The organism is Acidovorax sp. 62 (genome assembly GCF_002754495.1).
Classification (GTDB): Bacteria; Pseudomonadota; Gammaproteobacteria; order Burkholderiales; family Burkholderiaceae_C; genus Acidovorax.
The window spans coordinates 1812967-1927861 of the sequence record NZ_PEFJ01000001.1; the positions used below are offsets into that span (position 1 = coordinate 1812967).

The following is a 114895-nucleotide window of genomic DNA, read 5'->3' on the forward strand; positions in this document are numbered from 1 at the left end:
CCCAGTTGGCGCACTACAGCACGCTGGTGCTGGCGCCCGAGAGCTATGGCGCAGACGGCAAGGTGCAGCGCATCATTGGCAGCGGCCCCTATCGCATCGCCAAGCTGGTGCCGCCCCAGCAGGTGGAGACCGAGGCGTTTGACGACTATGACCGCCCCGCCTCCACGCCCGCCCCTGCGATACGCAGCGTGGCCTACCTGGCCGCTGGCCGCGCCGAAACGCGGGCGCTGATGGTGGAAGGCGGCCAGGCCCACCTGGCCTATGGGCTGGACCCGGCCAGCCTGCGGCGGCTCAAGCGCCATGCCAAGGTGGGCATCACATCGGTCACGCTGCCGCGCACCGTCATCGTCAAGCTCAATGCCACGCTGCCCGGCCTGCAAGACGTGCGCGTGCGCCAGGCGCTGAGCCTGAGCATTGACCGTGCAGGCATTGCCCAGGCCCTGATGGGCGACGAAGCCCTGGCCGCCACGCAGCTGCTGCCCCCCACGCTGGCCGACTGGCACCACCCCGCCCTGCCCCCGCTGCAGCATGACCCCGAAGCTGCCCAGCGCCTGCTGCGCGAAGCGGGCTGGCAGCGCCACACCGACGGCCTGCGCGGGCCGGACGGGCAGCCGCTGACCTTGGCGATACGCACCTTTTTAGACCGGCCCGAACTGCCCCTGGTGGCCACCGCGCTGCAAGAGCAGTGGCGCCTGGCGGGCATTGCCGTGAAGGTGCAGATCGGCAACTCGGGCGACATCCCCATGGGCCACCGCGACGGCACGCTGCAGTTGGCCCTGGCTGCACGCAACTACACCAATGTGCCCGACCCGGCGGGCACGCTGGCGGGCGATTTTTCTGCCCAAGGCGGCGACTGGGGCGCCATGGGCTGGCACAGCGATGCCGTGGTGCAGGCCCTGGCCGAGCTGATGCGCAGCACGCCCGATGCGCGCCGTGCGCAGGCGCTGCGCGCCACCGTCACGCAGGTGCTGCAAGACGAACTACCCGTCATCCCCATCGCCTGGTACCGCCAGCACGTGGCCGTGAACCGCCGCCTGCAAGGCGTGTCGCTGGACCCGCTGGAGCGCAGCTACCGGCTCACTGAGATGCATTGGAGCAACGCATGAATCTTTCCCTTCGCAACCCCTGGCTGCACATGCTGGGGCGGCGCGGTCTGCAGGTGGTGGCGCTGGCGCTCATCATCGGCACGCTGTGCTTTTTCATGGTGCGCGCACTACCGGGCGACCTGGCCATGCGCGTGGCCGCCAGCCGCTATGGGCTGGACCTGGTCAGCGGCGCGGCGGCCGATGCCGTGCGCGCCGAGCTGGGGCTGAACCAGAGCGCCCTGCAAGGCCTGCTGGGCTGGTGGAGCGACATGGCCACGCTGAACCTGGGCCAGTCGCTCATCACCCAGCGCCCCGTGTGGGTGGAGGTGGCCCACCACCTGGGCGCCACGCTGCGCCTGTCTGCCGCAGCGCTGGCGGTGGCCCTGGCCATGGGCGTGCCCCTGGGCCTGTGGGCAGGCCTGCGCCCCGGGGGGGTGGCCGACCGCGCCAGTTGGGCGCTGGCCGTGGTGCTGCGTGGCACGCCGCCGTTTTTGCTGTCGGTGCTGCTGATGCTGCTGGTGGCGGTGCACTGGGGCTTTTTGCCCGTGGCGGGCGACGACGACAGCGCCAGCCTGGTGCTGCCTGCGCTGGCGCTGGGCCTGGGCCTGGGTGCAGGCCTTGCCCGCGTCACGCGCAGTGCCATGCAAGAGGTGGCCCAATCGCCCGCATTTGAATTTGCCCGCACCAAGGGGCTGAGCGACCTGCAAGCCGTGCTGCGCCACGGCCTGCGCGCCGCCGCGGTGCCCGTGGTGGCCTACCTGGGCGTGCAGACGCTGTTTTTGGTGGAAGGCGCGCTGGTGGTAGAGACGCTGTTTGCCTGGCCCGGTATTGGCCATGCGCTTGTGCACGCCATCTTTGGGCGCGACATCCCCGTGGTGCAAGGCGCGGCGCTGGCGATGGCGCTGCTGTTTGTGGTGTTCAACCTGCTGCTCGATGCAGCCTGCGTGGCGCTGGACCCACGCCAACAACGGGGGGTGGCCGCATGACCGCACCGCACACAATGACGACCACCCTTGCGGAGGTGGCTGCGGCCACACCGCCACTGTCACAGCCCTCCATGGGCAGAGCAAAACCCGCTGCTTCGTGGCAGCAACGCACGGGCCTGGTGCTGATTGGGCTGCTGGCCCTGTGGGCGCTGCTGGGCCCCTGGCTGGTGGGCGCCAGCCCCATTGAGCAGAACCTGCGCAACCAGCTGGCCACGCCCGGCGCAGCGCACTGGCTGGGCACGGATGTGCTGGGCCGCTCGTGGCTGGCGCGGCTGGCGCATGCCACGCAGCTCTCATTAGGCATGGCGCTGCTGGCGGCCTTGAGTGCGGCCGTGCCCGGCACCCTGCTGGGCGTGCTGGCCGCGTGGCGCGGTGGGCGCACCGAGCGGGTGCTGCTCATGCTGGCCGATGCGGTGCTGGCCATTCCTGGCCTGCTGCTGGTGCTGCTGATTGCGGCGCTGGCCCCGGGCCAGTTGTGGGCGCTGTATGTGGGCATGGCCACTGCGCTGTGGGTCGAATACTTTCGCGTGTGCCGGGCCATGGCGCGGCCTGTGCTGGCGGGCGATGCGGTGCAGGCATCGCGCCTGCTGGGCTTTGGCCGGGCCTACGTCCTGCGCCGCCACCTGCTGCCCGCGCTGGCGCCCACGCTGGGCACGCTGCTGGCCTTTACCACCGCGCAGGCGGTGCTGGCGCTGGCCGCGCTGGGCTTTGTGGGCGTGGGGGCGCAGGCCCCTACGGCCGAGCTAGGCCTGATGATCACCGAGGCCATGCCTTATTACGAAGAAGCGCCCTGGCTGATTGCCGCCCCCACTGCCGTGCTGCTGTGGCTGGTGGCCGCCATGATGCTCATCCAACCCGAGCGGGAGGCCGCATGACCCAAGCAATCCACGCAACCCAACCAACCCATGCCACCACCGCCCTGCTGGTGGTGGACAACCTGGCCATCCATGTGGGCGACCGCGCCCTGCTGCAGGGCATTTCGTTCAGGCTGCATGCTGGCGAGGCGCTGAGCCTGGTGGGCGAAAGCGGCGCGGGCAAGTCGCTGCTGGCCCAGGCCATCATGGGCAACCTGCCGCCTGCACTGCGGGCATCGGGCACCATCACCATCGACGGCGTGACGACGCGTGCCGAAGACGCCAGCGCCCGCCGCGCCCTGTGGGGCCGCAAGCTGGCCCTGCTGCCGCAGGAGCCGTCGGTGGCCCTCAACCCCTTTCAGCGCGTGGCGCCGCAACTGGCCGAGGTCTACACCCTGCTGCACGCGCAGCCGCCTGCCGATGCCGCTGAACGTGCGCAGCAAGAGCTGGCCCGCGCTGGCCTGGGCCAGGCCACAGGGCACTACCCCTGGCAACTGTCAGGCGGCATGGCGCAACGGGCGGTGGCCGCCATCACCCTGGCGGGCGGCGCCCCGGTGCTGATGGTGGACGAGCCCACCAAAGGCCTCGACAACCACTGGCGCGACCGCACGGTAGCGCTGTTTCGTGGCGTGCTGCAGGCGGGCGGCTGCCTGCTGGCCATCACCCACGACATGGCCGTGGCGCAAGCGCTGGGGGGCCAGGTCATCGTGCTGCGGCACGGGCAGGCGGTGGAGCAAGGCCGCATCGACGAGGTGGCCGCGCAGCCCGCGCACCCCTTCACCCGCCAGTTGATGGATGCCGACCCGGCCCGCTGGCTGCCGTTTGCCGCGCCGCAGGTGGGCGAGAGCGTGGTGCAGGCGCAGGGTATCTCCAAAGCCTATGGCGCGCAGCAACTGTTTGCGCCCATGGACCTGCACATTCACAGCGGCGAGCGCGTGGCCGTACAAGGCCCCAGCGGCACAGGCAAGAGCACGCTGGGCAATGTGCTGCTGGGCCTGCTGCGGCCCGACACGGGCCGCGTGGCCCGCAATGCAGGCCTGCGCCCGCATGCGTTTCAAAAGCTGTACCAGGACCCGGTGGGCTCGTTTGCCCAGCACATCAGCCTGGCCCAGTCGCTGCGAGACGCCGCCCGGCTGCACCGCTGCGACTGGAAGGCCGTGCAGCGGCGGCTGGAGCAGCTGCGCGTGCCCGAAAGTTTGCTGGAGCGCAAGCCCGAGCAAGTGTCGGGCGGCGAGCTGCAGCGCATTGCCCTGGCCCGCGTGCTGGTGGCGCAGCCTGCGCTGCTGTTTGCCGACGAGCCCACCTCGCGCCTGGACCCGATCACGCAGCAAGAAGCGATGCACATCCTGCTGAGCGCCACCCAAGAGACCGGTGCCGCGCTGATGCTGGTGACCCATGACGAACACTTGGCGGCTGCGGTGGCGACACGGAGAATTGGGCTCAAAGCGGAGCCACAGGCTGGCCACTGATTGCTATCAATAAAATAGCTGCTTGCGCTTACCCATCAAGCGCTAGATGGCGAAAATCCTGATTAGCGACCTGCCTCAGACGCCTTCTCGTCCCCACCCGTTCGGGCTGAGCTTGTCGAAGCCTTGCACGCACGCGGCAAGCCCTGGCTTCGACGGGCTCAGCCCGAACGGATGCAGGGGTATCTGGCAAGTTGCTAATCAGGCGAAAAAGACAAAAGCCTCCTGCAATCACAGATTGCAGGAGGCTTTTTGCCGGGGCGCTTGTTGTGCGGTGGCTGACTCTGTTCAAACCAGCCGCCCACACCTCACATCTGGTCGATCATCACCTGACCAAAGCCCGAGCAGCTCACCTGCGTGGCGCCGTCCATCAGGCGGGCAAAGTCATACGTCACCTTCTTGCTGCCAATGGCTTTTTCCAGCGACTTCAGGATGAGGTCGGCCGCTTCCTTCCAGCCCATGTGGCGCAGCATCATCTCGGCCGAGAGGATTTCGGAGCCGGGGTTCACATAGTCCTTGCCCGCGTACTTGGGCGCGGTGCCGTGGGTGGCTTCAAAGCAGGCGACCGAGTCGGACATGTTGGCGCCCGGCGCAATGCCGATGCCGCCCACCTGCGCGGCCAGTGCGTCGGAGATGTAGTCGCCGTTGAGGTTGAGCGTGGCCACCACCGAGTACTCGGCGGGGCGCAGCAAAATCTGCTGCAGGAAGGCATCGGCAATGCTGTCCTTGATGGTGATTTCCTTGCCCGTGTTGGGGTTGGCAAACTTGCACCATGGGCCGCCGTCGATCAGCTCGGCGCCAAACTCCTTTTGCGCCAGGGCGTAGGCCCAGTCGCGGAAGCCCCCTTCGGTGTACTTCATGATGTTGCCCTTGTGCACGATGGTCACGTTGGGCTTGTTGTGGTCGATGGCGTACTGGATGGCCTTGCGCACCAGGCGCTCCGTGCCCTCACGCGAGACGGGCTTGATGCCGATGCCCGAGGTGTTGGGGAAGCGGATCTTGGTGGCGCCCAGCTCGTTCTGCAAGAACTGGATGAGCTTCTTGGCCTTGTCGGATTCGGCGGGGAATTCAATGCCTGCGTAGATGTCTTCCGAGTTCTCGCGGAAGATGACCATGTTGGTCTTCTCGGGCTCTTTGAGGGGCGATGGCACGCCCTTGAAGTACTGCACGGGGCGCAGGCACACGTACAAGTCCAGCTCCTGGCGCAGGGCCACGTTCAGCGAGCGGATGCCGCCGCCCACGGGCGTGGTGAGCGGGCCCTTGATAGACACCACATAGTCGCGCACCGCCTGCAGGGTTTCGTCGGGCAGCCACACGTCGGGGCCATAGATGCGGGTGGCCTTCTCGCCTGCAAACACTTCCATCCACTGGATCTTGCGCTGACCGCCGTACGACTTGGCCACAGCAGCATCCACCACCTTGATCATCACGGGCGTGATGTCACGGCCCACGCCATCACCCTCGATGAACGGGATGATGGGCTGGTCGGGCACGTTCAGCGACATGTCGGCGTTGACGGTGATCTTCTGCCCCTCGGCAGGAACCTGGATGTGCTGGAAAGCGGTCATGTACGGAGGTCTCCGGTGAGGACTGAGTCGGGCTCAGCCAAGGATTGAGAGGGTGCCACCTGCGCGGCCCATTTTTCATTTTAGGCCCGTTCTCAGCGCCCCTTGGCAGGCCACGCGCGCCCTGTGTCGCCTTGCGGAACCTGTGGCGCGCAGCCGCCTCCAAGCCCAGCGCAGTGTGTTGCCGAGCCGTTTCATCGAAGCCACCCCAACTTGGATCAAAATGCCCAGCATGCTGCGCAACGAGCCATCTTTGCGCCCTCCCCCGCCAACTGCCTGAATCCAAAGACCCCATGCCAAGTCATTTGCTCTCTTCCCCCCGGCTGCTGATCGCAGGCCTGATCACCTTGGCTACTGCGCTGCCAGCCAGCGCCCAGAACCAGCCCCAGATGAATCTGCAGCGCGTGGAAATCACCGCAGGCATGCACCGCATCGATGCCCAGGTGGCCGCAGCCCCGCAAGAGCGGCAAACCGGCCTGATGCACCGCAAGGAAATGCCAGCGCACGAGGGCATGCTGTTTGTCTTTGAGCAGCCCGCCACGCAGTGCTTCTGGATGAAGAACACGCTGTTGCCGCTGACGGCGGCCTTTGTGGCCGATGACGGCACCATCGTGAACCTGGCCGACATGAAGCCACAGACCGAGGACTCGCACTGCTCGGCCAAGCCGGTGCGCTACGTGCTGGAAATGAACCAGGGCTGGTTTGCCCAAAAAGGCATCAAGCCGGGCAGCAAGCTGGTGAGCGCTGCAGTGTTCAGCACCAAGAAATAACCAGCCAATCTACAAACTGCCAACAAGCCTCCAGCCCATGACTGCGCAGGCTTTGCCCATAAAAAAACGGCCTTGCGGCCGTTTTTTTATGCCCGGATGAAACCAGGCATGAAGCGAAATCAAGCGAAGTTAGCTTCGGCAAACTTCCAGTTGACCAGCTTGTCCAGGAAGGTTTCCACGAACTTGGGACGCAGGTTGCGGTAGTCGATGTAGTAGGCGTGTTCCCACACGTCCACGGTGAGCAGGGCCTTGTCGGCGGTGGTCAGGGGCGTGCCAGCGGCGCCGGTGTTGACGATGTCAACGCTGCCGTCGGCCTTCTTCACCAGCCAGGTCCAGCCGGAGCCAAAGTTGCCCACGGCGCTCTTGACGAAGGCTTCCTTGAAAGCAGCGTAGGAGCCGAACTTGGCGTTGATGGCGTCGGCCAGGGCGCCTGTGGGTTCGCCGCCACCGTTCGGGGCCATGCAGTTCCAGAAGAAGGTGTGGTTCCAGATCTGGGCTGCGTTGTTGTAGATGCCGCCGGACGACTTCTTGATGATTTCTTCGAGCGACAGCGACTCGAACTCAGTGCCCTTTTGCAGGTTGTTCAGGTTCACCACATAGGCGTTGTGGTGCTTGCCATGGTGAAACTCCAGCGTTTCCTTGCTGTAGTGGGGGGCCAGGGCGTCGATGGCGTAAGGCAGCGGGGGAAGGGTATGTTCCATGGTGGTGTTTCCTCGTGGTTTGCAATGCTGGAAGGTGGGCGGCGGCTTGGCAAGCAAGCCGCCCCACGCCTGGCGCGCAATTTGACGCGACGTGGCATTGTAGGAAGATCAATAGCCTTGTGCAGAGAAGTGGAGATACATCGCAACACCGCATGGCCGCAAGCGCTGCGCGCCCACAGCCCTCACAACAGGCGCGGCTGCCCCACCGTCAAGTCCAGCACCCCATCGGCCAACGTGGCCCGCAGCGCATCGCCCGGGCGGGCCTGGCCCACACCGGTCACGGTATGGCCATCGCTGTCGGTCAGCAAGGCGTAGCCGCGCTGCAGCACCAGTTGCGGGTTCAGCAGCTCCAGCTGCATGCGTGCGCGCTCCAGCCGGTCAGACTGCTGCGCGAGCTGGCGGGTCACTTTGATAGGCAAATCGGCCTCTAGCGCTTTGTGCTTAAGCGCTAGCCGCTCTAAATTCAATAGCATGCCATGGCGCATGCGCTGTGCGCAGCGGGCCAGGCGCAGTTGCTCGCGCGCGGCCAGGCCCGACGGGCGCCCCAGCCGCTGCGCGGCCTGGTCCAGCCGCTGGTGGCGTGCGTCCAGCTGGCGCTGCACGGCGGTGTCTAGGCGGTCGGCCAGCAGGTCCAGCGCGCCCAGCCATACCTCGCGCGGCTGCGCCACCAGCTCGGCCGCGGCCGTCGGCGTGGGCGCACGCAAATCGGCGCAGAAGTCGGCAATGGTGAAGTCGGTCTCATGCCCCACGCCGCTGACCAGAGGCACAGGGCTTTGCACCACGGTGCGCGCCAGTTGCTCATCGTTGAAGGCCCACAGGTCTTCCATCGACCCGCCGCCGCGCACCAGCAGGATGACGTCGATAGGGACGGTGCCCCCTGGCTCGGGGCCCCAAGGCGCGCCCGCGCCCTCGGCCCAGGTGTACATCTGCCGCAGCGCAGCCACCATGGACTGCGGGGCCGCCGCGCCCTGGACCTGCGCAGGGATCAACGCCACCGGGATGTGCGGCACCCGGCGGCGCAGCGCCGTGACCACATCGTGCAAGGCAGCAGCCCCCAGCGAGGTGATCAAGCCAATGCCGCGCGGCTGCAGCGGCAAGGGGCGCTTGCGCCGTGTATCGAACAGGCCTTCGGATTCGAGCTGAGCCTTGAGGCGCAAGAACTGCTCAAACAGCGCGCCCTGCCCTGCGCGCTGCATGCTCTCCACAATGAACTGCAAGTCGCCCCGGGCCTCGTAGACCCCCAGGCGGCCACGCACCTCGACCAATTCACCATCTCTGGGAGAAAAGTCAAGCAGCCCGGCCGCACGGCGGAACATGGCGCAACGCAACTGGCCCGCGGCGTCCTTGATCGAGAAATAACAATGCCCGCTGGATGCGCGCGAGAAGCCAGTTATCTCGCCCCGCACCGCGACAGGGTTGAAGCGCGCCTCCAGCACATCAGCAATGGCGCGGCACAGCGCGCCGACTTCCCACACACGCGGCGTGGCTGCAGGGGTGGACGCCTCAAACATGGGCCACCACGGGCCTTGGCGCAGCCGCGTGGCCCCAAGTACTCCACAGCGCGGGCGACGCACCAGCACCACACGCCCCGGCCAAGCCAACACCCTGCAAAAGACGCAAACACGTACAAGTCATTGTTTTATATGGATTTTTTGCTGTGCAATTTTTCATCAATCTGTTGCAACGCCCATTTGGCGCCGCTTTGGCGGGGATACCCACCCGCTTACCCACAAAGTTATCCACAGATTTTGTGGGCGAGGCCTGCGCACCGAAGGCGGCGATTTCTCGTAACGGTTTGTGACCTCAAAGCGCCAGCCGCCTGGGCCATAATTGCAGACTGACTTCACCTGAGCGGAGAGAGAATTGCTGTCCATCATACAAGCCGCAGGCTGGCCCATTTGGCCCCTCATTGCCTGTTCTGTCCTGGCTCTGGCCTTGATTTGCGAGCGCTTTGTTTCCTTGAAAACAGCCCGCATCGCCCCCCCCAAACTGCTGGACGAGGCCATCACCGTGTCCTCCCGCTCGCTGCCCACCCCGGACGTCGTCAACCAGTTGGCCCAAAGCTCGGCCCTCGGTGAAGTGTTGGCCTCGGGCCTGCGTGCGCTCAACGCCAACCCCCAGTGCAGCGAAACCGACTTGCGCGCCACCATGGAGGGCAGCGGCCGGGCCGTGGCCCACCGCCTGGAGAAGTACCTGAGCGCGCTGGCAACCATTGCTTCAGCAGCCCCGCTGCTGGGCCTGCTGGGCACTGTGATCGGGATGATCGAGATCTTTGGCTCGCAAGGCGGCAACACCGGCGCCCTGGGAGGCGGCAACCCCGCCCAACTGGCCCAGGGTATTTCCATCGCCCTGTACAACACCGCGTTTGGCCTGATCGTGGCCATCCCGGCGCTGATCTTCTGGCGCTACTTCCGCGGCCGGGTTGATGCCTACCTGCTCACGCTCGAATTGGCGTCTGAGCAGTTTGTGCGCCACATCCTGCGCCACCGCAAATAAGCAAGCAGGCGGCCCAGCGTATGCCCATGAACTTCCGCCCCCGAGCGAAGGATGAGCCGGAAATCAACCTGATTCCGTTCATCGACGTGCTGCTGGTGATCCTCATCTTTTTGATGCTGACCACCACCTACAGCAAGTTCACCGAACTCAAGCTCACCCTGCCAGTGGCCGATGCCGAGCAGCAACGCGACCACCCCAAGGAGGTCATCGTTGCCGTGGCAGCCGATGGCCGCTACGCCGTCAACAAGGGCGGTGTGGAGGGCAAGAGCGTGGACGCTGTGGCCCAGGCCCTGCGCGGCGCCAGCGCAGGCAAAGACAGCGTCGTCATCATCAGTGCCGATGCCATGGCCCCCCACCAGTCGGTGGTGACCGTGATGGAAGCGGCCCGGCGCGTGGGCCTGACACAAATCACCTTCGCGACCCAATCCACCGCTGGCGCGCGCGCAAGCAACCGCTGAGCGGCATGGCAACCCCCACGCCGCAGCCGCCTTCCTCGGCCTCGCGGCCCGGGGGTGTGCGGCCAAACGCTTCCCCCCCAAAAATCAGTGGCACCCAGGGCTGGCCCGCCCTGTGGCAGTGCCGCAGTGCGCTGAGCTGGGCCCTGTGGCCCGTGTCTCAGCTGTACCGCGCGCTCATGGCGACCCGTGCCGCGCTGTACCGAACCGGCCTGCTGCACTCAGAGCACCCTGGGCGGCCGGTGATCGTCGTGGGCAATGTGGTGGCCGGAGGCTCTGGCAAAACGCCGGTGGTGATGGCACTGGTCCAATACCTGCAAAGCCTGGGCCTGCGCCCTGGCGTTGTCTCCCGCGGCTATGGCCGCACCACCCAGGGCTGCCTGGCGGTTTTGCCCACCTCGGTGGCCAGCGAGGTGGGTGATGAGCCCTTGCTGATCGCGCAGCAGTGCCGCGTGCCGGTGTACGTCGCCAGCAAGCGCACCCTGGCGGCCCGCACCCTGCTGGCACAGCACCCCGAGGTGGACGTGCTGGTCTGCGACGATGGCCTGCAGCACTTGGCGCTGCAGCGCGATCTGGAAATTTGCGTTTTCAACCCCCACGGCACAGGCAACGGCTTTTTGCTGCCCGCAGGCCCCCTGCGTGAGCCTTGGCCCCGGCGGGTGGACTGGGTGCTGTACACGGGTGATGCGCCGCCACCCAGCCACGCCAAGGTACCAGCCACCGGCGGCACTTTTGGGCTGCAACGCCACCTTGCCAGTTACGCCGTGGCGGCCAATGGGCGCCAGGTACCTTTGAGCACGCTGCAGGGCCAGCCCGTGCATGCCGTGGCCGCCATCGGCCAGCCGGGCCTGTTCTTTGGCATGCTGAGATCCGCAGGACTGACATTGGCCACCCAGGAAGCTCTGCCAGATCACTATGATTTTGATAGCTGGCAGCGCTTATCTTATCAGCCCGAGGTGCTTGTTTGCACTGAAAAAGACGCTGTCAAACTGTGGAAACAGCACCCCGACGCCCTGGCCGTGCCCTTGCAGATCACGCTGGACGATGGCTTCCTTCGCCAATTGAAGGAACGGCTGGCCAGCCTGGCTTCGCCGCTATCATCCCCCGACCCTTTCGCGCGCTGAGCGCGCCGCTTTTTCAGATTGAACACGCCGCCATGGACCCCAAACTGCTTGAACTGCTGGTATGCCCCGTCACCAAAGGCCCCCTGACGTTTGACCGGGAGAACCAAGAGCTGGTTTCTCGCAGCGCCCGCCTAGCCTACCCCGTGCGCGATGGCATTCCGGTGCTGCTGGAAAACGAAGCCCGCACCCTGAGCGACGAGGAGCTGGAGGCATGAGCGACGGGCCAGCGATGCCAGGCCTCTCTCCCAGCTCCGCGGCGATCAGCAGCGCCCCATTCACCGTGCTGATCCCCGCCCGACTGGCATCCTCACGGCTGCCCAACAAACCGCTGGCCGACATTGCCGGGACACCCATGGTGGTGCGCGTGGCCCAGCGCGCCCAGCAAAGCCAGGCCCAGCGCGTGGTGGTGGCGGCGGACGATGCCCTCATTCTGCAAGCCTGCCGACAGCATGGCATCGAGGCCGTGCTGACCGACAAACACCATGCCAGCGGCAGCGACCGCCTGGCACAGGCCTGCGAGCAACTGGGCTTGCAAGGCGACGACATCGTCGTCAACGTGCAGGGCGATGAGCCTTTGATAGACCCGGCCCTGATCAACGCCGTGGCGGGCCTGCTGGCCACACAAGCCCAGGCCAGCATGGGCACAGCAGCCCACCCCATCGCATCGAGGGACGACTACCTGAACCCCAACGTGGTCAAGGTCGTGCTCGATGCCCAGGGCTTGGCCCACTATTTCAGCCGCGCGCCCATTCCGTGGTCGCGAGACCATTCGGACATCGCCTGGTGGGATGCAGCCACCCCAAGCCCCGTGGCCCACAGCGCCGCAGGCTTTTCGCCGCTGCGCCATGTCGGCATCTACAGCTACCGTGCAGGCTTTCTGCGGCAGTTTCCCCAATTGCCCGTCGCCCCCACCGAGACCGTGGAGGCCCTGGAGCAACTGCGCGCGCTGTGGCATGGGCACCGCATCGCCGTACACATTGCGGCCACAGCGCCCGGCCCAGGGGTGGACACACCGGAAGATTTGGCAAAAGTTCGCGCCTTGCTGGCCCCCGCCACCCCCCGTCACTGAGCAGGCTGCACACCGGGAAAACACAGTCGCCAAAGCAGCGGCAGCGTAAGGCTGTACCAAGCTGTCACATGCTATCCTTGCCCGCAACGAGAGCACGGCATCCCGGGCGGACTTTCACGCCCCCGCCAGCCCTGCCGCACGATTTCTAACCTTGAGGACCTCCATGAGACTGATTCTGTTGGGCGCGCCTGGCGCCGGAAAGGGCACGCAAGCCACCTTCATCTGCCAGAAGTACGGCATTCCTCAAATCTCCACCGGAGACATGCTGCGCGCCGCCGTCAAGGCCGGCACGCCCCTGGGTCTGCAAGCCGATGCAGTGATGAAGGCCGGCGCACTGGTCAGCGACGAGCTGATCATCAATCTGGTCAAAGAGCGCATCGCCCAGCCCGACTGCGCCAAGGGGTTCCTGTTCGATGGATTCCCCCGCACCATTCCCCAAGCCGATGCCATGAAGGCTGCTGGCGTCAAGCTGGATTACGTGCTCGAAATCGACGTACCTTTTGAAGCCATCGTGGAGCGCATGAGCGGCCGCCGCTCGCACCCTGCCAGTGGCCGCACCTACCACGTCAAGTTCAACCCACCCAAGGTGGAAGGCAAGGACGATGCGACGGGTGAAGACCTGATCCAACGCGACGACGACAAGGAAGAAACCGTCAAGAAGCGCCTGCAGGTCTACAGCGACCAGACACGCCCCTTGGTGGACTACTACAGCAACTGGGCACAACAAGAGCCCGCACAGGCCCCCAAGTACCGCGCCATCAGCGGCACCGGCACGGTGGATGAGATCACCGCCCGCGCATTTGAAGCGCTGAGCCACTGACCTTCGAGGGGCGTCTGCCCCGATCCATCTCGGCGGCAAACCGCCCAGAAAAAACCCCTTGCCGCAGCACTGCAGCAAGGGGTTTTTTCTATGCCCGGCAGCCCCATCCACAGGTCAGCCCGAAAGGGGGCAGCAGTGCCAGATCACACAGCCTGCGCCAAATTGCGTGACATCAGGTCCAACATCAGCTGAATCCGCGCCTTGATGGGCGACAGCCCCGCTGCTCCGGCAAAGTCGCCTGCGGGCCCCACCAACGTGTGGCCTTGCCCACACCGGGTAGCGGTCACCACGCAAACGCCCTGCTGCTGCGCGCGCAGCAAAGCCTCCTTCAGCGCATGGTGGATGGAGCCATTGCCCGTAGCGGCGATCACCAGGCCCTGCACACGCGCCTGCACCAAGGCATCCACCACGCGCCCATTGGCGCCCGCCCCACTGCACACCACTTCCACCCAGGGCCAGTCTGCGGCGGCAGGCATCCTGTGCAGCAACGCAGTATGGGCTCCCCGACACCCTGCACCGGGCTCCCGCGCCCAACGCACTTGCCCCTCCTCCACCCACCCGCACGGCCCCACCTCGCCGGAGGTGAAGGCATCCACACGGTAAGGAAATGCCTTGTGAACCTGCTTTGCAGAATGCACGACGCCCGCAGCCACCGCCAAAACACCGCCAACGCCGGGATGGATCACCACGGTGACGGCATCCAGCAAGTTCTGTGGCCCGTCAGGCGTCAAGGAACTGGCCGGCCGCATCGCACTGACCAGAACAACGGGCTTGGAGGCATCCAACACCGCACTCAAAAACCACGCCGTCTCTTCCAGCGTGTCGGTGCCGTGGGTGATCACCACCCCTTTCACCTGGGAGTCTGACAACACCTCCTGGCAGCGCAGCGCCAACGCACGCCACACCTCCCAGTCCATGTCTTTGCTGTCGATCTGGGCAATTTGCTCAGATTCCAAAACATGCCCTTGCAGCGCCTTGCCCAGCCCCGGCACGCCTTGCAGCAAGTCCGCGACACCCACCTCCGCCGCTTTGTAACCCACGTTGTCCTCCGCACTCGCGGCCTTTCCGGCAATCGTGCCGCCCGTCCCCAAAACGACGATTTTTTGCGTACTCACTTGCGCACTCCAAAAAACTGGTGAAAAATACAGGTACTGGATTAAAAAACAGTAGCCCTAAACCCTCAGCAAGCCGCAGACACAGTCATGTTCGACAACCCCAAACTCACGGCCCGGCAACAACAGATTCTGGACTTGATCCAGACCGCCATCGCACGCACAGGGGCCCCCCCTACCCGTGCAGAGATCGCCACAGAGCTGGGTTTCAAGTCGGCCAACGCGGCAGAAGAACACCTGCAGGCCCTTGCGCGCAAAGGCGTCATCGAGTTGGTCAGCGGCACGTCACGTGGCATTCGGCTGCGCAGCGACACGGTTCGTGCCATCAATGCCGCCAGAGGGCAGCACTTTGCGGCACCGCTGCAGCAAGTGTCTCAACTCTTCCTGCCGCTGATTGGCCGCGTGGCTGCTGGCTCCCCCATTCTCGCGCAGGAACATGTGGACCAAACCTACTGCGTGGAAAACAGCCTCTTTCAGCACAAGCCAGATTACCTCCTCAAGGTGCGAGGCATGTCCATGCGCGACGCAGGCATCATGGACGGCGACCTGCTGGCAGTGCAGGCCACCAAAGAGGCACGCAATGGCCAAATTGTGGTGGCACGCCTGGGCGACGAAGTCACCGTCAAACGGCTCAAACGCACCGCCAAGGGGGTTGAGCTTTTGCCCGAAAACCCCGACTACCCTGTCATTACCGTGCAGCCTGGGGAGGCCTTTGAAATCGAGGGATTGGCTGTGGGCCTCATCAGAAACACGATGCTGATGTAAACCCAACACCAGATGCGCAACCCCTCAGGTGGCGGGCGTTTGACGAGGTAGCCACACCTTGTCAGCCCTGGGGGACGCTGTGTTTTTGAAATCCTGCCTATGTTCATCCACCGATCTTCGGAGTATTCACATGGGAATTGGATCTTTGACTCTCTCCTCGTTCGCCTCGCCCCTGCAAGTGCTGTCGCGCTGGCTCGCACCCAGGGCACTTGGCCGGGCGCAACTCGGTGGTGAAGTAGCCATTGGCAACGCAGCCTTGGGCAGCGAGCGGGCCAACCCATGCAAGTTTGCCCAAGGCTTGGTGCTTGAAACGCCTGCGCCGCAGGCTCAGCGCCCAGACCACCCCAAAACCCATGCTCCAGCCCGAAGTGCACGCTCGGCAGCCGAGACAAAGCTGGCGCATCGCCCACTGCCCCACAGTACCCATTCGATGCGTCGCCCCCCTGCGCGGCAGGTGCTGCGGGTTGTGCACTCGTCTTGCAACAACGGCTTCGACAAGTTGTTTATTTCGGGCCGAATGGCCGATGTGTGTGCAGAGCTGGACAGACTTGCAGCGCGAGAGACTTTGGCCTGACAACTGCAAGCCTGTTTCCGATCTCGCAGGGGACCGCAAACGGTCCTTGGTAAATCTAAGAGATCAAACTGCCGCACCACACATCGCGTTGCATTTAACTGCGCCATCGTTTGTTCACCGCGCTACCTGAGGACCGCGCGGGCAAGGCACAATATCGGGATGAATATTGTGATTTTGGACGATTACCAAGACGCAGTGCGCAAGCTCCATTGCGCCACCCGGCTCGACGCCTACACCGCCAAGGTCTACACCAACACTATCAAGGGGTTAGGCCAGTTGTCGGTGCGTCTGCGTGATGCAGACATCATCGTGCTGGTGCGCGAGCGAACGCAAATCACCCGCCAGTTGGTTGAAAAGCTGCCTCGACTCAAACTGATTGCGCAAACTGGCAAAGTGGGTAGCCATATCGATGTGGCTGCCTGTACGGAGCGCGGAATTGCAGTGGCAGAAGGCGTGGGCTCTCCAGTAGCCCCCGCAGAGTTGACTTGGGCACTGGTGATGGCGGCCTCTCGCCGCCTTCCTCAATACATCGCCAACCTCAAGCATGGCGCTTGGCAGCAGTCAGGACTCAAAAACGCGTCCATGCCCCCCAACTTTGGCATTGGAACGGTGCTGAGGGGTAAAACGCTGGGCATTTGGGGCTATGGACGCATAGGGCAATTGGTGGCGGGGTATGGCCGCGCATTTGGCATGAATGTGCGCATCTGGGGCAGAGAGGCCTCAAGAGCCCAGGCGCTAACCGATGGCTACCAGATCGCAACCACCCGCGAGGAGTTCTTCTCTCAGTGCGATGTCATCTCACTGCACTTGCGCCTGAATGAAGAGACACGCAGTATTGTTTCTTTGGAAGATTTGTCCTGCATGAAGCCGACGGCACTGCTGGTCAACACGTCCCGAGCCGAGTTGGTTGAACCCGACGCACTGATTGCGGCGCTCAATCGCGGACGCCCCGGCATGGCCGCGGTGGATGTTTTCGAAAGCGAGCCCATCCTGCAAGGGCATGCTCTTTTGCGGCTGGAAAACTGCATCTGCACGCCCCACATTGGGTACGTGGAACAGGACAGCTATGAGTTGTACTTCGGTGCAGCCTTTGACAATGTAGCGAACTTCATCAAAGGCACGCCTACCAACATTGTGAACCCTGGGTCACTGCAAGTGCGCCGCTAAGGGCGGGAACCCGCCCCCCTGGTCCAGGACTTTTTGCGCCATTCGGGCCATCAAAAACAAAGGCCCCCTGCTTGCTTCAAGCAGGGGGCCTTTGTATCAGAAGCTACTGAACGGATTTAGTTCAGAGGTGTCTTCTTGCCATCCTTGTACACGTACAAGGTGATGGCAGGGTTCTTCATTTCGCCATTGGGTTCAAACTGGATCGTCGATGTCACGCCCTTGAAGTTGGACTTCAGCAATTCTGGGGTGTAGACCTTAGGATCGACCGAGTTGGCACGCTTCATGGCATCCACCAGCAAGAACGTCGCGTCGTAGGTGTAAGGGCTGTAAACTTGGAATTGGTTAGGGTACTTGGCATCGTACTTGGCCTTCCAGGCCTTGCCTCCAGGCATCTTGTCCAGCGATGCGCCGCCTTCAGCGCAGATCACGTTGGCCAAGGTCTTAGCGCCTGCTGCGAGCTTGGCAATTTCAGAGGTACACACGCCGTCGCCGCCGAAGTACTTCACATTGCCCATGCCCAACTGCTCCATCTGGCGCAGCATGGGGCCGGCTTGTGGGTCCATACCGCCGAAGAAGATGGCATCAGGGTTCTTGGACTTGATGGCGGTCAAGATGGCCATGAAGTCGGTCGCCTTGTCAGTCGTGAACTGTTCGTCCACCACCTTCATGCCCTTGGCTGCGGCTGTCTTCTTGAACACATCAGCCACGCCTTGGCCGTAAGCAGTACGGTCATCCACGATCGCAACGGTCTTCAGCTTCAGGGTGTCGATGGCATAGAAAGCCAAACCGGAACCCAAAGCATTGTCATTGGCGATGATACGGAAGGTTGTCTTGTAGCCTGGCTTTGTCAGGTTGGGGTTGGTCGCAGCGCCCGTGACGTGGGGGATACCGCAGTCGTTGTAAACCTTCGATGCGGGAATCGTCGTACCGGAGTTCAAATGGCCCACAACGCCAGCAACCTTGGCATCGCACAGTTTTTGTGCAGCGGCTGTCCCTTGCTTTGGATCAGCAGCGTCATCTTCCGCCTGAAGCTCAAACTTGATCTTCTTACCGCCGATGGTGACACCTTGGGCGTTCAACTCTTCAATGGCCATGCGAGCACCATTTTCGTTGTCCTTGCCGTAGTGAGCCTGCGCGCCAGAAACAGGAGCCACGTGACCGATCTTGACCACCTGCTCTTGTGCAGAGGCCACGCCGGCAACAGCTGCGATAGCAGCAACCACGGTCAGTTTCAACTTCAATTGCATATCAATCTCCAGTAAAGATAAACGCTGAGAATTTTTCTTGTGTCTCAACGCAGTGGAACATATCGCAATTTACAGGCCAGCTCATTAGGGAACACGATTAAATGCAGGGGAAACCACAGGGGAATACCCTGTCATCCTTGAGGTGCGTCAGGATGTGCGCTCGCCAGTTCGTCTGCCACGGCTTCATAGACCGCATGGCGCACCACGGACTCAATCTCTTCGCGCAAGCGTGGCAGCACCGATCTGGTTTGCTCCTGCACCACCGTGGCGATGGCCTCACGCAACCGCTGGTCCAGCACCACATCCACGCGCTGCATCACCCGATGAACCATGTACTCCTCGGTTCCTTCAGGCAACGATCTGGCGGGCGGACGAACATCAGCGCGGGCTTCTTTGGCAACGGCCATTGGGGCAGGGGAAGCCACCGCTGGGCTGGAAGAGCCTAAGGCACCCGCGCCCACTCCTGCAGCAGATACCGGGGCCGGGGCCGTCGCAGCAGAACGCGCAGCGCCTACAGCGCCTCCTTTTCCGTCCCCCGAAATACCCCGAGCAGGCAGGCTTGGCTGCACAGGGAGAGCCTGAGCAGAAACAGCACCTGTCGCGCCCCCTCTCACCGGCGGAGTGCCCGAAACCTTTTCCGTAACCACCGGAATGGAGGGAGCCACCGAAGCAGGCGGAGGTTTCGGCACCGATGTAGGGGCTGCAACACTTTGCCCTGATGGGGTTTGCACCACTTCGGTGAGTGTCGGGACAAAACGCGGTGGGACTCTGGGAGGTGCTGTAGACATTCTTCACCCCCCCTTCAACACCAAATCGTGCCGAACAATCGCGTAGCCACGCGCCGCGTAGTGCTTCCATCGCAGCCGCGCCTGGCCCCGGTCTTGTTCGTCCGTGGAACTCACCACCTCAATGAGCCGAGAAAACCGCTCAAACGCAGCAGGCACTTGAGCCCCCAAATTGAGCAACACGTCCTGATGAGGTGTTGCACCCAACTCAGCAGACAACACGACTGGCGATACCGCCAACTGGTCTTCGTCGGCATCGTCGAAGCAGTGCGCAACAAAATCCTGCGGCGACACCGACCAAAGCATGCGATCCAGGTCCACCAAAACAGGTTTGGGTGCCAAGATCACCAGCTGCGCCCCCGCACGCTGGGCCTTGCGTGCAAAGCGGCACGCATAGGCCAGTTTGTCTGGCGCATTGAAGTGAAAGGCGATCTCTGTCATTGGCTCAGCTGGCGGCCGATGCACGCTTTACAGGCTTGGCGCGGGGCTTGGCCGCAGGTTTTTTTGCGCCCTCTTTAGCAGCTGCTGCGGCCTGCGTCAGCAGGTACTGAAACAACAAGCCCACAGGACGCCCAGTAGAGCCCTTGGCCGCGCCCCCCTTCCATGCGGTGCCCGCAATGTCCAGGTGCGCCCAGGGGATGTCCCCCACAAATTTTTGCAAGAACTTGGCAGCCGTAATAGATCCACCAGCCCGCCCAGCCACATTGCCCATGTCAGCAAAATTGCTCTTGAGTCCGTCGGCATAGTCATCGTCCAGGGGCATGCGCCAGCACAGGTCCAGCGACGCGTCACCCGCCTGCTGCAAAGCCAGGGCCAGGTCATCGCGGTTGGCATACAGGCCGCTGCGCACGCCCCCCAGGGCAATCACGCAGGCGCCAGTCAGGGTGGCAATGTCAATCAGCGCCGCGGGCTTAAAGCGCGCCGCGTACGTCAGCGCATCACACAACACCAAACGCCCTTCGGCGTCGGTGTTCAAGATCTCGATGGTCTGGCCGCTCATGCTGGTGACCACATCGCCCGGTTTTACGGCGCGGCCGTCGGGCATGTTCTCGCACGCAGGGATCAAACCCACCACATTCAATGCGGGCTGCAACTCAGCCAGGGCCTTGAACACGCCCAGCACACTGGCAGCGCCACACATATCGAACTTCATCTCGTCCATCTCGCCTGCAGGCTTGATGGAGATGCCGCCTGTGTCGAAGGTGATCCCTTTGCCCACCAGCACCACGGCCGGGGCGTCTTTGGCTGCACCACGGTAGTGCAATTCAATGAACCGCAGGGGCTGCTCCGCCCCCTGGGCCACGGCCATAAACGCGCCCATGCCCAACTTTGCCACCTCAGCAGGGCCATGCACCTTGCATTGGATGCGAGGCTGCTTGGCCAGCGATTTGGCGGCCTCGGCCAACATCGTCGGCGTGGCATGGTTTGCGGGCCTGTTGCCCCATTCACGGGCAAACTCAACGCCGGCAACCAATGCCACTCCTTCATCAAACTCTGACCGGACCTTGATGACATCAAACACTCCCACCACGCAACGCACCAAAGCCCGCGCTTCTGCTTTGGACTTGGTGGTGGTGTAAACATAGCTGGCCTCGGCCACGGCCTGGACCAAGGCGCTGACAGCGGGACCCGACAATGCAGCGGAAGACACCACAGCCATGCGCTTGACCTGCGGCCCCTTGAGCAGGGAAGACAGCGACAGCACCGCTTGGCGGACAGCACGTGCAGACCCATCACCCGCCCCCAGCAACACCACACGCCGGGCAACGGCTGCAGGCGCGTTGTAGCACTGCAGCACTTTGCCCAGCTTGGCACTGAAGTCACCTTGCTTGATGGCTTGCCCTGCCAAGGCCGACAGCGGGTCCTTGCCAGCTTTGAACTCCTCAGTCACCAAAACAGCCAACAAGTCGCATTTTTCGCTTGCGGCGGCATCCAAATCCAGTTTCTTCAGATCAAAGTTCATAATCGGTGTTTTCCTTCGAGCCAATGTTATTCGATTCATCTATTCGCAAGGAGCTGGCGCGCAGCTTCGGCGCGACGCTGGTGGTGCTGGTCACCGTGGTCATGACCATGATGCTGATCCGCACCCTGGGACAAGCCTCACGCGGCAGCGTCAATCCCTCTGACGTCATGCTCGTGATGGGGTTTACCGTGCTCGGTCAACTGCCCATCATTCTCAGCCTGAGCCTGTTTGTTGCGGTGGTCAGCACACTCTCCAGAATGTACCGTGAGAGCGAGATGGTCATCTGGTTTGCCAGTGGCCGTGGGCTGGTCAGCCTGCTGCCGCCTCTGCTGCGCTTTGCCTGGCCTGTCATGGCAGTCATCGCCGTGCTATCGCTGGCAGTCTGGCCCTGGTCCAACACCCAGATCCAGGAACTGAAAACCCGCTACGAACAGCGCAGCGACATTGACCGCATTGCCCCCGGCGAATTCCAGGAGTCGGCCAACGGCAGCCGGGTGTTCTTCATTGACAAAGACGCACCCGACACCCAGGCTGGCAACAACATCTTCATCGCCACGTCGGTAGGCGACAAGGAGTCCGTGACCAGCGCACACAGTGCGCGCATGGAAATCAAGGGCGAGGACCGTATCGCCATCTTGATCAACGGCCAACGGCTGGAATCCACGCGAGACAAGGCAGGCCTCAAAGTCAGCGAATTTGAAGAATATTCCACCCGCATTGGATCTGCACCGCCGGGCGCTGTGGAAGAGTTCTCCGTCAAGACCCGCTCCACCCCCGCCTTGTTAGCCCAGCCGGTGCCCGCCAACTTGGCAGAACTGGGATGGCGCGCGGGCCTGGCGCTGGCTGCGCTCAATTTTGTGGTGCTTGGCCTGGCGCTGGCCAGCGCCAACCCCCGAGCTGCGCGCAGCACCAGCATGGTGCTGGCGCTCTTCGCTTTCATCATCTACTACAACCTCATGACATTGGGCCAAAGCTGGATTGGCTCCGGTCGCATGGGGCTGGTTGGGTTCATGGTGCTGCTGCACGGTGGCACGCTGGCTGTGGGCCTGCTGCTGCTGGCCATCCGGCACAACCAGTGGACGCCTAGCCGCCTGTGGGCACCAAGGAGCCCTGCGTGAACACCTTACGCCGCCTCATTCACCGCGAAGCTGTTTTTGCGGTCACCTTCGTGACCATCGGCTTTTTGGCGCTGTTCTTCTTTTTTGACCTGGTGGACGAACTGCGCTGGATTGGGCGCACGGGGGAAAACGGCTACCAGCTGTCGCACGCCCTGCTGTTTGTGACGCTCAGCATCCCCAGCCATCTCTACGAGCTGCTGCCCATCACGGTGCTCATTGGCACCATCTTTGTGATGGCGCGCCTGGCGCAAAGCTCTGAGTTCACCATCATGCGCACCAGCGGCATGGGCCCTTGGCTGGCCCTGCGCACCCTGCTCACCTTGGGTGGTTTTTTTGTGCTGGTCACCTTTGCCGTGGGCGACTACCTGGCACCACTGACCGACAAGGCCGCCCAACTGATCAAGGTACGCCACCTGGGCAAGCTCAGCGCTGGCGCCACAGGGGCCTGGCTCAAGGAAAAGCAGGACAACCACTCCTACGCCGTCAATGTGCGCGCCATTGGCCCAGACAGTGGCTTGGTCGATGTGCGGATCTTTGAGTTCGACGAACAAGGCCGCATCGCCTCACAAACCCACGCAGCGACAGGGCAGGTCAGCACCGGCCAGTCCGGCGCCTGGAACCTGAGCGATGTACAGCGCAGCGTTTTCTTCCAGCGCGGCGACACTGAAGCCCGTGTAGAACACCAGAAATTGCCCGAGTGGCAATGGAGCACCCATATCAGCGCAGACATGGTGGCCGCCTCCCTGCTCAAGCCAGACCGCATGGCAACGTTCGACCTGTTCCAGTACATCCGCCACCTCGACAGCAACGGGCAATCTGCGCAGCGGTACGAGATCGAGTTCTGGCGCAAAGTTTTTTACCCCCTCAGTTGCCTGGTCATGGTGGTGCTGGCACTGCCCTTCGCCTATTTGCACTTCCGCTCCGGCGGTATTGCGGGCTATGTGTTTGGCGGGGTGATGGCCGGCATCAGCTTCTTCCTGCTCAACAACGTGTTCGGCTACGCGGGCAACCTGCAAAACTGGTCGCCCTGGCTCACTGCTGCGGCGCCCGGCCTCATTTACTCATTGCTGTCACTGGCCGCTTTTGGGTGGCTGGTGCTCCGGCGTTAGCGCGGCTTATCTCTTTGGCAGCCATGACAACCTCCTCATCCGCCGTCGTGCTTTTCTCACACGGCTCTCGCGATCCTCTGTGGCGCGCCCCCCTGGAGGCCGTTGCTGCCCACATCCAGGCCGCACAGCCCCACCGCCCTGTGGCGTGCGCCTACTTGGAGCTTTGCGAGCCCAACCTCGGCCAAGTGGTGCAAACCCTGGTGGACAAAGGTGCCGCCGCCATCACCGTGGTCCCCATGTTTTTAGGCACTGGCAAACACGCCCGTGAGGACTTGCCCCTGTTGGTTGGCGAACTTCGCACCCAGCACCCCGGCATCACCTTTCATGTGCAACAAGCCATCGGCGAAGACACCCGCATGACCGCGCTGATGGCCCACATTGCATGCGAAACCCCGGCCACCTGAACCAGCAAGTCGGCCCGCCCGACCACTCCAGGCGGGTTCTGCACAGCGGCTGATACGGTGGCAAAGCCTATTCTTTAGACGAATGCAGCATAATGATGAAAATCTTTAGTCTTCATCAGATATGAACCTGCACCAATTCCGCTTCGTTCAAGAGGCTGCACGCCGTAACCTCAATCTGACCGAAGCCGCCAAGGCCCTGCACACCTCTCAGCCCGGCGTCTCCAAAGCCATCATCGAGCTGGAAGAAGAACTGGGCGTGGACATCTTTGCCCGCCACGGCAAGCGCCTCAAGCGCATCACCGAGCCCGGCCAGCATGTGCTCAAAAGCATCGAAGTCATCATGCGCGAGGTGGGCAACTTGAAGCGCATCGGCGAGCAGTTCAGCGCGCAGGACAGCGGCACCCTCAGCATCGCCACCACCCACACCCAGGCCCGCTACGTGCTGCCGGTGCCGGTGGCCCGCCTGCGCGAGGCCTACCCCAAGGTCAACATCAGCCTGCACCAGGCCACGCCGCATGAAGTGGCCCGCATGATCATCGACGAGGTGGCCGAGATCGGCATGGCCACCGAGTCCCTGGCGGACTACCCCGAACTGGTCACTCTGCCCTGCTACGAATGGCAGCATGTGCTGGTGGTACCCACCGACCACCCACTGGCGCAAAAGGAACGCATCGGCCTCGACGACCTGGCCCATGAAGCCCTGATCACCTACCATCCCTCGTTCACCGGCCGCGGCAAGATCGACCACGCCTTTGCCGCCCGCAAGCTGCAGCCGCGCATCGTGCTCGAAGCCATCGACTCGGACGTGATCAAGACCTATGTGCGCCTGGGCCTGGGGATCGGCATCGTGGCCGAGATGGCCATGCGCGACGACCCGATGGGCGACTTGGTGGTACGCCCCGTGGGCCACCTGTTCGGCCAGAGCGTGGCGCGCGTGGCCTTCAAGCGCGGCGCCTACCTGCGCAACTTCGTCTACAAGTTTGCCGAGCTGCTCAGCGACCGCCTGAGCCGCGAGCTGATTGCCCGCGCGATGACCGGCCATGTCAACGACTACGAACTTTGAAACACCCCCTGAGCCGCTTCGCGGCTTCCCCCTCCAGGGGGACGCCGCCGGTGGCCTGGCAAAGCCAGTTCCACGGCGTCCGCTGGCTTGGCCTGCTCCGCGGCCTTCGGGCCGACAAACGCCGCGCTGATTTCCCATGATTGACACCACGCGATGAGCACTCCGTCCTTCCCCAGCAAGCTGCCCAACGTGGGCACCACCATCTTCACCGTGATGTCGGCGCTGGCCGCAGAGCACCAGGCCGTCAACCTGGGCCAGGGCTTTCCCGATTTTGAATGCGCCCCCGAGCTGGTGAACGCCGTCACGGCGGCCATGCAGGCCGGCCACAACCAGTACCCGCCCATGCCCGGTGTCCCGGTGCTGCGCGAAGCCGTGGCCCGCAAGATCGAAGCGCTGCATGGCCGGGCCTACCACCCCAACACCGAAATCACCATCACGGCCGGCGCCACGCAGGCCATCATCACCGCCATCCTGGCCGTCGTGCACCCGGGCGACGAGGTCATCGTGCTCGACCCCTGCTACGACAGCTATGTGCCCAACATCGAACTGGCGGGCGGCAAGGCAGTGCGCGTGCCGCTCACGCCCGGCACGTTCCGCCCTGACTTCGCCAAGATCAGCGCGGCCATCACGCCCCGCACCCGCGCCATCATCATCAACAGCCCGCACAACCCCAGCGCCACCATCTGGACGGCCGAGGAAATGCGCCAGCTGGAAGACCTGCTCGCCCCCACCGACATCCTGCTCATCAGCGACGAGGTGTACGAACACATGGTGTTCGACGGTGTCGAGCACCAGAGCGCCGCGCGCTTTCCCGTCCTCGCCGCGCGTGCCTTCATCGTGTCGAGCTTTGGCAAGACCTTCCATGTCACCGGCTGGAAGGTCGGCACCGTGGCGGCCCCCGCAGCGCTGACGGCCGAGTTCCGCAAGGTGCACCAGTTCAACGTGTTCACCGTGAACACCCCCGTGCAGCACGGGCTGGCCGCCTACCTGCAAGACCCCACGCCCTACCTGCAGTTGCCCGCCTTCTACCAGGCCAAGCGCGACTTGTTCCGCGAAGGGCTGGCAGGCTCTCGCTTCAAGCTGCTGCCCAGCACGGGCAGCTACTTCCAGTGCGTGGACATCTCGGCGATCAGCGACTTGAACGAGGCCGATTTCTGCCAGTGGCTCACCCGCGAGGTGGGCGTGGCGGCGATTCCGTTGTCGGCGTTCTACGGCGACGGGTTTGACCAGCGTGTGGTGCGGTTCTGCTTCGCCAAGAAGGACGAGACGCTGCGCGCCGCGCTGGAGCGGCTGCGCAAGCTCTGATCCGCAGGGCCCTCCAGGGCTCTTACTTCGTCTGCCGCGCCAGCCACACCCCCGCAGCCGCCAGCGCCATCCCCGCCAGCGCCCAGCCGCTGAGCGTCTCGCCAAACATCGCCCAGGCGATCAGCGCGGTGGTGGGCGGGGTCAGGTAGAACAGGCTGGCCACATTGACCGCGCCGCCCCGGCGGATAAGCAGGTTCAACAGGCTCACGGCCCCCATTGAGAGCACAAGCACCAGCCAGCCCAGCGCAAACACAAACTCGCCGGTCCACGATATGGCCATGGATTCGGTGGCGTAGGCGACGGCGGCCATGGCCACCGCACAGGGCAGGTACTGGATGACCGAGCCCGTACGCAAGTCGAACGAGGGGCAAAACCGCTTCTGGTACAGCGTGCCCGCCGTGATGCCCAGCAGCGCGACCACCGCCGGCAGCAGCATGCCCAGCAAAGCACCCGCCGGCACGGTAGCCACCTTGCCGGCCACTACCAGCGCCACGCCGGTGAAGCCCAGGGCCAGGCCCGCCCATTGGGCTGACCGCACCTTCTCGCCCAGCAAAGCCCCGGCCACCAGGGCTGTCAGCAGCGGCTGCAACCCCACCACCAGCGCTGTAATGCCCGACGGCAGCCCGTGCCCGATGGCCATGAACACCCCGCCCAGGTACACGCCGTGCACCAGCAGGCCCGACACCGCGATGTGCCCCCAGGCCCTGCCCGCCGGGGGCCAGGGCGCACGCACCAGTGCCACCACGGCCAGCATGAGCACGGTGACGATGGCAAAACGCAGCCCCAGGAAGGTCAGCGGCTCGATGTACGGCAGGCCCAGCTTGGCACCAATGAAGCCCGTGCTCCAGAGCGCGACAAACAGCAAGGGGACGAGTGAATCCAGCGGATTCGAGATGGGGGACGGGTGGGGCGTTGCCTGGGTCATGGGGTGTGAAGATGAAGCGTCTGCCTGCGGCGGTCACGCCAGACTGGGGGGATGCCAAGGCAGCGGGAGTACGGCAGAGGGCCAGCCAATCATCGCACCGTCTGCCGGGCCACAGGGGCCCCGCCCGCGTGCCCTGGTCGTAGACCCATTCGCCAGCCACGCAAACAAAACTGCCATGGCAGCCGTGATGAGCCGGCCCGAAGCCCACGCTAGGCCAGCACCTGAACAGGCTGCACGGCAAAAAAAGTCGCAGGCATGGAGCCTCTTGGGGAGCACGGCGCAGGCACAAGCCAAAAAATACAAGAAAAAATGCCGCCTTCCGCTCATCCACATTGCGTTAATTGCTATCTTTTTAATAGCAAAATTATAAACTTCTTTCCCACGGCAGAAAGAGCGGGTGTGAGCAGCCCCACCATCTGCCCACACCCTCCCTCTGCAAGCTTGCAACCGCCCACTGGCGGCATACACGCGGAAAGAACAAGGGCCTACACCGCAGCCACTGCCAGGCTCAAGGTAGTCTGGCGTTCCATGCGGGGGCCCGCCTTGTGGGCACTGAACCGCTGCTCTACCTGCTTGAGGAAGTGCATGAGCAGCACGCGGTACAACCCATCGCCCAGGGCTGCGTCCTCCACCCCCACATCCAGGTTCGGGTTGTCGTTGATCTCGATCACGTACACCCCGGACGCCGTGGCTTTGAGGTCCACGCCATAAAAACCATGGCCGACCAGTCGGGCAGAGCTAACTGCCGCCGCCAGCACCTGCGGGGGCACTTGGTCGAGCGGCACGGCCTGGACCCGGCCTTCGGTGTACTTGCCATTGGCGGTGTGCTGCAGGATCTGCCAGTGCCCGTCGCACATAAAGTATTTCGCCGCGAACAGGGCCTGCCCGGCCAGCACTCCGATGCGCCAGTCGAAGTCGGTGTACATGAACTCCTGCACGAGGATGATTTCCGATTCCTTGAGCATGTTTTTGGCGATGGCCTGCAGTTGCTCAAAGCTCTCTGCCTTCTTCACACTGCGGCTGAACGCTCCGTCTGGCACCTTCACCACCACGGGGTAAGTCAGCCGGTGCTGCATGTCCGCCAGCGTGCGGCGACTGACCATGTGCGTGAGCGGGGTGGCAATGGCGTGTTCACGCAGCAGCTCCGCCAGAAAGGCTTTGTTGGTGCAACGCAGGATGGACGCAGGGTCGTCGATGACCGGCATGCCTTCCGCCATGGCTTTCCTCGCAAACTGGAAGGTGTGGTGCGTCACGGCCGTGGTCTCCCGGATGAACAGCGCATCGAACTGGGTCAGGCGCGACAGGTCCTTCTTCTCGATCAGTTCCACGGCAATGCCCATCTGCTGCCCCACGTCCACCAGCTTGCGCAGTGTCTTGAGGTTGGACGGCGGCAGGCTGTCGTGGGGGTCGTGCAGCACGGCCAGATCCATGCGCGGCTGGGGCATCGCGATCAGGGGGCGCCAGCTGCGCCGTGTGTACTGGCGCAGCGCCTGCACGAAGACCTCATCGCGCGCGACATCCACATCGCGCAGGTCGAGCGCCTGCAGGCCACCGATCTGCCAGTGGGCCGACTGCTCCTGCCGCTCCAGCGTGAGCTCCATCAGCGGGCAACGGAACAGCTCGAAGCTTTTGCGAGCCAAGGCCGCCAGCGCCGGGTCGTCCATGATCCCGAAGAAGACATGCAACGTCAGCGTGTTCACCGAGCGCGGTATCTCCTTCATCGGGCCAAGCAGACGGTTCAGCTGCGCCAGCGCCGATGGCTCGATGCGTTTGCGCTGCAAGCTCAGGATGGTGTCCACGCTGGGCGTTACGCGGTCACCACGCGCCTCGGCCAGCAGCGAGCAGTAGTAGCCCATGCTGAGGTAGCCGTAGTTTCTGCACAGGTTGGTGACCTTGCGCAGGCGCCCACGGTGCAGCGGCTGCTCTGCAACGAATTGCTCTGCCGTGATGACCTTGATGTCGGGCGGGCTCCATCGGAAGTCAGCCAGCTTCTCCACCACGATGACATGTTCTGAGGACAACTTATTTCTTTCCAGAAAGAACGACTGCGGCGGTACGACCACGGCGGCCGTACCTTGCAACCTTCTTGAATTCGCTCCAGCTGATGGACACACCGCCATCTGGATCGCCGGAGCGCACCATGGGGTCCAACAGACGAAACACCGCACCGTCGAAGCCCGTGATGACCACCCAATGTGGCGTTTTCTGCCGATGCAACCGCCACAAACTGATGAGCACAATGGGCAGGCGCCCCGCCCGCAGCTGCTCGATCACGCTGTCGGGCGACACCGGCCGCGCATGGATAGGCACCTGGCGCGCCTCCAGTGCCGCCCTGAAGTCGTTTTCCACCAACTGGATCACATCCTTTTTGCAGGGGTCGCGCACGCTGTCCATGAACAACGAGGCACCGGCAGCCGCATACACAGACACCTCAAAGCCATGGGCCAGCGCGGCATGCGCCAACCCAAAAGGCCCACATCCGCCATGGCCGGCAGCCATGAACACCGTGGTGGCCTCTCGCCACAGTCGGATCTCGGCCGCCTGGTTTACCGGCATGGCCGGGTCCATGGCGGACATCGCCATCAGCAAGGCACACGGGCCACAGGTGAAATCCAGCGTCTGTGCATAGTGGCGCACCTGGTGCGGCGCACCCGCCTGAGCCAATGCGCCATCGAACAGGTCCTTCTGAAAGCACAGGGCCTCTTCGCCATCGTCGTAGTAAGCGGGTTTGCAACCGGTGTGCACAAAGCCGTGGCGCGCAAACAGACGGTGCGCCGCCAGGTTGCCAGCCCTGCTCTCCAGCCGCAGCACCGCACAGCCCGCATCACGCGCACCGTGGATCGCCGCTGCCAGCAACCCAGTAGCCACGCCCGCGCGCCGCATGGAAGGCGCCACCGCAATGGAGTACAGGCGTGCCACAGACGATCCTTCGCGGCGCAATACCACGCAGGTCCCACCCAATGTCTGTCCGGATCGGACCACCAGTACGCGGGCCGAGGGGCTCAACAACAGACGCCCCCAGCTCCTGCGCGAGATCCTGTCGCTGGAGAACGCGGCGTTTTCCAGCTGCTCCAGTGCGGGCAGATCTGCAGGGCCAGCCAGTGCGACGCCCCGCACGTCCATCGATGGTTGTCGCTTCACGGGCTGTCCCCACGGGGCCGCTGCGCCTTGCGATCAGACAGCTCCAATGCCACCCAACCCACCCCGATCGGAACCACGAGCACCAGCACGGCCATCAGCAACGCGATCCAATCAGCCATGGCGCAGCAGCTCCAGGCCCACGCCACGCAGGGCGCTGCGCACAGAGCCAGCCTCAATGGTTTGGCACCTTTGCGCACTGCAATGGCTCAATGGCATGAAAGCGCCCCCGCACACGAGACACTGGCCGCACAACCGATTTCGAGCTGGGGCAGACCAGAGGCCAGGCAACGCGTAGCGCGCTCCAAGTCGCACCGGAGGATGTAGAGAGTGCCCTTGGCCATGTGGCGGGGCACGTCGAACGCCAGGCTGTAGCCGCGCAGCTGCCGCCCCAGCAAAGCCTGCAGCGTTGCACGCAGGTTTTGCCCATCGGCATACGGCGTGATGAACGAAACCAGCACCAACGCGGTGGGGTCGCCATCGCTCTCACACAGAGGCAACAGGGACACCCGGTGCAATCCGATACTGGGGCAATTCTTGAGCATGTTTTCACCACATAGGCCCTGAACAGAGCGCTTGTGGCCGGTGTTGAACATGCTTTCAGTCTAGGAAATCTGGCGTAAATCGTTCGTAAAAAATGCGGGGGCAACCATCAAATCGCCGTCAATGCACCGGGGTTCGGCACGCACCTGCGCGGGTGCGTCGGGCAGGCGCCAGCGCTACACCGCCAAGCGGTATCCCACCCCAGACTCGGTGAGCAGGTGGCGGGGCTGCGCGGGGTCGGCCTCCAGCTTTTGGCGCAGGTGCCCCATGTAGATGCGCAGGTAGTGGCTCTGGTCCGATCGCATGGGCCCCCACACCTCGCGCAGCAGCTGCTTTTGGGTAATGACCCGCCCTGCGTTGGCCACCAGCACCATCAGCATGCGGTACTCGGTGGGGGTCAGGTGCACCTCTACGCCAGCCTTGCGCACCAGGCGCGCACTGCGGTCCACTTCAACATCGCCGAAATGGAACACGGGCTCCGCCGCCTCCTGCACCAGCCCGTTGCCGGTGGCGGCGCGGGGCCTGCGCAGATTGGCCCGCACCCGCGCCAGCAGCTCGCCGGTGCCAAAGGGTTTGGTGAGGTAGTCGTCCGCACCCGCGTCGAGCGCAGCAATTTTGTCCGCCTCGTCGCTGCGCGCAGACAGCACGATGATGGGCACGGCAGACCAGCCCCGCACATCGCGGATCAGCTCCACGCCATCGCCATCAGGCAGTCCCAGATCCAGCACCAGCAGGTCTGGCTGGCGGGTGCCAGCGGCGGACAGGCCCTCGCGCAGAGTCCCGGCCTCATGCACCTGCCAGCCCTCGGCCTCCAGCGCACTGCGCACGAAGCGCCTAATTTGTGGTTCGTCCTCGACCACCAAAACGGTACGTATCTGCATCGCTTTCTTCAAGGGGCAGAAACGCCCCGCTCCACATCATCAAAACCGGGGACCGGCGGAGGCTCGCGCCGCGCAATGGTGAACGTGAACTCCGCGCCGCCCCCTTCCACACTGGCAGCAGTAATTGTGCCGCCATGCGCTTGCACGACGGCCTTGCAGATTGCCAGGCCCAGGCCTACACCCGGGGTTGCCGATTCCGTCTGCCCCCGTGTGAATTTTTCAAACAGGGTGTGCTCCCTGCCCCGCACCGAAGCTGGCAAGCCTGGGCCATGGTCTCGCACCTTCAGCACCAGCATGTTGTCTGTGGTGGATGCTTTCACCACCACCGGCCCCGCGCCGTATTTGGCCGCATTCTCCAGAAGGTTGACCAGCACGCGCTCGATGAGCACAGGGTCAAACTCCACCAGCGGCAGGTCGGCGGGCAACTCAGTGCGCACGGGCATGTCGCCCAGCGCTGGCCTGGCGGCGCGGATGGCAGAGCCAACCACCTCTTCCACAGACTGCCAGTCCCGCCGCAGATTGACGGCCTGCCCCGACACATCGCTCTCCAGCCGCGCCATGTCCAGCAGGTTGCTGACCAGCGCATTGAGCTGGTGCGCCTGGTGCACGATGGCTTTGGCCACGGCGTCTGTCTCTTGCGGCGGCGCGCTCTGCAGCGTTTCGGCGAGCGTGATCAAGGCCGTGAGGGGGGTGCGCACATCGTGCGACACCGCACCCAGCAAGGCATTGCGCAGCCGCTCTGACTCCATGTCCACCACGGCCTGCTGCGCAATGTCCACGTAGTGCACACGCTCCAGGGCAATGGAGATCTGCCGGGCCAGGGTGTCGAGCTGCTGCGCCTGCTCGGGGATCAGCAGCCAGCGGGGCTGCACAGGCTCCAGCGCCAGCACGCCACGCACACGCATGGGGGCCTTCAGCGGCACATAGCGCCAGGTCTGTGCGGCCAGGGTGTTGGTGGCCAGGCCCGCGCTCTGGCCCTGGCGCAACGTCCAGTCCGCCACACTTTTGTCAAAACCCGGCGGCAGGTCATCAGGGTATTGAAGGCGATCCGACGCGTCCAGCGCCACCACCACGGCGCGGCCCCCAAAATGCCCCTGCACGGCCGCCGCACCAATCTCGATAACCTGGCTGGTCTCCAGCGCTGCGGACAGCTCGCGTGTGAGCTCAAAGAGAGACTGGGCCCGCCGCTCCCGGCTGATCGACACTCCGGCGGCAAATCGCAACCCGGCGGTGAGCTGCCCCACCAGCAGCCCCACGCCCAGCATCACCGCAAAAGTGACGATGTACTGCACATCGCTCACCGCGAACGACAGGCGCGGCGAGACGAAGAAGAAATCGAACGCCAGCACATTCAGCAGAGCCGCCATGGCCGCGGGCACGCGGCCAAAACGCATGGCCACCACGACAACCCCCACCAGGTAGAGCATCACGATGTTGGTCAGCTCCAGCAAACCATGCAGCGGTGTCGCCAGCACCGTGACGGCAATGCTGGCGCCCAGCGCCCACAAAAACCCTTGCCAGTGATAACGCCCTGCACCGTGCTCGCCCACATCCCCATCATCATCCAGGCCAAGGTTGCGGTCCCACAGCACCTGTGGAAGGCGCCGCGAACTGCCCGCATGCGCTGCCTCGACGATGTCGAGCGAAGGCGCCCGTTCGGCCAACTCGCGCGCAACACCTTTGGAGGCGAGAAGTTTGCGCCACCCCACCCGCGCGGCGGGGCGCCCCAGCACCAGGGTGGCGCAGTTCAGATGCAGCGCCTGGGCCGCCAGGGCGGGCGCCACGCGGTCGCCCGTGAGCACGGCCGTTTCGGCACCCAGCTCCTGCGCCAGCTGCAGCACGGCCAGAATCTTATCGCGCTGGGCTGCGCCCAAGCGCTGCAGCCTTGGCGTCTCCACATAGGCGGCATGCCACTTCACGTTGAGCTGCCCCGCCAGGCGGGCAGCTGTGCGCACTGTCTGTGCCGCGTCTTCGTGGGGCCCGACACAGGCCAGGATGCTGCCCGAGGTGTTCCAGGCACTGGCCACGCGGCTGCCGGAAGCCCCCGACTGCTCCACCCGCCAGCCCAGCACATCGTCTTCCACATGCTCCGCCGTACGCCGCAGGGCGATCTCGCGCAAGGCGATCAGGTTGCCCTTGCGGAAGAAGCTCTGCGCCGCACGTTCGGCCTGCTGGGGCACGTAGACCTTGCCAGCGCCCAGGCGGGCGATCAGCTCGTCGGGCGTGGCATCGACCAGCACCACTTCATCGGCGTTGTCCAGAACGGTGTCGGGCACCGTTTCGTGCACGCGCACACCGGTGATGGCCCCCACCGTGCCGTTCAGGCTCTCCAGATGCTGAACATTGAGTGCGGTCCACACGTCGATGCCAGCGACCAGCAGCTCCTGCACATCCTGCCAGCGCTTGGCGTGGCGGGAACCCTGCACGTTGGAGTGCGCGAGTTCGTCCACCAGCAAGATGGCGGGCTTGCGGGCCAGGGCTGCGTCGAGGTCAAACTCGGAGAGGCTCCGCCCCCGGTACTCCACCTGCTTCAGGGGCAGGGATTCCAGCCCGTCCAGCAACGCAGCGGTTTCCGCGCGACCATGGGTTTCCACCACGCCGATGAGGATGTCGCGCCCGGCGCGCCGCTCGCGCTGCGCGGCGCTGAGCATGGCCCAGGTCTTGCCGACCCCGGCATTGGCACCAAAGTAGATGCGTAGCTTGCCCCGCTGGGTCTGCGCTTCCTGGGCACGCAGTTGCGCAATCAAGGCGTCGGGGTCGGGGCGCTGGATGTCAGTCATGCATCAACGAGTATCGGTGCCAAAAGTCAGCGCACGTCAGCGCAAGCTATCGAGGGCCAGGTTCAGCGCAAGGACGTTCACCCGGGGTTCACCCAGCAGCCCCCACAAGGGTTGCTCCGCGTGCTGGCCAATCACGGCGTTCACGCTGGCCACCGGCAGGTTGCGGGCGCGCGCCACGCGCCCTGCCTGGTACTGCGCCGCAGCCAGGCTGATGTGCGGGTCCAGGCCACTGGCAGAGGCGGTGACCAGGTCCACCGGCACGGGGGCCGTGTTGCCGGGGTCGGCCGCGCGCAGGGCTTCCACACGCGCTTTCACGGCATCAGTCAGCGCCGGATTGAGCGGCCCCTGGTTGGAGCCGCCAGACGCAGCCGCGTTGTACGGCATGGGCGCCGTTGCGGATGGACGACCCCAAAAATGCTGGGGGTCGGTAAAGCTCTGGCCGATCAGCGTCGAACCGACCACCTGGCCATTGCGCTGCACCAGGCTGCCAGCTGCCTCCTTGGGGAACACGGCCTGGGCAGCGCCCGTCACGGCCAACGGGTAGAGCAAGCCGGTCAACACGCTCAACAAGGCAAACAGCACCAGCGCGGGGCGAAGAATGTTTTTCATCAGAATCTCCTCAGATCAGCCCGACGGCCACAAGTATCCAGTCAATCAGCTTGATGCCCACAAACGGCACCAAGAGCCCGCCCAGCCCATAGATGGCCAGGTTGCGCCGCAGCAGCGCAGCCGCGCCCACCGGGCGGTAGCGCACGCCGCGCAGTGCCAGGGGAATCAGGAACACGATCACCAGCGCATTGAAGATCACGGCCGACAGGATGGCGGACGACGGGCTTGCCAGCTGCATGACGTTGAGCGCGGACAGCTGCGGGTAGGTGGACACAAAGATGGCCGGCACGATCGCGAAATATTTCGCCACGTCGTTCGCAATGGAGAAGGTGGTCAGCGAGCCGCGTGTCATCAAAAGCGCCTTGCCTGTCTCCACCACCTCTAGCAGCTTCGTCGGGTTGGAGTCCAGGTCCACCATGTTGCCGGCTTCCTTGGCGGCCTGCGTGCCACTGCCCATGGCCACAGCCACGTCGGCCTGGGCCAGCGCGGGGGCATCGTTGGTGCCGTCGCCGGTCATGGCCACCAGGCGGCCTTCGGCCTGGTACTTGCGGATCAGCTCCAGCTTGTCTTCGGGTGTGGCTTCCGCCAGGAAGTCGTCCACCCCCGCCTCGGCTGCGATGGCCGCCGCCGTGAGCTTGTTGTCGCCGGTGATCATCACGGTCTTGATGCCCATGCGGCGCAGCTCGATGAAGCGCTCCTTGATGCCCGCCTTGACGATGTCCTTGAGTTCGACAATGCCCAGCACGTGGCTGCCATCGGCCACCGCCAGGGGCGTGCTGCCCCGCAAGGCCACCTGGTCGGCCGCGCTCATGACTTCCTGCGGCATCTTGCCGCCCAGGGCTTCCACATGTTTGGCAAGTGCCAGCACCGCCCCCTTGCGCAGCATGGTGACAGCAGATTCGGGCTGCCCTTCGCCTGCGGGCAGGTCCACGCCGCTCATGCGGGTCTGGGCTGTGAACGGCACCAGCTTGACGCCCTGCGGGTTCTGGCCCTCCACGCCAGCGCGGCGGGCCAGCTCCACAATGCTGCGGCCTTCAGGCGTTTCATCTGCCAGCGATGCCAGCAACGCGGCGCGCGCGAGGCGGTCTTTGGACACACCCGGCGCTGGCAGAAACGCGCTGGCCTGGCGGTTGCCGTGGGTGATGGTGCCGGTCTTGTCCAGCAGCAGCACATCCACATCACCGGCCGCCTCCACGGCACGGCCCGAGGTGGCGATCACGTTGGCCTGCATCATGCGGCTCATGCCGGCCACCCCCACGGCAGACAGCAGGCCGCCAATGGTGGTGGGGATCAGACACACCAGCAGCGCCACCAGCGCGGTCAGCGAGACCACCGTGCCCGCGCCCGACGCCTGCACGCTGAAGATCGAGAACGGCAGCAGGGTCACGGTGACGACCAGGAACACGATGGTCAATGCCACCAGCAAAATGGTCAGCGCGATCTCATTGGGCGTCTTCTGGCGCTTGGCGGCTTCTACCATGCCGATCATCCGGTCGAGGAACGACTCGCCCGGGTTCACCGCCACACGCACCACCAGCCAGTCCGACAACACGCGGGTGCCGCCAGTGACGGCAGAAAAATCACCACCGGATTCGCGCACCACAGGGGCCGATTCGCCGGTGATGGCGCTCTCGTCCACCGAGGCCACGCCCTCGATCACCTCGCCGTCCAGCGGGATCACGTCACCCGCCTCCACCAGCACCACGTCTCCCCGGCGCAGGTTGGTGGCCAGCTCGGGCAAAAATGCAGCGCCGTGCACAGGCTCCTTGAGCTTCTTGGCCCAGGTCTCCTTGCGCAGCCCGCGCAGCGAGGCTGCCTGCGCCTTGCTGCGACCTTCTGCCAGCGCCTCGGCAAAGTTGGCAAACAACACGGTAAACCACAGCCAGACCGTGATGGCCAGCACAAACGCTGGGCGCATGCTGGCGTCCTCTGGCGCATTGAGTGCATGCAGCCACAGCAGCGTGGTGAAGATGCTGCCGATGTACACGATGAACATCACCGGGTTGCGCCACTGCACAAACGGGCTCAACTTGGCCAGCGCTCCCCAGAGCGCAGTCTTGATGAGTGCTGCATCCAGCAGCGAAATGGAAGAAGTTTTTTTCTTGGTCATTGCCATACCTCACTGAACCCGGAGCATCAGGTGCTCCACCATCGGACCCAGGGCCAGGGAGGGCACGTAGTTGAGAAGACCCACCAGAAGCACGGTGCCGATCAGCAGCGTGACAAACAACGGCCCGTGCGTGGGCATGGTGCCCGCCGTGGCAGGCAAGCGCTTTTTGGCCGCGAGCGAACCCGCAATGGCCAGCACCGGCACGATCACGCCAAAACGGCCCAGCCACATCGCCAGCCCCAGCAGCACGTTGTAGAACGGTGTGTTGGCCGACAGGCCTGCAAAGGCGCTGCCGTTGTTGTTTGCGGCCGAGGTCAGCGCATACAAAATTTCAGAGAACCCATGCGCGCCCGGGTTGGCGATGCCCGCCCTGCCCGCATCCGTGGCTACGGCAATTGCCGTACCCACCAGCACCAGGATGGGCGTGACCAGGATGGCCGCCGAGGTGAGCTTCATCTCGCGCACCTCGATCTTCTTGCCCAGGTACTCCGGCGTGCGGCCAATCATGAGGCCCGCCATGAACACCGCCAGGATGGCGAACACCAGCATGCCGTACAGGCCCGTGCCCACGCCACCAAACACCACCTCACCCAGCTGCATCAGCACCAGCGGCACCATACCGCCCAGAGGCGTGAAGGAATCGTGCATGGAGTTCACGGCACCACATGAAGCGGCAGTGGTCACGGCGGCAAACAGGGCCGACGCGTTGATGCCGAACCGCACCTCCTTGCCTTCCATGTTGCCCCCCGCTTGCAAGGCACTGGCGGTTTGCTCCACGCCCAGGCCCACCCATTGCGGATTGCCGACTTTCTCAGCGGAAACCACAGCGATCACGGCCACCACAAACATCACCGTCATGGCCGCCAGGATCGCAAAGCCCTGGCGCTGGTCGCCCACAACGCGGCCGAACGCAAAACACAGTGCAGCGGGAATCAGAAAAATCGCCAGCATCTGCACGAAGTTGGTCATGGCCGTCGGATTCTCATAGGGATGGGCGGAGTTGGCATTGAAAAAGCCGCCTCCGTTGGTGCCCAGCATCTTGATGGCTTCCTGCGATGCCACCGGGCCCATGGCCAGGGTCTGGGTGTTGCTTGTCTTGGCTTCCATCACCGGCGCGCCATCGCTGCCCACCACCGGCTGGCCCGATGCGTCGAGCTTCGGCACTTCATAGGCCGTTGACTCCAGCGTCGCCACATCCTTGTAGGCGTCAAAGTTCTGGATCACCCCCTGCCCGACCAGCACCATGGAAATCACAAACGCGATGGGCACCAGCACCCATGCCGTGATGCGCGTGACATCGGCCCAGAAGTTGCCCACAAAGCCCTGGCCATCGGTGCTGCGCGCTGCAAAGCCGCGCGCCAGCGCAAACGCCACGGCGATGCCGGTGGCCGCCGAGAAGAAGTTCTGCACCGACAGGCCCAGCATCTGCGTGAGGTAGCTCATGGTGGACTCGCCCCCATAGCCCTGCCAGTTGGTGTTGGAGACAAAGCTGATGGCAGTGTTGAAAGAAGAATCACCCGACACTGCGGCCATGCCCTGCGGATTGAGCGGCAGCAGGTGCTGCAAACGCTGCAGGCCATACACCGCAAAAGCGCCGATGGCATTGAAAGCTAGCAGCGCCAGCGCATAGCTGCGCCAATGCATCATCTGATCCGGCGCGACCCCGGCCAGCTTGTACAACGGTTTTTCGGCGGCATGCATCCACCTCGGCAGGCGGCCTTCACACACTGCGGCCAGCCACTTGCCCAGCGGCCACGCCAGCACGCCCAGCACGATCAAGAAGAGCCCCAGCAGGCTCCAGGCAGAGGTATCCATGTCAGAACTCCTCCGCGCAGATCAGCGCAAACACCAGATAGGCCAGCAAGACCAGGGCCACGATGGCGCCAAAGCCATAAAGCACTTCCATGCCGATCATGAACGCGCCCCCTTGGCCGGGCCATATTTGCCCAGCAAAACCACGGCCTCAGCCATGACCACCCACAACGCCGCCAGTGCGGCCATCCATATCACGTCCATCGACAACTCCTGCATCAGAACAGGTGTTTGATTCTGAGAAGGTGGCCGTAAAAAGTGTGCACAGACTGAAGGGAGAGCCGTAAAAACGGCGTAAAAATCCAGAGCAAGACGCCGGATCGCAGAAGCGCCTACAACCATCCCGCCCTGCGAAAACGGTAGTACAAATAACCGCAGGTGCCGGCGATGAGTGTCAGCGCCGCCGCATAGCCATAGCGCCATTTCAGCTCGGGCATGCTATCGAAGTTCATGCCCCAGATGCCCGCGAATGCCGTGCACACGGCGAACAGGCTGGCCCATGCGGCCAGGCGCTTGACGACCTCCCCATCCTCGATGGTGACCATGGAAAGGTTGACGTGGATGGCGGTGCCGATCGTGTCGCGAATGGAGTCAATCGAGGTGTTGATCCGGCTCAGGTGGTCCACCACGTCACGGAAGTATTCCTGCGAGCCCATGCAGATCTGCGGAACACGCCCGCCGTGCAGCTTGGCCGTCCCTTCCAGCAACGGTGCCACCGCATGCTTGAGCACCGTGAGGCGCTGCTTGAGTTCATACAGCCGCCGGATGCTGGCTCGCGCAGCGCCTTGCGTAAAAATCTGCTGCTCGATGGTTTCCAGCTCCACCTCCAGCGCATCAATGACGGGGAAGTAGCGGTCCACCACCGCATCCATGAGTGCGTACAACACAAAGCCCGGCCCATTGCGCAATAGCTCGGGTTCCTGCTCGCAGCGTGCACGCACATCCACAAAGCCACGTTGACTGCGGTTGCGCACCGACACCACATAGTTCTTGCCAACAAAAACATTGAGTTCGCCAAGCCGTGACACCGGGTCGGCAGCACCGCTGGATTCGAGCAAGTGCAGCACCACGAAGAGGGAGGATGCGTACTCTTCGACCTTGGGCCGCTGATGGCCATGCCGGGCGTCTTCTACCGCCAATGGGTGCAGGCCGAACTCGGCCTGCAGCTCATCCAGTTCTTCGGCCGTTGCATCCTGCAAGGCCACCCACACGAAACACCCAGGCAGCGACATGTGCTCGCTAATCTCGCTGACGGGGATGTCGGCCAGCTTGGTGCCATTCTCGTAAACAACACAATTGATCAACACCGTAGCACTCCTTGCAACACAGACTTGAAGATGCCAGCGATCTTGCCATTGCCACCACGCCCCGCACCCACGGGCTTGCGCAACATTTACGGGGTGGGCTGCAATTTTTGCGAACTTTATACGCAGGCTTTTCTACGCTTGCGCTCTTGTCTTTTTCTCAAAACTTGCTGCCATGAATCCCGCTTCTTCCAAAGTATTCGCCGTCGCCCTGCTGGCCGCGCTGCCCACGCTAGCCAGTGCCCAGCTCACCGGCAACGTCAGCCTGACCACTAACTACAAGTTCCGTGGCCAGGACCAGGATGCCACCAAGGCCAAGGCCATCAAGCCCGCGCTGCAAGGCGGCTTAGACTACGCCTTTGGCGACAGCGGCTGGTACGTGGGCAACTGGAACTCCAGCGTGGACTGGCTGGCCAACAATTCGCTCGAATCCGACCTGTATGGCGGCTACAAATTCAAGGCTGCAGACGCCGACTTCGACGTGGGCGCGCAGACCTACATCTACCCCAGCAACAGCAACGGCAATACCACCGAGCTGTATGGCGCGGCCACCATGGGGCCCTTCACCGCCAAGTATTCGCACACCCTCTCCAAGGACTACTTCGGCTTTGCCGGCGCCAAGTCCGGCTCGGGCCTGAAGGGCCGCAACACGGGCTACCTGAACTTCGGCTTTGCCCAAGAAGTGGCGCCCAGCATCACCGTGAAGGCCTCGGTGGGCTTCACGCGTTTTGCCAGCGACATCAAGGACCTGGGCGTACCCAACTACATGGACTACCAATTGGGCGGTGCGTATGACTTCGGCGGTGGCCTGTCGCTGGGTGCGGCCGTGGTCGGCGCCAACAGAAAGGCCTTCTTCGGCCACGTCAACAAATCGCGCGTGATTGTCACGCTGACCAAAACCCTGTAGCCCTCCTACTCATCGGGTGCCTGTCGCACGCCTTCACAACGTGCACCGCAACGCCCGCTCCCCCGCCACGCGCAGCCGCTCCTGCAGCGACGCGGGCGCCAGCACCTCAAACTCCACATCCAGCGCCATGAGCCAGAACACCAGTGCATCGCTGGCCGCGCATTCCAGCTGGCACTGCTGCCCGTTGGCCAGCGTCGTGACCACACCGGCCGACTGCGGAATGCGCCGCGCCATTTCTGCATAAGGGGCATGCAGCACCACCCGCGCCTGGTCGGGGTGCGGCGCTGCGGTGATGGAGCGGGACACATACGCCTTGAGGTCGCCGCCGTCCGGCCCGGGGCGCGGTGAAAAATGCGCGCCGACTTCGGGCTTTGCCACCATGCGGTCGATGCGAAAGGTGCGCCAGTCGCCACGGTCGCAGTCCCAGGCCACCAGGTACCAGCGCATGCCAGTGTGCACCACGCCCTGCGGCTCCACCGAGCGCTGGGTAGCGCGCCCCTTGCCGTCTTCGTACGAGAAGCCAAGCCGCAACTGGTCGCGGCAGGCCGATGCCAGCGTGGCCAGCAGCGAGGCCTCCACCACGGGCCCGGTGCGGTCCAGCGGCAGGATGGTGGAGCGCAACGCGTCCACCTGCTCACGCAGCCGCAGAGGCATGGCCTGCTCCAGTTTCACCAAGGCACGCAAGGCGGGCTCTTCAATGCCGCCCACGGCACCCGCAGTGGCGGTGCGCAGCGCAATAGATACGGCCAGGGCTTCTTCATCGTCGAGCAGCAACGGGGGCAACGCCTGCCCCGCGCGAAAGGCATAGCCGCCCGCCACGCCACTGCTGGCCTGCACCGGGTAGCCCAGCTGGCGCAGGCGATCGATGTCGCGCCGCAGCGTGCGCGGATGCACTTCCAGCCGCTCGGCCAGCTCGGGGCCCATCCAGTGGCTGCGGGTTTGCAGCAGGGACAGCAGGCGCAACAGGCGTGTGGAAGAACTGAGCATGCCGCCACTGTACGTTGAATCGAGGACTGAAATTGTCCGCAATGGTTCTTACAGTGACTCCACCTTTTCTTCCACCACGACCAAGGAGTTTTCCATGTCCATCGTCCTTTACTGGCACCCCATGTCCAGCGCCACCCCGATTGCCTGCGCACTCACCGAGCTGGGCGTGCCCCACGAGCGCGTGAAGATCGACATCCGCACCGGCGAGCAGCGCCGCCCCGAATATCTCGCCCTGAACCCCAACGGCAAGGTCCCCACGCTGACGGTGGACGGTGCGCCCATGTTCGAGGCCCTGGCCATCCACCTGTGGCTGGGCCACCGCTACGGCATCGAGCGTGGCCTGTGGCCTGCCGCCGGCACGCCCGAGGCGCTGCAGGCGCTGTCGTGGTGCACTTGGTCCTATGTGACCTATGGCGCGCTGGTGGGCCGCCTGCACGTGGCCACCCAGGGCGAAGGAGTTTGGCGCAGCACCACCCAAGCCGAAGCCGTCATGCACGGGCTGAACGAATTGTTGGAGCTGCTGGATGCGCGGCTGGCCACACAACCCTGGATGTTGGGCGCCAACTACTCGCTGGTGGACCTGGTGGTGGGATCGGTGCTGGGCTACAGCGTGTTCCTGTGCGCGCCCGTCAATGCACACCCGCATGTGCAGGCCTGGCTGACACGCGTACAAGCCCGGCCTGCCATGCAGATCGAGGCCTGAAGCAAAGGCTGCCAAACGGGCAGCCCGGCCACCTACAGCAGCACGATGTCGTACTGCTCCTGCCCCATTGCGCTTTCGGCTTGCAGCGAGATGGGCTTTTTGATGAAGTCCGAGAGGCCGGCCAGGTGCTGGCTTTCTTCGTCCAGGAACAGCTCCACCACCCGCGCCGAGGCGACCACGCGGAACTCGCGCGGGTTGAACTGGCGGGCTTCGCGCAGGATCTCGCGCAGGATGTCGTAGCACACGCTGCGCGCGGTCTTCACGCTGCCCTTGCCCTGGCAGGCCTCGCAAGGCTCGCACAACATGTGGGCGAGCGACTCGCGGGTGCGCTTGCGCGTCATCTCCACCAGACCCAGTTGCGAGAAGGTGCCAGATGACATGGTCTTGACCCGGTCGCGCGCGAGCTGCTTCTTGAACTCGGACAGCACGGCCTGCTGGTGGTCTTCGCGCACCATGTCGATGAAGTCCACGATGATGATGCCGCCCAGGTTGCGCAGGCGCAGCTGGCGGGCAATGGCCTGCGCGGCCTCCAGGTTGGTCTTGAAGATGGTGTCGTCGAAATTGCGGGCACCCACGTAGCCACCGGTGTTCACGTCGATGGTGGTCAACGCCTCGGTCTGGTCCACGATGAGGTAGCCGCCCGACTTCAGCTCCACGCGCCGCCCCAGGGCCTTGGCCACTTCTTCGTCGATGGAGTACAGGTCAAAAATCGGCCGCTCGCCCTTGTAGTGCTGCAGCTTGCCTGCGGCGGCGGGCATGAACTCTTGCCCGAACGCGCGCAGGCGGTGGAACTGCTCCATCGAATCCAAACGGATGGTCTGCGTGTGATCACCCACGAGGTCGCGCAGCACGCGCTGCAGCAAATCCAGGTCCTGGTGCAAGAGCGAGCCCGCAGGCAGCTTGAGCGAGGCTTCCTTGATGCGCGCCCAGGTCTTGCGCAGGTAGGCGATGTCTTCGGCCAACTCTTCGTCCGTGGAGTCTTCGCCGTTGGTGCGCAGGATAAAGCCACCGCCCCCACCCGTGGACTTGTCACCCACCAGGGCCTGCAGGCGAGACCGAAGGGCATCGCGCTCGGCAGGCGGAATCTTTTGCGACACGCCCACATGGTCGTCCTGCGGCAAAAACACCAGCAGGCGGCCCGCGATGCTGATCTGTGTGGACAGCCGCGCGCCTTTGGTGCCGATGGGGTCCTTGATGACTTGCACCATGAGCGACTGCCCCTCGAACACCTGCTTTTCAATGGGCAGTTGCGGCTCGGTCTTGCGGGCAAACGATGGTGGTTCACCATCGGGCTGGCGGTGCCACACATCGGCCACATGCAAGAAGGCCGCACGCTCCAGGCCGATGTCGATGAAGGCCGACTGCATGCCCGGCAGCACGCGCGAGACCTTGCCCAGGTAGACGTTGCCCACCAGCCCGCGCTCGAGCGTGCGCTCCAGGTGCAGCTCTTGCACTGCGCCATGTTCCACCACGGCCACGCGGGTTTCCTGGGGTGACCAGTTGATCAGAATGTCTTGTTGGATGGAGGCGGCCATGGTGTGAATGCAGTGAGGACTTAGACAGCAAAACCGATGGAGCGCAGCAGCTGGGCCGTCTCAAACATAGGCAGGCCCATGATGCCTGAATAGCTGCCGTGCAGCACAGGGATGAAGGCAGCGGCTGCGCCTTGAATGCCATAGGCCCCGGCCTTGCCCAAGGGCTCGCCCGTGGCCACATAGGCGGTGATTTGCGCCGGGGTCAGCGATGCAAAGGTCACCTCAGACACCGACAAAGCCTGCAGCCGCTGGGCCACTGCGCCTTGCCCACCCTGCCCCGCCTGCACGGCCACCGCTGTGAGCACCCGGTGCGTCTGGCCCGACAGCTCGGCCAGCATGCGCGCCGCATGGGCGGCATCGTCGGGCTTGCCGTAGATGGTGGGGCCCAGCGCCACGGTGGTGTCGGAGCACAGGATGGGGGCTGAGGGCAGCCCACGGCGGGCGCAACGGGCCACAGCGGCATCGAGCTTGAGGCCGGTGACGCGCATGACGTAGTCGTCCGGGCTTTCGCCGGGCAACACGGCTTCGATGCCCTCAGCGTCTTCGACCACATCGCCCTGAACGTTGGGCAACAGCAGCTCATGGCGCACGCCCAGTTGCTCCAACAACTGGCGGCGGCGTGGGCTTTGGGAGGCGAGGTAGATGAAGTCGGGCATGAACAGATTTTGAAAAAAAATCGGCTGAGGGAGCCTCTGCACGAATCGAGCGGTAAGTGTGCGCTGCGGATCGGGATGGGCCGCTAGGCGCAAGACGCAGCAATAGCCGTAGCTATTGCGAGTACTTGCAACAACGCAGACCGCCCGAGACCGCAGATGCGCACGACGCGATGATACGTGCAGAGACTCCCGAACGCTTATCCATCAAGCGCTAGCAGCTATAAAAACAAGAGCAATTTGTAAGCCAGCGCAAAGCACGCACGCCTCACTCGCGGTGGTAAGGGTGCCCAGCGTTCACCGACCAGGCCCGGTACAGCTGCTCGATCAGCAGCACACGCACCATGGCGTGGGGCAGCGTCAAATCCGACAGGCGGATGCGTTCGTGTGCCGCCTGGCGAAAGGCTGGGTCCAGCCCATCGGGGCCGCCAATGACCAGGGCCACGTCGTCGCCACCCAGCTGCCAACCCTTGAGCCGGTCTGCCAGGGCCTTGGTGGTGAGGTTGGTACCGCGCTCGTCCAGTGCCACCACGCGAGTGCCGCGTGGGATGGCGGCTTCGATGCGCTCACGCTCGGCGGCGTACAGCGTCTCCAGCGTCTTGGAGCCGCGTGGCTCGGTTTTAACGGCCTTGAGCTCCACCTTGAGCTCCGGCGGAAAGCGTTTGGCGTAGTCGTCGTAGGCGGTTTGTGCCCAATCGGGCACCCGCTGCCCGACGGCAACAATCAGCAGCTTCATGGATCAACCTGGGTGCGTGAAAAAGACAGCGCGCTACGCGCCCAGACACTCTGGGTGCGCAGCGCGCAGGCCCATCAACCCTTGCGGGCCGGGGCCTTTTTGGCGGCGGGCTTTGCAGCAGACTTGGCTGCAGCTTTCGGTGCGGCCTTGGCTGCGGTTTTTGCAGCAGGCTTGGCCGCTGCGCGTGCGGGGGCCTTGGCGGCGGGCGACTTCTTGGCCGCAGGCTTCTTGGCGCCCACAGGTTTGACGACCACGGTCTTGACCGGTGCCTTGGTGGCTGCGGGCTTCTTGGCGGCTGTGGTTCCTGCTGCCTTGTTGGCAGGTTTGGCAGCGGTGGTCTTGGAGGAGGCTTTGGCTGTGGGCTTGGCGGCAGCGGTTTTGGCCGGTGCCGCTTTTGCAGCTGTTTTAGCGGCGGTCTTGGCCACAGCCTTCACGGTGGCCTTGCCAGAGCGGGCAGGCGCTGCAGGTGCAGCCGCCGCCTTTTTGGCGGGTGCTTTCTTGGCTGCAGTCTTCGCATCCGACTTGGCAGCCTTCTGGGCCGACTTCTTGTCGGCCAGATCGGCGGCTGCCGTGGAAGACGGCTTGGCAGCACCCAGCTTCAGGCGCACGGGCACTTCGCCCCACAGTTCTTCCAGGCGGTAGTACTGGCGGATGGCGGGCTGCATGATGTGCGCCACGGCCGAGCCGCAGTCCACGATGATCCATTCGCCGTTGTCTTCACCCTCGATGCGGGGCTTGGAAAAACCCGCTTCCTTCACGGCGTCGCGCACGCTGGCGGCCAGCGCCTTGGTCTGGCGGTTGGAGGTGCCCGATGCCACGATCACCCGCTCAAACAGCGGCGACAGGTGCTCGGTGTTGAAGACCTGGATGTCTTGCGCCTTGACGTCTTCCAGGCCATCAACGATGGCACGCTGGAGCTTGGTCACGTCTTTTTTGGCAGCGGTTTCCGATTTGGTGGAGGTGGTCATCAGGCAGAGAAGTAGAAAGGGTGGAATCAATATAGCGCGCAACGCAGCGCACAGCCAGAGGGGCTACGCCTTGGGTGTTGCGCACGGGCGCAGAGGCGTTAATAGGTGTTTTTGGCCTCTTGCGCTTATAGATCAAGCGCTGCCAGCTATTGAAATTATAGCTTTTGGGCCGTGGCGGGGTTCAAGACCCCTGATTGGCATTCCCTAAAACACGGCAGTGCACTGGCTACAGCCAGTCGCGCCGCACCAAAAACTGTTGCATCAAGGCCGCTTCGGGCGAGCCCGGCTCGGCTTGGCGCTGGTACGACCAGGCCACCAGCGGCGGCATGGACAGCAGGATCGACTCGGTGCGCCCGCCCGACTGCAGGCCAAAGTGCGTGCCCCGGTCCCACACCAGGTTGAACTCGACATAACGGCCCCGGCGGTAGAGCTGGAAGTCGCGCTCGCGCTCGCCATAGGGCGTGTCCTGGCGCTTTTTCACGATGGGCAGGTAGGCCTTGAGGAAGGCGTCGCCCACCGACTGCGTCATCGCCAGACTCTGCTCAAAGCCCAGCTCCGAAAAGTCGTCATAGAACACGCCGCCCACACCGCGCTGCTCGCTGCGGTGCTTGAGGTAGAAGTATTCGTCGCACCACTGCTTGAAGCGCGGGTACTTGTCGTCACCAAAGGCGCTGAGCGCATCGCGGCAGGTGCGGTGAAAGTGCACGGCGTCTTCCTCAAATCCGTAGTACGGCGTGAGGTCCATACCACCGCCAAACCAGCAGGTCGGCGCCTGTCCAGGGTGGCCGGCCGCAATCATGCGCACATTCATGTGCACCGTGGGCACATAGGGATTGCGCGGGTGGAACACCAGCGACACGCCCATGGCCTCAAACGGTGCACCCGCCAGCTCGGGCCGGTGCTGCGTGGCCGAGGGTGGCAGTTGCGGGCCCCGCACATGGCTGAAGCCACAGCCTGCGCGCTCGAACACCCGGCCGCCTTCCATGATCTTGGTGACGCCATCGCCCTGCAGCGGCTCGCCCGGTGGCTTGCTCCAGGCATCGGCCAAAAAGCGCGCCCCGCCCTCGCCTTCCACAGCCTCCAGCGCTTCGGTGATGCGCGCTTGCAGGCCCAGCAAGTAGCTGCGCACAGTGGCCACGGTGGTGGCGGGGTTCAATCCGGGTTGTTGCATTTTGGTGGTCCGTTGCGCGGGGTGCCAGGCACACCCGCAAACTGGCGCAGCGCAGGCACAAGAACCTATTCCAAGGCGCCGAACAAAAACAGCCCTGCCGCCGCGGCGCCCCTTGAGCGAGGGACGCCGTAGCGGCAAAAGAGGCATCACTTCACAGCGCGGTAGCCAATGTCGGTGCGGTACTGCGCGCCGTCGAACTGGATGTTCTTGGCCACTTCGTACACCTTTTGCTGTGCTTGCTTGACGGTGTCGGCCAGCGCCGTCACGCACAGCACGCGGCCGCCAGACACCTTCAACTGGCCATCCTCCAACGTGGAGCCTGCGTGGAACACCACGGCATGGTCCAAAGCCGTGTCCGACTCGTTGAACAGCGGCACCCCGGTGATCACATCGCCCTTGCGTGGGCTGTCTGGGTAGCCGTGCGCCGCCATGACCACACCCAAGGCGGTGCGGCGGTCCCACTGCAGCTCCAGCTGGTCAAGCTTGCCATCGGCGGCGGCGGCCATCACATCGCTGAAATCGCTTTTCAGGCGCATCAGAATGGGCTGGGTCTCTGGGTCGCCCATGCGGCAGTTGAATTCGAGCGTCTTGGGCTGGCCCTTGGCATCGATCATCAAGCCTGCGTACAAGAAGCCGGTGTAAGGGATGCCGTCTTTTTCCATGCCACGGATGGTGGGCAGGATGATTTCGCGCATGGCGCGGGCATGTACATCGGCCGTGACCACGGGCGCAGGCGAATACGCGCCCATGCCGCCGGTGTTGGGGCCTTCGTCGCCGTCCTTGAGGCGCTTGTGGTCCTGGCTGGTGGCCAGGGCCACCACGTTCTTGCCATCGCACAGCACGATGAAGGAGGCTTCTTCGCCTTCCAAAAACGCTTCAATCACCACGCGCGCACCGCCCTCGTTGTGCGCCACGCCGTACTTGTTGTCCACCAGCATGAAGTCCACGGCGTCGTGGGCTTCTTGCAGCGTCATGGCCACCACCACGCCCTTGCCAGCGGCCAGGCCATCGGCCTTGATGACGATGGGCGCGCCCAGGCGGTCCACAAAGGCGTGGGCTTCGGCCGGGTCGGTAAAGGTGTCGTAGTCGGCCGTGGGGATGCCGTGGCGGCGCATGAACGCCTTAGAGAAAGCCTTGGAGCTTTCCAGCTGCGCTGCCGCCTTGGTGGGGCCAAAAATACGCATGCCATTGGCGCGGAACTCGTCCACCACACCCGCGGCCAGCGGTGCCTCGGGGCCCACCACCGTCAGGGCGATCTTCTCGGCCTGGGCCCACTGGCGCAGCTCGCGCACATCGCTCAGGGCCACGTTTTCGAGCTTGGGGTTCAAAGCCGTGCCGCCATTGCCTGGGGCCACGTACACCTTCGTCACCTTGGGCGACTGGCTCAGTTTCCAGGCCATTGCGTGTTCACGGCCGCCGCCACCAATCACAAGTACTTTCATAGGAACCTTTAGTGAAATCCTGGCGCTGCAATGCACTATTGCCGACCGCCAAAATTCCGGATTAATCTCAGATATTCACTGAACCGCGCATCGCAAACAGGAGGATGCAACTGACGCGGCCAAGGCCAGTGCCACCGCGCAAGGGCCTACGCCGGCCGCACCGCCCCGCCGCGCTGGTGGCGTCCCCTCCCGCAAGCGAAGCGCAGCGAGAGAGGGGGAAGGCGCGAAGCGCCTCAGGGGGAGCTTCACAAAGCCGCGTTGTGATAAACCTCTTGCGTATCGTCCAGATCTTCCAGCACGTCCAGCAGCTTTTGCATCTTGGCGGCATCGTCGCCTGTCAGCTCAATCGTGTTCTCAGGCCGCATGGTCACACTGGCCACCTCAGGCGTCAGGCCTGCGGCTTCCAGGGCGTTCTTCACCGCTTCGAAGTCGGCCGGGGCCGTCAGCACTTCTACCGCGCCGTCGTCATCGGTCACCACGTCCTCAGCGCCCGCCTCCAGGGCCACCTCCATCACCTTGTCTTCGCTGGTGCCGGGGGCAAAAATCAGCTGACCACAGTGCTTGAACTGGAACACCACCGAGCCCTCGGTGCCCATGTTGCCACCGTGCTTGCTGAACGCGTGGCGCACTTCGGCCACGGTGCGCACACGGTTGTCGGTCATGGTGTCGATCATGATGGCGGCGCCACCAATGCCATAGCCTTCGTAGCGGATTTCTTCGTAGGTCAGGCCTTCGGCGTTGCCCGTGGCCTTGTCGATGTTGTATTTGATGCGGTCTGCGGGCATGTTGGCCGCCTTGGCCTTGTCCACCGCCAGGCGCAGGCGGGGGTTGGCAGACAGATCGCCGCCACCGGCACGGGCCGCCACAGTGATTTCACGAATGATGCGGGTCCAGATCTTGCCGCGTTTTTCATCCTGGCGCCCCTTACGGTGCTGGATATTCGCCCATTTACTGTGTCCTGCCACGAGAGATCCTTTTGTATTGATTTAATCTAGCCTGCTGATTTTACTTTTTGCCAGACACCGTACCCCGAGGAAACCCCAAATGGCCGACCCCATGCTGATTGCCAAGCACGCCGACACCGAATGCCACCTGCTGCCAGGCCTGGCCAACCGCCACGGGCTCATCACCGGCGCCACCGGCACCGGCAAGACAGTGACCCTGCAAACCCTGGCCGAGAATTTTTCCCGCATCGGTGTGCCGGTGTTCATGGCCGACGTGAAAGGCGACCTCACCGGTGCCAGCCAGCCCGGCAAGATCGGCGACAAGCTGGCAGGCGTGCTCAAAGAGCGCGGGCTGGACTTGCCAGCGCCCCAGGCCTGCCCAACCACGCTGTGGGATGTGTTTGGCGAGCAAGGCCACCCGGTGCGCGCCACCATCTCCGACATGGGTCCGCTGCTGCTGGGCCGCATGCTCAACCTGAACGAAACCCAGTTGGGCGTGCTCAACCTGGTCTTCAAGATTGCCGACGACAACGGCCTGCTGCTGCTGGACCTCAAGGACTTGCGGGCCATGCTGCAGTATGTGGGCGACAACGCCAAGGACTTCACCACCGAGTATGGCAACGTCAGCTCCGCCAGCGTGGGGGCCATCCAGCGCGGGCTGCTGCAGATCGAGCAGCAAGGTGGCACGCAGTTCTTTGGCGAGCCCATGCTTAACATCCAGGATTTCATGCAGACCGTGGATGGCCATGGCGTCATCAACATCCTGGCGGCCGACAAGCTCATGAACGCGCCGCGCCTGTATGCCACCTTTTTGTTGTGGATGCTCTCTGAGCTGTTTGAGCAATTGCCCGAAATCGGCGACCCCGAGCAACCCAAACTGGTGTTCTTCTTCGACGAAGCCCACTTGCTGTTCAACGAAGCGCCCAAGGTGCTCATTGAGCGCATTGAGCTGGTGGTGCGCCTGGTGCGCTCCAAAGGCGTGGGCGTGTATTTCGTCACGCAGAACCCGCTCGATATCCCCGACAGCGTGCTGGCGCAGCTGGGCAACCGAGTGCAGCACGCGCTGCGCGCCTTCACCCCCCGCGACCAAAAGGCAGTGAAGGCCACGGCCACCACCATGCGGCAAAAACCCGGGCTGGACATTGAAACCGCCATCACCGAGCTGGCCGTGGGCGAGGCGCTGGTGAGCTTTCTGGACGCCAAGGGCCGCCCCAGCGTGACCGAGCGTGTGTTTGTGCTCCCCCCGGCCAGCCAGTTGGGCCCCATCACGGCCCCGCAGCGCCAGGCGCTCTTGGCGCAGTCGCTGGTGGCAGGCGTGTATGAAAAGGCCATTGACCGTGAATCGGCCTACGAAAAACTCAAAGGCCGCACCGGCGAAGCCACGACGCAGGCGCCTGCCACGGGCAGCAACGGAACCAATGGCACCAATGGCACATCCAGCCCTGGCACGCCAGCAGCACCGGCCGATGCGGGCGGAGGACTGCTGGGCGGGCTCAACGACGTGCTGTTTGGCACCACCGGCCCACGCGGCGGCAAGCACGATGGCCTGGCCCAGACCATGGCCAAGTCTGCCGTGCGCACCATGGGCACCACGCTGGGCAAGGAGATTTTGCGCGGCGTGCTGGGCAGCATTTTTGGCGGCAGTGGCAAGCGGCGCTGATTTCGCTCAAAGCCGGATCACAGCAAAACCCGGGCGGTTGCCAGCACAGGCGCTGCCCGGTGTATCCCCAGCGCTACAGCCCACCCAATCTTTGGGCAGCGCACCACCATGAGACCTGTGACTTCCATATGACAGTCACCAATTCGTAACAAAACAGGCGTTGAATCGATCCCAACAAAAACAACAACAAAGGAGGATCGATGACAAAAACCGAAATCGCACTGCTGCGCTGGGGCCGCCTGCCCCTGTTAGCCGCCGCCGGGGTCTGGATACTCGGCTTCGCCGGGATCGTTGCAGGTCTGTGGCGCCCCCACTGGTATTGGTTGGGGTACTTCTTCGCCACCGTGGCGATGACCTCGCTGTGGCATCGGTGGACCACAGCAGCGCGTGAGCGCTACATCCGCGAAGCCCCCTTGCCCCGCTTCTTGCAGCGCAAACTGCGCGAGGCCTACCCGCAGTTGAGCGCCAAGGATGGCGAGCTGGTCGAACGGGGCCTGCGGCAATTCTTCCTCGCCTGCCTGCGCAGCCGCCAGTTTGTGGCCATGCCCTCACAGGCGGTCGATGCGCTGTGGCACGAGTTCATCTTGCACACGCAGGCCTACAAACTGTGGTGCACCCATGCGCTGGGCCGCTTTTTGCACCACACCCCGGCTGAAGCCCTGGGCCGCAGAGGCGTGCACAACGACGGCTTGCGGCGCGCCTGGTTCTGGGCCTGCAAGGAAGAATCCATCGACCCCAAGGCCCCCAGCCGCCTGCCCCTGCTGTTTGCCCTGGATGCCAAGTTCGCCATCCCCAACGGGTTTCACTACGTGCCAGACTGCCGCTTGACGGGTGCGCAAAGCAGCGCGGAGACAAGCTCGGGCAGCGGCGGCTGTGGTGGCTCGCCCTACTGCGGCACCGATTTTTCGGACGGCAGCTACAGCGGTAGCTCGGGCGACTTTGGCGGGGCCGACAGCTCGGACGGTGCAGGGGGCGACGGGGGTGGCTGTGGAGGTGGCTGCGGCGGGGGCGGCGATTGAGTCCACGCCGGGTAGGCCCTGGCGGGCACCCGTGGCAGCACCGCACCAAACATCAATCACTATCAAAACAATAGCTGCCAGCGCTTTCATTTCAAGCGCTAGAGGCCAATTTAACCCAAAGTCGCCCAGGCGACGAACAGCAACAGGCGGGCGCCCTAGAGTGTCAGGCCATGAACACCGACATCACCGCCCTCACCTGCTTTACCCTCAGCACCACCGCGCAGGTGGCTCACTTGGTTTTGAACAAGCCAGAGGCCCTGAACACCATGCATCCCACCTTCTGGCGCGAGCTGGACGCGGTGCTGGCCCACCTGCACCAAGCGGGCGAGGCACGGGCGCTGGTCATCAGCAGCACGGGCAAACACTTCAGTGCGGGCATGGCGCTCGAAACCTTTGGCGGCGCCATCACCATGGACGATCAAAGCCCCGAGGGCCGCGCCGCCATTTTTGACCTGTTGACCGACATGCAGGCCACCTTCACGCGGCTGGAAAACCTGCGCATTCCCGTCATTGCGGCCATCCACGGCGGCTGCATCGGTGGCGCGGTGGACATGGTGACCGCCGCCTGCATCCGCTACGCCACGCAGGATGCGTTCTTCTGCATCCAGGAGATCAACATCGGCATGGTGGCCGACGTGGGCACGCTGCAACGCCTGCCCAAACTCATCCCGCTGGGCGTGGTGAAAGAGCTGGCCTACACCGGCCGCCGCCTGGGCGCGGCCAAGGCCCAGGGCTATGGCCTGGTCAACGAAGTGTTTGACACGCAAGAGGCCATGGTGGCCGCAGCCCTTCAGTGCGCGCAAGAGATTGCCAGCAAGCCACCCGTGGCCATCTGGGGCACCAAGCAGGCCATCCACTACGCCCGCGACCATTCGGTGGAAGACAGCCTGCGCCAGATGGGCTGGCTGCAGGGCGCGATCTGGAGCAACCAGCATGTGCGCGAATCCGTTACCGCCATGAAGCAAAAGCGCGCGGGCAACTTCCCTGCGCTCACGCCACTGCAGCGGTTCAGCGATTCGGCGGGTTAATAAGTCAAACTAGCTGCGGTCGCTGCGCGCCAGGTGGTATTCCAACCGCCGCAAGGCGGTGGTCAGCGCCAGCGTCATGAGCCAGTAGGCCAATGAAATGGCCAGGTATGGCTCCCAATACCGCGCATAAGCCCCCGCCACCGTGCGTGCGGCGTAGGCCATTTCGGCCAGGCCGATGGCAGACACCAGCGACGTGTCCTTGAGCAGCGCAATCATGTTGTTGCCCAGTGGCGGCAGCATGCGCCTAAAGGCCTGCGGCAGCACCACATAGCGCATCACCTGCATGGGCGTGAAGCCCAGCGAGCGCCCGGCATCAAACTGCCCCTTGGAGATGGACTGAATGCCCGCGCGGAACACCTCTGAGATGTAGGCGGCCGAGTTGAGCGTGAGCGCTGCAATGCCCGAGATCAGCGCCCCATGCTCTTGCTTGAGCGTGCGCGCCAGCTCGCCATCAATCAGCAGCCCTGACACGGGGTGGATGAACAGCGGCATCACCGCAAAGTGCATCAGCAAAATTTGCACAAACAGCGGCGTGCCCCGGAAAAAGCTCACATACACCGTCGAGGGCCAGCGCAGCAAGAAGCGGCACACCCAGTTCCACGGCGCGTGGCGTGCCTGGGCCAGCCGGGCCAGCGCCAGCAACAGGCCCCAGGTACCGCCCAGCAGCACACACACCACCGTCATGCCCAGCGTCATCAGCGCGCCGCGCCAAAACAGCTCACGGTACTCCACCAGAATGTCCGGCCGAAACCAGCCAAACCACAGTTCAGGTTCCATCACCCCTCCCAATCAATAGCAGTAGCAAATAGCGTTGCGCCCCACCAGGAGCTCCCTCAGACCCCCAGCAAAAACGGCCGCAAACGCGGCCGCAGTGCATGGCAAACCCACAGGCAGCGATCAGCGGGCCTTGTATTCCTTGGCAAACCACTTCTTGTAGATTTCGCCATAGCTGCCATCGGCACGGATGGCGGCCAGACCGGCATTGAGCTTGTCTTGCAGGGGCTTGTCGCCCTTCTTCACCACAATGCCAAAGCCCTCTTCGGGAAAGCTGGGGTCTTCCACCGTCTTGAGGGCGGGGTTCTGGCTCACGCGGTAGGCAATCACGCCGTTGTCGCCAATGGCGGCATCCACGCCGCCACCTGCCAGCTCGGAGATGATGAGCGGGGTGCTTTCAAAGCGGCGGATGTTGGGGCTGGTCTTGCCGAACTCACGCGAGGCCACATCGTCGGCCGTCGAGGCATTCACCACGGCAATTTTCTTGCCGTTCAGGTCCTTGAGGGTGGCCACCGTGCTGCTCTTGGGCACGGCAATCAGCTGGTGCGCCGCGAAGTACGGGTTGGAAAAGTCGTAGCTTTGGCGGCGCTTGTCGTTGATGGTGACGCCAGAGATCACCAGGTCCACATCGCCATTGTTCAGGGCCGCAAAAATGCCGCTCCAGGGGGTGTTGATGACCTTGATCTTGAGCCCTTGCTGCTTGGCAATGGCGTTGATGATGTCGATGTCGAAACCGACGATCTGCTTGTCTTTGTTTTCGAACGCAAAGGGCGCGTAAGTGGCGCTGGAAGCGACAGTGAGTTCCCGCGCTGGGGTGCCTTGGGCCAAAGCCCCCACGGTAAAACCAAGCGAGGCGACCAGGCCAAAGCCCAGGGCAAAGATGCGTCGAGACTGTTGCATAAGAATAGGACCCATGGGGGGGGAAAGGAGGCCTGCAGTATAACCAGCAGTCCTTTGAAGGACTTCAAATTTCATAGCTGCTTGCGCCCTGTTTGCGGGCGCCAGAACCCATTTTTTGCACGCAGTTGGTGCAATGCCTATGATGCACAGTGTTTGCAGCGTTTTGTCGTGCGCGGGCCAGCCGCTCGCGCGGAGGCCCCCTTTCATGACCATGACCCGCTTGCCTGTGCCCACCTTTGATGACATCACCGCAGCAGCCCAGCGGCTGCAGGGCATTGCCCACCGCACGCCAGTGCTGCGCTCTACCAGTGCGGACGAGAGCACCGGGGCACATATTTTCTTCAAGTGCGAGAACCTGCAGCGCACTGGCGCCTTCAAGTTTCGCGGGGCGTACAACACGCTGCAGCAGTTCACGCCCGAGCAGCGCGAGCGCGGCGTGCTGGCGTTTTCTGCAGGCAACCACGCCCAGGCCATCGCCCTGTCGGCCCGGCTGCTGGACATGCCTGCCGTCATCGTCATGCCCGAAGACGCACCCGCCGCCAAAATGGCCGCCACCCGCGAATACGGAGCACAGGTGGTGACCTACAACCGCTACACCGAAGACCGCGAAGCCATCAGCCAGCGCCTGGCGCAAGAGCGCGGCATGACCCTGGTGCCGCCGTTTGACCACCCCCACGTCATCGCCGGGCAAGGCACTGCCGCCCTGGAGCTGCTGCACGAGGTGCCCGACCTGGACTACCTGTTCGTCTGCGTGGGCGGTGGCGGCCTGCTGGCCGGCAGCACACTGGCCGCGCAGGCCGTGGCCCCGCAATGCCGCCTGGTGGGCGTGGAGCCCGAGGCGGGCAACGATGGCCAGCAGTCGTTCAAAGCCGGGCACATCGTGCAGATTGCCACGCCCCACACCATTGCCGACGGCGCACAAACGCAGGCCCTGGGGCAGCTCACCTTCCCCATCATTGCCAAGGGTGTGGAAGACATGGTCACCGCCACCGACGAGCAGTTGGTGCAGGCCCTGCGCTTTTTTGCAGAGCGCATGAAGATGGTGGTGGAGCCCACGGGGGCCCTGGCTTTTGCCGGGGTGTGCAACGGCAGTGTGGACGTGCGCGGCAAGCGCGTGGGCGTGCTCATCAGTGGCGGCAATGTGGACCTGGCCCGCTACGCCCGCTTTCTGGCCGATTGACCCCACCCCGATCCATGCCGCAAGTCAAAGCCGCGGGTTTTACCCAATGGTAGAAAATACGGGCTGCACCTTTGTGCCCTTTTCACGCTAATACAAGTTTTCTCATGAGCAATGTCACCGTCATCACCCATCCCCTCGTCCAGCACAAGCTCACGCTCATGCGCAAGAAAGACGCCAGCACCAACAGCTTTCGGCGCCTGCTGGGCGAGCTGTCCACGCTGATGGCCTACGAGGTGACCCGCGACATGCCGCTGCAAGATGTGCAGATCGAGACGCCGCTGGAGACCATGACGGGCAAGATGATCGACGGCAAGAAGCTGGTGCTTGTCTCCATCCTGCGCGCAGGCAACGGCTTTTTGGACGGCATGCTCAACGTGGTGCCCGGTGCCCGCGTGGGCCACATCGGCCTGTACCGCGACCCCAAGACGCTGCAGCCGGTCGAGTACTACTTCAAGATGCCCTCCGAGATGGAAGAGCGCGACATCATCGTGGTGGACCCCATGCTGGCCACCGGCAATTCGGCCGCCGCCTGCGTGGATCGGCTCAAGCAGCTCAAGCCCCGCTCCATCAAGTTCGTGTGCCTGCTGGCCGCCCCTGAGGGCGTGGCCACGCTGCAAAAGGCGCACCCCGATGTGCCGATCTTCACCGCCGCCATCGACCGCGAACTCAACGACCACGGCTACATCCTGCCGGGCCTGGGTGACGCGGGCGACCGCATCTTCGGCACCAAGTAAGGCCCTGCGCCTGCGCTGCAGGCGTGGAAGACCTGGCGCCGACCCATAAAAAAAACACCGCAGGGCTTGATACCCTGCGGTGTTTTTTTATGCCCTGGCTTTCACGCCAGGGCCCTGATACCTCTGCACACCGTGCGGGCAAGCCGCACAGTGGCTTGGGCCATCAATACACGTCGTGCTGCGTGTTGTTGATGTTGAAGTGACCCGTAGGGGTGATCAGGCGTGGGTCCTTGATCACAGCCTTGAGCTTGAGGGTCTTGTCGTCCACCACCACCAGGGCAGATTGCTTGTCCTTGGCAGACCAGACGGCAAACCACACCTCGTCGCCCGCCTTGTTGAACTCTGGCTGCACCACGCGCTTGGCACCGCCATCGTCAGGCAGACCAGCCCACTCGGCAATCGGCAGCACGGTGTAGCCCTTGTCCAGGTTCTTGATGTCGTACACCACCACCGACTGCGAGATCTTTGGATCAGGATTGAGTGGAGCATCCGAGTACAAGTGCTGCGACTTGGGGTGGCTCTTGATGAACAGCGCACCGCCGCCTGGGCCCTTGATCTTGGCCACTTCCTTGAACGCATACTGGGCATGCTTCTTGGGGTCGGTGCCGATCAACGAGATGGTCTCGTCACCCAAGTGACCTGTGGACCACACAGGGCCGAACTTGGGGTGCACAAAGTTGGCGCCACGGCCTGGGTGCGGTGTCTTGCCCACATCCACCAGCGCCTGCAGCTTGCCTTCCTTGGCATCTACCACGCCAATCTTGTTGCTGTTGTTGGCAGCCACCATGAAGTAGCGCTTGCTCGAGTCCCAGCCACCGTCGTGCAGGTAACGGGCAGAGCCCAGCTCGGTGATTTTGAGGGCGTCCACATCCTTGTAGTCCACCATCAGGGTCTTGCCGGTTTCCTTCACGTTCACGATGAACTCAGGCTTGAAGTGCGAGGCCACGATCGAAGCCACGCGGGGCTCGGGGTGGTATTCCTGAGTGTCCACGGTCATGCCACGGGTCGAGACGATCTTCATGGGCTCCAGCGTGTCGCCATTCATGATGACGAACTGAGGGGGCCAGTAGGCGCCAGCAATGGCCAGCTTGTCAGTGAAGTCGCCCTCCTTGCCCTTGTACTTGGAGGTGTCCACCGAACGGGCTTCCAGACCAATGCGGATTTCAGCGACGTTGTCGGGCTTGGCCATCCACAGGTCGATCATGTTCACGCGGCCATCGCGGCCGATCACGAACAGGTAGCGGCCCGATGCCGAGGTGCGCGAGATGTGCACCGCATAGCCGGTCTTGATGATGTTGATGATCTGCTTGGTGTCGCCATCGATCAGCGCCACTTCGCCCGCGTCACGCAGCGTGGTCGAGAAGATGTTGGCGATGTTGTAATCGTTCATCTTCTTGGTTGGGCGGTCCTTCGGCGGCACCAGCACCTTCCAGGTCTTCTTCATGTCCGCCATGCTCCACTCGGGAGGCATAGGGGGGTCTTGCTGGATGTAGCGGGCCATCATGTCCACGTCGGACTCGCTCATCTCACCCGAAGTCTGCCAGTTGGGCATGCCAGCGGGCGAGCCATAGGCGATGAACACCTTGAGGTAATCCGTGCCCTTGGGCAGCGTCACATCGGGCGTCAGGGGCTTGCCAGTGGCGCCCTTGCGCAGCACGCCGTGGCAGCCAGCGCAACGCTCAAAGTAAGTTTGGCGAGCACGGTCAAACTCGGCCTGCGTCATTTTGGGCGCGGCAGGGTTTGTGCTTTGGTACATCGGCTGATTGGCCAAAGGGGACGAGCCTGCCTGGTAGTTCATCTCGGCGGGTGTCACGCTCTTCTTGTCATCGGCATACGCCGTAAGGGCCAGAGTGGACATTGCCAGTGCCGCAAGGCGCGCCAGCTTTCGGGTTGTCATGGGGACTCCTTGTATGTCGCGGCCCAAGATGGCTCATTCCATCCCTCCAACTGGCCTGCTGCGGGCTGCGACGACTGGGTTTCAGCAGGCTCGCAGCCATTCTTCGCCAGCCTCCCCACAGCCGCTTTGATACCTGTCAAATGATTCATTCAACATGCACCATTAAACCAACATCCAACGGCTGCCTAGAGGGAAATCCTTGATCACGTCACGACCGGCCTGGAAGGCCGCCCGCCATGCACTTCTGGCAGACTGTGCAGCGCAATCCCGCCATGGAACGCCCGCCGCACAGCTGCCTGCGCGAGGGCCATCGCTGGCGTGCAAATTGCTAGTTTCATCGTGTTCTGGAGGCCGTGCACGGCCTCTCCTTCGCCAGTCCCACCCAAGGAACCGCACCATGACCACTCGCCGCATCTTCACCGGACGCCTGCTCTGCACCTCCATGGCCCTCTCGGCCGCCATGGCGATGGCGCCCTCACTGGCTGCAGCGCAGTCCAAGCTCAAGGTCGCGGCGATCTACACCGTGCCCTTTGAGCAGCAGTGGGTCAGCCGCATCCACAAGGCGCTGAAGGCCGCCGAAGCGCGCGGCGAGATCGAATACAAGGCCAGTGAAAACGTCAGCAACGCCGACTACGAGCGCGTGATGCGCGAGTACGCCACCGGCGGCAACCAGCTCATCGTGGGCGAAGCCTTTGCGGTGGAAGCCGCCGCCCGCAAGGTGGCCAAGGACTTTCCCAAGACTTCGTTCCTGCTCGGCTCGTCGGGCAAGCCGCAGGCGCCCAACTTCAGCGTGTTCGACAACTACATCCAGGAGCCCGCCTACCTCAGCGGCATGATCGCTGGCGGCATGACCAAGTCCAACAAGATCGGCATGGTCGGCGGCTTCCCCATCCCCGAAGTCAACCGCCTGATGCACGCCTTCATGGCAGGCGCCAAAGAGACCAACCCCAAGGTCGAGTTCACCATCACCTTCATCAACAGCTGGTTTGACCCCCCCAAGGCCAAGGAAGCCACCTTCGCCATGATCGACAAGGGCGCCGATGTGCTCTACGCCGAGCGCTTTGGCGTGAGCGATGCGGCCAAGGAAAAAGGGAAACTCGCCATCGGCAACGTGATCGACACCCAGCCGCAGTACCCCGACACCGTGGTGGCGTCGGCCCTGTGGCACATGGAGCCCAGCATTGAGCGCGCGCTCAAACTGGTCAAGGACGGCAAGTTCACCGCCGAGGACTACGGCCCGTATTCGATGATGAAGCACAAGGGCTCCGAACTCGCCCCCCTGGGCACGTTCGAGAAGAAAGTGCCGGCCGACATCGTCGCCAAGGTCAAGGCCAAGGAGGCTGACATCCTCGCGGGCAAGTTCACCGTGAAGGTAGACGACAGCCAGCCCAAGTCCACGGCCAAATAAGGGGAGTGGATGACAAAACTCTTCTGGCGTTGTTGCTGTGTCTTGTCGTACTTGCAGTACTGCCTGCGACACAGCGCCTAGCCAGAACCGCTGCGCTGAGCTTTGTCAGCCACTCCAAATCACCAATGCGAGACAAAGCGGGTGAACACCTGGGCCACCACTCATCAAGGTGGCCCTTTTTTGTTGTCGTTTTCCGTACGTCTCTGTCCCTGCCTGGTATGTCCATGACCACCTCTTTGTCCATCCCCTTGGGCCACTCCGTCGCCTCTCGTTTCACCCGCCTGCTGTGGTCACTGGCACTGGCTGGCGCACTTGCTGGTTGTGCATCCGGCCCGACAGGCAAGACGGCGGTCCGGCTGGACGACACACCCCGCATCGCCGTCATCTCCGCCTTTGCGCCCGAGCTGACCGTGCTGCTGCCCCAGGTGCAGCAGCCCACCCAGCACAGCATCAACGGCGTGGAGTTCACCACCGGCACGCTCGAAGGCAAGCCCGTGGTGGTGTTCCTCTCCGGCATCAGCATGACCAACGCGGCCATGAACACGCAGCTGGTGCTCGACCGCTTCAACGTGAGCCATGTGGTGTTCAGCGGTATTGCGGGCGGCGTGAACCCCGGCCTGCACATTGGCGACGTGACAGTGCCTGCGCAGTGGGGCCAGTACATGGAGTGGCTGATGGCGCGCGAAAATCGGCCTAGCCAGTACAGCGCCCCCGCCTGGATGAAAAGCGAGCTGACCCTGCCCGCCTTCGGCATGATGCACCCGCGCCCGGTGGAAGTGCGATCGGCTGCAAACCCCCAACTCAGCAAGAAATTCTGGTTTGAAGCCGACCCGGAGATGCTGGCCACCGCCCGCAGCCTGCAGAACGTGGGCCTGGAACACTGCCTGGCCGCCACCTGCCTGAAACAGCGCCCGCAACTCGTGGTGGGCGGTAACGGCGTATCGGGCCAAGCCTTTGTGGACAACAAGGCCTTCCGCGAATACGCCTTCAAGACCTTCGAGGCCAACGTGCTCGACATGGAAACCGCCGCCACCGCCATGGTGGCGCACAGCAACGGCGTGCCCTACATCGCGTTCCGCTCGTTGAGCGATCTGGCCGGTGGTGGTGATGGAGAGAACGAAATGGGCACCTTCATGGGCCTGGCGGCCGCCAATTCGGCCAAGGTGCTGCGGGCGTTTCTGGCGGCATGGAAGTGAAGCAGAAACACCCCCCTGAGCGGCTACGCCGCTTCCCCCCGCTCTCGCAGTGCTGCGCACAGCGGGCAGTGGGACGACGCCGGCGCACGCAAGCGAAGCGCCGCCTAGGCAGCGGGGCGGCCCTTGCGCGGCGCCCACTGGCCTGGGCCGCGCCAGTTTTACATACCGCTGACGGAGCACGACTCCATGCGTGCTGACATGCCCCCCGTCCTGCGCCTCACCGGCATCACCAAACGCTTCGGCAAGCTCGTCGCCAATGACAGCATCAGCCTGACCCTCGCACGCGGTGAGGTGCTGGCCCTGCTGGGCGAGAACGGTGCGGGCAAATCCACGCTGATGTCCATCCTGTTCGGACACTACGTGGCCGACGAAGGCAGCATCGAAGTCTTTGGCCAGCCCCTGCCGCCCGGCCAGCCGCGTGCAGCGCTGGCGGCGGGCATTGGCATGGTGCACCAGCACTTCACGCTGGCCGACAACCTCACGGTGCTGGACAACGTGTTGCTGGGCAGCGAACCGCTGTGGCAGCCCTTTTCGCGCCGCAGCGAGGCGCGCACCAAGTTGCTGGCTGTGTCGCAGCAGTTTGGTCTGCCAGTGAGCCCCGATGCGAAGGTCGGCAGCCTCTCGGTGGGCGAGCGCCAGCGCGTCGAAATCCTCAAGGCACTGTACCGGGGCGCGCGCATCCTGATCCTGGACGAACCCACCGCCGTGCTCACCCCGCAAGAGAGCGAGGCGCTGTTTGACACCCTGGCGCAGATGGTGGCGCAGGGCCTGTCCATCATCTTCATCAGCCACAAGCTGGGCGAGGTGCTGCGCGTATCGCACCGCGTGGCCGTGCTGCGCCAGGGCAAGCTGGTGGCCGAAGCGCCTGCGCAGGGCACCACGCAGGGGCAACTGGCGCAATGGATGGTGGGCCATGCGATTGAGGCGGCCGAGCGCTGCCCCGCGCGGAGTGTGGGCGAGCCCATCTGCACGCTCAGCCACGTGAGCACCGCGCACACGGGGCGCGATCGGTTGAACAATGTGTCCCTCAGCTTGCGCGCAGGCGAGATCGTGGCGATTGCGGGCGTGAGCGGCAACGGCCAAGTAGCGCTGGCCGATGTGCTGTGTGGCGTGCGTGCGGCCTCCTCCGGCGCGGTCACCCTGCGCGGCGCCCCTCTGCAAGCCCGGCCCGCGTGGCTGGTCAGCCAGGGCGTGGCCCGCATCCCCGAAGACCGCCACGCCGTGGGCGTGGTGGGCGACCTGCCCGTGTGGGAGAACGCGGTGGCCGAACGCCTGCGCGGCCCCTGGTTTGCGCACCCGTGGTTCCGAGCCTTCTGGGTCAAACGCCGCGCCGCGCGCCAGCATGCGCAGCGCGTGGCCGAGACCTTTGACGTGCGCGGCGGCGGGCCGGACACCCCCGCCCGGTCGCTGTCGGGCGGCAACATGCAAAAGCTCATCCTGGGCCGGGCCCTGATGCCGCCACAGGACGCGGCGGGTAACTCGGCCCCCGCGCCCCAGCTCATCGTGGCCCACCAGCCCACCTGGGGGTTGGACATTGGTGCGGTGATGTTTGTGCAGCAGCAACTCATCAACGCGCGCGATGCGGGAGCGGCCGTGCTGCTGATCTCGGACGATCTGGACGAGGTACTGGCCCTGGGCGACCGGGTAGCGGTGATGCACGACGGACAACTGAGCGAGGCCTGTCGCGCTGAAGACTGGACGCGTGAAGCGATCGGTCTGGCCATGGCGGGCGCTACCCCGACCGTTCGGGCTGAGCCTGTCGAAGCCTTGCGCAGCGCTTCGACAGGCTCAGCGTGAACGGTTCGTGTGGACGGATGCCGGATCAGTAAAACACGCCAAAAGCAACAACCCCATGAGACTCGAAAAACGCAACCACACCTCCCCCGCCGCCTACGTGCTGGCGCCGGTGGGCGCCGTGGTGTTCACACTGCTCATCAGCGGCCTGCTGGTGCTGTGGGCCGGGGCGCCGGTCGGCCGCACGTATGCATTGCTGCTGCAAGGCGCGTTCGGCTCGGTGTTTGCGCTGACCGAAACCCTCACCCGCGCCACGCCACTGATCCTGACTGGGTTGGCCGCCGCCGTGGCCTTCCGCGCGCGGCTGTTCAACATTGGGGCCGAGGGGCAGCTTTATGCCGGGGCGCTGGCCGCCGTGGCCGTGGGCGGCATGCATGGCGGCACGGGGCTGGAGTGGTCGCCGTATGTGCTCTTTCCGCTGATGATGCTGGCGGCAGCACTTGCGGGCGCCGTATTGCTGCTGGGCCCAGCGCTGATGAAGGCGCGGCTGGGCGTGGACGAGGTGGTCACCACACTGCTGCTCAACTTCATCATGCTGCTGCTGGTGTCAGCCCTGCTCGATGGGCCGATGAAAGACCCGCTCTCCATGGGCTGGCCGCAGAGTGTGGCGCTGCAGGGCGACTTGGAACTCTCCAAGCTGGTGCCACAGACGCGGCTGCACACGGGCCTGCTGTGGGCCGTGTCGCTGGCCGTGATGCTGTGGGCGCTGCTGGCGCGCACGGTGCCGGGGTTTGACATCCGCGCCGCCGGGGCCAATGCGCGGGCTGCGGCGTTTGCGGGCGTACCCATTACGCGCACAGTCGTTCTGGTCGCCCTGCTTTCGGGCGGACTGGCCGGGCTGGCGGGCGCCATTGAGGTGGCGGGCCGCACCAGCTATGTGACGCTCGACATGTCGCCCGGCTATGGCTACAGCGGCATCGTGATTGCCATGCTGGCGGGGCTGCACCCGCTGGGCGTGATTGCGGCGGGCACCTTTGTGGCGGGCGTGCTGGTGGGGGCGGACAGCATGAGCCGCGCGGTGGGCGTGCCGACCTACATTGCGGATGTGATCGTGGCGACTTCGCTGATTGCGGTGCTGGTGGCGGGCCTGCTCACGCAATACAGAGTGCGCTGGAAGTGAGGACGCCATGAAAAAGCACGCACACCAGAACTTCAAGCCAAATAGGCCTCGAGCGCTTATCCAGCCAGCGCAAGCAGCTATCAAAATAGCAGCATTTACATCAAACCACTTAGAACCGTTCACGCTGAGCCTGTCGAAGCGCAGCGCCAGGCTTCGACAAGCTCAGCCCGAACGGCCAGTGCATGTTTCTATGCACAGAGTCCTGAACGCAAGCCACGCTGGAGCGAGTGCATGACCGAACTGCTCGACATCCTCGCCAACCCCGCGTTCTGGATAGCCACCCTGCGGGTCGCCACCCCCCTCATCCTGGGCACGCTGGGCGTGCTGCTGTGCGAGCGCGCTGGCGTGCTCAACCTGGGCATTGAAGGCATCATGGTGGCGGGCGCCTTCACCGGCTGGCTCACGGTGTATGCAGGCTACGGCCTGTGGACCGGGGTGCTTGTGGCGGCGCTCACCGGCGCTGTCTTCGGGCTATTGCACGCCTGGCTCACCGTGGGGCTGGCGCTATCGCAGCATGTCTCGGGGCTAGGCATCACGCTGCTGGCCACGGCGCTCAGCTACTACGGCTACCGGGTGAGCTTCCCCAAGGTGAACACGCCTCCCACCATCGAGCCGTTTGCGCCGATGGAGTGGCTGGGCATTCCCATCCTGTCGGCTCAAACCCCACTCACGCTGCTGGCCCTGCTGCTGGTGCCGCTATTGGCCTGGGTGCTGATGCGCACCCCGCTGGGCCTGGCGGTGCGCATGGTGGGCGAGAACCCGCAGGCGGCCGAGGGCCAGGGCATTTCGGTGGCGGCCACACGCACGGGCGCCATCGCGCTCGGGTCGGCGCTGATGGGGGTGGCGGGGTCGTTCCTCACGTTGTCGGCCTTCAACGCGTTTTTCTTCAACATGATTAACGGGCGCGGCTGGATCTGCGTGGCGCTGGTGGTGTTTGCCTCGTGGCGGCCCGGCAAGGCGCTGCTGGGTGCGCTGCTGTTTGCCTTCTTCGACGCACTGCAGTTGCGCCTGCAGCAGGCGGGCGACGCGTGGCTGCCGTACCAGGTGTATTTGATGCTGCCGTACCTGCTGTCCATCCTGGCGCTGGTGCTGGTGGCGCGCAAGGCGGCGTATCCTCAGGCCCTGATGAAGCCATACCGCAAGGGGGAACGTTGATCCGTCGCACCGCCATTGTTTCGCTGGCCTGGGCCTGTGCGGCCCTGACCGCCATGTGCCAACCCGCCTGGGCTCTGGGCATTGAGGCGCCCTACTCCGCGCACGCCACGCCGCCCAATGTGGACTGGGTCCAGGTGTGCGGCGCATGGCCCGCGCCACGCGATGAGAGCCCCGGTGGCGGCACCTACCGCGTCGTGCACGCCAGCCAGTACGCGCAATCTTTCATCTATGTGCAGTGGCTGCAGCGTGACCGCAGCGACAGCGCGATCGAAGTTGCCACGGTGGGCGTGCCAGAGATCAACAACGACCACGCCGAATGGCAGCTGAGCCGCTTGCGCTGCCAAGCCACGGCCCAGGGCATTCGGATCACCGCCAAGGCCGAGTCTGGCCACGAAGACGGTACCTTTGACGTGACCCTGGAAGCAGGCCACCGCCCTGGTGATCTGCGTTACCGCAGCACGCCTGCACGGCGCACCACCGTGTCGCCACCGCCCAGCAGGCCGGGCGGCAGCCAACGTCTCACCGCCCCCAAGACGCCGTAACTCCGCCCCGCCCCTGCACGCCCGCCGCTCACTCGCTCACAGCCTCACCCCATGCCCATGCTGGATCTGCTCCTCACCCAAGCCACCCTGCCCGATGGGCGCCAGAACATGTCGATCGCCGTGCAAGGCGGCCGCATCACCGAAGTGACAGAAGGCCTGCAGGCACCCGCGCACGAAACGGTGGATGCGGGCGGCCTGCTGGTGAGCCCGCCGTTTGTGGACGCACATTTCCACATGGATTCGACCCTGAGCTACGGCCAGCCGCGCGTGAACGAGAGCGGCACACTGCTCGAAGGCATTGCGCTGTGGGGAGAGCTCAAACCCCAGCTCACGCACGATGCCATCGTGCAGCGCGCGCTGCAGTATTGCGACTGGGCCGTGGCACGGGGCCTGCTGGCCATCCGCAGCCATGTGGACACCAGCGACCCCAGCTTGCTGCCGGTGCAGGCCCTGCTGGATGTGAAGCAGCGCGTGGCGCCCTACCTGGACTTGCAGCTGGTGGCCTTTCCGCAAGATGGCGTGCTGCGCCGCCCCGGCGGGCTGGAGAACATCCGGCGCGCCCTCGACCTGGGGGTGGACGTGGTGGGCGGCATTCCGCACTTTGAGCGCACCTACGCCGATGGCACCGAGAGCGTGCGGCTGCTGTGCGAGCTGGCCGCCGAGCACGGCAAACGCGTGGACATGCACTGCGACGAGAGCGACGACCCGCATTCGCGCCATGTGGAGACCCTGGCCTACGAAGCCCAGCGCCTGGGCCTGCACGGCCGCGTCACGGGCTCGCACCTGACTTCCATGCACAGCATGGACAACTACTACGTCAGCAAGCTGATGGCGCTGATGGCCGAGGCCGACCTGGGCGTGGTGGCCAATCCGCTCATCAACATCACCCTGCAAGGCCGCCACGACACCTACCCCAAGCGCCGGGGCATGACCCGCGTGCCCGAGCTGATGGCCGCAGGCCTGACGGTGGCCTTTGGCCACGACTGCGTGCTCGACCCCTGGTACAGCGGCGGCAGCGGCGACATGCTGGAGGCCGCGCACATGGGCCTGCACGTGGGCCAGATGACCAGCCAGGCGGGTATGCGCCAGTGCTTTGACGCGGTGACGACCCACCCCGCGCGCCTGCTGGGGCTGGAGGGCTACGGCATTGCCCCCGGCTCACATGCGGACTTTGTGCTGCTGCATGCGCGCAACCCGGCAGAAGCCATCCGCCTGCGGGCGGCGCGCCTGGGGGTGTGGCGGCGCGGCCAGCGCGTTGCCAGCCAGCCTGCGCCCACGGCAACCTTGAACCTGCCCGGGCGACCCGGCACCGTGGGCTTTATGTAAAGCCCGTAGGTCGGGTTACTCTGCGCTAACCCGACCTACAACCTACGGCTATTGAGAGAATCGGGCTCTAGCGCTCATCCAATAAGCGCGGGCAGCTACACAAAAGATAGCAATGACAGTCAAGCCATCCGGGCGATGGTCTTGCGAAACCGTGCCAGCGCCAGCGCAAACAGCGCCACCCCAATCGCCAGCAGCCACACCAGTGACGACCACACCACCGGCAGCCCTGCGCCCCGGTACAGGATGGCCTGAGACAGCTCGGTGAAATGCGTGGTGGGGGCCAGCGCCATCACGTACTGCACCCACAGCGGCATGCTCTCGCGCGGGGTGACGCCGCCCGACAGCATCTCCAGCGGCATCATGGTCAACACCATCAGCAGGCCAAACTGCGGCATGCTGCGCGCCAGCGTGGCCATGTAGATGCCCATGGACGTGGTGGCAAACAGGTGCAGCACGGTGCCCAGCAAAAACAGCGGTACCGAGCCTTCGATGGGCACGCCAATCGCCCAGCGAATCACCACTGTGAGCGACACCCAGGTGGCCACCAGCACCACCAGCGCCATGGCCCACACCTTGGCCAGCATGATCTCGGCCGGGGTGACGGGCATGACGAGCAAGTGCTCCACCGTGCCGTGCTCTCGCTCTCGGATCAGCGCAGCGCCGGTGAGGATGATGGAGAGCATGGTGACGATGTTGATCAGCTCCATCACCGAGCCAAACCACGCGGGCGTGAGCGCCGGGTTGAACCGGGCGCGCACGACCAGATCAATGGCGGGAGCGGACACGGCCCGGTAGCGCTGCACAAACTCGGCCACCTCCGACTGCACGATTTGCTGCACCGCGCCGTTGGAGCTGAAGGCCTGCATCATGCGCGTGGCGTCCATGTTGAGCTGCACGCGCGGCACCTTGCCTGCCAGCACATCGCGCTGGAAGTTGGGCGGTATGTGCAGCACTAGCGTGTAGCGGCCCGCGTCCAGGCCGGGGTCTACGTCCTGCGGGGTGATCAGATCGGGGCCCACAAACTGCGGCGCAAAAAACGCGGTGGCAATGCGCTGCGAGAGCGTGGACACGTCTTCATCGACGATGGCAATGGGCACGTGCGAGAGCGTCTCTGGCTGGGCCTTGCCCGCGCTGTACACCGCCAGCGTGGTGGTGTAGACAATGAGCACCAGCATCATCGGGTCGCGCCACAGGCTCCACAGCTCTTTGATGCCTAGGCGAAAGATGGTGGCGCAACGCCCCCGCAGGGCTGCCCAGCGGCGGGGGGTGTGCACGGGCGAACCGGATGAAGAAGATGGGGCTGCAGGCATGTCAGCTTTCTTGTTTGCGCAGCAGCGCAATCGCCACGCCGATGATGACCGGGGCCGACATGCCCAGGGCCCAGAACTCGGGCTGCAGGTCGTGCAGCGACAGCGCCTTGCTGAACACGCCCCGGCTGATGGTGAACATGTGGCTGGCAGGGTAGACCTCGCCAATCCAGCGGGCCACGCCCACCAGGGACGACACCGGGTTGATGAGCCCTGCAAACTGCACAGCCGGGATCAGCGTGCCCACCATGGCAAAGAACATGGCCGCAATCTGGCTGCGCGTGACGGTGGACGCCAGCAGCCCCATGCCGGTGGAGCACAGGCTGAACAGCAGCGCCGCCCCCGTGAGGGTGGCCAGGCTGCCGGTGATGGGCACGCCAAACACCGTGACGGCCGCCAACACCATGAGCCCAAAGTTGAGCATGGCCAGCGCCACATAGGGCAGCTGCTTGCCCAGCATGAATTCGGTGCGCGTGGTGGGCGTGACGTACAGGTTGATGATGGAGCCCATCTCTTTTTCGCGCACCACGGCCAGTGCCGTGAGCATGGCGGGCAGCATGAGCAGCAGCAGCGGGATGACGGCGGGCACCATGGCGGGCAGGCTGCGCACGTCGGGGTTGTAGCGGTAGCGGGTTTCCACCTCCAGCAGGCCGACGGGGGCCACGCCGGTGCGGCTGCGCACCGCATCGACCAACCACTGCTGGTGCATGCCCTGCACATAGCCCAGCACGGTCTGCGCGCGCTGGGGCATGGCGCCGTCCACCCAGGCCGCAATCTGCACGGGCTTGCCCCGCTCTACATCGCGGCCAAAGCCGGGCGGTATCTCGATGGCCAGTGACAGCTCGCCCGAGCGCATGCGCTTGTCCAGCTCGGTGTATTCGCCGATCGGTGGCCGCTCCAAAAAGTAGCGCGAGCCCGAGAGGTTGAGCACATAAGCGCGGCTGGTGGCCGACTGGTCGCGGTCCAGCACCGCAAAGCGCAGGCTCTCCACATCCATGCTGATGCCGTAGCCCATCACAAACATCAGCAGCAGCGAGCCCAGCAGCGCCAGGGCGCTGCGCACCGGGTCGCGCCGCAGCTCCAGCGACTCGCGCCACTGCGTGCTGTGGATGCGGGCCAGGCTTTGGCGCAGGCGTGCGGCCCAGCCGGGGCGTGCAGGTGCTGCGTGCGATACCGGCACCGCCGGGGCTGCCGCAGAGGCCAGGGCATCGCCCCCCTGCTCTGCCGGGGTGCCTGCGGCCTCTTGCAGGTAGCCGATGAAGGCTTCCTCCAGCGTGGCGGCGCCGCGCTGGGCCACGATGTCGGCCGGCGCGGCGCTGGTGAGCACCCGGCCCGCGTGCATGAGCGAGATGCGGTCGCACCGCTCGGCCTCGTTCATGAAGTGGGTAGAGATGAAGATGGTGACCTTGTCGCGCCGTGCCAGCTCCACCATCAGCCGCCAGAAGTTGTCGCGCGCAATCGGGTCCACGCCCGAGGTGGGCTCGTCCAGGATCAGCAGCTCGGGCTGGTGCACCATGGCCACGGCCAGCGACAGGCGCTGGCGCATGCCCAGCGGCAGCTGCATGGGCAGCGTGCTGCGTGCGGCCTGCAGGTCAAAACGCTCCAGCATGGTCTGCACGCGCTGGGGCACCTCAGCCTCGGGCACATGGAACAGCCGGGCGTGCAGCACCAGGTTTTGCTCCACCGACAGCTCGCTGTACAGCGAGAACGCCTGCGACATGTAGCCCACGCGGCGGCGCGTGGCCATGTCTTTCGGGTCCACCGGCTGACCAAACAGCCAGGCCTGCCCTTCGGTGGCGGGCAGCAGGCCAGTGAGCATCTTCATGGTGGTGGACTTGCCACAGCCATTGCTGCCCAAAAAACCAAAAATCTCGCCGCGCTGGATGCGAAAGCTCACATGGTCCACCGCCACAAAGTCGCCAAACTGCATGGTCAGGCCCTGGGCTTCAATGGCGATCTCTGCCGCCGCGTCGGCCTGCAAAGGGGTGATGACCACCGGCTGGTGCCCGCGCCGCTTGGCCTCGGGCAGCAGGGCCACAAACGCGGCCTCCAGGCTGGCGTGGCCGGTGCGCTGCATCAGCTCGGCGGGCGTACCTGTGGCCAGGATGCGGCCCTCATCCATGGCCACCAGCCAGTCAAAGCGCTGGGCTTCTTCCATGTAGGCAGTGGCCACCAGCACGCTCATGCCGGGGCGGCCTGCGCGGATGCGGGCGATCAGATCCCAGAACTGGGCGCGGGCCAGCGGGTCTACGCCGGTGGTGGGCTCGTCCAGGATGAGCAGGTCCGGGTCGTGGATGAGGGCGCAGCACAGGGCCAGCTTTTGCTTCATGCCGCCTGAGAGCTTGCCCGCGGGCCGCGCCAGAAACGGGTGCAACCCGGTGCTGCGGGTCAGGTCGTCAATGCGGCGGCGGCGCTCGGCTGTGTCGTGGCCAAACAGGCGACCAAAGAACTGCAGGTTCTCTTCCACCGACAGCGTGGGGTACAGGTTCTTGCCCAGGCCCTGCGGCATGTAGGCAATGCGCGGGCACACGGCGTCGCGGTGGCGGCCATCGGCCATGTCGCCCCCCAACACCATCACCTGTCCTTGCTGCACGGCACGCGCCCCAGCCACCAGGGCCAGCAGGCTGGATTTGCCCACGCCGTCCGGCCCGATCAGCCCCACCATGCAGGCGGCGGGCACCTGCAGGTCGATGCCCGCCAGCGCCACCGTGGCGCCATAGCGCTGGCCGACGCCTGCGAGGGTGACGACGGGTGCGGTCACTGTGCGGCCTTGGGGGCTGCCGTCTGCATGCTTTCTTTGACAGCCAGTTGCTGCGGCCATGGGGCGTTGGCGTCAATGCGCAACCAGGCCACGCCAGGCAGGCCCGTCTTGACCTGTTCGCGGTGGCGCAGCAGCAGCTCTTTGGGGATTTGCGCCCGCACACGGAACATGAGCTTTTGCCGCTCGCTGGCGGTCTCCACCGTCTTGGGGGTGAACTGTGCGGTGCTGGCCACAAACGACACGCTGGCCGGGATGACAAAGCCGGGGGCGGCGTCGAGCACGATGCGCACCTCGCTGCCCATGGCGACGCGGCCCGCCACGGTTTCGGGCAAGAAGAAGGTCATGTACACATCGGTCAAATCGGCCAGCTGCAGCACGCGGGCCCCCGCGCCCACCACTTCGCCGGGCTGCACCACGCGGAACTGCACACGCCCGTCGCGCGGAGCCTTCAGGTCGCTGTCGGCCAGCTCCACGTCAATGCGGGCCAGCGTGGCCTCCAGGGCGCGCACATTGGCCTCGGCACTGGTCACCTGCGTGCGGGCAGCGCCAATGCCCGCCTGCGCGGCCTTGGACTGGGCCTGGGCGGCCGTGAGGGCCGCCTGCAGGCTGCGCACCTTGGCGCGGTCATCGTCCAGCAGTTGGGTCGAAAAGAACCCGTCGCGCGCCAGTTGCTCAGAGCGCGGCAGGCGCCGCTTGGCGGTGTCCAGGTCGCTGTCACGCTGGGCCACCACGGCCAGGGCAGATTGGTAGTCGCTGTCGCGTTGGGCCACTTGCACCTGGGCGCTGCTCACGGCCAGCCGGGCTTGCTGCAGCCGGGCCACGGCCTCGTCGCGCTGGGCTTGCAGGCCGTCGATCTGCATGCGGGCCACGGTTTGCCCAGCGGTCACAAAATCGCCCTCGCTGGCCGATATCTCCAGCACCCGGCCCGCCAGTTTGGTGGCCACCGACACTTCGGTCGCCTCGATGCGGCCGTTGCCGCTGACGAAGCCTTCACCGGGGCCTTGGGTCTTCCATGGCTGCCAGTACAACAGCCCTCCCCCCACCCCTGCCAACAGCACCGCAATGGCGGCAAAGGTCTTCAGCTTCTTGCTCATGGTTCTTCCTTGTGGGCGCCACCCAAGCGCCTTCGTGGCCTTGCCGACATGCTAGACCAAGGCCATGGCGCACAGGGACGCAGCGCAAGCATCACTTGACCTGCATCAACGATGCGGGCGCACGGAGGGCACACCCATGCGCTTGCGGCGAGGGCCCTGCACCACGCTATGGAGCGCCAGGTAACACCAGGGAGCGCCCGTTGGGCAGGCCCTCAGCGCATTCAATACAAAAAGTGCCTGATTGGCGACCTGCCTCAGACGCCTTGTCGTCCCCACCCGTTCGGGCTGAGGTTCTATGGTTCCCGTCAAGCTCTGCCAGCGACCAGCGCGGGATCGAACAGAGCTTGCTGCTTGAACAGTGAGAAAGCCACACGCAAGAGCTTACGGGCAAGCACGACAAGTGCAGCGGTCGTGCTCAAGCCTTTGTCACGCTGAGCACAGTAAAACCCGTTCCAGGTCTTTGTGCGCGCCGCCGACATGGCCGCTGCGTACATCAAACGCCTTGTCTCCGGCCAGCCCCTCTTGGACAAGCGCCTTTGCCCCGTCTTCTTGCCGGAGTCATTGGGGCGCGGGTCAAGCCCGGTGAATGCGATCACAGCATCCGCACTGCGTGTTTGCAAACGCCCAAACAGCATTACCAGCAGCGACCCACAGATCAGGCCTAGGCCGGGCACAGACGTGATGCATTTGAACGTTTCTTGGCTTGCGGGATCGGCCTGAACGGTGCTGGCGAGTTGCTCGTCGATATGTTCGATGGCTTGCTGCAGAGCTGCCAGCACCGGCTCGTCCAGGCGTGCAAGCGTCTTGCTGTGGCAGCCGGCTTGAGCCAGTGCACTGCGCTGACGCACCAGAGTTGCCCGGTGTGCGAGGAGTTCGCGCAATGCGGCTTGGCAAGCGGTGGGTGGCTGCCATTGGCGCAGTTGCGCGTGTTCACGGCAAATATAGCGTGCCAGCACGAGCGCATCCATCCGATCGGTCTTACCGCGCTGGCCAACGGACTGGGCGTAGCGGCGTGCATCCAGGGGATTGAGGACATAGACATGCAGGCCTGCGGCGTGCGCTGCCAGCGCAAGCGGCACGTGGTAGCGGCCGGTGGACTCCAGCGCCAGTACGCTTGCAGGGCGCAACGTGCGCAGCAGCAGGGCAATGCCCTGGGGTGTATTGGCAAACCTGCGCACGCTGGCTTGGCCCTGCACGGCCACGTCCAGATGGGCGCTGGCGACATCCACGCCGACAAACTCAGTAGCTTGTTGAGGGTTCATCGCTCAAAATACGAGCGCCGGGATGTGTCCTGCTGTCGGCGTGAGCTTGCAAGAATTGACGATCGGTGCTGCCAAGCGCAGCTTGCCCTCGTCAGGTTCCTTATCGACGCTCGGCGCAGGGATGGGGTAATGACTCAGTAGGTCGGTCAGTTGGATCTGAAGCAACTGCCGATGCCTGTCGATGTCCCTGCATCCCGGCTCCTCGCCCTTTCTTACTGGTTGGTTGATGGGAGCTAAACCATACAAGCCTGTCGAAGCCTTGCACGCAGCAAGCCCTGGCTTCGACGGGCTCAGCCCGAACGGATGCAGGGGTATCTGAGGCAAGTAGCCAATCAGGCAAAGTGCCTCTAGCGCCCTACTCAAAAGCGCTAGCAGCTATATTTTTAATAGCAAACTCGTCACCCAGGGCGCACATCAAAGGCCGAGAGGTGGTTGGCCAGGTGCATGGCGTGGGCCTGCTCGTACTGGGTGCGGCCCAGAGGGCCGTAAGCAAAGTGGGGCTGCAGCGGGCCGGGGTGCGCCACAAAGTCTTGCACCGCCTGGCGCAGCCGGGCCAGGGCGGCCGACGCATCGGGCACCGCAGCGGCCAGCGCTGGTGCCCCCGGAATGGGCTCGGCCAGGCTGTGGCGCATGCGGCCCAGTGCTGCAAACGCCGCAAAGGCCGCAGCGCCTGCCGTGTGCTGAAACAGCGCCGCCTTGGGCGCAGGAAAGCCGCGCAGAGAAAACTCGATGCTCTGCGCGCAGTGCTCCAGGGTTTGCGACCAGCTCCAGGCTGTGGCGGGCTCCAGTGCCCGCGCGCCGGCCGCGCTCAAACGGTCAACCTCTTGCATGGCCTGCTCGAGGGTGGCAAACACCAGCTGTCGGTCGTTGCCCGGCTGGTACATCCACACGCCTGTGCCTGCGACGCCCGCAGCTGCCGTGGCCCCCGCAGCCCACGCCCCCAGCTTGATCCAGCGCCGCCGCGAGGGAGTTTGCCCTTGGCGGGCGGAGAGCGTTGTCTTGGGCATGCGTGGGCGTCTGCAGAAGCAAAAAATGCATTCTGCGGGGGCTGCAAGGCCCAATGCTGCGGGGCGGAGACGCCGTGCGTCAGGCAGCCGACACAAGCACAGCATGGCCGCTGCACGGCGCTGCCGTGGCCTGCAGCAAGCCAGCGGTGGCTCCAAACAGGTGGCTACACAAACAGCGGTGTCTCGGCCACTTCCACCCGGTTACGACCGTTTTGTTTGGCAAGGTACATCGCGGTGTCGGCCCGCTTGAGCACAGCGTCGGCAGAGTCGCCACGCACGCACAGCGCCACGCCAATGCTCACCGTCAGCGCGATGGACTGCGGGCCAGATTGCACGGGTTGCGCCTGCACCAAAGTGCGCAGGCGCTCTGCCACCGCTTGGGCGCCAGGGCCATCGGCGTTGGGCAGAAAAATCGCGAACTCCTCGCCCCCCAGCCGCCCCATCACGTCTTCCTTGCGCAGGCAACGGTTGGCAAGCAGCACAAACTGGCGCAGCACGTCGTCTCCGCCGCCGTGGCCCCAGGTGTCGTTGATTTTTTTGAAATGGTCCAGGTCCAGCACCAGCACGGGCAGGCTCTGGCGCGTGCGCTCGGCCTGGCTGATGGCTTTTTCCAGCAGGGTGAGAAACGCGCGGCGGTTGAACACGCTGGTCAGCGGGTCCACCTCGGCCAGGTGGCGCAGTTCGGTGGTGATGTGCTCGTTGGTCAGCATCAAGATGCCAAAGGCCATCATCACCAGCGCGACGGTGGATTCCAGCACCACGTACTGCGACAGCTGATCGATCAGCCGGGCGTTCGGGACGCCAAGGCCGTTGGAGTCGGCCGTGGCCAGCCGAAACGCCAGCGGGCGCAGCAGTACAAACAAGCCATGCGCCCCCACCAGCACCGAAAACAGGTACCGAGCGGGCACCTTGCGAACCCCGCCGTGGGCCAGCGTGGTCGCGGTCCCGATGAAATAAACGCCCGCCACCAGCCCGCTCAATGCAAACCGAATACCAGTGTGTGAGTGCTCCAGCGTGAAATAAACCGACACCCCAACCACCGCAGCAATGGCCGCCACCGCATAGCCATGGAACGGCAGTGACCGGCCCACATAAAGGCGGCTGCCCAGAAAGCAGAAATAGGCGGCCAGGGCGATGACGGTTTGCGTGAGCACCACCGACGCCACTTCCGGCAGGCGCTCACGCACCAGCAAGTGGGTGCAAAACACCGAAGCGCACAGGAACGACAGCGTCCACCACCGCAAGCCGGGGATGCTTTTGTTGAAGTACCAGACGACATACAGCACCGTGGTGACCAGTGCCGCAAGGATGGCGGCCAGAACGATGATCGTGGGGCTGTGCACAGAATGAAGGAAAAAGGGCAGCCTACGGGCGAGCGTTTCAGCCCTGCGCCGCACCACTGCGTCGTGCGAACCAGAGCCTCAGAACAGGAATATGTATCAAATGTTAACCCAAGGGGGCTGCGATAGAGCGCTCGATGACTTCGATGCAAGGTATTTGCCAGGGAACGCAGTACAGGCGCCCAGCGGACTTGCGCCGCGCCACAGGTTCAAAGCGGCCAAACTTGCCCCATGGCCGCCTCGAACTCTTCTATGGTCGCAGGGCGGCCAAACAGATACCCCTGGTAGCTGTCGCAACCGTAGGCCCGCAGCAGGCGTTGCTGCGCAACCGTTTCAACGCCTTCGGCAATCACGTTCAGCCCCAGCCCCTGCCCCAATGCAATGACGGCCCGCACAATGGAGGCGTCGCTGGCATGGGTGGTCACGTCGCGCACAAAGGACTGGTCGATCTTGAGCTGGTCTAGCGGCAGGCGTTTGAGGTAGCTCAGGGAAGAAAACCCCGTGCCAAAGTCGTCCAGCGAAAAGCTGATGCCCACGGCCTTGAGCACCTGCATCTTGCAAACCACGGCATCTACGTCTTCGGCCAGGACGCTCTCGGTCAACTCCAGCTTCAGCCGGTGCGGGTTGGCCTGTGTCTGCTGCAGGATGCGCAGCACGCCGTCTGCATAGCCGGGGTCGCGAAACTCCTTGACGCTGACGTTCACCGCCAGCACCAAAGCGTCAGTGGCAGGGTCTGCAGCCCATTGGTGCAATTGCCTGCAGGCCGCTTCCAGCACCCATTGACCAATGGGCACGATCAAGCCGGTTTCCTCGGCCAGCGGGATAAAGCGCGCTGGCGATATCACCCCTTGCTCGGGGTGGCGCCAACGCACCAGAACCTCCGCCCCGAGCAAGCCCTTGTGCTGATCGATCTGGGGCTGGTAGTGCACCAGCAATTGCGATGGAATGGCGCTGCGCAAAGCGTCTTCAAACTGCACGCGTGCAAACAACTCGTCCTGCATGCGCTGGTCAAACACCACCGCCTGGTTTTTGCCCTGCCTCTTGGCTTCGAGCATGGCCAGCTCGGTGCGCTTGAGCACGTCGTCTGCCGTGATGAGCTCGTCTCCCACCAGCGCCGCACCGATTGATGCCTGCCCTTGGTAAGCCCCGGCCTCCAGCGCAAACGGGGCGCGAAACTGCGCCAGGGTGCGTGCTGCAAACGCCATCGCCTGCTCCAGCACCTGGACGCGGTCATGGCCCAGGTTCTCCAGCAGCACCAGGAATTCATCTCCGCCCAGCCGGGCGACCAAAGCCCCAGAGTCTTCGAGTTGCTGCAACCGTTTGGCCGTGGCAATCAGCAGTTGGTCGCCCGCATCGTGCCCCCGGGTGTTATTGAGCACGCTGACGTTGTCCAGATTGACCAACAGCAAAGCGCCATAACGGTGCTGCGCAGTGGTTCGCTGGATGGCGTGGTGCAAGCGGCTGAGCACTTCGCTGCGGTTGAACAGGCCAGTCAGCCGGTCGTTGTGGGCCAGCCGGTCCATGGCCTGGCCCAGCACCCCGGTCTCGTCACGCACCCGTCCAGGGGTTTTAATGGCCCCCACCGACAGATCCCCCGCGTGGCTCTTGGCGGCGTCGGCCAGCTGCACGATGGGCCGCACCACCCGCCCGGCAATCAGCCAGGAGGCCCAGGCAAACAACGCCGCCACCAGCGCAGTAAAGGCCAGCATGAGGCGGCGCACTTCATCAATCGGGGCAAAGGCATGGCGCAAGTCTTCCCGCACCACCACGGTCCAGCCCAAGCCGTCGGCAGGCACCTTGGTCACGACCTTTTGGGTGGCCACCAAATAGTCCTCGTCAGCACCGACCGCCTGGAGGTTGGCCGGGTGCGGCCTGCTGCCCGACGGCGCGCTCAGCAGCCATTCTCCCTTGCGGTTGGCAATGAACACCTCCAACGGGGTGCTTTTGCGGCGCTTGGCCAGGGTGTCGGCCACTACGTCGTTCACCCAGTCCCAGTGCAAGTGGGCGGCCAGCACACCTTGTGTGCGGCCAGCACTGTCTTTGATGGGAGCCGCCACGTCCAAAAACCGTGGCGGCTCGCCGTCTGGCCGTGGCTTCATGTACTTGGCCAGCAGCACGGCATCGTGCGGGTCTGCGACAAAGTCGCCTTGCATACCGCCCGCAAACCAGGGCCTGGCAGACACATTGAGGCCCTTGAGAAACCCGCCGGAGGCCGCCAGCACCACCCCGGCCTGGTCGGTCAAACCAATCCAGGCGTAGGCGGCCTGCCGGTGTTTGAGTCCTTCGATGACGTCTTGGGTGGACTCGGGGTGGACGATGTTGTTGCGCCCGATCAGATCCGCCATCAACACCACTTCGCGCTGGCGGTTGGAGAGGTCTTCGGTGAGCTTGTGCGCAATCTCATCGGCAAAGGCATTCAAGGAGTCGCGTGCCGAGGCCTGCAAACCGGCCTCCAGGTGCCATTCGATGAACAAGGTCAAGGCCAACCCCAAAACGATGCCAGAGCCGCCCATGACCGTAGAGAAGCGCGCACGCACGCTTCGAAACGGTGACACCTTGTCCAGCATCCAATCGATCACGGAACGCCTCCCTGCGGAGGGCCTTGGGTTGGCCCCGTTGGCAGCGCCGCTGTTCACATCGCCAAAGGCTGGACCGTTGCTGCCCAGCAGGCGTCGTGCAAAGAGCGCTTTGGGCGATTCTCTATGGCAAATCGGAATTTGGTAAGTTTTATCTTACAAATTGCAAAAGAAGCGCGCAAAGGGCTTTAGCCAAGCCCCCTTCGAGGCTCCACCTTTTGGGCCGCGACGACAACACCAGCTTCGCAGGCGCACATCGCATGGCCGACGTCAGGCCACACGCAGACGCCATGGCGATTGACTTGTCAGCCAACCACACTGCACTCGCGCCGCAGCAGCGCCAGCGCGTCGTGCATCTGGTAGTCCATGTCGCTGGTAAGGGTCTTGGCCGCGTCTTGGACAAAGCCGGCCCACAGCGCCAGGTAATCGTTCTGGTACACGCCAGGGGCGTTGTCGCGAATGAACTGGGCCGTCAGCTCCGGCTGCCAGCCGCTCTTGCGGATTTTGCGCACCAGGCTGGTGGCCGTTTTTTCAGTCAACAGGGTCTTTTTCGGGGCCCCTGCAGCCAGGCACGCGAACAGCGTGAGCAAGGAGTGTTCGTCTTCGTTGCCCTGGGTGGTTTTGAGCCACAGCTTGCTGGCGGGCAAAGGAGGCTCATCCCCCTCTTGCAGCGCATCGAGGCTGCGGTGGTAGCTGTCCACCTCGGCCAAGGGGTCGTCCAGCAAAAAGTACCGGGCCCGGAACACGCCAGTGGGCCGCAACAGGGTCCGCAATGGCACCGCAGCATCCAGCAGCTTGCGCATATCGGCCAGCACGGCTTGGCATTGCGCCTGCACAGCATCGCGCAAGGCCGCAGGCAGGCCCGTGGGCAGGCGCAATACGGCAGGCACAGGTTGCTTCTTTTTGCGCAGCGTGGTCACCAGTTTTTCAAATGCCACCGTGTGGGGCCATTCGCCCATCGCCATGGCCTGCGGGGCCAGTGCTTGCATCAGCAACCCGGTGCGAATCACCGCCTCGGCATCTGCCCCCGCCGCCTCCAGCTCGTCCACGTCCAGGTCGTACTGCTCAGCCAGCCATTGGGCCGCAGCGATGGCTTGGCCGATGTGGCTGCGCCGGGCCAGTTCTGCTTGGTATTCGGCATGGCTGCGCAGCGACCACACGGCCAACAGCGGCGTTTGCGCATCGTCGTAGCCCGCCATGCCGAAGTTGCTGCTCTCGGGCATGGCAATCAGGCGCTTGAGCATGTCCGAGCCGCCTTTGGAGCGCGACAGCAAGGAGTTGTCGCGCAGCGAGACGGCTGCTTTGGTCAAATCTCCCCCCGTCGTATCCAGCAGGTACAAGCTGATGAGGTTGACCATGCGGTCACGGGCCTTCTCCAGCTCGGGGCGCAGGAACTCGCTGCCAAAGTACCGGGCAATCTGCACAATGCCTTTGGGCGCGTCGGTGTGGATGGCAGCCAGCCGCTGCGCATCAATGATGCCGTGCTGCACGCCATGGGCCAGTACCTTGTCAAAGAACGGACGGGCATCGTGCAGCTGCAGGGCGTGAGCGGCTCCCACCGGATGGACATCGGAGGAAGGCGTATCAGGCAGGGTCATGTTGGTATCCATCGCGCTATGTATTGTTCACGGGCCATGCAGCTAGCGCAGCCCCCACCAGGCCCCGCCGCGCAGGGACAGCCCGGCCGCACTGGCGAGTCCCCTCAGCAGTGGCTCAGCCGCTCCAAGGAAGGAGAAAGGCGCAAAAGGCCTCAGGGGCTGGCAGTCTTTAAATGGCAGACTCTTCGTCTGACACCCGGGCGGCAGGCGTGGCCTTGCCCCGGTCTGTTTCGCTGGTTTCAAACTTGCCGTCGTCTTCCTCAGCAGGCTCATCGGTCTCGTCCAAGCCCAAATCAAAAGCCCTGGCCTTGGCCCGCAGCACCAGCAAGGTTTCAATGAACAGATCCCGGCACTCATAGCGCAGCAGCCAAGCCATCTGCATCCAGTCGCGGTCGGCCACTTCGTCCAAGTCCACGCGCGGTTGCACATAGCCTGAGGCCAGCAGCTCATCGTCGCTCAGCGTCAGTCCATAGTCTTCGGTGGCATCGAAGGTGCCAGCGCGCGCAAAGGACTCCACGCGACTCCACTTTTCCGCAAAGTAGTTGGCCAGGGCTTCGGCGCCACCGTCCAGGTCGCCAATGGCCGTCAAGAATTCGATAGGGTCGGCATCGTCGCGGAACACCACCGCGTTGACCATGCTACGCAGGTGCGTGTGGGTCAGGTCCTTGTACTGTTTCTCCAGCACCATGGCCCGGGCAAATTGCTCGGGCGTGACCAACATATTGACCACAGACGCCTTAGAGTCGTCGTACTCGCGCATCACCGCCAGAATATCTTTGGGCGCCAGTTGGTCCAGCACAACCATCAGGGCGTTGTCGCCATCGGTGTCTGCCAACTCAGCCAGTGCCGACTCGGCACCCACGATATCGCCGGCTGCAATAAGGCTGGTGGTCTTGGTGATAAGGGCCAGGTGGTTGCTCATAAAAATCGGTACGTGGATGGTTGGTGTGCAGTTCAGTCTTTGCGCTCAAAGCCCACATCGGCCAGCCAGTTGGAGCTGGCTTCTTCGCGGCTGCGGCTGTTGTGCGGGTCGGCCGCATCGTCCGCGCTCAGCGCGTCGTAGCCATCGTCGTGCTCCGCAGCATCGGCATCGTCCTCATCGGCCTGGCCCTCATCGTCGCCCTGTGCTGCGGCGGCAAAGCGCGCGTGCTGCAACAAATACTCCAGCCCCGCAGCCACCACCATGAAGCGCTCTCCACCCGGCTCACTCAGCACGGTTTTGGCCAGGGCGACCGCCCAGGGCTCCAGGGTGACAACGCTGTCCAGCGCGGACCACTGCGGCAGATCGTCCTGACCACAGGCCAGCACCTGCTCCAACGCACTGGCTCGGCCAAACCGAAAGCCCTGGTGAAACACCACCGCCACCATCTCAGGGGCGAGTTCCATCATCTTCACCAAAAAGCCGATTTCAGACCGTTTTTGGGCCAGCCGCTTGCGCAGAACGTCTTTGCCTTCGGAGTCTTCGGTCAGGTCGTCGATCTCGGCTTGGTAAGCAGATCGCAGGTCATGGAAGTAAGGAGAGATTTTCACGGGGCAAGGATGTTGTGGGTGTAGGTTTGCCAGATTTCCTGGGCGGTCTGCAGCGGATCGTCCAGCAGGTTGCGGCGACGGTTGTCGTCATAGGCTTGGCGCGCCTCGTCGTCGGACAGCACCTCATAGGCTTTTTGCACGGCGGCAAAGCGCTGGGCTGCATCAGGGGCATCGTTCTTGTCGGGGTGATAGAACGAAGCCTTTTGCCGAAAAGCCTTTTTGATATCGGCCAGCGAGGCGTTGGCCGCTAGCCCCAAGGCTGCGTAATAGTCGGTCATCGGGTGTCTATCCAGTTGAACAGCACGGGCACTGATGGCAGTGCATCCATGCATGCATGGGCGCAGGCATCAGCCAGAGCCCAACGGCGGCAATGCGCCAGCGCTGGTGGCCGCCATACAAGACGAAGGCAGTTCATGCCAGCGCAAACGCTCACCCAGCCAAGCTCACAAAAACATTTTGCACATCGTCGTTGCCATCAATCGCAGCCAAGAAATTCTCCACTTCTTCCAGCTGCTCGGCCGTCAGGTTGGCGGGATTGACAGGATTCTTGGGCTTGTAGCCCAGCTTGGCAGACAACACGGTAAAGCCTTGCGCGGGCAGTGCACGGCTGACCAAGTCCAGGTCCGTTGGGTCTGTCCAGAACGTAGTGGTGCCCTCTTCGTCCCCGGCTTCAAAGTCCTGGGCGCCCGCCTCAATGGCAGCCAGTTCAGGGTCTGCGTCAGGCTTGGCGGGTTCCGCTTCAATCATGCCCACGTGGTTGAAATCCCACGCCACCGAGCCAGAAGTGCCCAATTGCCCCTTGCGGAACAACACCCGCATTTCAGGAGCCGTCCGGTTCACATTGTCCGTCAGGCATTCAACCATCACGGCAACCTGATGGGGCGCAAAACCTTCATAAATGACGCGCTCGTAGTTGACCGCATCAGCACCTGTGCCAGAGCCCTTCTTGATGGCGCGCTCCAGAGTGTCTTTGGGCATGGACGCCTTGCGAGCCTGCTCGACCACCAAACGCAGACGGGAATTGCTGGCGGGGTCGGCGCCACCACGGGCAGCCACGGTGATTTCCTTGACCAGCTTGCCAAACAGCTTCCCTTTGGCGTCGGCCACAAGGGCCTTGCCTTTTGCTTTCCACTGTGCGCCCATGGCGGTTCTCTTTCTAGGTGTTGTAGCGCGCGATGGCGCTGGTTGGTTGATAGATCGGTGCGCAGGGCCGCTCTTGCAAGCCCAGCCTACACGCATTGCTGTATTTTCCTTGATGCGAGCGCACCACCACCGAGTGCAGCCCCATCCAGCAGGTCTTAGAACCTGTTTACGACCTCACTTGTTCCACGTCAGTCCTCAGTGCCGTCATGCAGGCATGGAACATACAAACGACAAACCGATGAATTACTCTGCTATCAGTTGCAAAGCGGCCCGACTTCACGCAACATCGCTGCGCCAATTTCGGCAACCAGGAGTAATCACAACATGAAAAAAATCCTTGTCCTCGCGCTCGCGCTCGCAATGTCACCGGTCATCATGGCCAAGAGCGTCAACCACAGCACGAAAGGACATTCTGTGCAGAAAAGCGCTCACGCCAAGCCCACCCATCGCAACAAGGCCAAGCCCAGCAGCCACCGAAGGACCGCAAAGCCACACACCAACAAGGCTGGCACACAACGATAAATACCCAGGGCCAACCTGCTTTGGCGGAAGGTTCGCCCTAGCCCCCTTTCCAGGGGGCACCACAGCACCCTGCAACCCATCGACCAAAAACAAAAACCCGCTACTTTTTCAAGAGCGGGTTTTGCGGCAAATGCCGAATTGGGTGGTAGGACGTACTGGATTCGAACCAGTGACCAACGGATTAAAAGTCCGCTGCTCTACCAACTGAGCTAACGTCCCAACCGGAGCTTTTACATTTCTGTAAAGACTCAAATTATAACTTGAATTTCAGGACTTCAAAGAAGTCTCTGCTATTTTGTCTATCACCCATCCGGCTGCACACTGACCAAAGGTGGCCGTCACCGCAACCACCGAGCCATAGCCATGGCAGTTGAGCGAGCCATCCCCTTCGCCAGCCAGCATGCAAGACGCATCGGGTGGAGCAACCGCTTCGCGGCTGAAGACGCACACCACGCCCATTTTTTTCCCATCGCGCGCAGCCCGATGGTGCTTGCGCAAGCGGTAGCGCAGCTGCGCCAGCAAGGGGTCGTGGGTCGTAGCAGACAGATCGTCGATGTCCACTTTGTGGGCCAGGCGTTTCCCCCCTGCCGCCCCCACCGAAATCAGGCGATGTTTGCCCGAAAGCGCCCAGGCCGCCATGGCAGTCTTTGCCTTCACCTGATCGCACGCGTCGATCACAGCATCCACAGCAACGCCCGCCAGCAAACCCGGCCAGTTGTCGGCATCCACAAAGTCGTCGATGCAATCCACCCTGCAAATGGGGTTGATCTGGACAATGCGGTCGCGCATCGCCAGCACCTTGGCCTGGCCCACGGTGCCCGAGAGCGCATGGATCTGGCGATTGATGTTGGACTCGGCGACATGGTCCATGTCGATGAGTGTCAGGTGCCCTACACCGCTGCGAGCCAAGGCCTCAGCAGCCCAGGAGCCCACACCACCCACACCGACCACGACCACATGCGCGCCGCGAATACGCTGCGCACCCGCTACGCCGTAGAGCCGCTCCAGTCCGCCAAACCGGCGCTGAGTGACCTCGTCAGGGGCCACTGAGCCAGACACGGCGCCAGAGACACTCAGGTCAACGGGCGCCAAGGGATCACTTGAGCCGGGCAAGTCGCTCTTTCGCCGCTGCGGCCGCCTCAGACTGGGGGTACGCGCGAACCAAGTCTTCCAGCGTCTTACGGGAAGCCCGGTTGTCCTTCAACTCCAACTGGCAGTTGGCAATCGACAGCGCAGCTTCAGGGGCACGGGCATGGGTTGGAGCATCCGTCAACAACTGCTTGAAGTTGCCAATGGCTTCCTTGTAATCACGCTGCGCATACTGGGCATTGCCCAGCCAAAAACGCGACGAAGGCACATAGCCGCTGCGCGGGTTCTGGCGCACGAACGACGCAAAGGCGGTGCTGGCTTCTGCGAACTTGCCAGAGCGGAAGACCGCCAGTGCGGCTTCAAAATCCCGCTTTTCACCAGGATCGGCCTGGAACTCCTGGCCATCCAGAGTAACCTTCGCGGGTTCGAACTTGCTCAGGCGTTCATCCACCCCCTGGGCAATGTCTTTTTGGCGGCGCTGCAGGTCTGCCACGTCGCGCAAAAGCTGCTCATTCTGCCCACGCAATTTGGCTTGCTCGGAGCGCAGCAACTCGATCTGGTTTTGCAGATCAAGAAGGTTGCGGCGAAGCTGTTCGCTGTCCTGGCGCAACTCCTCGGCCGATCGTTGCTGGGTCGCTTGCATGGAATCCACGCGCTGGCGCAGCTCCAAAATAGCCCTGCGTGCTTCGCCATCTTCAAAAATGGCGGCCTGGCTGGCCGTGGCAAAAAGCCCTGCCAGCAAGGCTGCCAGCAGGGTCTTGACCGGCTTAACGATCAGTGGCGATTGCATCAGCGGTACGACAGTTCAGCGCGGCGATTCTTGGCGTGGACTTCTTCGGTACCACCTTGGGCCGCAGGCTTTTCCTTGCCAAAGCTCACAGCTTCCACTTGAGCGTCTTGCACGCCCAGCAAGGCCAGTGCGCGGCGCACAGCCTCCGCACGCTTTTGGCCCAGGGCCAGGTTGTATTCACGGCCACCGCGCTCATCGGTGTGGCCTTCCACCATCAGCTTGCGGTTACCGCCAGCCTTGATGAAACGGGCATGCGCTTCGATCACAGCCTGGAACTCTGGCTTGATGACATAGCTGTCGTAGTCAAAATACACAATGCGGCTCACACCCACGGGGCCAGCGCCATCGCGGGCCGATTGGTTCAGATCCACACCGGCCACGCCGCTTTGGCTGGTGCCACCCGAGTTGGCACCGTTGCCAGTCGTGGACGAGGCTGTTTTGTCTTCCACAGGCACATCGTCAAGCTTGACGCCAGAGCTGCAGCCAGCGGCCATCAATGCGACGAGGGAAAGTGCCAGGGTTGCTTGTTTGATCATCCAAAAATCTCCAAAAATACAGATTGCTAAGAAAACTCAAAAATTCATTGTTTTTGAAACGCGCCCCAATCGGGCTCACGGATGTCTCCCGCTTGTCCGGCCAAGCGAGCCTTGATTTTCCCATCCAACGTGGTGGTCATCAGCGCCTCGCGGCCCTGTTGCTGGGTTGCGTAGACCAGCAAGCGACTGTTGGGGGCGAAGCTGGGGTTTTCATCCGCCGTGGTGTCGGTGATGGCATTGGCCGTACCCGTTGCCAAATCCATGACGTGCAGCTTGAACGCACCGCCCACCCGCGAGATATAGGCCAGCCATTTCCCATCGGGGCTGATGCTGGGCGAAATGTTGTAGGTGCCAGAGAACGTGACCCGCTCTGCATTGCCACCGCCCACGGGCACACGGTAAATCTGCGGGGCACCGCCACGGTCGCTAACAAAGTAAATGCTGCGCCCGTCACCCGAGAAAACCGGCTCGGTATCGATGCCAGAACTTTGCATCAGGCGCCGTGGCTCACCACCATTGGCATCAATGGTGTAGAGCTGCGAGCCGCCGTCACGGCTGAGCGTGACAGCCAGCGTGCGACCGTCCGGCGCCCAGGCGGGCGCGCTGTTGGAGCCACGGAAATTCGCAATCAAACGGCGTCGGCCCGATGCTACGTCGTGGACGTAGACCACAGGCTTGCGCGACTCGAACGATACATAGGCGATCTGCCCGCCGCTCGGGGACCATGCGGGTGAAATAATGGGTTCGGGGCTGGACAAAGCAGACTGGGCGTTTTCACCGTCTGCGTCGGCCACCCACAGGCTGTAGCGTGGGCCTGTTTTGGTCACGTAGGTGATGCGGGTAGAAAACACCCCGCGCTCGCGCGTGAGTTTTTCGTAAATGAAATCTGCAATGCGGTGGGCGACCAGACGCAAATCGCCCTGAGTCACCACAAAGCTCTGACCGCCCAGGTCTTGCCCACCCACAACATCCCACAGGCGAAAACGAACATCGTAGCGCCCATCGGCCATGCGGGTGACACTGCCCGTCGCCAAGGAGTCCGCACTCTTTTGCCGCCACAGGGCGACATCCGGGCGAGAAGACTCGTCCAATGCGGCACCCGAGGCATCGACGGACCGGAACTGCCCGCTGCGCTCCAAGTCCGCCTGCACGATGGCTGCGATTTTTTGGGGAGATTGCGCATCACCACGAAACGGTGCAATGGCAATGGGCAGCTGGTTCAACCCCACGCCAACGACTTCGACGCGAAACTGCGCCAAGGCGGGCATTGCCGACGTGGCTGCAGCAGCCGCCAGCAGATGGCGGCGATGGGGATGCGGCACAGCCGCAAGGAAAGTTTGGAGTGAATTTTGTTCGATGGTCATTGGCATCCAGCAGTAGCCGAACAATCGCCGCATGGCGTAAGACAGGCCCGAATGTTACACACAGGCGACGCCCCCCTGTGACAAACTGTGCAGCCCTTGTGGGGTGAAGACACTTTTACGGGCGACAAACCTGTGATGGAGCATGGTTCTTCAACACAAGCGCATTTTCCAAAGGCTGCAATTTTGGCACTGCGGACGCGCGCCGTTTGCAGCCGCGCAGGTTTGTTGACACTTTCAGCCTGAAGTTCCACGAACTTGTGCAGGGCGAGCCCTCTGTGAGCATCTGGCAGCAGGCCCAGGGCTACAGCTCGTAGCAAAACGTAGAATCCCCCGCACATGCAAGCACAAGAAACCAGAGCCGCACAGGCCCAAACTCCCAGCCTCCCATTGATGACCCGATTGGCCAGGCTGGCCGTTTATTTTGGACACCAGCGCCTTGCCTGGGGCCTCGCCATTGCCGCCACGCTGGTGGGTGCAGTGACAGAGCCCATGATTCCAGCGCTGTTGCAACCCCTGCTGGACAGAGGATTCACCCAAGGAACCCTGCAACTGTGGACTGTCCCCCTGGCCATCATGGGGGTGTTTTTGGTGCGCGGTTTCGCGCAATTTGTGGGGCAGTACGCTCTGGCAAAAATTGCCAATGAAGGCATGCTGCTGCTGCGCAAGGCGCTGTTTGACCGCGTGCTTTCCGCAGAAATGGGCTTGTTTGGCCGCCAGTCGGCCAGTGCGCTGTCCAACACCGTGGTGTATGAGGTGCAAAACGGCTCCAACCTGCTGGTGCAGGCCCTGCTGGGGCTGTCGCGTGACGGGTTCACCCTGGTGGCACTGCTGGGGTATCTGCTTTATTTGAATTGGCAGCTCACACTGATTGTGGCGGTGGTCGTGCCCGGGGTCGCCTGGATCATGAAGACGCTGTCGCGCAGGCTGTACCACCTTACCAAGGTGAGCCAGCAAGCCACGGACGAACTGGCTTATGTGGTGGAAGAAAACGTGCTCGCCCACCGCATGGTGCGTCTGCATGGAGCGCAGCAGGGGCAAGCCGGACGTTTTGCCGCACTCAGCCAGAGCCTGCGCAGGTTGGCCATCAAGTCCACCATTGCATCGGCCGCGATGACCCCGCTGACCCAGTTGCTGGCGGCCGCAGCCCTTTCGGTGGTGATTTGCATTGCACTTTGGCAAAGCCGAGGCGCCGTGGACACCAAAGATGTGACGGTGGGCGGCTTTGTCTCCTTCATCACCGCCATGCTGATGCTGATTGCCCCCATCCGCAGACTGGCCGATGTAGCCAACCCCATCACCCGCGGCGCAGCAGCGCTGGAGCGGGGCTTGTCATTGCTTGGAGACACAGGCGCTGAAGCCCAGGGCACCCACACCGCAGACAGGGTGCGCGGCGAAATCGTGCTGAGCCATGTGAGCGTGCAATTTGGCACTGACCAGGCCCCGGCGCTTGACGACATCAGCCTGCGGGTTGCCCCCGGCGAAGTGGTGGCGCTGGTGGGCCCATCGGGTGCAGGCAAGACCACACTGGTCAATCTGTTGCCACGCTTCATCAACAGCAGCCAGGGGCAGATCACGCTGGACGGGCAAGAGCTGACCACCTGGAACCTGGCATCGCTGCGCGGCCAGTTCGCCATGGTGAGCCAGGACGTCGTGATGTTCAACGACACCATTGCCGCCAACGTGGCACTGGGCAGTGCCATGGATGAGCAGCGCGTGCATGAATGCCTGGCTGCCGCCAATCTGGCAGAGCACATTGCCGCCCTGCCCCAAGGCATTCACACCGTGGCAGGGCACAACGCGGCCCAGCTCTCAGGCGGCCAACGGCAGCGCCTGGCGATTGCCCGCGCGCTGTACAAAAATGCGCCCATCCTCATCCTGGACGAGGCCACCTCGGCCCTCGACACCGAATCAGAACGGCTGGTGCAAGACGCACTGCAGCGCCTGATGCAGGGCCGCACGACGCTGGTGATTGCCCACAGGCTCTCCACCATCGAGCACGCAGACCGTGTGGTGGTCATGGAGCGCGGAAAAATCGCGGAGCAAGGCAGCCACACGCAGTTGATGGCCGCTGGCGGTCTGTATGCGCGGCTGCAAAGCCGGCCAGGAGCAACAGCCGCCCACTGACGAACGCTGGCAGAGCGACCACGCCCCCGTGCCACTAGGCGCTAGGACACGGGCGCCACAGTCAGCCTCAATCAGCAGCGGTCAGCTCACCAGGCCCCGGCATTGGGCTGCCGCTTGCGAATGGCCGCAGCGATTTGCGCGGCCGCTTCAGCGCGGCTGACACGCTGGGCAAAGTTCACGGCCGTCAGCCCCAGCCGGTTTTTCAACGTAGGGTCAGCCCCCTCAGCCAACAGCAACTTGACGATGTCGGACGACCCGTATTGCGCTGCCATCATCAACGGCGTGGTTCCGTTGGGCGAGGCCGCATCGATGTACGCGTGGTTTTCCAGCAGCAGCGCGGCAATGCGCAGGTGCTGCTCCGTGCCACCCGATGCCGCGTAGTGCAGGGGCGTCCAGCCGGTTTTGTTGACGTCGGCATCGCGCGCAATCAGCTGTTTGACGGCGTCTTCATTGCCCTTGATGGCCGCCATCATGAGCGGGCTTTCGTCCTGTGCATTGCGTGCCTCGACCTGGGTGTTGCGCGCCGCCATCAGTGCCTCAAAGGCTTTGTGCGACTCTTCCTTGAGCGCAATGACCAAACCCACCTGCCCCTTGGCATCCCGCGTGTTGGGATCAAACCCCCTGCGCAACAGGGCTGTGATGGTGTCCGGGTCGTCCCGCAAAATGGCCGTGAAGAAATCGTCGTACGAGCCAGCCACAGCCCATGTTGCGGCTCCGGCCAGGGCGGCACCCAGCAAGGCGGCACGGCGCGTCAGCATGCCACGCCTCCTGCCACAACCCCCGTGAACAAGGTCTCGAAATTGCGGCTGGTGGCCTGCGCCACCTCTTGCACCGATAGACCCTTGCACTGGGCCACCTGCTGCGCCACATACGGCACATACGAAGGGTTGTTCGTCTTGCCCCGGTAAGGCACCGGCGCCAGATAAGGGCTGTCGGTTTCGATGAGGATCCGGTCCAGCGGCGCAAAGGCCACCACGTCGCGCAAATCCTGCGCATTCTTGAAAGTGATGATGCCGGAGAACGACAGGTAGTAGCCCAGGTCCAGCGCGGCGCGGGCGACCTGCATGGATTCGGTGAAGCAGTGGAACACACCCCCAGCCACATTGCCCGCCCCGTCCTCGCCCTCTTCCCGCAAGATGGCCAGGGTATCGTCCGAGGCGCTGCGGGTGTGGATGATCAAAGGTTTGGAGCAGGCGCGCGCTGCGCGGATGTGGGTGCGAAAACGGTCGCGCTGCCACTCCAGATCGGCAATGCTGCGGCCGCCTTTGCGGTCTTCCATGCCGTAGTAGTCCAGCCCCGTTTCACCGATGGCCACCACACGCGGCAACGCTGCTTTGTCGAGCAAATCCTGCAAGCTGGGCTCCCGCACGCCCTCGTTGTCGGGGTGCACTCCCACGGTGCTCCAAAAGTTGTCGTAGCCCAGGGCCAGCGCATGCACGTCACCAAACTCTTCCATGGTGGTGCAAATACACAGGGCCCGCTCCACCTGCGCATCGGCCATGGCCTGGCGAATGGCTGGCAACTGGCTCACAAGGTCAGGAAACGAAAGGTGGCAGTGCGAATCGGTAAACATGCGGACTCAAAATGAAAAAGCCGACCCGCCAGCGCGGGTCGGCACAGGGCGCGAAGGCGCCATCAAATGGTTTGGGTAGGACGTTCGGAGCCGAGCGCAGTTCCCAAAATTTCTTCGATCTTGAGCTTGAGCAGGCGCGACTTGTCGTCTTTTGGAAACTGAATGCCCACGCCTTGGGTGCGATTGCCCGCAGCCCGTGCGGGCGTCACCCAGGCCACGCGGCCTGCCACGGGGTAGCGCTGCGTGTCGTCGGGCAGCGTCAGCAGCACATACACATCGTCACCCAGCTTGTAATCCCGCTGGGTGGGCACAAAGATGCCACCCTCTACAAAAAACGGGATGTACGCGGCATACAAGGCGCCCTTTTCCTTGATGGCCAGCTGCATGACGCTGGGACGGGGTGCGGTGGATGGACTGCTCATGGTGATCAATGCGTTGGTTGCCTGGAGTGTAGGGTGTTTCGCGCCTGGGCGACAAGCGCCTCCAGCATCAGGCCTGCGTTGAACGGATGGTCTGCCGTGCGGGCCTCTTTGGCCAGTGCCTTGGACCAGCGCGTCAAGGCGGCCAACGGCGGTGGCTTGGGCAGGTCGGCCATAGCGAAATAACGCGGAGCAGCCCCGACCGCCACCGACAGCAAATCGTGACACAGCTTTTGCAGGGCGTCGATGGCCTGGGCCGGAGCCCAATCGCCCAAAGCCGTCACATCGCCCCGCGCCATGGCCTGCGGCAACGAGCCCCAAGCCTGCGGGCTGCGCCCCGAGCGGGCCACGGCCAGGGCATCGTCTGGCCGTCCACCAGCGGCACGCAAAAACGCCGTGGCCGCATCAGCGGCGACGCCTTGCGATTGCAGCCAAGGCAACATTTCCGCCTGGCTGGGCCACACCATGGTGTGGCCCAGGCAACGGCTGCGAATGGTGGGCAGCAGCTGGTGCGCAGCCTCACTGGCCAACACAAACCGCACATCGCCGGGCGGCTCCTCCAGGGTTTTGAGCAACGCGTTGGCCGTGACATGGTTCATTTGCTCGGCCGGGTACACCAGCACCGCCTTGCCGCGCCCCCGCGCCGAGGTGCGCTGCGAGAACTCCACCGCATCGCGCATGGCCTCCACACGGATCTCACGGCTGGGCTTGCGTTTCTTGTCGTCAATCTCGGCCTGGGCCTTTTCGGACAGGGGCCAGCCCAGCGCCAGCATCTGCACTTCGGGCATCAGCACGCACACATCGGCATGGGTGCGCACGTCAATGGCGTGGCAGCTGGCGCACTGGCCGCAGGCGCCTTGGGCCGTGGGGGCATCGCACATCCAGGCGCGCACCAGCTCCAGCGCCAAGGCATATTGCCCCATGCCCGAAGGGCCTTGCAGCAGCCAGGCATGGCCGCGCTGGGCCAGCAGCGTGGCCCGCTGCGCCGCAATCCAGGGCGCCAGAGGCGGGGTATCGGCGGTGGGACGTTCGCTCATGGGGCCAGCCCAGGTGTGGGCACCATGATGGACAACCAACCCTTGCGCACAAAAACGCTGGTGAGTTGCTGCCACACGCGGTGGCGGTCTTGGGCAGCGTCGATGCGTGCGAAGCGCTGCGGGGCCCCTGCAGCACGGTCGGCATAGCCCTGGGCTACGCGCTCAAAAAAGGCCACGGGTTGCGACTCAAAGCGGTCGGGTACGCGCGCGCCCACCAGCCGCTGCGCGGCAATCTCAGGGGCCAGGTCAAACCACACAGTCAAATCAGGTTCTCGCATCAAACCAGGCTCTGGCGCAAGCCCTGTCTGCGCCATGCGCTCCAAAATAGATAGCAACTCAAGATCAAAACCGCGCCCGGCACCTTGGTAGGCAAAGGTGGCATCGGTGAAGCGGTCGCACAGCACCACATCGCCCCGGGCCAGGGCGGGCTCAATCACCTGGCGCAAATGGTCGCGCCGGGCCGCAAAAATCAACAGGGCCTCGGTCAACGCGTCCATGGGGTCGTTGAGGACCAGGTCCCGCAGCTTCTCGGCCAACGGCGTGCCACCGGGCTCGCGGCTGAGCGTGACGGTGCGCCCCTGGGCGCGAAAGGCCTGGGCCAAGCCATCGATGTGCGAGGACTTGCCCGCACCGTCGATGCCTTCAAACGAGATGAACAAGCCAGTACGTGACATGAAACCCTTCAATGGTGGACGGCCGTCTTTATTGGGATTGCCCGCGCTGGTAGCGGTTCACGGCCCGATTGTGCTCGTCCAGGCTGGCGCTGAAATGGCTGCTGCCATCGCCCTTGGCCACAAAGTAAAGCGCGCGGGTGGGCGCAGGCTGCACAGCCGCCAGCAGCGCCGCCTTGCCCGGCATCGCAATGGGCGTGGGCGGCAGGCCGGGACGGGTGTAGGTGTTCCAGGGCGTGTCGGTCTGCAGGTCGCGGCGGCGCAGGTTGCCATCAAACTTGTCGCCCATGCCGTAGATGACCGTGGGGTCGGTCTGCAGCAGCATGCCGGTGCGCAGGCGGTTGGCAAACACCCCGGCGATCTGCGGCCGGTCACTGGCGCGGCCGGTTTCTTTTTCAACGATGCTGGCCAGCACCAAGGCTTCGGCAGGGGTCTTGAGCGGCAGGTCGGGCGAGCGCAAGGCCCAGGCAGATTCAAGCTTGCGGTCCATGGCATGCAAGGCGCGCCGCAGCAGGGCCAGGTCGCTGGAGCCCTTGGCGTAGGAATAGGTATCGGGGAAGAACCGTCCCTCCGCAGGCACTCCTGGGCGGCCAAGCTGCTCCATGATCTGCTCGGCGCTCAGCTGCGCAGTGTCTTGCTTGATCAACTCTTCCTTGGCCAGCGCCTGGCGCACTTGTTTGAAGGACCAGCCCTCCACCAGGGTCAGCGTGCGCAAGGCCTCTTCGCCCCGCACCAGCATGCGCAGCAAGCTGCGCGGCGTGGTGCCCGCCGGGATTTCATAGTTGCCCGCCTTGATCAGGCGGTCTTGCCCCGACAGGCGAAACCACGCGTACAGCAGCTGCGCATTCGCCTGGGCACCGGCCGCCACCACATCGCGGGCCACGCCGCGCGGAGTGGTTCCAGGCTCAATGGCCAGCTCCAGCGGCTCCGCGCCAGTGACCAGGGGCTCGTGCAACCACCATGCGGCAGCGGCGCCGCTGGCGATCAATAAAACAAACACCCATGCCAGTAAACGTCGCACAACCCTGCTACCTGTGTGAAAAGGAGGGGGCATCATAATTCAGCCATGACGCAGCTTTTGAACGGTATTGCCCCCCTGTCCCACCTTGGTGTGATTCGCGTAGCAGGCGAAGATGCCACCAAATTTCTCCAAGGCCAGCTCACACAAGACTTTGCGCTGCTGGACATGCAGCACGCCCGGCTGGCCGCATTCCTCTCGGCCAAGGGCCGCATGCAGGCCAGCTTCATTGGCTTCAAGCGCAGCGACACCGAAGTGCTGCTGATTTGCAGCCAAGACCTGCTGGCCGCCACGCTCAAGCGCCTGTCGATGTTTGTGCTGCGCGCCAAGGCCAAGCTCAGCGACGCCTCTGCCGACTTTGCGCTGTATGGTCTGGCTGGAGATACTATCAATTCGATAGCTGGCAGCGCTTATCCTGCCTGGTCCAAAGCCGATTTCGATCAAAACACCCTCGTTCACCTCTACCCCGCAGCGGGCCAGCCACGCGCGTTGTGGATCGCGCCCCAGGGCAGCGCCGCCCCGCAAGGCCCCTTGCTGGATGCCTCCGTCTGGCTGTGGAGCGAAGTGCAAAGTGGCGTGGCCACGCTGACCGCGCCGCTGGTCGATGCCTTTGTGCCGCAGATGCTCAACTACGAATCCATTGGCGGGGTGAACTTCAAAAAGGGCTGCTACCCCGGACAAGAGGTGGTGGCCCGCAGCCAGTTCCGTGGCACGCTCAAGCGCCGCACCTACTTGGCCCACGCCGCAAGCGGCTTTGCGGTGGGCAGCGAAGTGTTTGCTGCCAACGACCCAGAGCAGCCCTGCGGCACCGTGGTGCAGGTGGCGCCCAGCCCAGAAGGCGACGGCGGGGTGGATGCCCTGGTGTCGCTGCAAATTGCGGCCACCGAGCACGCCTTGAGCGTTGTGCCTGCGGGCGCGGCCGATGGCATTGCGCTGCAACTGCTGCCCCTGCCCTACCCGTTGCTCGACGATATTTGAGCGAGAAACCGGGGCAGTCAGGCCGTCAGGCTGCGGGCGCGCACACTGCCCAGCAGCACTCGCTCCGACCTAAAAATCCCGCGCCATCAGCACATGGGCAATGCCAGCCTCCTGGTAGGGCTCGCCCGCCACAGCGAACCCTGCACGCTGATAAAACCCCTGGGCACTGCACTGCGCATGCAGCTGCACCTGTTGGTCGCCACGCACGCGGGCGGCATCGATCAAGGTGTTGAGCAGCACACGGCCCCATTGGGCGCCACGCACAGATCGATCGACCGCCATGCGGCCGATGCGCCCCACGCCCGGGGCTTGCTGCAACAGGCGCCCGGTGGCCACAGGCTGGCCCAGGCGGTTGTACAGCACGGCATGGCGTGCGCTGGCGTCCAGCGCATCGGCTTCCACATCGGCGGCAATGCCTTGCTCTCTCACAAACACCGCCGTGCGCAGGCGGCCTGCATCGCGGCCCAGGGCGTTCCAGTCGCCCGTGCGCACCTCCACCATGTCCGCGCCTGCTTCAAAACCTTCGAGCATGGCCCGCAGCGCGGGTGGCACCGGGGTGGACGTCTGCGTGGAGGGGTCGGCAAACACATACACCAGCTCGCCACTCACCAGCAGCTTGTCGCCACTGAAGATACCCGCTTCAAACAGACTGGACGAGTTGCCAATGCGGGCGCAGCGCAGACCCACCTCCAGGGTGTCGTCCAACTTGGCCGAGGCGTGGTACTCCAGCGTGGCTTTTTTCACATACATCTCGCCGCCCAGCGTCTGCATGCTGGCCTCATAAGGCAGCGCCAGGGCACGCCAATAGTCCGACATGGCGGTGTCGATGTACATGAGGTAGTGGGCATTGAACACGATTTTCTGCATGTCCACCTCGGCCCAGCGCACCCGCAGGCGGTGCACACAACGGAAGTTCTGGCGTTGCATCAGGCTCACTCCATGGCAAAGGCTTGTCGCAGCGCCAAGGCTGCGTCGGCGTGGGCTTTCAGTGCCTCTGGCACAGCCCGCCCCATCTTGATGAATTCGTGCGTCACACCCCGGTAGATTTCCAGGTCCACCGGCACACCGCTGGCGCGCAGCTTGTCGGCGTAGTCCACGCCCTCGTCCACCAGCGGGTCGCACTCGGCCAGCCCGATCCAGGCCGGGGCCACGCCCTCCACATCGGGTGCATGCAAGGGGGCAAAGCGCCAGTCCTCGCGCTCGGCGCGGGTTTGCACATAGTGGCCAAAGAACCAGCTGATGGCGGGCTCCTCCAGCACCAGGCCCCGGGCAAACGTGGCGTGAGAAGGCGTGTCCTGGTGCGCTGCGCAGCCGGGGTAAAACAGCAGTTGCAGTGCCAGGGGCAAGCCTGCATCGCGGGCACAAATGGCATTGACGGCGGCCAGCGTGCCGCCTGCGCTGTCGCCGCCCACCGCCAGCCGCGCCGGGTCAGCGCCCAGCGTGGCCGCATGCTGGGCCAGCCAGGCCAGAGCATCCCAGGCATCGTTGGATGCCGTGGGAAAACGGTGCTCCGGCGCCAGCCGGTAGTCCAGCGACACCACCATGGCCCCGGACAGGCGGGCCAGCTCGCGGCACAGTACATCGTGCGTGGCAATGCTGCCGATGGTGAAGCCACCCCCGTGGGTGTACAGCAGCAAGGGCAGCGCGCTGCCCCCAGCCGCCACCGGCGCATACAGGCGCGCAGGCAAGCGGTGGCCGTCACGCGCAGGAATGTGAAAGTCCTCCACGCGGGGCAGCGCCGCCTTGGCCACCTCCAGCACGCCCGCGCCCGCCTCGTAGGCTTTGCGCGCCTCCTCGGGCGTGCGGGTGTGCAACGGGGCGTGGCCCGCGCGGGCCATGCCCTGCAGCACGCCGCGCATCTGCGGGGTCAGGCGGGTGTGGTGAATGTGCAAATCGGTCAAAACGCAAAGCTCCTGTCGGCAATATCTGGGATGGGGGCTGGGGGTGGCCTCGGACTTATTTGAAGGTCACGCGCACAGGCGCTGCGCCCGGCAGGCCCTCGAAGGTGGCCGTCACCGACAGGCCCGCCTTGGGTGGCAACAGCGGCGAGAACGAGCCCAGGCTGATCAGATCACCCGGCTGCATCGCCAGCCCCTCTTGTGCCAGGGCGCCCGCCAGCCAGACGACGGCGTTGAGGGGGTGCTCCAGAATATCGCTGCCCTTGCCACCACCCAGCCGGGCGCCTGTGGCGTCAGTCAGGCTGACCTGCATGTCGGCCAAGGCTTGCAGCAGCGCATAACGCTCGGCCCGGTACTCCGGCACCGGCAGCGGTGCGCCCGCCACGCCCAGGCGCGCGCCCACGTTGATGGCGCTGACACCCGCACCGTTGAGCTTGGGCGGCGCCTGCACCAGCAGGTCGGGCAGTTCGATGAACGGAATCACCTGGTCGATGGCCTCCAACACCTGCATGGGGGTTTTGGCCTGGTTGATGTCGGCGCTTTTCACGCGCACCAGCATGTCGGCCTCAAACAACGGGCGGGCGCCAAAGGTGGCATCCACGGCAGCGCCATTGGCCAGCACCATGCCTTCGTACAGCTTGCCCCATACCGGCTTGTCGGTGTTAAAGCGCTTTTGCACCGCCGGGTTGGTCAGCCCCGCCTTGTAGCCCACCACCTTGCCCAGGCGCTGGGCCAGCAAGGCATTGACCTTGGCACGGGTGCAGGCGCCGTCTGCGTCCGACAAGCCCTCCACATTGGCGGCCGGTGTTTTGGCCACATAGCTGGCAACCAGCTCGGCGGCCTGTGTATCGCTCAGGCATTGGGCTTGGGCGCTTGTCGCGCAGGCGACGGCCACCAGGGCCGCCATCAGGGTTTGCTTCGTGTTCATCTGCGTCTCCTGCTTTTAAAGTGGGGTTTGGGAACCTGTCCTGAGAACCTGTTCAACGCGTCGGCGGGCTATCGTAATCGCTGGCGTCCTTATTCACACACGCTCACACACCATGGCCTTCATCAACTACGTGACCCAGATCCAGTTCGAGTTTGGCGCAGTGAAGCTGCTGCACCAGGAGTGCCTGCGCGTGGGCATTACCCGCCCCTTGATCGTGACCGACCCCGGCGTGAAAGCCGCTGGCGTGCTGCAAAAGGCGCTGGACGCCCTGTGCGACTTGCATGAGCAGCCTGTTGCAGTGTTTGACCAAACCCCCGCCAACCCCACCGAGGCCGCTGTGCGCGCGGCCGTGCAGGTGTACCAGGCCCAGGGCTGCGATGGCCTGATTGCCGTGGGCGGCGGCTCGGCCATCGACTGCGCCAAGGGCATTGCCATTGCCGCCACCCACGAAGGCCCCCTGACCCACTACGCCACGATCGAGGGTGGCTCGCCCCGCATCAGCGAACGCACGGCGCCCGTCATTGCCGTGCCCACCACCAGTGGCACCGGCAGCGAGGTGGCGCGCGGCGCCATCATCATCGTGGACGACCACCGCAAGCTCGGTTTTCACTCGTGGAACCTGGTCCCCAAGGCCGCCATTTGCGACCCGGAGCTGACCCTGGGCCTGCCCCCCATGCTCACGGCCGCCACCGGCATGGATGCGATTGCGCACTGCATGGAGACCTTCATGTCGGCCGCCTTCAATCCGCCTGCCGACGGCATTGCGCTCGATGGCCTGCAGCGCGGCTGGGCCAGCATTGAGCAGGCCACCCGCAACGGCGCAGACCGGCAAGCGCGCCTGAACATGATGAGCGCCAGCATGCAAGGCGCCATGGCGTTCCAAAAAGGCCTGGGCTGTGTGCACAGCCTGAGCCACAGCCTGGGCGGCGTGAACCCGCGCCTGCACCACGGCACGCTCAACGCCATGTTCTTGCCCGCGGTGATTCGCTTCAACGCCACCTGCGCATCGGTGCAGACAGAGCGTCGGCTCGAACGCATGGCGCACGCCATGAGCCTGGCCTCTGCGGGCGACGTGGCCCCCGCCATTCAAGACATGAACGCCCGCCTGGGCCTGCCCACGGGCCTGGCGGCCATGGGGGTCACGCCCGAGGTGTTTGACGATGTGATCAAAGGCGCCCTGGCCGACCATTGCCACAAAACCAATCCACGCATTGCCACGCCCGAGGAATACCGCGAGATGCTGGCCCAGAGCCTGTAGTCGCCTGCAAAAGGCGCCCCCGGCGCCTTCTGTTGAGGGCAGGCCATCGCCGGGGGCACCCTGCGCCTTTACACTCACGGACCGTTTTGACCGCTGGGCTAAGCCCGCAGAACGTCGCCCGTGACCGACTCCATGCCCCTCTCCGAAGAAACGCCCAAGACACCGTGGCAAGCCCGCAGCGTCTACCTGCGCGTTTTTGTCCCGCTGCTTTTGGTGATCTTGGCGGTCAGCGCGGTGCGCTACCACTACATGGTCGAGTCCGAGGTGACCGCTGCCCACGAACGCGCCCAGTCAGAGGCCACGCGCATCGGCAGCGCCTTGCTCACGGCCCTCAAGCGCCTGCCGCCAGACCAGCCCGAACAAGCACAGCGCGTGCTGCAAGACAGCACGGTGTACTTTGCCTCCTCGCTGTACACCGTGCAATGGCAAGTGCAGGGCCGCACGGGTGTCTCGGCACAAAAGCCCCCAGGCACGCCTGACGCGCCCGCCTGGTTTGCCAAATGGGTCCAAGTGCAGCCCCCCACCCTGGAGCTGAGCGAAACCCTGCCCGACGGCACGGTGGCCCGCCTGAAGATTGCGCTGCAAAGCCATGTGCTGGTGGACCAGATCTGGGACAACCTGCAGGTGCAGACCGGCATATCGCTGTTCAACGTGGTGTTTGTGCTGACCCTGCTGGCCTGGCTGGTGCACCAGCATGTGGGCCTGATGCGGCGGCTGCTGCACGCACACCGCCAATTGCAACGCGGCCACCTCACGGCCAGGATGCAGGAGCGGGGATCGCCCTCAGAGCGCGCCGTGGCGCACAGCTTCAACGCCACGGCGCTGCAATTGCAGACCCAGGTGCAGGGCCATAAAGACAGTCTGCAACGGCACGCACAGCAACTGGAGCTGGCACAGTTGCTGATTGAAGCCGCCCCCATGCCCGTGACCGTGCGCCGCAGCGACGGCGTGTGCCTGGACGTGCGCGAAGAATGGCAGCGCCTGTTTCAAAGCCCCCTGCCCATGGCCACAGATGAAGCTCAGCCCGCGGCCCTTCCACAACCCCCTCTCGCACTGCAAGCGCAGACCCCACCAACACCGGACGCACAGCCCACACCAGCCAAGCCACCCGCAGCCCCTATCCCCGGAACCATAGGCACCCTGGTCACGGCCAGCGACCGGCAGCGCACCCGGCAGGCGCTGAGCCAGGCGCAGCAGGCCCACGCCGCTGCGCCCCATTTGCCAGGGGGCGATGGCATCATCACCACCGACCTGCACGGCACCATCGAAACCATCAACGAGACGGCCCAGTTCCTCACCGGCTGCAAGGTCCACCAGGCCATGGGGCGGCCCCTGGAAGAGGTCTTTAGGCTGGCCGATGCACTGCACCCGCCGCTGAATGCAGATGCGCAAGAGACAGAAACCACCGCCCTTGCAGACAGCCCACCGCGCGCGCACCCGATCCTGATCCACCGCTCGGGCGAGCGTTACGCCATTGAATACACCGCCTCCACCATCCGCAAAAGCAACGGCGTGGCCGTGGGCTGCGTGCTGGTGTTCCACGACGTGTCCGAGAGCCGGCACTTTCGCCACCAGGTGTCCTGGCAGTCGCACCACGATGCACTGACCGGCCTGCACAACCGGGCGGCATTGGCCGAGAGCCTCACGCATGCCCTCTTCACCGCGCAACAGCAAGGCACCCTGCTGGCCGTGTGCATGATCGACCTGGACCACTTCCAGCGCCTGAACCAGCAGCACGGCAGCGCCACCGGCGACCGCGCCCTGCGCGAAGTGGCCTTGCGCCTGCGCGCCTTTGCCGGCCCGCACGACGCCGTTGCCCGCATGGCCGGAGACGAATTTGTGCTGCTGCTGGGCCACCAGCCCCACCTGCAAGCCATCGAGGCGCGCACTGCCCAACTGCTGGAGCAACTGGGGCAACCCTATGCCATCGATGCGCTGCAACTGCACATCACCGCCAGCATGGGCGTGGCCGTGTACCCGCAGCTGCAGGCCTGCCCCACCACACTGCTGCGCCAGGCCGACCAGGCCATGTGCCAGGCCAAGCAGGCAGGCCGCCAGCAAGTGCGCTTTTTTGACGCACAAAGCGATGCCGCGCTGCAAACCCCCCACACGCAACAAACCCGCATCGCCCAGGCGCTGCGCACCGGCGAAATGCGCCTGCACTACCAGCCCCAGGTCAACCTGGCCAATGGCCAAATCGTGGCGGTGGAGGCCTTGCTGCGCTGGCAACACCCTGAGCGCGGCCTGCAAGGGCCAGAGCAGATTCTTCCGCTGATCGACGACGCCGACCTGGCGGCCGAACTGGGCGAATGGGTGCTGACCGAGGCACTGGCCCAGCTGCGGCTGTGGCACGCGCAAGGGCTGGACTGGACCGTGGGGGTGAACGTGGCCACGCAGCACCTGCTGCGCAGCAACTTTGCCGCGCGGCTGCAAGACCTGCTGGCCCTGTTTGCCCCACTGCCCGCCCACCTGCTGCAGCTGGAGGTGCAAGAGAGCGCAGGGCTGCACGAGCCGCAGGCACTGCAAGCCCTGATGCAGCACTGCCACCAGACGCTGGGAGTGCGCTGGGCTGTTGACGACTTTGGCATTGGCAAAGCCACCCTGGCCTGGGTGGCCCAGGTGCCCGCAGACACGCTGAAGATTGACCGGTCGATTGCCGGCGCGGTGCTGCACAGCACCGAGGATGCCGCGGTGGTGAGCACCGCTGTGGCCATGGCCCAGGCCCTGGGCCACACCCTGGTGGCCGAAGGGGCAGAATCCCCCGCCCACTGCACCCGGCTGCGCGAGCTGGGCTGCCAGGTGGTGCAAGGCTACGCCATCGCCCACCCCATGCCCGGTGGCGAGGTGGCCGACTGGGCGCGCAGCTACCGGCGCAGCGTGGCCTCAACACTGGTGCTGCCCTGAAAAGACCTTGAACGGTTTCTGAGCCCACCGCGCACCAGAACTTACATCAGCACTTTCACCAACGCCCTCACAACGTCACAACGGCTGCACTGCCCCCAGGTCAGGCCGTTCCAGCCATTGGGCCAGCTCATCGGCCAGTTGTTGCGCAGCCGCCGTGGCGGTCAACCAGGCTTTGGCGCGGGCCGCCGTGTCGTGGCCGTAGTGCATAAAGTCCTGGCGGTCCGGCAGCTTGGCGTTCGGCAAGGTCTTCACCCACTCCGGGCGGGGCGACAGCACCACCATGGTGTCCAGCGCGGCGGTGCTGCGGTGGCGCCAGCGCAGGCCCTTGTCCAGCCAGCCCGGCACCACCTGGTGCTGAAAGTGCGGGTACAGCACCAGGCCCGCCCCTTGGTCTGACGCCGCCACACCCTTCTTTGAATGAAATTGGCCGATAGCGCTTTCTGAATAAGCGCTAGCAGCTATCTTTTCAATAGCATTCGAGCCACTGCCTTGGTGCGTGTTGTAGGCCAGGTGCATGTGATAATCGGTCAAGCCGCCATCCCAGTAAGCCCCGGGCGGGGCGCCCGCGATGTGGTGCACCGCCTGCAGCACAAACGGAATGGAGCAGCTGGCCTGCAAGGCATCCATGAAGTTGGCATGCGTCAGCCGCACCTGCCGGGTGCGAAAGTCTGCCGTGCCAAAAGGCAGCGCAGGCGTTTCAGCCCCGCCTAGCTCGCCACCTGGCGGGGACGAAAACACCACCCGTTCCAGCCAGGCGCCCAGGGCCTTGCGGTGCACGGCATTGCTCATGAAGGCACCCAGGTAGCCCAGCGGCGTGGCCACCGGGTGCTCGCGCCGCAGCAGGTGGCGCCCGCGCGCAGCAATCAGGTGCAGGCGGTAGCGGGGATGCTGCAGCACCTCGTCCACGCGCCCGGCGTAAAAGGCTTGCAGGCTCTGGCCAAAACGCTCGCTGACATGCGATGCTGGCGGGCGCTTTTTGCCAGGGGGCACTTCGTAGTGCTGGTGCACATAGGCGTCCTCCAATTGCAGCAAGGCGGCCACGGGGTCGTTCAGGCAGGCCGTGGCCATGCGCCACGCGCCAATCGAGGCACCCACCAGGTGCACCGGCTGCTGCGACTGGGCCAGCCAATGGCCAAAGATAAAACGGTCCAGCGGTCCCAGAATCAGCCCCTTGGGGCCACCCGCTGCGGCAGGCACCACTCCCACGTCGCGTGGCTGCAGGCCCTGCTGGGCCAGGTGCTCCAGGGCGCGCGGCCCGGCGTGGATGCTCAATGCTTTCATGGCGCTGATTGTCGCAGCGCACGCCGCGCTGACTGCGGGCCAGGAGCAACCGAAAAACCCAGTGAAGCGGTTCTTGCGAGATGCGTTTAGCCAGCCGCTCTAAACCATGTAGTCCGCAGCGTCCGGGCGCACCGTCCAGTCGATGGGGTCTTGCTGCAGCACCATGTCGATGTCCAGCCCCAGCACCAGCCCCACCTCGCCCGGGAAGGACACGGCCAGCTCGCGTTCCGAGTACTGCGCCTCGCGGGCACGCACGCGCCAGGCGGCCAGGTGGATCACACCTGCCAGCGGCTCGTAGGCCGTGTTTTCAAAGGGGGCAGACTGGTACTGCAGGGCATCGACCACGACCTGCGGCAGCAACCAGCGGCGGGCCAGTGCGGCCGATACCTGGCTGTAGCAAAACCCGAAGATCCGCTGCTCCACCTTGCCACGGCGCATGTCCAGCGGCGACACCAGGGTGTTGATGGACTGCGCTCGGTCGGGGCTGGCCAGATGGATCACCAGCTCGCCCAGCCCATGCAGCAAGCCAGCGGTGTAGGCCGCCGTGGGGTGCTGAAACACCACCCCCGCCAGCGACCGGGCCAGCTTGGCGGTGTGCAGGCTGTAGCGCCAGAACTGCTGCAAATTGATGCCCGGCACCGAGCGGGCCGCTGTGCCCAGGGTAGACGCAGCCACCAGTGCACGCACCTGGGCGTTGCCCAGCAGCGCCAGGGCTTCTGAGATGCCCGCCACCTGGCGGGGCATTTGCAGCGCGGGCGAATTGGCCAGCTCCAGCAAGCGCGCAGCCAGGGCCGGATCAGAGCCAAACAGCAGATTGATCCGGCGCAGGCTGGGTTGGGGGTGCGCCAACTCGTTCATCAGCAGCGCCACCGTGCGCGGCAGGCTCGGCAACGCCACGGGTTGGGCTAGCAGGGCATTGAGCTCCATGGGTTCGGGGGCGCCTCGGTGGTGGTTGCGGCGATTATGGCCCTGCCACCCGCATTCAATGGCCGAAACACCCCTGTGCGCTTTTAACGCCCCTTGGCCTGTTGCAATTTGGCAAACGCCGACGCCATGGCCGACTGTTGCGCAGGCTCGGGCGCGCGGCGCTGCGGCTGCGCGTAGCCTCGCCCTGCACCCTCAAAGCGGTTGCCCTGCGGTGCACCCCGGTCACCCTGCTGGCGCGGTGCGGCGTCCAGCTTCATCGACAGGCCGATGCGCTTGCGCTCCACATCCACTTCCATGACCTTGACCTTGACGATGTCACCGGTCTTGACCACTTCGCGGGCGTCGTTCACGAACTTGTGCGCCAGCTGGCTCACATGCACCAAGCCGTCCTGGTGCACGCCCAGGTCGATGAAGGCGCCAAACTGGGCCACATTGCTCACCGTGCCTTCGAGGATCATGCCTTCCTTGAGGTCCTTGATGTCTTCCACGCCGTCGTTGAAGCGGGCCACCTTGAAGTCGGGGCGCGGGTCGCGGCCGGGCTTCTCCAGCTCGGCCAGGATGTCCTTGACGGTGATGACACCAAACTTCTCGTTGGCGAACAGCTCGGGCTTGAGGGTCTTGAGCATGTCAGAGCGGCCCATGATCTCGACCACCGGCTTGCCGGTCTTCTCCATGATCTGCTCAACCACGGGGTAGGTCTCAGGGTGCACGCCCGTCATGTCCAGCGGGTTGTCGCCACCGCGAATGCGCAAGAAGCCCGCGCTCTGCTCAAAGGTCTTGGCACCCAGGCCCGCCACGTCCATGAGCTGCTTGCGGCTCTTGAACGCGCCATTGGCCTCGCGCCAGCGCACCACGGCCTTGGCCACGCTGCCCGACAGGCCCGACACACGGGAGAGCAACGGCACGCTGGCCGTGTTCAGGTCCACGCCGACCGAGTTCACGCAGTCTTCCACCACCGTACCCAGGGTGCGTGCCAGCTCGCTCTGGTTCACATCGTGCTGGTACTGGCCCACACCGATGCTCTTGGGGTCGATCTTGACCAGCTCGGCCAGCGGGTCTTGCAAGCGGCGGGCAATGGATGCAGCACCCCGCAGGCTCACGTCCACATCGGGCATCTCTTGCGAGGCGTATTCGCTGGCGGAATAGACGGACGCACCGGCTTCGCTCACCACCACCTTCTCGATGGCGCGCTCGGCCTTGGCAGCCAGCTTGATCAGGTCGGCCGCCAGCTTGTCGGTCTCGCGGCTGGCCGTGCCGTTGCCGATGGCAATCAGGTTCACGCCGTGCTTTTCGGCCAGCTTGGCCAGGGTGTGCAGAGAGCCTTCCCAGTCGCGGCGCGGCTCGTGGGGGAACACCGTGGCGGTCTCCACCAGCTTGCCGGTGTCGTCCACCACAGCCACCTTCACGCCCGTGCGGATGCCGGGGTCCAGCCCCATCACCACGCGCGGGCCCGCAGGTGCGGCCAGCAGCAGGTCGCGCAGGTTGTCGGCAAACACCTTGATGGCCACCTTCTCGGCGTCATCACGCAGGCGGGCGAACAGATCACGCTCGGTCGAAAGGCTCAGCTTCACGCGCCAAGTCCAGGCCACGCTCTTGCGGATCAGGTCGTCGGCCTTGCGGCCCGCGTGGCTCCAGCCCAGGTGCAGGGCGATCTTGCCTTCGGCGATGCTCGGCTTGCCGGGCTCAGGCTCCACCGGCAGCACCAGCTTGGCTTCCAGAATCTCCAGCCCCCGGCCCCGGAACACCGCCAGCGCGCGGTGCGAAGGCACGCGGCCGATGGGCTCGTCGTATTCAAAGTAGTCGCGGAACTTGGAGACCTCGGGGTCGTTCTCGTTCTTGCCTTCGACCTTTTTGCTGCGCAGCAGGCCCTCGGCCCACAGCCATTCGCGCAGGCCTTGCACCAGCACGGCGTCCTCGGCCCAGCGCTCGCTCAAGATGTCGCGCACGCCATCGAGCACGGCAGGCACGGTCGAAAAATCGGCGCCCGTCTTGCCGTCGTCCAGCACTTCAGGCGGCTTGGTGAAGGCAGCTGCCTCCACGGCGGGGTCGAGGGTGGGGTCGGCAAACAGCTTGTCGGCCAGGGGCTCAATGCCAAACTCGCGGGCCATCTGGCCCTTGGTGCGGCGCTTTTGCTTGAAGGGCAGGTAGATGTCTTCAAGTTCCTGCTTGGTGGGCGCTGCGGCAATGGCTGCGCGCAACGCGTCGGTCAGCTTGCCTTGTTCGTCAATGCTCTTGAGCACGGCAGCACGGCGGTCGTCCAGCTCGCGCAGGTAAGACAGCCGGGCCTCCAACTCACGCAGCTGGATATCGTCCAGCCCACCGGTGACTTCCTTGCGGTAGCGCGCGATGAAGGGCACCGTGGCCCCGCCGTCCAGCAGCTCGACGGCGGCGCGTACCTGCTGCTCCCCTACTTTGATTTCTGCGGCCAGTTGCCGAATGATCTGCTGCATGTGTGGGCAAACTCTCTGAGACTCAAATGGGACTTACGCCATCGGCTTGCCATACCAGCCTCGCCCAGGGGCGAACGCTTGCATGAGAACCGGTTTGCGTAAGCCACGTCAAACAAACGAAACGCGAAGCGCGCGAGTTTGCCACAGCGCACCGCGGGCTAACATCGCCACCCGACCCCGGTTGTTACAACTACCCAAGCCCTCCAGCGGATGCAAGAAGACCTGTTTGGCACACCAGCCGTGCCCACGCCCCCCAACCGCCCGGCCACCGATGGGCAGCCTGGCAAAGCCGCCGCCCTCTCCGCACCACCGGCGACACCACGGAGCAAGGGGCTGGGTGTGCGCCCGGTCACCGTGGACGAAGCCCTGCAGACACTGGCGGGCGCCCTGCCCCAGCGGCTGCGCTTGGGCACCTCGTCATGGACCTACCCCGCCTGGGCCGGGCTGGTGTGGGATGCGGAGTACGCTGAAACGCAGCTGTCCAAACAAGGCCTGGCCGCCTATGCCGCCCACCCGCTGCTGCGCACCGTGAGCCTGGACCGCAACTTTTACCGCCCCCTCACCGTCAGCCAGTACCAGCGCTATGCCGAGCAGGTACCGGCAGACTTTCGCTTTGTCGTCAAAGCGCCCAGCCTGGTCACCGATGCGCTGGTGCGGACCGAAGACGGCCGGGGCCGCGAGCCCAACCCGGCGTTTCTGGACCCCGCCCTGGCCTGCACCGAGTTTGTAGAGCCCGCCTTAGCAGGGCTGGGCGACAAGCTGGGGGCGCTGGTGTTCCAGCTCAGCCCCCTGCCCACGGCGTGGCTGGACCGCATGCCCCTGCTGCTGGGCAAGCTGCGGGATTTGCTGCACGCGCTGCCACCGCTCAAGCCCCAGGCAAGCGACGGCGTCATTGCCGTGGAGGTGCGAGACCCGGAGTGGCTGACCCCTGAATTTGCCGCCGTGCTGCGCGATGCGGGCGCCACCTACTGCCTGGGCCTGCACCCCAAGCTGCCGCCGCTGGCGCAGCAGCTGCCCTTGCTGCGCGCCCTGTGGCCCACGCCCCTGGTGTGCCGCTGGAACCTGAACGCATTGCACGGCCCCTACGGCTATGAAGACGCCGAGCGGCGATACGCACCTTACGACCGGTTGCACGACCTGGACCCGGACACCCACGCGGCGCTGGCCAAGGTGATTGCAGGCATCACGGCGGCGGGGCAAAACGCCTACGTCACCATCAGCAACCATGCCGAGGGGTGCGCGCCCTTGACCGCGCAGCGGCTGGCCGAGCAGGTGCGGGCGTTGCAAAAACCCGCCGCCGAGACCGCCCCACCAATCTCTGATTGAGAGACTTTTTAGGCTCTAGCGCTTGATTCATAAGCGCTAGCAGCTATTGATTCAATAGCAAAAAACGCCCTCCTCAGCGCCCCAGTTGCCGGAACTGCCCAGGCTCCTGCCCCAGCTTGAACTGGGCCACGGCCTCGACCATCTGCTCGGCCTGGGTGCGCAGGCTGCTGGCGGCGGCGGCCATTTCTTCGACCAGCGCCGCGTTTTGCTGGGTGGCCTGATCAAGCTGCGTCACCGCCTGGCCCACCTGCCCCACCCCGGCGCTTTGCTCGCCCGTGGCCGCGCTGATTTCAGAGACGATGTCCGCCACCCGCTGGATGGAGCTGACCACCTCGCCCATGGTGGTGCCTGCCTTGTCGGCCAGCACCGAGCCTTCTTGCACCATGGCGCTGCTGGCACCAATCAGCTCCTTGATGGCCTTGGCCTCGGCCGCCGTGCGCTGCGCCAGGTTGCGCACCTCGCTGGCCACCACGGCAAAGCCCCGGCCTTGCTCGCCTGCACGGGCGGCTTCCACGGCGGCGTTCAGCGCCAGGATGTTGGTCTGGAAGGCGATGCCGTCAATCACGCCAATGATGTCGGCAATCTTCTGGCTGCTGCCATTGATGTTGTGCATGGTGCTGACCACCTGCGCCACCACCTGCCCGCCCTGTGTGGCCACCTGGCTGGCGCTGGCCGCCAGGCGGCTGGCTTGCGAGGCGTTGTCTGCGTTGTGGCGGATGGTGGAGCCCAGCTCGTCCATGCTGGCGGCGGTTTCCTCGAGCGAGCTGGCCTGCGTCTCAGTGCGTGCCGACAGGTCGTGGTTGCCCTGCGCGATCTCGCTGCTGGCGGACGACACGCTTTCGGCGCTGCGGCGCACCGTGCCCAGGCTTTGCACCAGGCGCTGGCGAAAGCCTTCCATGGCCTGGCCCAGCGCGCCAATCTCGTCGTTCGATCGGATGTCCACCGCGTGCGTCAAATCGCCTTGCGACAAATGCACCAGCGCTGTGCTGAGCTGCTGCACGGGCTGGCCCACCAGCCGGCGCGTGGCATAGACCAGCACCACCGTCAGGATGGCCAGTGCCGCCAACACGCCCACCCACAGCCAGATCAGCACCGCACGGGCATCTTCCATCATCTCGGACAAGGGGGCTTCGGCCACGATGACCCAGTTCCAGGGCTTGTAGCGCTCTGCGGCCACAAACTGGCGCTGCTGCTTGCCCGCACCCAGGCGGGGCGACCACAGCGTCTCGAAATCGCTGGTCTGGTCTTTCTCGGTCAAACGGGCCAGCCAGGCTTTGCCGTCTTCGGTTTTCTCATCCACCACCGGGGCATCGGCCAAGCCCGTTGTGCGGCCACGCGCAGGGCCCGAGGACACATTCACCGCGTACACCGCGCCGCTTTCAAACAGCTTTTGCGAGCCCATGACCTGCGCCAGCTTGCCCAGGATGACCCCCATGTCCGTGCCGATGAACAGAATGCCAATCGTGCGGTTGCCCTCACGGATGGGCTCGTACACCGTCATGTATTCCTTGCCAAACAGGCTGGCGCGGCCAATGTAGGTTTTGCCCTCTTGCATGAGGGCGTAAGCGGGGTGGTTGCGGTCCAACAGGGTTTTGTAGGCGCGCTCGCCATCCTGCTTTTTGAGGGACGTGGTCACGCGCATGAAGTCGTCCCCCGTGCGGGCAAAAATGGTGGCAATGGCGCCCGCGCTGTCTTTGGTAAAGCGGTCCACTCCCTCAAAGTTGCCGTTCAGCGGCGCACCTTGAAAGCTCAGAACCGCCTCCTTCTTGCCATCCGCGCCGGGCTGCTCCTCCACGCTGAAGTCGCCCGTGAAGCGGGACTTGAACAACACGAAGTCGCGCTTGGCCTGGTCCTGGGCCGTTTCATCAAAGCTCTGCACCAGCGTGCGCATCTGGGTCGCGTACTGGCGCGCATCGTTGCGCGACACGCCGCCAAAGTCCTGCCAGATGAACAGGCTCACCAAAATCATGGTGCTGAGCAAAACCAGCAACAAGCTCACCAGAGCAGTCAATGAAAGCTTGAAAGCGACGGAGCGCTGAGACGATTGGGGCATGGCAGTCCTTGAAGAATTTCTCGCTTTTATCAAATTTATTATTAAATTCATCAGATAGCAAGAAATGCTTACATCTTAGTTACATAAATGGCATTGATCCATATCAATTTTTTGTAAGCGGATATTTTTTACAACAGGCGCTATTGGTGTTAACCCTTTATTTTTGGAAGAAGAAGCGACGTTTTCCCGTGGGCACACCGGCCATCAGCGCGCCCATCGCGGTGCTATGCTTTTCGAGGTGTCCCGCCCCACTCGGCAAGCCCCTGCCTCCGAAACCTTGAACCACCCCCACTTGCCCGCAAGCCCCCTGCCCATGCGCGATGGGGTGAGTCCCAGCTGCGTGGTGCTGCCTGCACACGGCCAAGGCAACCTGCTCGACAGATTGGCAAAACACCTGCCCGTAGTGGGCTGTGATGAATGGCTGGCGCGCATGCTGGCGGGTGATGTGGTGGATGCACAGGGACTACCTGTGCGCCCTGAGCAAGCGGTGAAAGGCAGCGTGCGCCTGTTCTATTACCGCCACCTGCCGGGCGAGCCCGAGCTGCCTTTTGAACACCAAGTGCTATACCAAGACGAGCACCTGCTGGTGGCCGACAAGCCGCATTTCATGCCCGTCACGCCAACGGGGCGCTATGTGCAGCAATCGCTGCTGGTGCGCCTGAAGCGGCAACTGGGCTTGGCCGATCTGTCTCCCCTGCACCGCATTGACCGTGACACGGCGGGACTGGTGCTGTTCTCGGTGCAACCACGCACGCGGGGCGCCTACCAGGCCTTGTTCAGAGAGCGCAGCATGGCCAAGGCTTACGACGCTGTAGGCCCCTGGAGCGCTCACCTCACGTTTCCGCGCGAACACCGCAGCCGCATGGAGGAATCTCCTCAATTTTTCCGCATGCAGGAAGTGCCCGGCGAGCCCAACAGCCACACGCACATGGCCGTGCAAGCCGTGCAAGGCCCCTGGGCGCTGTACCGGCTGGAGCCCATCAGCGGCAAACGCCACCAGTTGCGCGTGCACATGGCCGCGCTGGGCCTGCCGCTGCGCAACGACCCGTTCTACCCCGAGGTGAACGACCCGCCCGAAGGCGACTACTCGCGCCCCTTGCAGTTGCTAGCCCGGTCGCTGCGTTTTGCCGACCCCTTGACCGGGCAGGAGCGCCGCTTTGAAACCCGGCTGCGCCTGCAGTGGCCGGTGGCCGACGCCGCCACCACGCCAGTGGCGGCATAGACCTACAATCCAACCCGCATTGGATGCCACCCGGCCGCCAATGCCTGCTAGGGGTGTCTGCAACGCAAGCTGCAGGCTGAGAGAGTCCCTTTGAACCTGACTGCGCCCAGTCCACAGACTTGGGCCCGAGATCATCCTCGCGCAGGGAAGCCGTTACGCCGCAGCCATGCCCCGCACCGGGCAGCGCCAGGGCGGGCGTTGCCCCCTGCGCTGTAGTTACCCGACCGAACAGACCGCTGCGGAGCTTTTGCATGACGTCATCCCACCACCCTGCCCCCACTTCATCGGCAGTCAACGAGGCCCTGGTACCCGTGCCTGCCGAGCGCCGCGTCTTCCAGTGGCACGACCATGCCTCACTGTGGTTCAGCCTGGGCGTGGGCCTGCTGGTAATGCAGGTCGGCGCCTACCTGATGCCTGCGCTGGGCACCCAGGAGGCCTTGTGGGCGATTGTGGCGGGCTCTTTGCTGGGCGCGGGCCTGCTGGGCTGGGTGGCCAAGCTGGGCTGCGACAGTGGCCTGGCCAGCGCGGGGCTGATGCACGCGGTGTATGGCCGGGGCTTTGCCAGCCTGCCCATCGTGCTGAACATCGTGCAACTGGTGGGCTGGGGCACCTTTGAGCTGGTGGTGATGCGCGACGCCACCGTGGCCATTGGGCAGCAGGCGGGTGGCCTGGCTGGCACCATGGCTGGAACCCTGTGGCCTGTGCTGGCCACGCTGCTGTGGGGCGGTGTGGTGATGCTGCTCATCAGCGGATCGATGGTGCAACTGGTGCGCAAGGTGATTGCCCGGGTGGCGTTGCCCCTGGTGGTGCTGTCGCTGCTGTGGCTGAGCTGGCAGTTTGTGTCGCTGGCGCAAGCCCAGGGCTTTAGCGCGCTGTGGAATCGCCAGGGCGAAGGCGGCATGGGCGTGCTACCCGCGCTGGATTTGGTCATCGCCATGCCCATTTCGTGGCTGCCGCTGGTGGCCGACTACGCCCGCCATGGCAAGAGCGGCAGCGCGGCCCTGCGTGGCACGTGGCTGGGCTACGCGCTGGCCAACATGTGGTGCTACAGCCTGGGCGTGCTGGTGGCGTTGACGCTCCCGTCCACCGACCTGGTGCAAGCGCTGCTACTGGCACAGGGCGGGCTCATTGCGCTGTCGCTGATCCTGATCGACGAGGTGGACAACGCCTATGGCGATGCGTACTCGGGTGCCGTGTCGGCCCACAGCCTGTTGCCACGCTGGAGCGTGCGCCGCTGGGGCCTGGCCGTGGCAGCTATGTGCACGGGCCTGGCCCTGGTGCTGCCCATGCACAGCCTGGAGCCGTTCTTGCTGCTGCTCAGCTCGGTGTTCGTACCGCTGTTCGGCGTCATCCTGGGGCGCTTGGCGTTTGGCACCCATGCCCCCACGCTGCTGGCGCAGGCCCGGGTGGTGAACGCCTTGCCCGTGGCCCTGTGGTTGGCAGGCATTGCGGTGTACCACCTGGCGCCCAAGGTGTTGCCGGGTGCAGGCTCGGCCTTGCCCGCCCTGGCATTCAGCTTTGCACTGGCCTGGGCCACCCGGCCCAAGGTGCGCTGATCGCTATCAAATTATGAGCTGCCAGCGCTTGATTAATAAGCGCTAGCGGCCAAAATCACTAAGAACCCTCAAACACCCGCTGCGCCACCGGCGCGTAGCCATGGTTCAGCGGGCCGTGGCCGCGCCCCGTGGTCACGTCGGCGCCTGCAGCAATCGCACCCAGGATGTAGGCCCGGGCCTGTTCCACCGCTTGCTGCAGTGGCAGCCCCAGCGCCAGGTGGGCCGCAATGGCCGACGACAGCGTACACCCGGTGCCATGCCCGTTGTGCGTGGCAATGCGCTGCGACTGCAGTTTGTGCACCCGCGGTGCACCGGGCATCGACAGCACATCCACCACCCAATCGCCCGGCAAGTGCCCGCCTTTGAGCAGCACCGCCTGCGCGCCCAATGCACGCAGGTCTTGCGCTGCGGCTTCCAGCGCATCGGCGTCTTGCAAGCTGCGGCCCAGCAGCCAGCCCGCTTCGTCCAAATTGGGGGTCACAACCTCGGCCAGCGGGAACAGCTCTTGCACCAGCACGCCCACGGTTTCCTGTGCAATCAGACGGTCGCCACTGGTGGCCACCATCACAGGGTCCAGCACCACATGGGGCAACTGGTAGGTGCGAATGGCATCGGCCACCACACGCACCACGTCGGGCGAATGCAGCATGCCGATCTTCACCGCGTCCACGCCAATGTCCTGCACCACGGCATCGATCTGGGCCTTGAGCATGTCGGGCGGCACGCCATGGATGCCCGTGACGCCGCAGGTGTTTTGTGCCGTGATGGCAGTGATGGCCGTCATGCCGTAGCAGCCCAGGGCGCTGAAGGTTTTGAGATCGGCCTGGATGCCTGCGCCGCCGCCGCTGTCTGAGCCGGCAATGGACAACACGCGCGCATAACGGGACAACACGCGTGCGTGTGGACGGCCCGCGTGGAGCCCTGAAGAAGAGGAAGTCATGGCAAAAATTATGGCCTATGCGCCAGGTCAAGCTGCGGCAAAAGAGGATGTGCTGTAATTGTTTTTTCCGGACGAAACAGGGGTGTCCCGCTGCCATGCGCGGTGTGTGACTGAGAAATACCCTGGGGCCCGCAGCCACGCTGCACCGCGCCCCGCTACCCGATCCAGGTCATGCTGGCGTGGGGAGTTTCCACCAACGGCGCTGCGCCCTCCGTTTTGTCCACTGTTGCCTTTCTACAGACGGACGCCAGACGGACCCCTATGTCACTTTCCCCCTCATCCTTTGCAATTCTGGGCGCAGGCCTCATGGGCCGCTTGCTCGCCGTGGAGCTGGCACGCCAGGGCCATCGGGTGGACATCTACGACGCAGGCAGCCCACTGGCAGAGCAATCGGCCGCCAACGTCGCCGCCGCCATGCTGGCCCCGCTGGCCGAGTCCGCCATCACCGAGCCCGGCGTGGTGCGCATGGGCCACTACGCGCTGCCGCGCTGGCAGCAGTTGATTGCCTCGCTGCCCGAGCCCGTATTCT

103 protein-coding genes, 1 tRNA gene and 1 riboswitch (2 of these 105 running past the window's edge) are annotated in these 114895 nt (G+C 64.2%); of the genes, 42 read left to right on the forward strand and 62 right to left on the reverse strand.

The window, feature by feature from the left end; translation table 11 throughout:
- The 4 genes from CLU86_RS08080 to CLU86_RS08095 form a co-directional block, all read left to right on the forward strand.
- Positions 1–1106, forward strand: the 3' portion of a protein-coding gene (locus CLU86_RS08080; protein ID WP_233194882.1) for an ABC transporter substrate-binding protein. The gene continues 496 nt to the left of window position 1, outside the view; the window shows 1106 of its 1602 coding nt (coding positions 497–1602); the start codon falls outside the window, past its left edge; the stop codon is at positions 1104–1106.
- Complete coding sequence (locus CLU86_RS08085; RefSeq protein ID WP_099741253.1) at positions 1103–2071, forward strand: ABC transporter permease; 969 nt, start codon at positions 1103–1105, stop codon at positions 2069–2071. The genes CLU86_RS08080 and CLU86_RS08085 overlap by 4 nt, the downstream gene beginning before the upstream one ends.
- Before the next feature lie 71 nt (positions 2072–2142).
- Positions 2143–2946 carry an ABC transporter permease gene (locus CLU86_RS08090; protein WP_199175183.1) on the forward strand — a complete coding sequence of 268 codons (804 nt, stop codon included), beginning with the start codon at positions 2143–2145 and terminating at the stop codon, positions 2944–2946.
- The gene (locus tag CLU86_RS08095; protein ID WP_099741255.1) at positions 2943–4394 is read left to right on the forward strand and encodes an ABC transporter ATP-binding protein; all 1452 of its coding nucleotides are present in this window, start codon (positions 2943–2945) and stop codon (positions 4392–4394) included. Before CLU86_RS08090 ends, CLU86_RS08095 begins: the two co-directional genes overlap by 4 nt.
- Before the next feature lie 305 nt (positions 4395–4699).
- Here the strand turns inward: CLU86_RS08095 and icd are convergent, their stop codons facing one another.
- A complete protein-coding gene (icd, locus tag CLU86_RS08100) occupies positions 4700–5959 on the reverse strand; it encodes an NADP-dependent isocitrate dehydrogenase (RefSeq protein WP_099741256.1) in 1260 nt (419 codons plus the stop codon).
- Between the two features lie 290 nt (positions 5960–6249).
- Between icd and CLU86_RS08105 the strand changes: the two genes are divergently transcribed.
- A complete protein-coding gene (locus CLU86_RS08105; RefSeq protein ID WP_099741257.1) occupies positions 6250–6726 on the forward strand; it encodes a DUF192 domain-containing protein in 477 nt (158 codons plus the stop codon).
- 119 nt (positions 6727–6845) lie between these two features.
- On the opposite strand, the gene CLU86_RS08110 is transcribed toward CLU86_RS08105, so the two are convergent.
- A complete protein-coding gene (locus tag CLU86_RS08110) occupies positions 6846–7427 on the reverse strand; it encodes a superoxide dismutase (protein ID WP_099655608.1) in 582 nt (193 codons plus the stop codon).
- Between the two features lie 182 nt (positions 7428–7609).
- Complete coding sequence (gene xseA, locus CLU86_RS08115; protein WP_099741258.1) at positions 7610–8938, reverse strand: exodeoxyribonuclease VII large subunit; 1329 nt, start codon at positions 8936–8938, stop codon at positions 7610–7612.
- 352 nt (positions 8939–9290) lie between these two features.
- Between xseA and CLU86_RS08120 the strand changes: the two genes are divergently transcribed.
- From CLU86_RS08120 to adk, 6 genes are all read left to right on the forward strand, one after another.
- Positions 9291–9923, forward strand: a complete 633-nt coding sequence (locus CLU86_RS08120; protein ID WP_099655610.1) for a MotA/TolQ/ExbB proton channel family protein — start codon at positions 9291–9293, stop codon at positions 9921–9923.
- A 26-nt stretch (positions 9924–9949) separates the two neighbouring features.
- Complete coding sequence (locus CLU86_RS08125; RefSeq protein ID WP_099743434.1) at positions 9950–10381, forward strand: biopolymer transporter ExbD; 432 nt, start codon at positions 9950–9952, stop codon at positions 10379–10381.
- Positions 10382–10386: 5 nt separating this feature from the next.
- Positions 10387–11502 carry a tetraacyldisaccharide 4'-kinase gene (gene lpxK / locus CLU86_RS08130; protein WP_099741259.1) on the forward strand — a complete coding sequence of 372 codons (1116 nt, stop codon included), beginning with the start codon at positions 10387–10389 and terminating at the stop codon, positions 11500–11502.
- A gap of 32 nt (positions 11503–11534) precedes the next feature.
- The gene (locus tag CLU86_RS08135; RefSeq protein ID WP_099741260.1) at positions 11535–11717 is read left to right on the forward strand and encodes a Trm112 family protein; all 183 of its coding nucleotides are present in this window, start codon (positions 11535–11537) and stop codon (positions 11715–11717) included.
- A complete protein-coding gene (gene kdsB / locus CLU86_RS08140) occupies positions 11714–12571 on the forward strand; it encodes a 3-deoxy-manno-octulosonate cytidylyltransferase (RefSeq protein WP_369803816.1) in 858 nt (285 codons plus the stop codon). Before CLU86_RS08135 ends, kdsB begins: the two co-directional genes overlap by 4 nt.
- A 163-nt stretch (positions 12572–12734) precedes the next feature.
- Positions 12735–13391, forward strand: a complete 657-nt coding sequence (adk, locus tag CLU86_RS08145; RefSeq protein ID WP_099741262.1) for an adenylate kinase — start codon at positions 12735–12737, stop codon at positions 13389–13391.
- Between the two features lie 143 nt (positions 13392–13534).
- Here adk and CLU86_RS08150 read toward each other — a convergent pair whose 3' ends face one another.
- Positions 13535–14506 carry an asparaginase gene (locus CLU86_RS08150; RefSeq protein ID WP_233194884.1) on the reverse strand — a complete coding sequence of 324 codons (972 nt, stop codon included), beginning with the start codon at positions 14504–14506 and terminating at the stop codon, positions 13535–13537.
- An 87-nt stretch (positions 14507–14593) separates the two neighbouring features.
- On the opposite strand from CLU86_RS08150, the gene lexA reads away from it, so the two are divergent.
- Complete coding sequence (gene lexA / locus CLU86_RS08155) at positions 14594–15268, forward strand: transcriptional repressor LexA (RefSeq protein WP_099655616.1); 675 nt, start codon at positions 14594–14596, stop codon at positions 15266–15268.
- A gap of 733 nt (positions 15269–16001) precedes the next feature.
- Complete coding sequence (locus CLU86_RS08165) at positions 16002–17009, forward strand: D-2-hydroxyacid dehydrogenase family protein (RefSeq protein WP_099741265.1); 1008 nt, start codon at positions 16002–16004, stop codon at positions 17007–17009.
- Between the two features lie 116 nt (positions 17010–17125).
- Here the strand turns inward: CLU86_RS08165 and CLU86_RS08170 are convergent, their stop codons facing one another.
- The 4 genes from CLU86_RS08170 to CLU86_RS08185 all read right to left on the reverse strand — a co-directional run bounded on the left by CLU86_RS08170 (position 17126) and on the right by CLU86_RS08185 (position 21004).
- Positions 17126–18256: a branched-chain amino acid ABC transporter substrate-binding protein gene (locus CLU86_RS08170; protein ID WP_099741266.1), complete on the reverse strand. Its 1131-nt coding sequence runs from the start codon at positions 18254–18256 to the stop codon at positions 17126–17128.
- A gap of 131 nt (positions 18257–18387) precedes the next feature.
- A complete protein-coding gene (locus tag CLU86_RS08175) occupies positions 18388–18663 on the reverse strand; it encodes a hypothetical protein (RefSeq protein ID WP_233194886.1) in 276 nt (91 codons plus the stop codon).
- 384 nt (positions 18664–19047) lie between these two features.
- Positions 19048–19482 (reverse strand): DNA polymerase III subunit chi, encoded by a 435-nt coding sequence (locus CLU86_RS08180; protein WP_099655621.1) that lies wholly within the window; start codon positions 19480–19482, stop codon positions 19048–19050.
- A 4-nt stretch (positions 19483–19486) separates the two neighbouring features.
- A complete protein-coding gene (locus tag CLU86_RS08185) occupies positions 19487–21004 on the reverse strand; it encodes a leucyl aminopeptidase (RefSeq protein WP_099741267.1) in 1518 nt (505 codons plus the stop codon).
- Between the two features lie 23 nt (positions 21005–21027).
- Here CLU86_RS08185 and lptF point away from each other — a divergent pair, with 23 nt between their 5' ends.
- The 5 genes from lptF (at position 21028) to CLU86_RS08210 (ending at position 26003) form a co-directional block, all read left to right on the forward strand.
- On the forward strand, positions 21028–22122 hold the full coding sequence (gene lptF / locus CLU86_RS08190; RefSeq protein WP_099741268.1) for an LPS export ABC transporter permease LptF: 1095 nt from the start codon (positions 21028–21030) through the stop codon (positions 22120–22122).
- Positions 22119–23231: an LPS export ABC transporter permease LptG gene (gene lptG / locus CLU86_RS08195; protein ID WP_099743438.1), complete on the forward strand. Its 1113-nt coding sequence runs from the start codon at positions 22119–22121 to the stop codon at positions 23229–23231. The genes lptF and lptG overlap by 4 nt, the downstream gene beginning before the upstream one ends.
- A 23-nt stretch (positions 23232–23254) precedes the next feature.
- Complete coding sequence (locus tag CLU86_RS08200) at positions 23255–23635, forward strand: sirohydrochlorin chelatase (protein WP_099741269.1); 381 nt, start codon at positions 23255–23257, stop codon at positions 23633–23635.
- A gap of 121 nt (positions 23636–23756) precedes the next feature.
- Entirely contained in the window at positions 23757–24698 is a 942-nt protein-coding gene (locus CLU86_RS08205; protein ID WP_099655625.1) for a CysB family HTH-type transcriptional regulator, read from the forward strand.
- A 153-nt stretch (positions 24699–24851) separates the two neighbouring features.
- Positions 24852–26003, forward strand: a complete 1152-nt coding sequence (locus tag CLU86_RS08210) for a pyridoxal phosphate-dependent aminotransferase (protein ID WP_099741270.1) — start codon at positions 24852–24854, stop codon at positions 26001–26003.
- A gap of 22 nt (positions 26004–26025) precedes the next feature.
- On the opposite strand, the gene CLU86_RS08215 is transcribed toward CLU86_RS08210, so the two are convergent.
- On the reverse strand, positions 26026–26928 hold the full coding sequence (locus CLU86_RS08215; protein ID WP_099741271.1) for a DMT family transporter: 903 nt from the start codon (positions 26926–26928) through the stop codon (positions 26026–26028).
- Positions 26929–27103: 175 nt separating this feature from the next.
- On the opposite strand from CLU86_RS08215, the gene CLU86_RS22605 reads away from it, so the two are divergent.
- Entirely contained in the window at positions 27104–27298 is a 195-nt protein-coding gene (locus tag CLU86_RS22605) for a hypothetical protein (protein WP_143226686.1), read from the forward strand.
- A 115-nt stretch (positions 27299–27413) separates the two neighbouring features.
- Here the strand turns inward: CLU86_RS22605 and CLU86_RS08220 are convergent, their stop codons facing one another.
- From CLU86_RS08220 to CLU86_RS08265, 11 genes are all read right to left on the reverse strand, one after another.
- The gene (locus tag CLU86_RS08220) at positions 27414–28949 is read right to left on the reverse strand and encodes a RimK family protein (protein WP_099741272.1); all 1536 of its coding nucleotides are present in this window, start codon (positions 28947–28949) and stop codon (positions 27414–27416) included.
- Position 28950: 1 nt separating this feature from the next.
- Complete coding sequence (locus tag CLU86_RS08225; RefSeq protein WP_233194887.1) at positions 28951–30069, reverse strand: peptidase C39 family protein; 1119 nt, start codon at positions 30067–30069, stop codon at positions 28951–28953.
- Positions 30066–30188, reverse strand: a complete 123-nt coding sequence (locus CLU86_RS23200) for a hypothetical protein (RefSeq protein ID WP_255408830.1) — start codon at positions 30186–30188, stop codon at positions 30066–30068. The genes CLU86_RS08225 and CLU86_RS23200 overlap by 4 nt, the downstream gene beginning before the upstream one ends.
- Before the next feature lie 87 nt (positions 30189–30275).
- Positions 30276–30575 (reverse strand): hypothetical protein, encoded by a 300-nt coding sequence (locus CLU86_RS08230; protein ID WP_143226687.1) that lies wholly within the window; start codon positions 30573–30575, stop codon positions 30276–30278.
- A 210-nt stretch (positions 30576–30785) separates the two neighbouring features.
- Complete coding sequence (kdpE, locus tag CLU86_RS08235; protein ID WP_099743440.1) at positions 30786–31490, reverse strand: two-component system response regulator KdpE; 705 nt, start codon at positions 31488–31490, stop codon at positions 30786–30788.
- Between the two features lie 8 nt (positions 31491–31498).
- Positions 31499–34270, reverse strand: a complete 2772-nt coding sequence (locus CLU86_RS08240; RefSeq protein ID WP_099741275.1) for a DUF4118 domain-containing protein — start codon at positions 34268–34270, stop codon at positions 31499–31501.
- Between the two features lie 36 nt (positions 34271–34306).
- Positions 34307–34879: a potassium-transporting ATPase subunit KdpC gene (kdpC, locus tag CLU86_RS08245; RefSeq protein ID WP_099741276.1), complete on the reverse strand. Its 573-nt coding sequence runs from the start codon at positions 34877–34879 to the stop codon at positions 34307–34309.
- Positions 34880–34889: 10 nt separating this feature from the next.
- Positions 34890–36989, reverse strand: a complete 2100-nt coding sequence (gene kdpB, locus CLU86_RS08250) for a potassium-transporting ATPase subunit KdpB (RefSeq protein ID WP_099741277.1) — start codon at positions 36987–36989, stop codon at positions 34890–34892.
- Positions 36990–36998: 9 nt separating this feature from the next.
- Positions 36999–38804 (reverse strand): potassium-transporting ATPase subunit KdpA, encoded by a 1806-nt coding sequence (gene kdpA / locus CLU86_RS08255; protein ID WP_099741278.1) that lies wholly within the window; start codon positions 38802–38804, stop codon positions 36999–37001.
- Between the two features lies 1 nt (position 38805).
- A complete protein-coding gene (locus tag CLU86_RS08260) occupies positions 38806–38904 on the reverse strand; it encodes a potassium-transporting ATPase subunit F (RefSeq protein ID WP_099741279.1) in 99 nt (32 codons plus the stop codon).
- 229 nt (positions 38905–39133) lie between these two features.
- On the reverse strand, positions 39134–40108 hold the full coding sequence (locus CLU86_RS08265) for a magnesium and cobalt transport protein CorA (RefSeq protein WP_099741280.1): 975 nt from the start codon (positions 40106–40108) through the stop codon (positions 39134–39136).
- Between the two features lie 172 nt (positions 40109–40280).
- Between CLU86_RS08265 and CLU86_RS08270 the strand changes: the two genes are divergently transcribed.
- On the forward strand, positions 40281–41012 hold the full coding sequence (locus CLU86_RS08270) for a TorF family putative porin (protein WP_099741281.1): 732 nt from the start codon (positions 40281–40283) through the stop codon (positions 41010–41012).
- Positions 41013–41045: 33 nt separating this feature from the next.
- Here the strand turns inward: CLU86_RS08270 and CLU86_RS08275 are convergent, their stop codons facing one another.
- The gene (locus CLU86_RS08275; RefSeq protein ID WP_099741282.1) at positions 41046–41999 is read right to left on the reverse strand and encodes a YafY family protein; all 954 of its coding nucleotides are present in this window, start codon (positions 41997–41999) and stop codon (positions 41046–41048) included.
- Positions 42000–42093: 94 nt separating this feature from the next.
- On the opposite strand from CLU86_RS08275, the gene CLU86_RS08280 reads away from it, so the two are divergent.
- Entirely contained in the window at positions 42094–42702 is a 609-nt protein-coding gene (locus CLU86_RS08280; protein WP_099741283.1) for a glutathione S-transferase family protein, read from the forward strand.
- 32 nt (positions 42703–42734) lie between these two features.
- Here the strand turns inward: CLU86_RS08280 and rng are convergent, their stop codons facing one another.
- The 7 genes from rng to CLU86_RS08315 form a co-directional block, all read right to left on the reverse strand.
- Complete coding sequence (gene rng, locus CLU86_RS08285) at positions 42735–44225, reverse strand: ribonuclease G (protein WP_099743441.1); 1491 nt, start codon at positions 44223–44225, stop codon at positions 42735–42737.
- A gap of 32 nt (positions 44226–44257) precedes the next feature.
- Positions 44258–44893 carry a nucleoside triphosphate pyrophosphatase gene (locus CLU86_RS08290; protein WP_099741284.1) on the reverse strand — a complete coding sequence of 212 codons (636 nt, stop codon included), beginning with the start codon at positions 44891–44893 and terminating at the stop codon, positions 44258–44260.
- 265 nt (positions 44894–45158) lie between these two features.
- Positions 45159–45626, reverse strand: a complete 468-nt coding sequence (rlmH, locus tag CLU86_RS08295; RefSeq protein ID WP_066690244.1) for a 23S rRNA (pseudouridine(1915)-N(3))-methyltransferase RlmH — start codon at positions 45624–45626, stop codon at positions 45159–45161.
- 74 nt (positions 45627–45700) lie between these two features.
- Entirely contained in the window at positions 45701–46594 is an 894-nt protein-coding gene (gene rsfS / locus CLU86_RS08300) for a ribosome silencing factor (RefSeq protein WP_099741285.1), read from the reverse strand.
- Between the two features lie 226 nt (positions 46595–46820).
- Complete coding sequence (gene hemF, locus CLU86_RS08305) at positions 46821–47765, reverse strand: oxygen-dependent coproporphyrinogen oxidase (RefSeq protein WP_099741286.1); 945 nt, start codon at positions 47763–47765, stop codon at positions 46821–46823.
- A 146-nt stretch (positions 47766–47911) separates the two neighbouring features.
- Complete coding sequence (gene purD, locus CLU86_RS08310; RefSeq protein WP_099741287.1) at positions 47912–49207, reverse strand: phosphoribosylamine--glycine ligase; 1296 nt, start codon at positions 49205–49207, stop codon at positions 47912–47914.
- Positions 49208–49452: 245 nt separating this feature from the next.
- On the reverse strand, positions 49453–50172 hold the full coding sequence (locus CLU86_RS08315; protein ID WP_099655640.1) for a YebC/PmpR family DNA-binding transcriptional regulator: 720 nt from the start codon (positions 50170–50172) through the stop codon (positions 49453–49455).
- Positions 50173–50251: 79 nt separating this feature from the next.
- On the opposite strand from CLU86_RS08315, the gene CLU86_RS08320 reads away from it, so the two are divergent.
- From CLU86_RS08320 to CLU86_RS08330, 3 genes are all read left to right on the forward strand, one after another.
- On the forward strand, positions 50252–51811 hold the full coding sequence (locus tag CLU86_RS08320) for a helicase HerA-like domain-containing protein (RefSeq protein WP_099741288.1): 1560 nt from the start codon (positions 50252–50254) through the stop codon (positions 51809–51811).
- 200 nt (positions 51812–52011) lie between these two features.
- Entirely contained in the window at positions 52012–52830 is an 819-nt protein-coding gene (locus CLU86_RS08325; RefSeq protein ID WP_099741289.1) for a hypothetical protein, read from the forward strand.
- 170 nt (positions 52831–53000) lie between these two features.
- Positions 53001–53858, forward strand: coding sequence for an enoyl-CoA hydratase-related protein (locus tag CLU86_RS08330; RefSeq protein ID WP_099741290.1), 858 nt, complete (start codon positions 53001–53003; stop codon positions 53856–53858).
- Positions 53859–53867: 9 nt separating this feature from the next.
- Here CLU86_RS08330 and CLU86_RS08335 read toward each other — a convergent pair whose 3' ends face one another.
- Positions 53868–54635, reverse strand: coding sequence for an amino acid ABC transporter permease (locus CLU86_RS08335; protein ID WP_162995947.1), 768 nt, complete (start codon positions 54633–54635; stop codon positions 53868–53870).
- A gap of 120 nt (positions 54636–54755) precedes the next feature.
- Positions 54756–55547 carry a basic amino acid ABC transporter substrate-binding protein gene (locus CLU86_RS08340; RefSeq protein ID WP_369803817.1) on the reverse strand — a complete coding sequence of 264 codons (792 nt, stop codon included), beginning with the start codon at positions 55545–55547 and terminating at the stop codon, positions 54756–54758.
- 190 nt (positions 55548–55737) lie between these two features.
- On the opposite strand from CLU86_RS08340, the gene CLU86_RS08345 reads away from it, so the two are divergent.
- Both CLU86_RS08345 and upp read left to right on the forward strand, forming a co-directional pair.
- Complete coding sequence (locus CLU86_RS08345; RefSeq protein ID WP_099655646.1) at positions 55738–56712, forward strand: threo-3-hydroxy-L-aspartate ammonia-lyase; 975 nt, start codon at positions 55738–55740, stop codon at positions 56710–56712.
- A gap of 104 nt (positions 56713–56816) precedes the next feature.
- A complete protein-coding gene (gene upp / locus CLU86_RS08350; RefSeq protein WP_099741291.1) occupies positions 56817–57446 on the forward strand; it encodes a uracil phosphoribosyltransferase in 630 nt (209 codons plus the stop codon).
- A 163-nt stretch (positions 57447–57609) separates the two neighbouring features.
- On the opposite strand, the gene CLU86_RS08355 is transcribed toward upp, so the two are convergent.
- Positions 57610–59343, reverse strand: coding sequence for a nitrite reductase (locus tag CLU86_RS08355; RefSeq protein WP_099741292.1), 1734 nt, complete (start codon positions 59341–59343; stop codon positions 57610–57612).
- Between the two features lie 397 nt (positions 59344–59740).
- Here CLU86_RS08355 and CLU86_RS08360 point away from each other — a divergent pair, with 397 nt between their 5' ends.
- From CLU86_RS08360 to CLU86_RS08395, 7 genes are all read left to right on the forward strand, one after another.
- The gene (locus tag CLU86_RS08360; RefSeq protein WP_099741293.1) at positions 59741–60751 is read left to right on the forward strand and encodes a BMP family protein; all 1011 of its coding nucleotides are present in this window, start codon (positions 59741–59743) and stop codon (positions 60749–60751) included.
- 224 nt (positions 60752–60975) lie between these two features.
- Positions 60976–61947, forward strand: coding sequence for a 5'-methylthioadenosine/S-adenosylhomocysteine nucleosidase (locus CLU86_RS08365; RefSeq protein ID WP_099743442.1), 972 nt, complete (start codon positions 60976–60978; stop codon positions 61945–61947).
- 186 nt (positions 61948–62133) lie between these two features.
- Positions 62134–63744: an ABC transporter ATP-binding protein gene (locus tag CLU86_RS08375; RefSeq protein ID WP_233194889.1), complete on the forward strand. Its 1611-nt coding sequence runs from the start codon at positions 62134–62136 to the stop codon at positions 63742–63744.
- A gap of 55 nt (positions 63745–63799) precedes the next feature.
- Positions 63800–64861 carry an ABC transporter permease gene (locus CLU86_RS08380; RefSeq protein ID WP_099741295.1) on the forward strand — a complete coding sequence of 354 codons (1062 nt, stop codon included), beginning with the start codon at positions 63800–63802 and terminating at the stop codon, positions 64859–64861.
- A gap of 231 nt (positions 64862–65092) precedes the next feature.
- Positions 65093–66016 carry an ABC transporter permease gene (locus tag CLU86_RS08385; protein ID WP_099741296.1) on the forward strand — a complete coding sequence of 308 codons (924 nt, stop codon included), beginning with the start codon at positions 65093–65095 and terminating at the stop codon, positions 66014–66016.
- A complete protein-coding gene (locus CLU86_RS08390; protein ID WP_199175106.1) occupies positions 66013–66558 on the forward strand; it encodes a hypothetical protein in 546 nt (181 codons plus the stop codon). Before CLU86_RS08385 ends, CLU86_RS08390 begins: the two co-directional genes overlap by 4 nt.
- A gap of 57 nt (positions 66559–66615) precedes the next feature.
- The gene (locus CLU86_RS08395) at positions 66616–67884 is read left to right on the forward strand and encodes an amidohydrolase family protein (protein WP_099743445.1); all 1269 of its coding nucleotides are present in this window, start codon (positions 66616–66618) and stop codon (positions 67882–67884) included.
- Between the two features lie 119 nt (positions 67885–68003).
- Here CLU86_RS08395 and CLU86_RS08400 read toward each other — a convergent pair whose 3' ends face one another.
- The 12 genes from CLU86_RS08400 to CLU86_RS08455 all read right to left on the reverse strand — a co-directional run bounded on the left by CLU86_RS08400 (position 68004) and on the right by CLU86_RS08455 (position 83502).
- Positions 68004–69194 (reverse strand): ABC transporter permease, encoded by a 1191-nt coding sequence (locus CLU86_RS08400; protein ID WP_099741297.1) that lies wholly within the window; start codon positions 69192–69194, stop codon positions 68004–68006.
- 1 nt (position 69195) lies between these two features.
- Positions 69196–72012, reverse strand: coding sequence for a ribosome-associated ATPase/putative transporter RbbA (rbbA, locus tag CLU86_RS08405; protein WP_099741298.1), 2817 nt, complete (start codon positions 72010–72012; stop codon positions 69196–69198).
- Entirely contained in the window at positions 71949–73046 is a 1098-nt protein-coding gene (locus CLU86_RS08410) for an HlyD family secretion protein (RefSeq protein WP_099741299.1), read from the reverse strand. The genes rbbA and CLU86_RS08410 overlap by 64 nt, the downstream gene beginning before the upstream one ends.
- A gap of 305 nt (positions 73047–73351) precedes the next feature.
- Positions 73352–74308: a transposase gene (locus CLU86_RS08415; RefSeq protein WP_099740934.1), complete on the reverse strand. Its 957-nt coding sequence runs from the start codon at positions 74306–74308 to the stop codon at positions 73352–73354.
- A gap of 398 nt (positions 74309–74706) precedes the next feature.
- Positions 74707–75315 (reverse strand): DUF1569 domain-containing protein, encoded by a 609-nt coding sequence (locus CLU86_RS08420; RefSeq protein ID WP_099741300.1) that lies wholly within the window; start codon positions 75313–75315, stop codon positions 74707–74709.
- A 164-nt stretch (positions 75316–75479) separates the two neighbouring features.
- The gene (locus CLU86_RS08425; protein WP_099741301.1) at positions 75480–76658 is read right to left on the reverse strand and encodes a GGDEF domain-containing protein; all 1179 of its coding nucleotides are present in this window, start codon (positions 76656–76658) and stop codon (positions 75480–75482) included.
- Between the two features lie 206 nt (positions 76659–76864).
- Complete coding sequence (locus CLU86_RS08430) at positions 76865–79234, reverse strand: bifunctional diguanylate cyclase/phosphodiesterase (RefSeq protein ID WP_143226688.1); 2370 nt, start codon at positions 79232–79234, stop codon at positions 76865–76867.
- 302 nt (positions 79235–79536) lie between these two features.
- The gene (locus tag CLU86_RS08435; protein ID WP_099658665.1) at positions 79537–80829 is read right to left on the reverse strand and encodes a hypothetical protein; all 1293 of its coding nucleotides are present in this window, start codon (positions 80827–80829) and stop codon (positions 79537–79539) included.
- Between the two features lie 169 nt (positions 80830–80998).
- Positions 80999–81751 carry a hypothetical protein gene (locus CLU86_RS08440; protein WP_099741303.1) on the reverse strand — a complete coding sequence of 251 codons (753 nt, stop codon included), beginning with the start codon at positions 81749–81751 and terminating at the stop codon, positions 80999–81001.
- A gap of 32 nt (positions 81752–81783) precedes the next feature.
- Positions 81784–82359 (reverse strand): hypothetical protein, encoded by a 576-nt coding sequence (locus CLU86_RS08445; protein ID WP_099741304.1) that lies wholly within the window; start codon positions 82357–82359, stop codon positions 81784–81786.
- A complete protein-coding gene (locus CLU86_RS08450) occupies positions 82356–82637 on the reverse strand; it encodes a DnaJ domain-containing protein (protein WP_099741305.1) in 282 nt (93 codons plus the stop codon). The genes CLU86_RS08445 and CLU86_RS08450 overlap by 4 nt, the downstream gene beginning before the upstream one ends.
- Positions 82638–82788: 151 nt before the next feature.
- On the reverse strand, positions 82789–83502 hold the full coding sequence (locus tag CLU86_RS08455; RefSeq protein ID WP_099655662.1) for a YebC/PmpR family DNA-binding transcriptional regulator: 714 nt from the start codon (positions 83500–83502) through the stop codon (positions 82789–82791).
- 324 nt (positions 83503–83826) lie between these two features.
- Between CLU86_RS08455 and CLU86_RS22610 the strand changes: the two genes are divergently transcribed.
- The gene (locus CLU86_RS22610) at positions 83827–84024 is read left to right on the forward strand and encodes a hypothetical protein (protein ID WP_143225950.1); all 198 of its coding nucleotides are present in this window, start codon (positions 83827–83829) and stop codon (positions 84022–84024) included.
- Positions 84025–84167: 143 nt separating this feature from the next.
- On the opposite strand, the gene CLU86_RS08460 is transcribed toward CLU86_RS22610, so the two are convergent.
- The 5 genes from CLU86_RS08460 to tolB form a co-directional block, all read right to left on the reverse strand.
- Positions 84168–84243: transfer RNA gene (locus CLU86_RS08460), tRNA-Lys, on the reverse strand.
- Positions 84244–84291: 48 nt separating this feature from the next.
- Positions 84292–85101, reverse strand: coding sequence for a ThiF family adenylyltransferase (locus tag CLU86_RS08465; protein ID WP_233195235.1), 810 nt, complete (start codon positions 85099–85101; stop codon positions 84292–84294).
- Between the two features lie 19 nt (positions 85102–85120).
- On the reverse strand, positions 85121–85903 hold the full coding sequence (ybgF, locus tag CLU86_RS08470; RefSeq protein WP_099741307.1) for a tol-pal system protein YbgF: 783 nt from the start codon (positions 85901–85903) through the stop codon (positions 85121–85123).
- On the reverse strand, positions 85903–86439 hold the full coding sequence (pal, locus tag CLU86_RS08475; protein ID WP_099741308.1) for a peptidoglycan-associated lipoprotein Pal: 537 nt from the start codon (positions 86437–86439) through the stop codon (positions 85903–85905). The genes ybgF and pal overlap by 1 nt, the downstream gene beginning before the upstream one ends.
- 44 nt (positions 86440–86483) lie before the next feature.
- The gene (tolB, locus tag CLU86_RS08480) at positions 86484–87803 is read right to left on the reverse strand and encodes a Tol-Pal system beta propeller repeat protein TolB (RefSeq protein ID WP_099741309.1); all 1320 of its coding nucleotides are present in this window, start codon (positions 87801–87803) and stop codon (positions 86484–86486) included.
- 336 nt (positions 87804–88139) lie between these two features.
- On the opposite strand from tolB, the gene msbA reads away from it, so the two are divergent.
- Entirely contained in the window at positions 88140–89927 is a 1788-nt protein-coding gene (gene msbA / locus CLU86_RS08485) for a lipid A export permease/ATP-binding protein MsbA (protein WP_099741310.1), read from the forward strand.
- An 86-nt stretch (positions 89928–90013) separates the two neighbouring features.
- Here msbA and CLU86_RS08490 read toward each other — a convergent pair whose 3' ends face one another.
- The 6 genes from CLU86_RS08490 to mltG all read right to left on the reverse strand — a co-directional run bounded on the left by CLU86_RS08490 (position 90014) and on the right by mltG (position 94648).
- Positions 90014–90685: an ankyrin repeat domain-containing protein gene (locus tag CLU86_RS08490; protein WP_099741311.1), complete on the reverse strand. Its 672-nt coding sequence runs from the start codon at positions 90683–90685 to the stop codon at positions 90014–90016.
- Positions 90679–91500, reverse strand: a complete 822-nt coding sequence (locus CLU86_RS08495) for a TatD family hydrolase (RefSeq protein ID WP_099741312.1) — start codon at positions 91498–91500, stop codon at positions 90679–90681. The genes CLU86_RS08490 and CLU86_RS08495 overlap by 7 nt, the downstream gene beginning before the upstream one ends.
- Positions 91501–91562: 62 nt before the next feature.
- Entirely contained in the window at positions 91563–91922 is a 360-nt protein-coding gene (locus CLU86_RS08500) for a PilZ domain-containing protein (protein ID WP_099655670.1), read from the reverse strand.
- A gap of 5 nt (positions 91923–91927) precedes the next feature.
- Positions 91928–92956 carry a DNA polymerase III subunit delta' gene (locus tag CLU86_RS08505; RefSeq protein WP_099741313.1) on the reverse strand — a complete coding sequence of 343 codons (1029 nt, stop codon included), beginning with the start codon at positions 92954–92956 and terminating at the stop codon, positions 91928–91930.
- The gene (gene tmk / locus CLU86_RS08510) at positions 92953–93630 is read right to left on the reverse strand and encodes a dTMP kinase (RefSeq protein ID WP_099741314.1); all 678 of its coding nucleotides are present in this window, start codon (positions 93628–93630) and stop codon (positions 92953–92955) included. Before tmk ends, CLU86_RS08505 begins: the two co-directional genes overlap by 4 nt.
- A gap of 28 nt (positions 93631–93658) precedes the next feature.
- Positions 93659–94648, reverse strand: a complete 990-nt coding sequence (gene mltG / locus CLU86_RS08515) for an endolytic transglycosylase MltG (protein ID WP_304528977.1) — start codon at positions 94646–94648, stop codon at positions 93659–93661.
- A gap of 45 nt (positions 94649–94693) precedes the next feature.
- Between mltG and CLU86_RS08520 the strand changes: the two genes are divergently transcribed.
- Positions 94694–95623, forward strand: a complete 930-nt coding sequence (locus CLU86_RS08520; protein WP_099741316.1) for a folate-binding protein YgfZ — start codon at positions 94694–94696, stop codon at positions 95621–95623.
- 69 nt (positions 95624–95692) lie between these two features.
- Here CLU86_RS08520 and CLU86_RS08525 read toward each other — a convergent pair whose 3' ends face one another.
- From CLU86_RS08525 to CLU86_RS08535, 3 genes are read right to left on the reverse strand one after another with little or no spacing between them, the layout of a single operon-like run.
- Positions 95693–96550, reverse strand: a complete 858-nt coding sequence (locus CLU86_RS08525; RefSeq protein ID WP_099743447.1) for a YbgC/FadM family acyl-CoA thioesterase — start codon at positions 96548–96550, stop codon at positions 95693–95695.
- A 5-nt stretch (positions 96551–96555) separates the two neighbouring features.
- Positions 96556–97524 carry an alpha/beta hydrolase gene (locus CLU86_RS08530; protein ID WP_233194897.1) on the reverse strand — a complete coding sequence of 323 codons (969 nt, stop codon included), beginning with the start codon at positions 97522–97524 and terminating at the stop codon, positions 96556–96558.
- A 55-nt stretch (positions 97525–97579) separates the two neighbouring features.
- Positions 97580–98449, reverse strand: a complete 870-nt coding sequence (locus tag CLU86_RS08535) for a 2-keto-4-pentenoate hydratase (RefSeq protein WP_099741317.1) — start codon at positions 98447–98449, stop codon at positions 97580–97582.
- A gap of 112 nt (positions 98450–98561) precedes the next feature.
- Between CLU86_RS08535 and CLU86_RS08540 the strand changes: the two genes are divergently transcribed.
- Both CLU86_RS08540 and CLU86_RS08545 read left to right on the forward strand, forming a co-directional pair.
- Positions 98562–99707: an iron-containing alcohol dehydrogenase gene (locus CLU86_RS08540; protein ID WP_099741318.1), complete on the forward strand. Its 1146-nt coding sequence runs from the start codon at positions 98562–98564 to the stop codon at positions 99705–99707.
- Between the two features lie 132 nt (positions 99708–99839).
- Positions 99840–102611: a GGDEF domain-containing phosphodiesterase gene (locus CLU86_RS08545; protein ID WP_143226689.1), complete on the forward strand. Its 2772-nt coding sequence runs from the start codon at positions 99840–99842 to the stop codon at positions 102609–102611.
- 75 nt (positions 102612–102686) lie between these two features.
- Here the strand turns inward: CLU86_RS08545 and CLU86_RS08550 are convergent, their stop codons facing one another.
- The 3 genes from CLU86_RS08550 to CLU86_RS08560 form a co-directional block, all read right to left on the reverse strand.
- A complete protein-coding gene (locus tag CLU86_RS08550) occupies positions 102687–103892 on the reverse strand; it encodes a patatin-like phospholipase family protein (protein WP_099741320.1) in 1206 nt (401 codons plus the stop codon).
- A 99-nt stretch (positions 103893–103991) separates the two neighbouring features.
- Positions 103992–104819, reverse strand: coding sequence for an HDOD domain-containing protein (locus CLU86_RS08555; protein ID WP_099655680.1), 828 nt, complete (start codon positions 104817–104819; stop codon positions 103992–103994).
- A gap of 83 nt (positions 104820–104902) precedes the next feature.
- Positions 104903–107269 carry a Tex family protein gene (locus tag CLU86_RS08560; protein ID WP_099741321.1) on the reverse strand — a complete coding sequence of 789 codons (2367 nt, stop codon included), beginning with the start codon at positions 107267–107269 and terminating at the stop codon, positions 104903–104905.
- Positions 107270–107479: 210 nt separating this feature from the next.
- Between CLU86_RS08560 and CLU86_RS08565 the strand changes: the two genes are divergently transcribed.
- Entirely contained in the window at positions 107480–108595 is a 1116-nt protein-coding gene (locus tag CLU86_RS08565; protein ID WP_099741322.1) for a DUF72 domain-containing protein, read from the forward strand.
- A gap of 73 nt (positions 108596–108668) precedes the next feature.
- Here CLU86_RS08565 and CLU86_RS08570 read toward each other — a convergent pair whose 3' ends face one another.
- A complete protein-coding gene (locus tag CLU86_RS08570) occupies positions 108669–110648 on the reverse strand; it encodes a Cache 3/Cache 2 fusion domain-containing protein (RefSeq protein ID WP_099741323.1) in 1980 nt (659 codons plus the stop codon).
- 277 nt (positions 110649–110925) lie between these two features.
- Here CLU86_RS08570 and CLU86_RS08575 point away from each other — a divergent pair, with 277 nt between their 5' ends.
- Together CLU86_RS08575 and CLU86_RS08580 are read left to right on the forward strand one after the other, a co-directional pair.
- Positions 110926–111870 (forward strand): pseudouridine synthase, encoded by a 945-nt coding sequence (locus CLU86_RS08575; RefSeq protein ID WP_099743449.1) that lies wholly within the window; start codon positions 110926–110928, stop codon positions 111868–111870.
- 251 nt (positions 111871–112121) lie between these two features.
- Positions 112122–113426, forward strand: coding sequence for a cytosine permease (locus tag CLU86_RS08580; RefSeq protein WP_099741324.1), 1305 nt, complete (start codon positions 112122–112124; stop codon positions 113424–113426).
- A 58-nt stretch (positions 113427–113484) separates the two neighbouring features.
- Here CLU86_RS08580 and thiD read toward each other — a convergent pair whose 3' ends face one another.
- Positions 113485–114366 carry a bifunctional hydroxymethylpyrimidine kinase/phosphomethylpyrimidine kinase gene (thiD, locus tag CLU86_RS08585; protein WP_099741325.1) on the reverse strand — a complete coding sequence of 294 codons (882 nt, stop codon included), beginning with the start codon at positions 114364–114366 and terminating at the stop codon, positions 113485–113487.
- A 68-nt stretch (positions 114367–114434) separates the two neighbouring features.
- A riboswitch (TPP riboswitch) is annotated at positions 114435–114569 on the forward strand.
- Between the two features lie 58 nt (positions 114570–114627).
- Between thiD and CLU86_RS08590 the strand changes: the two genes are divergently transcribed.
- On the forward strand, positions 114628–114895 hold the beginning of the coding sequence (locus tag CLU86_RS08590) for an FAD-dependent oxidoreductase (protein ID WP_099741326.1). It continues 863 nt past the right edge of the window; the window shows 268 of its 1131 coding nt (coding positions 1–268); it begins with the start codon at positions 114628–114630; the stop codon falls past the right edge of the window.

Coding starts and splice junctions, on each gene's coding strand:
- CLU86_RS08440 (WP_099741303.1), bottom strand. CDS start 81,751: ATGAGCAACCACCTGGCCCTTATCACCAAGACCACCAGCCTTATTGCA.
- ybgF (WP_099741307.1), bottom strand. CDS start 85,903: ATGCAATCGCCACTGATCGTTAAGCCGGTCAAGACCCTGCTGGCAGCC.
- CLU86_RS08180 (WP_099655621.1), bottom strand. CDS start 19,482: ATGACAGAGATCGCCTTTCACTTCAATGCGCCAGACAAACTGGCCTAT.
- CLU86_RS08105 (WP_099741257.1), top strand. CDS start 6,250: ATGCCAAGTCATTTGCTCTCTTCCCCCCGGCTGCTGATCGCAGGCCTG.
- CLU86_RS08535 (WP_099741317.1), bottom strand. CDS start 98,449: ATGAACACGAAGCAAACCCTGATGGCGGCCCTGGTGGCCGTCGCCTGC.
- tolB (WP_099741309.1), bottom strand. CDS start 87,803: ATGACCATCGAACAAAATTCACTCCAAACTTTCCTTGCGGCTGTGCCG.
- CLU86_RS22610 (WP_143225950.1), top strand. CDS start 83,827: ATGAAAAAAATCCTTGTCCTCGCGCTCGCGCTCGCAATGTCACCGGTC.
- CLU86_RS08135 (WP_099741260.1), top strand. CDS start 11,535: ATGGACCCCAAACTGCTTGAACTGCTGGTATGCCCCGTCACCAAAGGC.
- CLU86_RS08420 (WP_099741300.1), bottom strand. CDS start 75,315: ATGCCCAAGACAACGCTCTCCGCCCGCCAAGGGCAAACTCCCTCGCGG.
- lexA (WP_099655616.1), top strand. CDS start 14,594: ATGTTCGACAACCCCAAACTCACGGCCCGGCAACAACAGATTCTGGAC.
- CLU86_RS08325 (WP_099741289.1), top strand. CDS start 52,012: ATGACAAAAACCGAAATCGCACTGCTGCGCTGGGGCCGCCTGCCCCTG.
- CLU86_RS08500 (WP_099655670.1), bottom strand. CDS start 91,922: ATGAGCAGTCCATCCACCGCACCCCGTCCCAGCGTCATGCAGCTGGCC.
- CLU86_RS08275 (WP_099741282.1), bottom strand. CDS start 41,999: ATGCTCAGTTCTTCCACACGCCTGTTGCGCCTGCTGTCCCTGCTGCAA.
- thiD (WP_099741325.1), bottom strand. CDS start 114,366: ATGACTTCCTCTTCTTCAGGGCTCCACGCGGGCCGTCCACACGCACGC.
- CLU86_RS08565 (WP_099741322.1), top strand. CDS start 107,480: ATGCAAGAAGACCTGTTTGGCACACCAGCCGTGCCCACGCCCCCCAAC.
- CLU86_RS08170 (WP_099741266.1), bottom strand. CDS start 18,256: ATGCAATTGAAGTTGAAACTGACCGTGGTTGCTGCTATCGCAGCTGTT.
- CLU86_RS08085 (WP_099741253.1), top strand. CDS start 1,103: ATGAATCTTTCCCTTCGCAACCCCTGGCTGCACATGCTGGGGCGGCGC.
- CLU86_RS08395 (WP_099743445.1), top strand. CDS start 66,616: ATGCTGGATCTGCTCCTCACCCAAGCCACCCTGCCCGATGGGCGCCAG.
- CLU86_RS23200 (WP_255408830.1), bottom strand. CDS start 30,188: ATGGCTGATTGGATCGCGTTGCTGATGGCCGTGCTGGTGCTCGTGGTT.
- xseA (WP_099741258.1), bottom strand. CDS start 8,938: ATGTTTGAGGCGTCCACCCCTGCAGCCACGCCGCGTGTGTGGGAAGTC.
- hemF (WP_099741286.1), bottom strand. CDS start 47,765: ATGCAACAACCCGGATTGAACCCCGCCACCACCGTGGCCACTGTGCGC.
- CLU86_RS08435 (WP_099658665.1), bottom strand. CDS start 80,829: ATGACCCTGCCTGATACGCCTTCCTCCGATGTCCATCCGGTGGGAGCC.
- kdpA (WP_099741278.1), bottom strand. CDS start 38,804: ATGGATACCTCTGCCTGGAGCCTGCTGGGGCTCTTCTTGATCGTGCTG.
- CLU86_RS08290 (WP_099741284.1), bottom strand. CDS start 44,893: ATGCCCGACTTCATCTACCTCGCCTCCCAAAGCCCACGCCGCCGCCAG.
- purD (WP_099741287.1), bottom strand. CDS start 49,207: ATGAAAGTACTTGTGATTGGTGGCGGCGGCCGTGAACACGCAATGGCC.
- CLU86_RS08355 (WP_099741292.1), bottom strand. CDS start 59,343: ATGACAACCCGAAAGCTGGCGCGCCTTGCGGCACTGGCAATGTCCACT.
- CLU86_RS08165 (WP_099741265.1), top strand. CDS start 16,002: ATGAATATTGTGATTTTGGACGATTACCAAGACGCAGTGCGCAAGCTC.
- CLU86_RS08450 (WP_099741305.1), bottom strand. CDS start 82,637: ATGACCGACTATTACGCAGCCTTGGGGCTAGCGGCCAACGCCTCGCTG.
- CLU86_RS08090 (WP_199175183.1), top strand. CDS start 2,143: ATGGGCAGAGCAAAACCCGCTGCTTCGTGGCAGCAACGCACGGGCCTG.
- CLU86_RS08260 (WP_099741279.1), bottom strand. CDS start 38,904: ATGATCGGCATGGAAGTGCTTTATGGCTTTGGCGCCATCGTGGCCCTG.
- CLU86_RS08410 (WP_099741299.1), bottom strand. CDS start 73,046: ATGAGCAAGAAGCTGAAGACCTTTGCCGCCATTGCGGTGCTGTTGGCA.
- upp (WP_099741291.1), top strand. CDS start 56,817: ATGAGCAATGTCACCGTCATCACCCATCCCCTCGTCCAGCACAAGCTC.
- CLU86_RS08335 (WP_162995947.1), bottom strand. CDS start 54,635: ATGGAACCTGAACTGTGGTTTGGCTGGTTTCGGCCGGACATTCTGGTG.
- CLU86_RS08555 (WP_099655680.1), bottom strand. CDS start 104,819: ATGGAGCTCAATGCCCTGCTAGCCCAACCCGTGGCGTTGCCGAGCCTG.
- icd (WP_099741256.1), bottom strand. CDS start 5,959: ATGACCGCTTTCCAGCACATCCAGGTTCCTGCCGAGGGGCAGAAGATC.
- CLU86_RS22605 (WP_143226686.1), top strand. CDS start 27,104: ATGGCAGCCGTGATGAGCCGGCCCGAAGCCCACGCTAGGCCAGCACCT.
- CLU86_RS08280 (WP_099741283.1), top strand. CDS start 42,094: ATGTCCATCGTCCTTTACTGGCACCCCATGTCCAGCGCCACCCCGATT.
- CLU86_RS08095 (WP_099741255.1), top strand. CDS start 2,943: ATGACCCAAGCAATCCACGCAACCCAACCAACCCATGCCACCACCGCC.
- msbA (WP_099741310.1), top strand. CDS start 88,140: ATGCAAGCACAAGAAACCAGAGCCGCACAGGCCCAAACTCCCAGCCTC.
- CLU86_RS08320 (WP_099741288.1), top strand. CDS start 50,252: ATGGCCGACCCCATGCTGATTGCCAAGCACGCCGACACCGAATGCCAC.
- CLU86_RS08570 (WP_099741323.1), bottom strand. CDS start 110,648: ATGCCCCAATCGTCTCAGCGCTCCGTCGCTTTCAAGCTTTCATTGACT.
- CLU86_RS08540 (WP_099741318.1), top strand. CDS start 98,562: ATGGCCTTCATCAACTACGTGACCCAGATCCAGTTCGAGTTTGGCGCA.
- rbbA (WP_099741298.1), bottom strand. CDS start 72,012: ATGGCCGCAGCAACTGGCTGTCAAAGAAAGCATGCAGACGGCAGCCCC.
- tmk (WP_099741314.1), bottom strand. CDS start 93,630: ATGTCACGTACTGGCTTGTTCATCTCGTTTGAAGGCATCGACGGTGCG.
- CLU86_RS08215 (WP_099741271.1), bottom strand. CDS start 26,928: ATGACCCAGGCAACGCCCCACCCGTCCCCCATCTCGAATCCGCTGGAT.
- CLU86_RS08520 (WP_099741316.1), top strand. CDS start 94,694: ATGACGCAGCTTTTGAACGGTATTGCCCCCCTGTCCCACCTTGGTGTG.
- CLU86_RS08495 (WP_099741312.1), bottom strand. CDS start 91,500: ATGTTTACCGATTCGCACTGCCACCTTTCGTTTCCTGACCTTGTGAGC.
- rlmH (WP_066690244.1), bottom strand. CDS start 45,626: ATGAAGCTGCTGATTGTTGCCGTCGGGCAGCGGGTGCCCGATTGGGCA.
- CLU86_RS08525 (WP_099743447.1), bottom strand. CDS start 96,550: ATGCAACGCCAGAACTTCCGTTGTGTGCACCGCCTGCGGGTGCGCTGG.
- CLU86_RS08505 (WP_099741313.1), bottom strand. CDS start 92,956: ATGAGCGAACGTCCCACCGCCGATACCCCGCCTCTGGCGCCCTGGATT.
- CLU86_RS08125 (WP_099743434.1), top strand. CDS start 9,950: ATGAACTTCCGCCCCCGAGCGAAGGATGAGCCGGAAATCAACCTGATT.
- CLU86_RS08560 (WP_099741321.1), bottom strand. CDS start 107,269: ATGCAGCAGATCATTCGGCAACTGGCCGCAGAAATCAAAGTAGGGGAG.
- CLU86_RS08110 (WP_099655608.1), bottom strand. CDS start 7,427: ATGGAACATACCCTTCCCCCGCTGCCTTACGCCATCGACGCCCTGGCC.
- CLU86_RS08415 (WP_099740934.1), bottom strand. CDS start 74,308: ATGAACCCTCAACAAGCTACTGAGTTTGTCGGCGTGGATGTCGCCAGC.
- kdpE (WP_099743440.1), bottom strand. CDS start 31,490: ATGCAGATACGTACCGTTTTGGTGGTCGAGGACGAACCACAAATTAGG.
- CLU86_RS08385 (WP_099741296.1), top strand. CDS start 65,093: ATGACCGAACTGCTCGACATCCTCGCCAACCCCGCGTTCTGGATAGCC.
- CLU86_RS08375 (WP_233194889.1), top strand. CDS start 62,134: ATGCGTGCTGACATGCCCCCCGTCCTGCGCCTCACCGGCATCACCAAA.
- lptF (WP_099741268.1), top strand. CDS start 21,028: ATGTTATTCGATTCATCTATTCGCAAGGAGCTGGCGCGCAGCTTCGGC.
- CLU86_RS08340 (WP_369803817.1), bottom strand. CDS start 55,547: ATGGGTCCTATTCTTATGCAACAGTCTCGACGCATCTTTGCCCTGGGC.
- adk (WP_099741262.1), top strand. CDS start 12,735: ATGAGACTGATTCTGTTGGGCGCGCCTGGCGCCGGAAAGGGCACGCAA.
- CLU86_RS08240 (WP_099741275.1), bottom strand. CDS start 34,270: ATGACTGACATCCAGCGCCCCGACCCCGACGCCTTGATTGCGCAACTG.
- CLU86_RS08580 (WP_099741324.1), top strand. CDS start 112,122: ATGACGTCATCCCACCACCCTGCCCCCACTTCATCGGCAGTCAACGAG.
- CLU86_RS08380 (WP_099741295.1), top strand. CDS start 63,800: ATGAGACTCGAAAAACGCAACCACACCTCCCCCGCCGCCTACGTGCTG.
- kdpB (WP_099741277.1), bottom strand. CDS start 36,989: ATGACCAAGAAAAAAACTTCTTCCATTTCGCTGCTGGATGCAGCACTC.
- rsfS (WP_099741285.1), bottom strand. CDS start 46,594: ATGACCACCTCCACCAAATCGGAAACCGCTGCCAAAAAAGACGTGACC.
- CLU86_RS08550 (WP_099741320.1), bottom strand. CDS start 103,892: ATGAAAGCATTGAGCATCCACGCCGGGCCGCGCGCCCTGGAGCACCTG.
- CLU86_RS08490 (WP_099741311.1), bottom strand. CDS start 90,685: ATGCTGACGCGCCGTGCCGCCTTGCTGGGTGCCGCCCTGGCCGGAGCC.
- pal (WP_099741308.1), bottom strand. CDS start 86,439: ATGATCAAACAAGCAACCCTGGCACTTTCCCTCGTCGCATTGATGGCC.
- lpxK (WP_099741259.1), top strand. CDS start 10,387: ATGGCAACCCCCACGCCGCAGCCGCCTTCCTCGGCCTCGCGGCCCGGG.
- CLU86_RS08330 (WP_099741290.1), top strand. CDS start 53,001: ATGAACACCGACATCACCGCCCTCACCTGCTTTACCCTCAGCACCACC.
- CLU86_RS08400 (WP_099741297.1), bottom strand. CDS start 69,194: ATGCCTGCAGCCCCATCTTCTTCATCCGGTTCGCCCGTGCACACCCCC.
- CLU86_RS08545 (WP_143226689.1), top strand. CDS start 99,840: ATGCCCCTCTCCGAAGAAACGCCCAAGACACCGTGGCAAGCCCGCAGC.
- CLU86_RS08175 (WP_233194886.1), bottom strand. CDS start 18,663: ATGGCCGTTGCCAAAGAAGCCCGCGCTGATGTTCGTCCGCCCGCCAGA.
- kdsB (WP_369803816.1), top strand. CDS start 11,714: ATGAGCGACGGGCCAGCGATGCCAGGCCTCTCTCCCAGCTCCGCGGCG.
- CLU86_RS08210 (WP_099741270.1), top strand. CDS start 24,852: ATGAGCACTCCGTCCTTCCCCAGCAAGCTGCCCAACGTGGGCACCACC.
- CLU86_RS08455 (WP_099655662.1), bottom strand. CDS start 83,502: ATGGGCGCACAGTGGAAAGCAAAAGGCAAGGCCCTTGTGGCCGACGCC.
- CLU86_RS08200 (WP_099741269.1), top strand. CDS start 23,255: ATGACAACCTCCTCATCCGCCGTCGTGCTTTTCTCACACGGCTCTCGC.
- kdpC (WP_099741276.1), bottom strand. CDS start 34,879: ATGAAAAACATTCTTCGCCCCGCGCTGGTGCTGTTTGCCTTGTTGAGC.
- CLU86_RS08365 (WP_099743442.1), top strand. CDS start 60,976: ATGACCACCTCTTTGTCCATCCCCTTGGGCCACTCCGTCGCCTCTCGT.
- CLU86_RS08185 (WP_099741267.1), bottom strand. CDS start 21,004: ATGAACTTTGATCTGAAGAAACTGGATTTGGATGCCGCCGCAAGCGAA.
- CLU86_RS08270 (WP_099741281.1), top strand. CDS start 40,281: ATGAATCCCGCTTCTTCCAAAGTATTCGCCGTCGCCCTGCTGGCCGCG.
- CLU86_RS08345 (WP_099655646.1), top strand. CDS start 55,738: ATGACCATGACCCGCTTGCCTGTGCCCACCTTTGATGACATCACCGCA.
- CLU86_RS08205 (WP_099655625.1), top strand. CDS start 23,757: ATGAACCTGCACCAATTCCGCTTCGTTCAAGAGGCTGCACGCCGTAAC.
- CLU86_RS08360 (WP_099741293.1), top strand. CDS start 59,741: ATGACCACTCGCCGCATCTTCACCGGACGCCTGCTCTGCACCTCCATG.